Annotated in this window: 109 protein-coding genes, 2 tRNA genes, 2 pseudogenes and 1 riboswitch; of the genes and pseudogenes, 54 read left to right on the top strand and 59 right to left on the bottom strand. The window is 50.8% G+C overall.

The genetic code is table 11. The annotated features are described in order from the left end of the window. Nucleotides 1-328: integrase core domain-containing protein (locus AACZ19_RS17530; protein ID WP_339635809.1), on the top strand; the 328-nt coding region annotated here is incomplete at its 5' end. Nucleotides 329-426: 98 nt separating this feature from the next. Here AACZ19_RS17530 and AACZ19_RS17525 read toward each other — a convergent pair. Then, nucleotides 427-558 (bottom strand): hypothetical protein, encoded by a 132-nt coding sequence (locus AACZ19_RS17525; RefSeq protein ID WP_339635808.1) that lies wholly within the window; start codon nt 556-558, stop codon nt 427-429. Between the two features lie 100 nt (nt 559-658). After that, nucleotides 659-2,329 (bottom strand): NAD(P)/FAD-dependent oxidoreductase, encoded by a 1,671-nt coding sequence (locus tag AACZ19_RS17520; RefSeq protein ID WP_339635807.1) that lies wholly within the window; start codon nt 2,327-2,329, stop codon nt 659-661. A gap of 612 nt (nt 2,330-2,941) precedes the next feature. On the opposite strand from AACZ19_RS17520, the gene AACZ19_RS17515 reads away from it, so the two are divergent. From AACZ19_RS17515 to AACZ19_RS17505, 3 genes are all read left to right on the top strand, one after another. Then, a complete protein-coding gene (locus AACZ19_RS17515; protein WP_339635806.1) occupies nt 2,942-3,397 on the top strand; it encodes a MaoC/PaaZ C-terminal domain-containing protein in 456 nt (151 codons plus the stop codon). A gap of 138 nt (nt 3,398-3,535) precedes the next feature. Continuing rightward, nucleotides 3,536-4,678 carry a CoA transferase gene (locus AACZ19_RS17510; RefSeq protein ID WP_339635805.1) on the top strand — a complete coding sequence of 381 codons (1,143 nt, stop codon included), beginning with the start codon at nt 3,536-3,538 and terminating at the stop codon, nt 4,676-4,678. Between the two features lie 109 nt (nt 4,679-4,787). Next, the gene (locus AACZ19_RS17505; protein ID WP_339635804.1) at nt 4,788-5,831 is read left to right on the top strand and encodes an IS5 family transposase; all 1,044 of its coding nucleotides are present in this window, start codon (nt 4,788-4,790) and stop codon (nt 5,829-5,831) included. 344 nt (nt 5,832-6,175) lie between these two features. Here the strand turns inward: AACZ19_RS17505 and AACZ19_RS17500 are convergent, their stop codons facing one another. The 5 genes from AACZ19_RS17500 to AACZ19_RS17480 form a co-directional block, all read right to left on the bottom strand. Then, entirely contained in the window at nt 6,176-6,991 is an 816-nt protein-coding gene (locus AACZ19_RS17500; RefSeq protein WP_339635803.1) for a class III extradiol ring-cleavage dioxygenase, read from the bottom strand. Between the two features lie 104 nt (nt 6,992-7,095). Next, nucleotides 7,096-7,953, bottom strand: a complete 858-nt coding sequence (locus AACZ19_RS17495; RefSeq protein WP_339635802.1) for an SDR family oxidoreductase — start codon at nt 7,951-7,953, stop codon at nt 7,096-7,098. Between the two features lie 569 nt (nt 7,954-8,522). Beyond that, nucleotides 8,523-8,924 carry a PaaI family thioesterase gene (locus AACZ19_RS17490; protein WP_339635801.1) on the bottom strand — a complete coding sequence of 134 codons (402 nt, stop codon included), beginning with the start codon at nt 8,922-8,924 and terminating at the stop codon, nt 8,523-8,525. After that, a complete protein-coding gene (locus AACZ19_RS17485; RefSeq protein WP_339635800.1) occupies nt 8,924-9,409 on the bottom strand; it encodes a PaaI family thioesterase in 486 nt (161 codons plus the stop codon). The genes AACZ19_RS17490 and AACZ19_RS17485 overlap by 1 nt, the downstream gene beginning before the upstream one ends. 188 nt (nt 9,410-9,597) lie before the next feature. Next, the gene (locus AACZ19_RS17480; RefSeq protein WP_339635799.1) at nt 9,598-10,227 is read right to left on the bottom strand and encodes an SDR family oxidoreductase; all 630 of its coding nucleotides are present in this window, start codon (nt 10,225-10,227) and stop codon (nt 9,598-9,600) included. Nucleotides 10,228-10,304: 77 nt separating this feature from the next. Between AACZ19_RS17480 and AACZ19_RS17475 the strand changes: the two are divergent. Next, nucleotides 10,305-11,422 (top strand): annotated as a pseudogene (locus AACZ19_RS17475) (IS3 family transposase). A gap of 312 nt (nt 11,423-11,734) precedes the next feature. Here the strand turns inward: AACZ19_RS17475 and AACZ19_RS17470 are convergent. After that, nucleotides 11,735-12,178: a recombinase family protein gene (locus AACZ19_RS17470; RefSeq protein WP_339635798.1), complete on the bottom strand. Its 444-nt coding sequence runs from the start codon at nt 12,176-12,178 to the stop codon at nt 11,735-11,737. A gap of 311 nt (nt 12,179-12,489) precedes the next feature. Here AACZ19_RS17470 and AACZ19_RS17465 point away from each other — a divergent pair, with 311 nt between their 5' ends. Continuing rightward, a complete protein-coding gene (locus tag AACZ19_RS17465) occupies nt 12,490-12,996 on the top strand; it encodes a hypothetical protein (protein ID WP_339635797.1) in 507 nt (168 codons plus the stop codon). Nucleotides 12,997-13,000: 4 nt separating this feature from the next. Here AACZ19_RS17465 and AACZ19_RS17460 read toward each other — a convergent pair whose 3' ends face one another. The 6 genes from AACZ19_RS17460 to AACZ19_RS17435 form a co-directional block, all read right to left on the bottom strand. Next, nucleotides 13,001-13,690: a hypothetical protein gene (locus tag AACZ19_RS17460; protein ID WP_339635796.1), complete on the bottom strand. Its 690-nt coding sequence runs from the start codon at nt 13,688-13,690 to the stop codon at nt 13,001-13,003. A 204-nt stretch (nt 13,691-13,894) separates the two neighbouring features. After that, nucleotides 13,895-14,722, bottom strand: a complete 828-nt coding sequence (locus AACZ19_RS17455; RefSeq protein WP_339635795.1) for a hypothetical protein — start codon at nt 14,720-14,722, stop codon at nt 13,895-13,897. Nucleotides 14,723-15,008: 286 nt separating this feature from the next. After that, on the bottom strand, nt 15,009-15,584 hold the full coding sequence (locus AACZ19_RS17450) for a hypothetical protein (protein ID WP_339635794.1): 576 nt from the start codon (nt 15,582-15,584) through the stop codon (nt 15,009-15,011). Nucleotides 15,585-15,784: 200 nt separating this feature from the next. After that, nucleotides 15,785-18,943 carry a calcium-binding protein gene (locus AACZ19_RS17445; protein WP_339635793.1) on the bottom strand — a complete coding sequence of 1,053 codons (3,159 nt, stop codon included), beginning with the start codon at nt 18,941-18,943 and terminating at the stop codon, nt 15,785-15,787. Next, on the bottom strand, nt 18,940-19,677 hold the full coding sequence (locus AACZ19_RS17440) for a hypothetical protein (RefSeq protein ID WP_339635792.1): 738 nt from the start codon (nt 19,675-19,677) through the stop codon (nt 18,940-18,942). The genes AACZ19_RS17445 and AACZ19_RS17440 overlap by 4 nt, the downstream gene beginning before the upstream one ends. A gap of 203 nt (nt 19,678-19,880) precedes the next feature. Then, nucleotides 19,881-20,216 carry a hypothetical protein gene (locus AACZ19_RS17435; RefSeq protein WP_339635791.1) on the bottom strand — a complete coding sequence of 112 codons (336 nt, stop codon included), beginning with the start codon at nt 20,214-20,216 and terminating at the stop codon, nt 19,881-19,883. 326 nt (nt 20,217-20,542) lie between these two features. Between AACZ19_RS17435 and AACZ19_RS17430 the strand changes: the two genes are divergently transcribed. The 3 genes from AACZ19_RS17430 to AACZ19_RS17420 all read left to right on the top strand — a co-directional run bounded on the left by AACZ19_RS17430 (nt 20,543) and on the right by AACZ19_RS17420 (nt 26,132). Further along, nucleotides 20,543-22,579: an ATP-dependent endonuclease gene (locus tag AACZ19_RS17430; RefSeq protein WP_339635790.1), complete on the top strand. Its 2,037-nt coding sequence runs from the start codon at nt 20,543-20,545 to the stop codon at nt 22,577-22,579. Beyond that, nucleotides 22,561-24,630 carry an ATP-dependent helicase gene (locus tag AACZ19_RS17425; protein WP_339635789.1) on the top strand — a complete coding sequence of 690 codons (2,070 nt, stop codon included), beginning with the start codon at nt 22,561-22,563 and terminating at the stop codon, nt 24,628-24,630. The genes AACZ19_RS17430 and AACZ19_RS17425 overlap by 19 nt, the downstream gene beginning before the upstream one ends. 347 nt (nt 24,631-24,977) lie before the next feature. After that, entirely contained in the window at nt 24,978-26,132 is a 1,155-nt protein-coding gene (locus AACZ19_RS17420; RefSeq protein ID WP_339635788.1) for a hypothetical protein, read from the top strand. Here AACZ19_RS17420 and AACZ19_RS17415 read toward each other — a convergent pair. Together AACZ19_RS17415 and AACZ19_RS17410 are read right to left on the bottom strand one after the other, a co-directional pair. Further along, nucleotides 26,108-26,752 carry a hypothetical protein gene (locus AACZ19_RS17415; RefSeq protein WP_339635787.1) on the bottom strand — a complete coding sequence of 215 codons (645 nt, stop codon included), beginning with the start codon at nt 26,750-26,752 and terminating at the stop codon, nt 26,108-26,110. The genes AACZ19_RS17420 and AACZ19_RS17415 overlap by 25 nt on opposite strands. A 67-nt stretch (nt 26,753-26,819) precedes the next feature. Continuing rightward, nucleotides 26,820-27,014 carry a hypothetical protein gene (locus AACZ19_RS17410; protein ID WP_339635786.1) on the bottom strand — a complete coding sequence of 65 codons (195 nt, stop codon included), beginning with the start codon at nt 27,012-27,014 and terminating at the stop codon, nt 26,820-26,822. 116 nt (nt 27,015-27,130) lie between these two features. On the opposite strand from AACZ19_RS17410, the gene AACZ19_RS17405 reads away from it, so the two are divergent. From AACZ19_RS17405 to AACZ19_RS17395, 3 genes are read left to right on the top strand one after another with little or no spacing between them, the layout of a single operon-like run. Continuing rightward, nucleotides 27,131-28,843 carry an Eco57I restriction-modification methylase domain-containing protein gene (locus AACZ19_RS17405; protein ID WP_339635785.1) on the top strand — a complete coding sequence of 571 codons (1,713 nt, stop codon included), beginning with the start codon at nt 27,131-27,133 and terminating at the stop codon, nt 28,841-28,843. Then, nucleotides 28,840-29,577 (top strand): PaeR7I family type II restriction endonuclease, encoded by a 738-nt coding sequence (locus tag AACZ19_RS17400; protein ID WP_339635784.1) that lies wholly within the window; start codon nt 28,840-28,842, stop codon nt 29,575-29,577. Before AACZ19_RS17405 ends, AACZ19_RS17400 begins: the two co-directional genes overlap by 4 nt. Next, a complete protein-coding gene (locus tag AACZ19_RS17395) occupies nt 29,574-32,552 on the top strand; it encodes a TrlF family AAA-like ATPase (RefSeq protein WP_339635783.1) in 2,979 nt (992 codons plus the stop codon). The genes AACZ19_RS17400 and AACZ19_RS17395 overlap by 4 nt, the downstream gene beginning before the upstream one ends. 87 nt (nt 32,553-32,639) lie before the next feature. Here the strand turns inward: AACZ19_RS17395 and AACZ19_RS17390 are convergent, their stop codons facing one another. Both AACZ19_RS17390 and AACZ19_RS17385 read right to left on the bottom strand, forming a co-directional pair. Next, nucleotides 32,640-33,491: a hypothetical protein gene (locus AACZ19_RS17390; RefSeq protein WP_339635782.1), complete on the bottom strand. Its 852-nt coding sequence runs from the start codon at nt 33,489-33,491 to the stop codon at nt 32,640-32,642. 3 nt (nt 33,492-33,494) lie between these two features. After that, a complete protein-coding gene (locus AACZ19_RS17385) occupies nt 33,495-35,072 on the bottom strand; it encodes an AAA family ATPase (RefSeq protein WP_339635781.1) in 1,578 nt (525 codons plus the stop codon). Between the two features lie 300 nt (nt 35,073-35,372). Between AACZ19_RS17385 and AACZ19_RS17380 the strand changes: the two genes are divergently transcribed. Then, a complete protein-coding gene (locus AACZ19_RS17380) occupies nt 35,373-35,894 on the top strand; it encodes an antirestriction protein ArdA (RefSeq protein WP_339635780.1) in 522 nt (173 codons plus the stop codon). Nucleotides 35,895-35,945: 51 nt separating this feature from the next. On the opposite strand, the gene AACZ19_RS17375 is transcribed toward AACZ19_RS17380, so the two are convergent. The 6 genes from AACZ19_RS17375 to AACZ19_RS17350 form a co-directional block, all read right to left on the bottom strand. Continuing rightward, nucleotides 35,946-36,125: a hypothetical protein gene (locus AACZ19_RS17375; protein WP_339635779.1), complete on the bottom strand. Its 180-nt coding sequence runs from the start codon at nt 36,123-36,125 to the stop codon at nt 35,946-35,948. Nucleotides 36,126-36,505: 380 nt separating this feature from the next. Further along, on the bottom strand, nt 36,506-37,786 hold the full coding sequence (locus AACZ19_RS17370) for a relaxase/mobilization nuclease domain-containing protein (RefSeq protein ID WP_339635778.1): 1,281 nt from the start codon (nt 37,784-37,786) through the stop codon (nt 36,506-36,508). Further along, complete coding sequence (locus tag AACZ19_RS17365; RefSeq protein WP_339635777.1) at nt 37,783-38,166, bottom strand: hypothetical protein; 384 nt, start codon at nt 38,164-38,166, stop codon at nt 37,783-37,785. The genes AACZ19_RS17370 and AACZ19_RS17365 overlap by 4 nt, the downstream gene beginning before the upstream one ends. 161 nt (nt 38,167-38,327) lie before the next feature. Further along, nucleotides 38,328-39,491 (bottom strand): IS481 family transposase, encoded by a 1,164-nt coding sequence (locus AACZ19_RS17360; protein WP_339635776.1) that lies wholly within the window; start codon nt 39,489-39,491, stop codon nt 38,328-38,330. A gap of 294 nt (nt 39,492-39,785) precedes the next feature. Next, complete coding sequence (locus AACZ19_RS17355) at nt 39,786-41,240, bottom strand: nucleotidyl transferase AbiEii/AbiGii toxin family protein (protein WP_339635775.1); 1,455 nt, start codon at nt 41,238-41,240, stop codon at nt 39,786-39,788. Between the two features lie 7 nt (nt 41,241-41,247). Next, nucleotides 41,248-42,033 carry a type IV toxin-antitoxin system AbiEi family antitoxin gene (locus tag AACZ19_RS17350; protein WP_339635774.1) on the bottom strand — a complete coding sequence of 262 codons (786 nt, stop codon included), beginning with the start codon at nt 42,031-42,033 and terminating at the stop codon, nt 41,248-41,250. 457 nt (nt 42,034-42,490) lie between these two features. Between AACZ19_RS17350 and AACZ19_RS17345 the strand changes: the two genes are divergently transcribed. Both AACZ19_RS17345 and AACZ19_RS17340 read left to right on the top strand, forming a co-directional pair. Then, nucleotides 42,491-42,997 (top strand): antirestriction protein ArdA, encoded by a 507-nt coding sequence (locus AACZ19_RS17345; protein WP_339635773.1) that lies wholly within the window; start codon nt 42,491-42,493, stop codon nt 42,995-42,997. 9 nt (nt 42,998-43,006) lie between these two features. After that, nucleotides 43,007-43,420: a hypothetical protein gene (locus AACZ19_RS17340; protein WP_339635772.1), complete on the top strand. Its 414-nt coding sequence runs from the start codon at nt 43,007-43,009 to the stop codon at nt 43,418-43,420. A 63-nt stretch (nt 43,421-43,483) separates the two neighbouring features. Here AACZ19_RS17340 and AACZ19_RS17335 read toward each other — a convergent pair whose 3' ends face one another. From AACZ19_RS17335 to AACZ19_RS17325, 3 genes are read right to left on the bottom strand one after another with little or no spacing between them, the layout of a single operon-like run. Then, nucleotides 43,484-44,098 (bottom strand): hypothetical protein, encoded by a 615-nt coding sequence (locus AACZ19_RS17335; RefSeq protein ID WP_339635771.1) that lies wholly within the window; start codon nt 44,096-44,098, stop codon nt 43,484-43,486. Then, nucleotides 44,095-44,892 (bottom strand): J domain-containing protein, encoded by a 798-nt coding sequence (locus AACZ19_RS17330; RefSeq protein ID WP_339635770.1) that lies wholly within the window; start codon nt 44,890-44,892, stop codon nt 44,095-44,097. The genes AACZ19_RS17335 and AACZ19_RS17330 overlap by 4 nt, the downstream gene beginning before the upstream one ends. A 23-nt stretch (nt 44,893-44,915) precedes the next feature. Further along, nucleotides 44,916-45,230 carry a hypothetical protein gene (locus AACZ19_RS17325; protein ID WP_339635769.1) on the bottom strand — a complete coding sequence of 105 codons (315 nt, stop codon included), beginning with the start codon at nt 45,228-45,230 and terminating at the stop codon, nt 44,916-44,918. A 91-nt stretch (nt 45,231-45,321) separates the two neighbouring features. Between AACZ19_RS17325 and istA the strand changes: the two are divergent. After that, a pseudogene (gene istA, locus AACZ19_RS17320) lies at nt 45,322-46,859 on the top strand (IS21 family transposase). Beyond that, a complete protein-coding gene (istB, locus tag AACZ19_RS17315; protein ID WP_339635768.1) occupies nt 46,856-47,623 on the top strand; it encodes an IS21-like element helper ATPase IstB in 768 nt (255 codons plus the stop codon). The pseudogene istA and the gene istB overlap by 4 nt, the downstream one beginning before the upstream one ends. Before the next feature lie 207 nt (nt 47,624-47,830). Here the strand turns inward: istB and AACZ19_RS17310 are convergent, their stop codons facing one another. The 9 genes from AACZ19_RS17310 to AACZ19_RS17270 all read right to left on the bottom strand — a co-directional run bounded on the left by AACZ19_RS17310 (nt 47,831) and on the right by AACZ19_RS17270 (nt 55,202). Further along, on the bottom strand, nt 47,831-48,280 hold the full coding sequence (locus AACZ19_RS17310; RefSeq protein ID WP_339635767.1) for a type IV secretory system conjugative DNA transfer family protein: 450 nt from the start codon (nt 48,278-48,280) through the stop codon (nt 47,831-47,833). Nucleotides 48,281-48,501: 221 nt separating this feature from the next. Then, entirely contained in the window at nt 48,502-48,765 is a 264-nt protein-coding gene (locus tag AACZ19_RS17305; RefSeq protein WP_339635766.1) for a DUF4365 domain-containing protein, read from the bottom strand. Continuing rightward, nucleotides 48,737-49,960, bottom strand: coding sequence for a type II toxin-antitoxin system HipA family toxin (locus tag AACZ19_RS17300; protein ID WP_339635765.1), 1,224 nt, complete (start codon nt 49,958-49,960; stop codon nt 48,737-48,739). The genes AACZ19_RS17305 and AACZ19_RS17300 overlap by 29 nt, the downstream gene beginning before the upstream one ends. Next, nucleotides 49,957-50,292 carry a helix-turn-helix transcriptional regulator gene (locus AACZ19_RS17295; protein WP_339635764.1) on the bottom strand — a complete coding sequence of 112 codons (336 nt, stop codon included), beginning with the start codon at nt 50,290-50,292 and terminating at the stop codon, nt 49,957-49,959. The genes AACZ19_RS17300 and AACZ19_RS17295 overlap by 4 nt, the downstream gene beginning before the upstream one ends. Before the next feature lie 197 nt (nt 50,293-50,489). After that, entirely contained in the window at nt 50,490-51,899 is a 1,410-nt protein-coding gene (locus tag AACZ19_RS17290) for a DUF3363 domain-containing protein (protein WP_339635763.1), read from the bottom strand. Nucleotides 51,900-52,453: 554 nt separating this feature from the next. Further along, nucleotides 52,454-52,981, bottom strand: a complete 528-nt coding sequence (locus tag AACZ19_RS17285; RefSeq protein ID WP_339635762.1) for a S26 family signal peptidase — start codon at nt 52,979-52,981, stop codon at nt 52,454-52,456. Beyond that, nucleotides 52,974-53,198 (bottom strand): helix-turn-helix domain-containing protein, encoded by a 225-nt coding sequence (locus tag AACZ19_RS17280; RefSeq protein WP_339635761.1) that lies wholly within the window; start codon nt 53,196-53,198, stop codon nt 52,974-52,976. Before AACZ19_RS17280 ends, AACZ19_RS17285 begins: the two co-directional genes overlap by 8 nt. Before the next feature lie 113 nt (nt 53,199-53,311). Next, nucleotides 53,312-54,133, bottom strand: coding sequence for a DUF2285 domain-containing protein (locus AACZ19_RS17275; RefSeq protein ID WP_339635760.1), 822 nt, complete (start codon nt 54,131-54,133; stop codon nt 53,312-53,314). Between the two features lie 463 nt (nt 54,134-54,596). Continuing rightward, a complete protein-coding gene (locus tag AACZ19_RS17270) occupies nt 54,597-55,202 on the bottom strand; it encodes an isochorismatase family protein (protein ID WP_339635759.1) in 606 nt (201 codons plus the stop codon). Between the two features lie 587 nt (nt 55,203-55,789). On the opposite strand from AACZ19_RS17270, the gene AACZ19_RS17265 reads away from it, so the two are divergent. The 13 genes from AACZ19_RS17265 to AACZ19_RS17205 all read left to right on the top strand — a co-directional run bounded on the left by AACZ19_RS17265 (nt 55,790) and on the right by AACZ19_RS17205 (nt 69,515). Further along, the gene (locus AACZ19_RS17265) at nt 55,790-57,847 is read left to right on the top strand and encodes a conjugal transfer protein TraG (protein ID WP_339635758.1); all 2,058 of its coding nucleotides are present in this window, start codon (nt 55,790-55,792) and stop codon (nt 57,845-57,847) included. A 3-nt stretch (nt 57,848-57,850) separates the two neighbouring features. Further along, complete coding sequence (locus AACZ19_RS17260) at nt 57,851-58,549, top strand: hypothetical protein (protein WP_339635757.1); 699 nt, start codon at nt 57,851-57,853, stop codon at nt 58,547-58,549. 70 nt (nt 58,550-58,619) lie between these two features. Continuing rightward, the gene (gene trbB / locus AACZ19_RS17255) at nt 58,620-59,552 is read left to right on the top strand and encodes a P-type conjugative transfer ATPase TrbB (RefSeq protein WP_339635810.1); all 933 of its coding nucleotides are present in this window, start codon (nt 58,620-58,622) and stop codon (nt 59,550-59,552) included. A 24-nt stretch (nt 59,553-59,576) separates the two neighbouring features. After that, nucleotides 59,577-59,930, top strand: coding sequence for a TrbC/VirB2 family protein (locus AACZ19_RS17250; protein ID WP_339635756.1), 354 nt, complete (start codon nt 59,577-59,579; stop codon nt 59,928-59,930). A gap of 21 nt (nt 59,931-59,951) precedes the next feature. After that, nucleotides 59,952-60,227 (top strand): VirB3 family type IV secretion system protein, encoded by a 276-nt coding sequence (locus AACZ19_RS17245; RefSeq protein WP_339635755.1) that lies wholly within the window; start codon nt 59,952-59,954, stop codon nt 60,225-60,227. A gap of 10 nt (nt 60,228-60,237) precedes the next feature. Beyond that, complete coding sequence (gene trbE, locus AACZ19_RS17240; RefSeq protein ID WP_339635754.1) at nt 60,238-62,736, top strand: conjugal transfer protein TrbE; 2,499 nt, start codon at nt 60,238-60,240, stop codon at nt 62,734-62,736. Further along, on the top strand, nt 62,726-63,466 hold the full coding sequence (gene trbJ, locus AACZ19_RS17235) for a P-type conjugative transfer protein TrbJ (protein ID WP_339635753.1): 741 nt from the start codon (nt 62,726-62,728) through the stop codon (nt 63,464-63,466). The genes trbE and trbJ overlap by 11 nt, the downstream gene beginning before the upstream one ends. A 178-nt stretch (nt 63,467-63,644) precedes the next feature. Beyond that, a complete protein-coding gene (trbL, locus tag AACZ19_RS17230; protein ID WP_339635752.1) occupies nt 63,645-64,946 on the top strand; it encodes a P-type conjugative transfer protein TrbL in 1,302 nt (433 codons plus the stop codon). 42 nt (nt 64,947-64,988) lie between these two features. Then, nucleotides 64,989-65,744, top strand: coding sequence for a conjugal transfer protein TrbF (trbF, locus tag AACZ19_RS17225; protein ID WP_339635751.1), 756 nt, complete (start codon nt 64,989-64,991; stop codon nt 65,742-65,744). Next, nucleotides 65,741-66,784: a P-type conjugative transfer protein TrbG gene (gene trbG / locus AACZ19_RS17220; protein ID WP_339635750.1), complete on the top strand. Its 1,044-nt coding sequence runs from the start codon at nt 65,741-65,743 to the stop codon at nt 66,782-66,784. The genes trbF and trbG overlap by 4 nt, the downstream gene beginning before the upstream one ends. After that, nucleotides 66,774-68,030 (top strand): TrbI/VirB10 family protein, encoded by a 1,257-nt coding sequence (locus tag AACZ19_RS17215; protein WP_339635749.1) that lies wholly within the window; start codon nt 66,774-66,776, stop codon nt 68,028-68,030. Before trbG ends, AACZ19_RS17215 begins: the two co-directional genes overlap by 11 nt. Nucleotides 68,031-68,032: 2 nt before the next feature. Continuing rightward, complete coding sequence (locus AACZ19_RS17210) at nt 68,033-68,302, top strand: DUF2274 domain-containing protein (protein WP_339635748.1); 270 nt, start codon at nt 68,033-68,035, stop codon at nt 68,300-68,302. Nucleotides 68,303-68,375: 73 nt separating this feature from the next. Continuing rightward, a complete protein-coding gene (locus tag AACZ19_RS17205; RefSeq protein ID WP_339635747.1) occupies nt 68,376-69,515 on the top strand; it encodes an IS30 family transposase in 1,140 nt (379 codons plus the stop codon). A gap of 130 nt (nt 69,516-69,645) precedes the next feature. Here the strand turns inward: AACZ19_RS17205 and AACZ19_RS17200 are convergent, their stop codons facing one another. Beyond that, nucleotides 69,646-69,891: a DUF2285 domain-containing protein gene (locus AACZ19_RS17200; RefSeq protein WP_339635746.1), complete on the bottom strand. Its 246-nt coding sequence runs from the start codon at nt 69,889-69,891 to the stop codon at nt 69,646-69,648. Between the two features lie 95 nt (nt 69,892-69,986). On the opposite strand from AACZ19_RS17200, the gene AACZ19_RS17195 reads away from it, so the two are divergent. Beyond that, nucleotides 69,987-70,202 carry a helix-turn-helix transcriptional regulator gene (locus AACZ19_RS17195; protein ID WP_339635745.1) on the top strand — a complete coding sequence of 72 codons (216 nt, stop codon included), beginning with the start codon at nt 69,987-69,989 and terminating at the stop codon, nt 70,200-70,202. Between the two features lie 77 nt (nt 70,203-70,279). Here the strand turns inward: AACZ19_RS17195 and AACZ19_RS17190 are convergent, their stop codons facing one another. Continuing rightward, complete coding sequence (locus tag AACZ19_RS17190) at nt 70,280-70,783, bottom strand: antirestriction protein ArdA (protein WP_339635744.1); 504 nt, start codon at nt 70,781-70,783, stop codon at nt 70,280-70,282. Between the two features lie 793 nt (nt 70,784-71,576). Continuing rightward, a tRNA-Gly gene (locus AACZ19_RS17185) sits at nt 71,577-71,650 on the bottom strand. Between the two features lie 74 nt (nt 71,651-71,724). After that, nucleotides 71,725-71,803: riboswitch (SAM riboswitch) on the top strand. A gap of 42 nt (nt 71,804-71,845) precedes the next feature. Between AACZ19_RS17185 and metZ the strand changes: the two genes are divergently transcribed. The 4 genes from metZ (at nt 71,846) to AACZ19_RS17165 (ending at nt 75,705) form a co-directional block, all read left to right on the top strand. Beyond that, nucleotides 71,846-73,063 carry an O-succinylhomoserine sulfhydrylase gene (gene metZ, locus AACZ19_RS17180; protein ID WP_339635743.1) on the top strand — a complete coding sequence of 406 codons (1,218 nt, stop codon included), beginning with the start codon at nt 71,846-71,848 and terminating at the stop codon, nt 73,061-73,063. A gap of 129 nt (nt 73,064-73,192) precedes the next feature. Beyond that, entirely contained in the window at nt 73,193-73,600 is a 408-nt protein-coding gene (gene apaG / locus AACZ19_RS17175) for a Co2+/Mg2+ efflux protein ApaG (protein ID WP_339635742.1), read from the top strand. Nucleotides 73,601-73,664: 64 nt separating this feature from the next. Beyond that, nucleotides 73,665-74,240 carry a GTP cyclohydrolase I FolE gene (folE, locus tag AACZ19_RS17170; RefSeq protein ID WP_339635741.1) on the top strand — a complete coding sequence of 192 codons (576 nt, stop codon included), beginning with the start codon at nt 73,665-73,667 and terminating at the stop codon, nt 74,238-74,240. Nucleotides 74,241-74,253: 13 nt separating this feature from the next. Next, nucleotides 74,254-75,705: a TrkH family potassium uptake protein gene (locus tag AACZ19_RS17165; protein WP_339635740.1), complete on the top strand. Its 1,452-nt coding sequence runs from the start codon at nt 74,254-74,256 to the stop codon at nt 75,703-75,705. Nucleotides 75,706-75,722: 17 nt separating this feature from the next. Here AACZ19_RS17165 and AACZ19_RS17160 read toward each other — a convergent pair whose 3' ends face one another. The 6 genes from AACZ19_RS17160 to AACZ19_RS17135 form a co-directional block, all read right to left on the bottom strand. Next, on the bottom strand, nt 75,723-76,394 hold the full coding sequence (locus tag AACZ19_RS17160) for a CerR family C-terminal domain-containing protein (protein ID WP_339635739.1): 672 nt from the start codon (nt 76,392-76,394) through the stop codon (nt 75,723-75,725). A 95-nt stretch (nt 76,395-76,489) separates the two neighbouring features. Next, nucleotides 76,490-77,083 carry a hypothetical protein gene (locus AACZ19_RS17155; protein ID WP_339635738.1) on the bottom strand — a complete coding sequence of 198 codons (594 nt, stop codon included), beginning with the start codon at nt 77,081-77,083 and terminating at the stop codon, nt 76,490-76,492. A 97-nt stretch (nt 77,084-77,180) separates the two neighbouring features. Then, a complete protein-coding gene (locus tag AACZ19_RS17150; protein ID WP_339635737.1) occupies nt 77,181-78,086 on the bottom strand; it encodes an Hsp33 family molecular chaperone HslO in 906 nt (301 codons plus the stop codon). 28 nt (nt 78,087-78,114) lie between these two features. Next, a complete protein-coding gene (gene argF / locus AACZ19_RS17145) occupies nt 78,115-79,044 on the bottom strand; it encodes an ornithine carbamoyltransferase (protein WP_339635736.1) in 930 nt (309 codons plus the stop codon). After that, nucleotides 79,037-80,212 carry an aspartate aminotransferase family protein gene (locus AACZ19_RS17140; protein ID WP_339635735.1) on the bottom strand — a complete coding sequence of 392 codons (1,176 nt, stop codon included), beginning with the start codon at nt 80,210-80,212 and terminating at the stop codon, nt 79,037-79,039. Before AACZ19_RS17140 ends, argF begins: the two co-directional genes overlap by 8 nt. 116 nt (nt 80,213-80,328) lie before the next feature. Beyond that, nucleotides 80,329-81,168: an ABC transporter permease gene (locus AACZ19_RS17135; protein ID WP_339635734.1), complete on the bottom strand. Its 840-nt coding sequence runs from the start codon at nt 81,166-81,168 to the stop codon at nt 80,329-80,331. Between the two features lie 156 nt (nt 81,169-81,324). Here AACZ19_RS17135 and arsC point away from each other — a divergent pair, with 156 nt between their 5' ends. Then, complete coding sequence (gene arsC, locus AACZ19_RS17130) at nt 81,325-81,672, top strand: arsenate reductase (glutaredoxin) (RefSeq protein WP_339635733.1); 348 nt, start codon at nt 81,325-81,327, stop codon at nt 81,670-81,672. A 163-nt stretch (nt 81,673-81,835) separates the two neighbouring features. After that, nucleotides 81,836-83,020, top strand: a complete 1,185-nt coding sequence (locus tag AACZ19_RS17125; RefSeq protein ID WP_339635732.1) for an acetyl-CoA C-acyltransferase — start codon at nt 81,836-81,838, stop codon at nt 83,018-83,020. Nucleotides 83,021-83,094: 74 nt separating this feature from the next. Here the strand turns inward: AACZ19_RS17125 and AACZ19_RS17120 are convergent, their stop codons facing one another. The 5 genes from AACZ19_RS17120 to AACZ19_RS17100 form a co-directional block, all read right to left on the bottom strand. Beyond that, nucleotides 83,095-83,967: a 3-hydroxybutyryl-CoA dehydrogenase gene (locus AACZ19_RS17120; RefSeq protein ID WP_339635731.1), complete on the bottom strand. Its 873-nt coding sequence runs from the start codon at nt 83,965-83,967 to the stop codon at nt 83,095-83,097. Nucleotides 83,968-84,031: 64 nt separating this feature from the next. Then, entirely contained in the window at nt 84,032-84,961 is a 930-nt protein-coding gene (locus tag AACZ19_RS17115; protein WP_339635730.1) for an FAD-binding protein, read from the bottom strand. Beyond that, a complete protein-coding gene (locus tag AACZ19_RS17110; protein WP_339635729.1) occupies nt 84,961-85,710 on the bottom strand; it encodes an electron transfer flavoprotein subunit beta/FixA family protein in 750 nt (249 codons plus the stop codon). Before AACZ19_RS17110 ends, AACZ19_RS17115 begins: the two co-directional genes overlap by 1 nt. A 202-nt stretch (nt 85,711-85,912) precedes the next feature. Beyond that, nucleotides 85,913-86,485 (bottom strand): cob(I)yrinic acid a,c-diamide adenosyltransferase, encoded by a 573-nt coding sequence (locus AACZ19_RS17105; RefSeq protein WP_339635728.1) that lies wholly within the window; start codon nt 86,483-86,485, stop codon nt 85,913-85,915. 43 nt (nt 86,486-86,528) lie between these two features. Further along, on the bottom strand, nt 86,529-86,723 hold the full coding sequence (locus AACZ19_RS17100) for a twin transmembrane helix small protein (protein WP_339635727.1): 195 nt from the start codon (nt 86,721-86,723) through the stop codon (nt 86,529-86,531). Between the two features lie 78 nt (nt 86,724-86,801). On the opposite strand from AACZ19_RS17100, the gene AACZ19_RS17095 reads away from it, so the two are divergent. From AACZ19_RS17095 to AACZ19_RS17085, 3 genes are read left to right on the top strand one after another with little or no spacing between them, the layout of a single operon-like run. Next, complete coding sequence (locus AACZ19_RS17095; RefSeq protein ID WP_339635725.1) at nt 86,802-87,980, top strand: FAD-binding oxidoreductase; 1,179 nt, start codon at nt 86,802-86,804, stop codon at nt 87,978-87,980. 25 nt (nt 87,981-88,005) lie between these two features. Next, nucleotides 88,006-88,203, top strand: coding sequence for a 2-hydroxymuconate tautomerase (locus AACZ19_RS17090; protein WP_339635724.1), 198 nt, complete (start codon nt 88,006-88,008; stop codon nt 88,201-88,203). A gap of 17 nt (nt 88,204-88,220) precedes the next feature. Further along, nucleotides 88,221-89,048, top strand: a complete 828-nt coding sequence (locus tag AACZ19_RS17085) for a YihY family inner membrane protein (RefSeq protein ID WP_339635723.1) — start codon at nt 88,221-88,223, stop codon at nt 89,046-89,048. Between the two features lie 12 nt (nt 89,049-89,060). Here the strand turns inward: AACZ19_RS17085 and AACZ19_RS17080 are convergent, their stop codons facing one another. Genes AACZ19_RS17080 through ccrA form a run of 3 tightly spaced genes read right to left on the bottom strand, consistent with a single transcriptional unit; the run spans nt 89,061 to nt 92,531 of the window. Next, nucleotides 89,061-89,486, bottom strand: a complete 426-nt coding sequence (locus tag AACZ19_RS17080) for a VOC family protein (RefSeq protein WP_339635722.1) — start codon at nt 89,484-89,486, stop codon at nt 89,061-89,063. A gap of 12 nt (nt 89,487-89,498) precedes the next feature. After that, complete coding sequence (locus tag AACZ19_RS17075) at nt 89,499-91,193, bottom strand: acyl-CoA dehydrogenase family protein (RefSeq protein WP_339635721.1); 1,695 nt, start codon at nt 91,191-91,193, stop codon at nt 89,499-89,501. 33 nt (nt 91,194-91,226) lie between these two features. Continuing rightward, on the bottom strand, nt 91,227-92,531 hold the full coding sequence (ccrA, locus tag AACZ19_RS17070) for a crotonyl-CoA carboxylase/reductase (protein WP_339635720.1): 1,305 nt from the start codon (nt 92,529-92,531) through the stop codon (nt 91,227-91,229). Nucleotides 92,532-92,801: 270 nt separating this feature from the next. Between ccrA and AACZ19_RS17065 the strand changes: the two genes are divergently transcribed. Beyond that, nucleotides 92,802-94,814 (top strand): protein meaA, encoded by a 2,013-nt coding sequence (locus tag AACZ19_RS17065; protein ID WP_339635719.1) that lies wholly within the window; start codon nt 92,802-92,804, stop codon nt 94,812-94,814. Between the two features lie 39 nt (nt 94,815-94,853). On the opposite strand, the gene gluQRS is transcribed toward AACZ19_RS17065, so the two are convergent. Further along, the gene (gene gluQRS / locus AACZ19_RS17060) at nt 94,854-95,699 is read right to left on the bottom strand and encodes a tRNA glutamyl-Q(34) synthetase GluQRS (protein ID WP_339635718.1); all 846 of its coding nucleotides are present in this window, start codon (nt 95,697-95,699) and stop codon (nt 94,854-94,856) included. 139 nt (nt 95,700-95,838) lie between these two features. On the opposite strand from gluQRS, the gene AACZ19_RS17055 reads away from it, so the two are divergent. From AACZ19_RS17055 to AACZ19_RS17040, 4 genes are all read left to right on the top strand, one after another. Continuing rightward, complete coding sequence (locus AACZ19_RS17055; RefSeq protein ID WP_339635717.1) at nt 95,839-97,125, top strand: S41 family peptidase; 1,287 nt, start codon at nt 95,839-95,841, stop codon at nt 97,123-97,125. Continuing rightward, nucleotides 97,122-97,763 (top strand): hypothetical protein, encoded by a 642-nt coding sequence (locus tag AACZ19_RS17050; protein ID WP_339635716.1) that lies wholly within the window; start codon nt 97,122-97,124, stop codon nt 97,761-97,763. Before AACZ19_RS17055 ends, AACZ19_RS17050 begins: the two co-directional genes overlap by 4 nt. Before the next feature lie 198 nt (nt 97,764-97,961). Then, complete coding sequence (locus AACZ19_RS17045; RefSeq protein WP_339635715.1) at nt 97,962-98,513, top strand: HNH endonuclease; 552 nt, start codon at nt 97,962-97,964, stop codon at nt 98,511-98,513. 109 nt (nt 98,514-98,622) lie between these two features. Next, entirely contained in the window at nt 98,623-99,351 is a 729-nt protein-coding gene (locus AACZ19_RS17040; protein ID WP_339635714.1) for a hypothetical protein, read from the top strand. 15 nt (nt 99,352-99,366) lie between these two features. Here AACZ19_RS17040 and AACZ19_RS17035 read toward each other — a convergent pair whose 3' ends face one another. From AACZ19_RS17035 to AACZ19_RS17025, 3 genes are read right to left on the bottom strand one after another with little or no spacing between them, the layout of a single operon-like run. Continuing rightward, entirely contained in the window at nt 99,367-99,939 is a 573-nt protein-coding gene (locus tag AACZ19_RS17035; RefSeq protein WP_339635713.1) for a demethoxyubiquinone hydroxylase family protein, read from the bottom strand. A 9-nt stretch (nt 99,940-99,948) separates the two neighbouring features. Further along, nucleotides 99,949-100,437, bottom strand: a complete 489-nt coding sequence (locus AACZ19_RS17030) for a disulfide bond formation protein B (protein WP_339635712.1) — start codon at nt 100,435-100,437, stop codon at nt 99,949-99,951. Between the two features lie 30 nt (nt 100,438-100,467). Next, nucleotides 100,468-101,049 carry a YqaA family protein gene (locus AACZ19_RS17025; protein ID WP_339635711.1) on the bottom strand — a complete coding sequence of 194 codons (582 nt, stop codon included), beginning with the start codon at nt 101,047-101,049 and terminating at the stop codon, nt 100,468-100,470. Nucleotides 101,050-101,215: 166 nt separating this feature from the next. On the opposite strand from AACZ19_RS17025, the gene AACZ19_RS17020 reads away from it, so the two are divergent. The 9 genes from AACZ19_RS17020 to AACZ19_RS16980 all read left to right on the top strand — a co-directional run bounded on the left by AACZ19_RS17020 (nt 101,216) and on the right by AACZ19_RS16980 (nt 106,844). Next, nucleotides 101,216-101,301: transfer RNA gene (locus AACZ19_RS17020), tRNA-Leu, on the top strand. A 194-nt stretch (nt 101,302-101,495) separates the two neighbouring features. Next, nucleotides 101,496-101,864: a hypothetical protein gene (locus AACZ19_RS17015; protein ID WP_339635710.1), complete on the top strand. Its 369-nt coding sequence runs from the start codon at nt 101,496-101,498 to the stop codon at nt 101,862-101,864. Between the two features lie 143 nt (nt 101,865-102,007). After that, nucleotides 102,008-103,459 carry a multicopper oxidase family protein gene (locus AACZ19_RS17010; RefSeq protein ID WP_339635709.1) on the top strand — a complete coding sequence of 484 codons (1,452 nt, stop codon included), beginning with the start codon at nt 102,008-102,010 and terminating at the stop codon, nt 103,457-103,459. Nucleotides 103,460-103,490: 31 nt separating this feature from the next. Then, nucleotides 103,491-103,937, top strand: a complete 447-nt coding sequence (locus tag AACZ19_RS17005; protein WP_339635708.1) for a DUF411 domain-containing protein — start codon at nt 103,491-103,493, stop codon at nt 103,935-103,937. Nucleotides 103,938-103,948: 11 nt separating this feature from the next. Further along, nucleotides 103,949-104,086, top strand: a complete 138-nt coding sequence (locus AACZ19_RS17000) for a hypothetical protein (RefSeq protein ID WP_339635707.1) — start codon at nt 103,949-103,951, stop codon at nt 104,084-104,086. Beyond that, nucleotides 104,083-104,688, top strand: coding sequence for a TlpA disulfide reductase family protein (locus AACZ19_RS16995; protein WP_339635706.1), 606 nt, complete (start codon nt 104,083-104,085; stop codon nt 104,686-104,688). Before AACZ19_RS17000 ends, AACZ19_RS16995 begins: the two co-directional genes overlap by 4 nt. Before the next feature lie 335 nt (nt 104,689-105,023). Beyond that, complete coding sequence (locus AACZ19_RS16990; RefSeq protein WP_339635705.1) at nt 105,024-105,290, top strand: hypothetical protein; 267 nt, start codon at nt 105,024-105,026, stop codon at nt 105,288-105,290. A gap of 82 nt (nt 105,291-105,372) precedes the next feature. Then, nucleotides 105,373-106,071, top strand: coding sequence for an SCO family protein (locus AACZ19_RS16985; protein ID WP_339635704.1), 699 nt, complete (start codon nt 105,373-105,375; stop codon nt 106,069-106,071). A gap of 32 nt (nt 106,072-106,103) precedes the next feature. Next, nucleotides 106,104-106,844: a cytochrome c biogenesis protein CcdA gene (locus AACZ19_RS16980; protein WP_339635703.1), complete on the top strand. Its 741-nt coding sequence runs from the start codon at nt 106,104-106,106 to the stop codon at nt 106,842-106,844. Between the two features lie 79 nt (nt 106,845-106,923). On the opposite strand, the gene AACZ19_RS16975 is transcribed toward AACZ19_RS16980, so the two are convergent. Continuing rightward, nucleotides 106,924-108,246, bottom strand: coding sequence for an APC family permease (locus tag AACZ19_RS16975; protein WP_339635702.1), 1,323 nt, complete (start codon nt 108,244-108,246; stop codon nt 106,924-106,926). A gap of 55 nt (nt 108,247-108,301) precedes the next feature. Next, the gene (locus AACZ19_RS16970) at nt 108,302-108,736 is read right to left on the bottom strand and encodes a hypothetical protein (RefSeq protein WP_339635700.1); all 435 of its coding nucleotides are present in this window, start codon (nt 108,734-108,736) and stop codon (nt 108,302-108,304) included. Nucleotides 108,737-108,874 lie beyond the last annotated feature (138 nt).

The following is a 108,874-nucleotide window of genomic DNA, read 5'->3' as shown; positions in this document are numbered from 1 at the left end:
CGCCCGCTTTTGCGTCGAGGCATTGCAAGAGGCTATTGCCCGATATGGCCCGCCAGAGATTATGAACACCGACCAAGGCAGCCAGTTCACCGGGTCGGCGTGGATAACAACGCTGACGGAAGCCGAGGTAAACATATCAATGGACGGACGCGGGCGGTATCTCGATAACATCTTCATCGAACGCCTCTGGCGATCCTTAAAACAGGAAGCTGTTTACTTACACGAACTGACCGACAGATTTATGGCTGAACAGGTTATTCGGCAGTGGATTAAATTCTACAACACTGACCGCCCTCACACGGCTCTTGATAAACGAACGCCGGACTAGGCATACTTTGACGGCGATGAAATGATAAAAGCGGCATGATAACCAAACCCGATACACCTTAACTTAGCCGACAACCTGTTCGGAAAAGCAGGACCACTTCAGAGCGCCATCCAGACATGACAGCACCATTCATCAAGATAGTCAGTTACCAAAGGTTCCTGCCAATATCCCTTTTTTGTCATCTCCATGAGGCGTTCTGCCGGTAGGATTTTCTGCAATTCAATTGGCATTTATTTCTCTTACATATCTCATTCGAACATCGTCAAAACCTCATTGTCGACATGCGTATAAAAATAGGCGGCAATAAATTGACTAGCTTTCTTTTTACATTTACGAGATTTCAAATCCGGCATAATCGTCTGCAGCAATCTCATCACATCTCTCCCGGTATGATGGTGCTCCGCCAGCATAAATCAAAAAAGTGCGTTTTTGCTTACCAGGAACATTTTGGTTCACGCCCATAAACCAGGAATCAACTTTAGTGAAAAGCATCCGTTGGCCAGACTCGTAGACATGCTCTGTCCAGGCATTTTCCGCCGCCGTCGTTGGCACAATACGTTCATGGTTTCCGTCCCGCATATACTTCATCAAATCGGCCACCCACTCGACATTCTGTTCAATACATCTTGGAATATTGCAAAATGTTGCTGCATTATGCGGTCCGACCAACGTCAAAAGGTTAGGGAAACCTTCGATTTGAAGACCCAAATAGGTTTTGGGACCATCTACCCATTTGTCTTTCAGGGTTTGCCCACCTGTACCCCGAATATCTATCCGGTCAAACGCACCGGTGACAGCGTCAAATCCGGTGGCATAAATGATCATGTCGAATTCAAAATTATTGTCACAGGTCTCAATCCCGCTAGCCGTTATCCTTTCAATCGGCGTTTCTCGGATGTCAACAAGCTCCACGTTTTTCTGATTATAGACTTCATAATAATTAGTTTCCATTGGCACCCGTCGGGTACCGAAGCCATGGTTGGTTGGAATTAATTTTTCCGCAATTTCGGGGGCTTTGACTCTTTCGCGAATTTTCTTTGCCACAAATTCACTGATCGTATCGTTAGCGTCCTGGTCAACCAGGACATCGCGAAAATTCCCAACCCATATGCCAAAGCCGGGCCCGGCGTAGAGCTCTTCGTAAAAAGCTTCACGTTCTTCCAGGGAAACTTCAAGTGCGTGACGGCGGTCCGAATCATGTAGAAAACCTGTGTAGGTATCCTTACATCGAGCGAATATTTCCGGATAACTGGCCTTGATTTTCGTCTGCGTCTGATCATCGATCGGGCTATTATTCAAAGGCGCGCACCAATTGGGTGTGCGTTGAAAAACTGTCAGATGTCCGGCCTTTTTGGCAACTTCCTGTATGGTTTGCACGCCGGTCGCACCGGTCCCAATAACAGCTACACGCTTATCCTCGAAGCTCACCGGTACATGAGGCCACAACCCTGTATGATATGCTTCCCCTTGATAATCATCGACACCGTCAATAGCTGGCATCGTTGGCGCTGAAAGAGGACCAATAGCCGTGATCAGATAACGCCCGCGCGCTCGACCGCCATTTTCAAATTCAACTTCCCAAAAGTTCCCGTCCTCAACATAATGTGCTCCCTGGACGCGATTGTTAAACTGAATATCCTTACGCCAGCCGAACTTATCGGCGACGTAGTTGAGGTAAGTCAATGTTTCAGGCTGGGCGGAAAAATGTTCACTCCAATCCCACTCCTGCAAAAGTTCTTCGGAAAAAGAATAGCCATAGCTGTAGCTCTCGGAATCAAAACGAGCTCCGGGATAACGATTCCAATACCAGGTACCGCCGACGTCACCACCAGCTTCAAAGACACGTACAGAAAGTCCTAGCTTTCTAAGCAGATGGAGTTGATACATGCCCGCCATGCCTGCGCCTATTATGATAGCGTCGTATTGATCCGCTGATGGTGATCGCGTTGTTTGCGTTCTCTGCGAAAGCTTCGACATATCGTTATCTTTCTTGATAGACATAAATCAGGACCACCCTCCGCAATGCTAGTTCAAGCCCGCTGCCAGCACTTTGATAGTAAATTAGCAATCCGAGCTTTTGGCAGGTCGTTATCGTGCAGCTCATCGAATTTAGCGCCGGCTGCTCGTAAGGCCTTCGAATCCCGACTGGCAGCGAAGAGACGCCCATTGGAATAAGCGGGTCCGATCCTTCGACTACAAAGATCTCGTCATGTTTTTCGCGGCGTGTAACATGAGGCTCGATCTCATAAAAATGCAGACACTCTTTGGTCAAAATAGCGGTTGCGCAGCACACAGCATAACGATATGAAAATCTGCGAAGATTTTCCGCTTCGTCATTATTCACCCCTACAGGTTAGAATCAACCAAATATGAGATTTTTCAGAGAAAAATTAGCTTCATGAGAGGAATTTGTCAAACTATCGTTTGTTAAAAAATAGATCTGGACAACAGAGAATAATTTCTTAAGACTGTGTTTTAAGCCTCGTTATAAAGACAATGGGATAGCAAATAAAATAGCGGGAAATTTGCAGAAATTAAGTATCTTGTGTCGGCAGCGTAAGCTTGGTAACCCTCATATGATTTTGGATGCCATTTTTTGAAAGAGTCAGTTTCATGGAATTTGTTGGCTTAGGCCTATACTGGAATAACTTAGAAATCGGGCAAGAATTTCGCACAATTGGACGCACTATCACGGAAGCGGATTTGGTGAATTTCATATCCTGCACCGGTATGCTCGAAGTGATCTTTACGGACGTTGAATATCTTGCAAGTCATGGTGGCATTTCAGGTCGTGTGGTGCCGGGCGCGTTAGCCTATACTTACGCCGAAGGCTTGCTTGTTCAGTCAACCATGCAACATACTGGGCTTGCCTTCCTGAATATGGAGCTGGATATCAAAGGCCCAACGTTCGTCGGAGATACTATCCATGTGGAATGTGAGGTAATTGAGTTGAGTGCAACTTCCAAGGGCCGAGGTAAAGTCCGAACATTCAACAAAATTGTCAATCAGAAAAATGAAACGGTGCTTACCTATAACCCATTACGGATCATGGCTGGACGCCCCGAATAGCAACCGAGAATATTTTCGCTTCGGCAGTTTTTCAGCGGAAACAACGAAAAACACACCCATGGGGAAAACGCCCTCGTCGAAGTTGAGGCCGCGCTAGCAGAGGTAATTTTCAACATCAGGCGGAAAATTTATCAGGACATGTTACCATTAGAGAATATTGTGGTCATCGAGCTTGGGTCGAGCATAGCCGGACCATACGCTTCGAAAATCCTAGCGGATCTCGGCGCCGAAGTCATCAAGGTTGAAAACCCAGATGGTGGAGACGCAACGCGAAGCTGGGGCCCTCTGCTGAAAGATGGTGGCTCGGCTTCGTATTATGCAGCGAATATCGGCAAGCAATCGATAACCATCGACATGATGAACCCCGAAGATATTTCTCGATTAAAATGTCTCATCTTCGATCGCGCGGATATCGTTATTCAAAATCTTAGACCAGCACTCGCCGATAGATTCTCTCTTGGTGCGGAAGAATTGACGCGTGAAAAGCCTGAATTGATTTACTGTAATATCTGGGCCTATGGGAATAAAGGTCCCTTTAAGGATCTTCCGGGTTATGACCCGCTCATGCAGGCGTTTTCTGGCATCACCAATTTGACTGGCGAGCCGGATCGTCGACCTTCTCGCGTTGGGGTGTCATTACTCGATCTTGGTACTGGGATGTGGACAGCAATTGGTGCTCTCGCTGCCTTGCAGCAGCGCACTATAACCGGTCGCGGTGCGATAATTGATACCTCATTGTTGGAAACTGGTATTGGACTTATGACCTTGCCAATTGCACAATACTTGGCGTCAGGCAAGGCACCTGCACGGAGCGGACTCCGCGGGCCATTCATCGTACCTAATGATGGTTTTCAAACATCAGACGGAATACTCGTCATAGCCGTCGGCACCGACCTGCAATTTAGGCGGTTTTGTGTGGCCCTCGGGCGCGAAGAGTTGAGCCAAGATGAACGTTTCAAAACAAACGCAAAGCGCTATGAAAATGAGCGGGAACTGCGCCAGTTTATTGCTGACGCCATGAGCACCAATACACGGAACGTTTGGTCCGCGAAATTGACCGAAGCCGGCATTCCCAATGCCCCGGTCCAAACGATTGAAGAACTGCTGACGCATCCGCAAGTGGTGGCCTGCGGCATTCTTCAGGCATATGAAGCCGTGGATGCGCGCTTCGTCGGTTTGCCATTAAGCATCGACGGCGTGAGGCCGGAATCGACACCCCATGCACCGGCCTTGGGCGAAGACGATCAAGCGGTATTCAAATTCATGAAAGATCAAGGATGAGAACCCTAGATTTTCATTTCTAACCTCGGGGCACCTCTAAAAATACCCACCCTGACCTTTGATCTGATAGAATCCCGTTAGCACGGCGTTGTGATCAAAGGGATAGAATATGAGCCCGCTTGGATTTTTTGATGTTTCTAATCGCTATGCTGGCTTGGATGCCAAAAATGATCCGCTGCTGAAAATAGACGGCATCGTCCCGTGGGAAGAGTTTCGTTCTCATCTTGAGGCGGTCTGGCGCAAGCCGGCCAATCAACGCAAATCATCGGCGGGTCGCAAGCCATGGGATGCGGTGGTGATGTTCAAGGCAATCGTGCTCTGTGCGCTTTATAATTTGTCAGACGATCAGGTGGAATACCAAATTCGCGACCGGCTTTCCTTCGTTCGGTTTTTAGGATTAGGCCTTGAGGACAAAGTCCCCGATGCCAAGACGGTGTGGTTGTATCGAGAGCAGTTGGCGCAAGCTGGCATGATCGCGACGGTGTTCGAGAACTTCGACAGCTATTTGAAAGACCGGGGTTATCTGGCGATGGGTGGGCAGATCGTCGATGCCTCCATCGTCTCCGTCCCCACCCAGCATAACAAGCGTGATGAGAATGCAAAGATCAAAGCCGGAGAGACACCGAAGGACTGGGTGGATAAACCGGCCAAATTCCGCCAGAAAGATACGGATGCCCGGTGGACCAAGAAGCATGGCAAGAGTCACTACGGTTATAAGAACCATATCCATGTGGACCGTCGGCATAAGCTGGTGCGTTGTTATCATGTGACGAAGGCTTCGGTGCATGACAGCCAAGCCCTTGAGGCGGTCCTTGACGCAGACAACACAGCATCCGATGTGTGGGCCGACAGCGCCTACCGGTCTGCGGGCATTGAAAAGATACTGAAAGAAAAAGGCCTGTCGAGCCGCATCCCCTACAAGGGCCACCGGAACAAACCTCTGAGCAAACGACAGGAGCAAGGTAACAAAACCCGCTCAAAGGTCCGCGTTCGTGTGGAGCATATCTTCGGAGCTCAAAGCAACGACATGGGTGGCGCACAGGTACGCAGCATCGGGATCATCCGCGCCAAGGCGCGTATCGGGCTCAAGAACCTGGCTTACAATATGCGCCGCCTGGTTCAGTTGGAACACTTAGCCACAGCACCACCATGACCACACCCAGGGGCGGACTCTGCCTGAAACAGCGGTTCAGATGGCAATGCCCCGCTGGGACGCTGAAAAAGCCGATGAATCTTGGCAAAAACGCTTCGTATCGGGCCTGATTCAATCTACCATCGCCGAAATGAGGTATTATTCGAGGTGCCCCTCGGTCAATGTGACGAAACCGCGAGACATTGTCCTCAACTATATCGATGTCGATCCGCAGATCGTTAGTGACAGCACGTATCATAGCTCATGGAGAAAAATTTTCATGAATCAGCTTCAGATATTCTCCTAACCTCGCCAACATGATTGGAATCTGAATGTAAGGGGTCCGAGATTTTTTCGGATAGCGGCTAGCCAAATTGATAGGCCGATTGGACAGCTCCCAATACCGTATCCTTCAACATTCTTTGTCCCGTGTCTATCCCTGCCGCACCAACAACGACAAACAAAGGCATCAAATGTTCTTCTGTTGGATGGGCATCACGGGCGAATGGAGCCTTCTCCCAGTCAGCCAGCATTTCTTTCCGCTCCAGATAGTTTGGGTTTTTGATAGTCTCTGTCAGCCATTGATCGAACGACTCAGCTTCGACCTCGTCACCACTAGCAACCGACCGCAAATTTCGCATCAACTTCTGCATGTTGTGATAGCTCATCCCACTACCTATAATGAGTACGCCCTCATCGCGTAGCGGCTGTAATGCTTCGCCAACTGCTATATGGCCCGCTGGGTCAAGATCGCTCCGCAAGGACAACTGAACGATCGGTATATCTGCATCGGGAAAGGCGAGCTTCAACGGAATGAAAACGCCATGATCGAAACCACGTCGGGAATCGGTTTTGACTTGGATGTTTTTTGCCAGCAAGAGATTTTTAATGCGCGAAGCTAACTCCGGCGATCCCGGCGCTGCATATTCAAGCTTATATGTATGCTCAGGAAAGCCGTAGTAGTCGAACAGCAGCGGCGGTGTCGGGTTACTTTGAACCGTAATCACGGGTTCTTCCCAATGGCCAGAAACAACGACTATAGCCTTTGGCCGTTGGCCGATATCAACGTGGACCCGGTGCAGATACGCCGCCATTTTATCCCATGCATCTGCTGGGTCCCAATCCATAAAAAAGCAAGGGCCGCCACCATGTGGAACGAATACTGTGGGCATTTTACTCATTTCGTGGTCCTGGGTTATCGGCATAAACGATTTTTGTCCGGATTGAAGAACAATTTGGGAAACTTTCTACCTTGCATTCAACCCGGATCAATTTTGAAGGTACTTTATGATTGGAAGGCACCGGCATAGTCCTGCGCGAATTGTTGGAATGTGCGCGGTGGTTGACCGGTACATTTTTCCACTGTGTCTGCAACATAAGATAAATGTCCTGCTGGTCCGAGCGCATAGAGCTCATTCATAAGATCGGCAAGCTTTTCAGGCATGCCGGCGGCGACCATACCTTCTTTTGCAGCATCAAGCGGGACATCAATATAATTGATTTTCTTACCAATAACATCGGAGAGAACTTCCGCAAGCTCATACATGCTTAAGGCTTCTCCACCTGTAACCGGATATTCCTGATTTTCATGTCCTGCTTCTGTGAGGGCGGCAACAGCGACGGCGGCAATATCACGTGCGTCGATGAAACTCACTTTACTATCGCCCAGCGGCAAGTAGAACTGGCCATTCCCACGAATTGAATCGGCAAACATTAAGATATTCTGCATGAAGAAACCTGGTTGCAGGAAAGTAAATGCGATGCCGGTTTCCTTTACTTCCTCTTGACTGGCGCCGTGCCAACGCCCTACTTCCACGCCAGCATCAGGGCTTGCGCCAATGCCTGTGGACATTACAATATGCTTTACGCCCGCTTGCTTTGCCGCTTGAATAGCTGTTGACTTCATCGAAATTTGATCAAGATGAAGCGGCGTGACAAGAAACAGTTTTTCCACACCTTCCATGGCCGCAGAAACGGTTTCCGGCTGGCTGAGGTCCCCGCGGACAATTTCGACATTTACGCCCAGTAAAGCGCTGGCCTTAGACTTGTCGCGGGCAAGAACTTTAAAAGCGACACCTTTCTCCCCGAGTATTCGGGCAACTTCACCACCAATATTTCCAGTTCCGCCAATTAGCAAAATCATAGTGCAATCCTTTTCGTGAAACGTTCCAAGCAATTATCAGAACCGTTTGTTGGTAAAATTGAATAGTTGCCGATCCGGCGACATCGCTATATACGATCTAAAGCACCTGGACGCACAATGAAAGTAGATACCTTTAAGTAACCACCAATTAGGTAATCATCAATGATAAAATTTCCCCATAAACCAGTTTGCCCTGTCGAAGAGATTTTCCGCGTTTTAATGGGTCCTTGGACCATGTTCATATTGTGGAATTTACGGCAGGACGGCCCCACCCGTTACGGTGCCCTACGTCGGCAACTGGGTGGTATTTCTTCCAAAGTTCTAACCCAACGATTACGAATGCTTGAACATGAGGGTTTAATTTACCGCGTTCAAAAGCCAACAATTCCACCTGAAGTCACTTATGGGCTAACTGATCATGGTAGGGAGCTAGGTAACGCGCTTGGCTCACTAGAAGTATTCGCCAGAAAATGGCAAGCTCATTCGAAGCTCGACGCCTGATATTACGATAAATGGATTGTTTCCCGTCAGATCAAATAGGCATAATAGCCTCGTATCGCATTCGAACCTCAAACCACGAGGAAGTGAAAAAGGCCCTTGGCTACTAATTTCTGCTCGTCATCTTGCCAGGCAACTGCCTCAACGCTCGCCATCCTGCGTCCTTTTCGTAAAATCACCGCACGCGCATTTAGCTGCTCGGATTTGGATGGCCGCAAGTAATCAACAGTTAGGTTAATGGGCTTTGGTGGATTACCCTCCCAGTTTTCCATTACGCTGAGCATCGCAGTTGCTTCCAAGAAACTGGCCACAATGCCGCCGTGAACGTAATTGAGCACGGGATTACCAATGTGACTTTCGGAAAAAGGCATTATGGTTTCTATGCCTTCATCAATCAGGTTGGATACAATAAAATCGAGAAAGCGAAAAAAGGGAACGCGGTCACATCGCATCTGAATGTCTTCCCTGTTCATTATTGAGCTCCCATTTTTTCCATCATCTCAAGCAAGCCGCTTTTACCACGCGTTAACGCAAAGGTGGCCGAGCCCCGAGCGATCTCGTCAGCCGCAGCACCATCATGCCAGACCTTACCGCTACAGAAGGCAATATGCCGGGTTTGTCTGTAACATTCGGCACTGACCAGAACGTCGGCACGAGTTTGGGCAGGGCGAAGGTATTCCACCCGAAGGTCTAATGTAGCCATAGTCTGAACATCACCAATCGCCATCAAATTGGCCAAACCGAATGCACTGTCCAGCAACGCTGTCAAGGCGCCGCCATGCAACAATGTTTCTTCCTCATCTACGCAGAAATTCGGATTAAAGGTCATTCGGATCGTGACTCCGCTGTAGGTTGCTTCTTCGATCTGAAGATTCATTTCAGCGATCAGGCCCTTTGCGCGACTACTCCATAGTTGGGCAAGCCGATCCATACTCACGGAGTCTTCTTTCTTATTCATCTTTTCTTGGTCCTTACTTGCTCAAATTGGCGAGCGGTTATTCTTCAAAAAAATGCTGCATGTGCCTCAAGGTGGTTGCCAGTTTGACGCCACAGGCGGCTGATCGAACTTGTACAACGCCCACACAATACGCCGAACGATATTGAGATAATGTGTTGCTACTTTGGTTGGCGGTAAGATGGACGCGGCTATTCGTCCCCGTCCCCACGTTTTCGATTGGCGAACATCTCCGGGTTAATCATGTCGCGCATGTCGTGTGCCAAATGCAGCGTTTCACCGCCATCGACGTAAAGTTCTTCTCCTGTTATGAAACCGCCAATTTTTGACGCCAAGAAGATTATCGCACCGGCAATATCATCTGTTGCGCCCATGCGGTTCATCACTGAACGGTTCAATTTCGTCCACATGTCTTGGGGGATTGGATAATGGCCAAGCGCCTCGGTCTTGATAGTACCTGGCCCGACACAATTCAACCGGATGCCGTATTCAGCCCACTCCGCGGCAAGTGTCTTCATCATCCCGGTCACCCCTGCCCGTGCCGCAGCTGTGTGGACAAAACCGGTAAGAGCAGTGCGCGTAACGGCCGTCACGAAAACAACAGACCCACCATTGTCGAACATGAAATGGTTAGCCGCTGCGCGTGTCATTTGCCAAGAGCCAATGAGATTGTTGCGTATCACCGCCTCGAAGCCTTTGTTAGTAATATCGCGAGCCGCAGCCACAAATTGTCCGCCAGCATTGTTGACGAGAACATCGAGACGGCCATAGCGGTTGGCGATTGCGCGCATTGCGGCTTCGATACTCTCTTCGTCGCGCATATCGCCAGGTGTCCTTCCCCCTTATAACTGAGCCACGGATTTTGTAATATTCTACGAAACTGCTGGGGGTTATTTGGATGGCGAGGAAACGGTATACGGATGAGGATATATTAAATTTGTTGCGTCAGATTGAGCTGAGTTTGTCATCAGGAAGTGATGTCCAGACAGCCTGTCGGTCAGCTGGTGTGAGTGATGCAACCTATTATAATTGGCGCAAGCGTTATGGCGGGATGGGGCGATCTCAGCTCTCTGAGCTCAAGGGACTGGAGAAGGAGAATGCCCGGTTGAAACGGATTGTCGCAGAACTTGAGTTAGACAAACTCATTCTCAAAGAGAGTCTTGATTATTTAAAACCCAAGGCCTGACGGCTGCTGATCTGCGTCAGGCTGTGATCCATGTGCGCCAGAAACTCAGGTCTTCTGAGCGGCGCAGCTGCAGAACGATTGGCATAGCACGCTCCACCCACCGGTTCAAAGCAACTCCCAAAGAAGATGAGTGCCTTCGACTGGCTTTAATTAGATTGGCCAAGGCCTATGGCCGTTATGGATATCGGAAGATTGCCGAGTTGCTGCGTATGGAAGGGTGGAGGGTCAATCACAAGAAGGTTGAGCGTCTGTGGAGAGAAGAAGGCCTGCAACTCCCACAGCGCCACAAGAAGCGCAAACGCCTGTATCATAAAGACAGTTCCATTATCCGGTTACGCCCCAGATACCCCAACCATATCTGGAGTATTGACTTCGTCCATGACAAGCTTAGCAATGGTCGGCCTTACAAGATGCTGACGGTGCTGGATGAATATACTCGGGAGGCTCTTTGTGTTGCCGTGAAGCCCCGAATGGGGAACCAGGATGTACTCGATGCCCTGTACCCGATTTTTCTCACTCATGGAAAGCCGGAGTTCCTCCGCTCCGACAATGGCCCGGAGTTCGTTGCAAAGACATTTCAGACATGGCTCACCAAAGTAGGGATTAAACCAATCCGTATCACTCCAGGCAGTCCCTGGGAGAATGGCTACAACGAACGCTTCAATGGAACGCTCCGCAGAGAAGTGCTCAATGCCGAGTGGTTCTTAACCATTGATCAGGCCAAAACTGTCATCAACAAATGGCGCAGGCAGTATAATCACATCAGACCTCATCAGGCCCTCAATATGAGACCACCCGTTCCCGAAACTCTAGCAAATAATGGTACATAACAAGGGGGCTTTACAGCAAGGCTTCAGTTAATTTGCGGAGAGACATACCTTGATCACGTACAAACCAAGCTACTCTTTCCCTCAATAGCTCAATTTGTCGTGGGGAAAATTCGGCGTTCTTACGGGATTGTTTCATAAAAATTAGACGCAAATATAATGGTGGTGCATTTGACTACAGAGATAACTAGCAAGGGTTGTCAGTTTGATCAGTCGTAGAAATAATTGCAACTCTGTTTCGTCAAAAATGCGGGTGATACGTAATTTATCCGGTGCTGTTTGATAAGTTTCTATTCTAAGAAACGCTTGTTCCACTCATCCACACTTCCTCGGTCTGCCCGGATAGCGGCCATGTTGGGCGGCGATAGCAAGGCCCGCAAGGGTGCGCTCGCGAATGATTTCCCGTTCTAACTGCGCGACTGCCCCGAGGATATGGAACACAAACTCTCCCATGGGGCTGGATGTATCAATCTTCTCGGTCAGGGATTCAAAATACGCTCCGCGCTGGGTCAGTGTTTCATTAATCTCTATCAGATGCCGTAGCGAACGGCTCATCCTATCAAGCCGCCACACCACCAACGTATCACCGCACTTCATCTCATTGAGAGCCTGCGTAAATTCCGGTCGGTTTTCTTGACACCCCGATACGCCCTGATCACGATAAATCCGGTTGCACCCGGCTTTCTCTAAAGCAGCAATTTGAAGATCCAAATTTTGATCAGCGGTACTGACGCGGGCATAGCCAATTTTGCGGGGCATATTAATGGGCCTTTTACTTAGGTGCATAACAAAGCGCTCACGCTGACCACCCGGTTACAGCGCCGCAGATACACCCTAAAAGACCGCCTTGGAAAAGGACCGTTTTTTGAAATTCTTTTAATTTCGCTTCAAAACGTATCCGTCACTTTTTCAAGTCAATATAAAACAAAGACTTAACAAGTGATACGCAACGTACCACAAAAGACAAGCAATCGTCAATAAAAACGGTCCTTTTTATATATTTGACATAAGTATAAGTAAAGTAAAAACAGTACTTTATCGCAGAAATATACTTGGAAAGGTGGAGCGCGATGTCTCTTCCAGAGCTTAGAAAAGGATTTACAAACACTGCCGCTGCCATGGGCATGACGGCCATAGCCGCCATGGCGCCCCTCTCATACAGCTTTGCAGATGAAACCAGGTCCGTTCAGGTTGTCCCTGCTGTTGCTACATCTGTAGTTCATGAAAATGCGCTTGAGGCACAAAGAGCCGCTTTAAAATATGTTGAAGAAACAGGTGGATTAGGTATCGTTATCGGCTATGGAACCTATGAAGGTGCCGCCGACCCAGAGCAGTTAGGTCAACTCTTTCAGCAAAAAATAGCGGAACGCGGTGCAGAATCTCAGTATTTCATCGGCACAATTAGTAAGCCAGGTTTTTCATTGGCGTTTTACAATGGCCATACTGTTGAAGGCCCTATGCCACCGCAGGAAGCGGCAAGCTCTTTGACCGATCTTGTGGGGCAGCACCTATTTTACAAACGGCAGTTTAGTTCTCTAAATACTGATGTCAGCCCAAATACTGCTGCACTTGATTAACTTGCTAAAATTTCAAGGTATTTGGGTTCCCTAATTCCCCAACCTCAGTTGTATGGTTTTGGTCTACGGCTTGCGTAGCAATCTTATAAGATGTTTCACCATTCGTTTGCTCGTCAAAACTAACTATTGAAGCTAAGCCACTTTGTTCAAGTTCTGATCGCACTTCTGAAACAATCTGCTCAGGAATATCTTCACCATATTCCGCATGAGCTTTCGTGAGTTTTTGTTGCAGTTCGTGGCCTTTGTTGATTTGCAGTCGGGCATCATACAGTTGCTTGATCCATTGGGCGTCAGCACTATTTTCAAACCCTTCCTTGATTTCCCCATTTTCCAAATATTTTTCGTAGAGTAGCTGTTCACGCTCAGCCGCCGTTTCTACAGAACTGTACTCTTCTTCACTCAAGAAGCGCTGCGCCATCGTATCAATATAGTTCTCACCAAACTCTTCCTTAAACGGCTGCTCCAGAGCATCAATTCCTGCCTGAATTTCATTCAGAAGAGTGAGCCAGTCTATTGTCGATTTACGGGTTTTCTCTTTGGTGGCATCCCGTGCCTGTGCGAAACTTTGCGCTAGCGAGAAGCCAGATTTTAGGTAGCCATCATGAGCATCCCCAATCGATGCCAACATGCGGGCATTCCCGGCCTCACCGCCGGTGATATCGAACATGTTTTCTTTAAATTCTCCCAGAGCCATCTCGCTCTCCCCATTTCACACGCAATTCTTGTTTTTCAGCCCTAAATTGTCTTTTTATTCATTGTGGCTGTATTTTATTTAACTCTTTAAGATCATTGAGGTAATCAATGTCTTTAAGTGTTTTTCGTCTTGCATGCTTATTATGGTGGAAAACTTTTAATATTATGGAAAGTTTTGATACAATTTATCTAAAATTTTAGATACTTAGCTCTCTGGAGTTGGTGCATCGGGGAGATCGGCATAACACTTCAGAATGTATTCAAGATAATGCTTTTCTGCGGAGAGTATTTTGCCACTGAACCAGTTCGAAACAGTGTGTATCTGCAACCCGCGCGGGGCATCATCGCCGTGTTTCAGAAGCGTATTGGGAGTAACGCGCGTTCTACGGAGTTCAGCGTGCAGCGTCTCATAGATCGCATCGGTAATCTCAACATATTCAGTGCCGGGAACGTGGCGGAGTTTATAATTCCGTTTTGACCGCAGAGACGGTGTGAGGGGAAAATCCTCTTTTGTTTGGTAGATGGCGCTTTGCCCCAATGTCTCAGGACCGCAACGATTAGGCGCGCTCACAGCGTTTGCTTTGATCTCCTGCAGAAAATCCCATATGGCAACGGGAATGGTTTTGTTTCTACCATTAATGAGATGGCACATCTGAACAGGTGTGAATTTTTCGGGGGCAGAATTTAGATAATTTGCGGGCATGGAGTTATGAATTTGCGCCACCTGCTGTCGCATTTCATCGGTAACTTTAATGCGTCCGACTGTTCCTTTTATTGGGCGGCGCGTGTTTTGGCAGTTGTCGGATAGAGATTGATAAGCATTAATCACAAAATCATAGTGGTGTTTCAGCGCTGTTTTCGTTCCGCCGCTAAGCCATCTTTCGATCATATGGGGGCTTAGGCCTCTGGGAATATCGGAAGCTGCTTTTAACAGTGCAATCGAGCCGACCTGCGTCCGCTGCTTTTCCTGCAGGATTCTATCTAATCGCTCAGGGGTGAGCGCTATCCGTTTGCCTTTTGCTCGTTTGGCCATCGGTATCTATGATAGCATCAAGAGCAAAGCATGAGCCGGGCAGGGCTTATCTGATTAAGGTTCATCCACAGATTTGGTGTTGGTTTATCAGAGGGAGGTCAGGATGAGGAAGTTAGGCGCATTTACATTGACTGTTGTTCTGGCCAGCTTTCTAGCGGCAAATCACCACTCACTCATCTTTTCAACAGAAGTCGAAGTGCAGCAGGCGATTAAAGACCTTCGCGAAGCTGGGTTAATGTCTCCCTCGCCATGGAGAGTTTCGTCAGGCTCACATGCCGATTGAGTGCTAGCCTTCTTCTGCTTCTGGGGCTTCGGTCTGAATGGATACATTTTGCACCCACCGGCTGCGCCCCTCTTTGCGTTCATGGACTGAGAGGTAAAGCTGTTTATCCAGTGCAAGCAGTCTGAGCGCATCAGATACAAAGCCCGGCTTGACAAATATCCACGATGTCCAAGCGTCTTTTCCGCGAACCTTGTCAATCAGACCAACACCGTTTGGTGGATCATAAACAGGTATCTGTTTCCCGCGATAGGGCCTGTATTCCGGAGCTTCATATTCATTGCGCTTATGAATATCTTTGAGCATTAAGTCCAAGTTGCTGGAAGGTCGTGCCTCACTTAGAATCTGAAGTTCGAATGCGTTTCCTTCGCGGGACTTTGGTGCGGTCGTAATACCCTTGATCATCACGTGCGTAGAGAATTGGTAAACCGGGTCGCATTCATCGAGAAGCAAAGCATGATGTGGATCATAGGCATCGTAGTTCACGCCTGCACTTACATCCGCTTCATAGCTTACAACCTCTACCGTCAGGTGGTTGTGCTCGACAGAGGGTTTTCTCTGCCTGGGTTTCTTTCGCGGCATTTTTGAATTCACGTATTAGAAATTCTTATCAGTTTTCCTTGTGTGACTTATGCCAAAGGAAAAATACACATACTTAGGATTGCCGGAACTATTACATTTGTGCAAAAGCAAATTTCATCCGAGATTAATTTTTGATGTATGTTAAACAAGCGAACATATGTGATGCACAAGCCTATTTTACGCTTTGAGCGCTGTTTAAGTTATGCGGTAATCAAATTCCCACTCGTTTCTAATGCTTCTTCGTCGCTTAAACCCGTCACGTTACTGAGTTGAGCAATTTGGATAAAATTGTTAGCGCCGCCATCCGCATCTACTCTGAGGAACGAATTCGTACCGTTCGATGTAATGTGCACAAAGTCAGTAATAGCATCTGTCAAAGGATCATACTCTATCAGCAAATCTGATATATCGAGAGCGTCGCCGTCACCAGCATTAAAGTCTTGAATAATATCGCTGTTATTGAATGCTGATGCACTTTCAAAAACGAAATTATCCGCTCCACCTTCTCCATAGAGGTAATCGCCGCCGTCTCCTCCATAAAGCGTATCATCACCAAAACCACCGTATAAATAGTCATTTCCGGCATCGCCATAGAGGGTATCACCGTCACCATAACCATATAGTCGGTCATTCCCAGCCAATCCGTTGAGCGTATCAGCATTCCCGGTACCATAGACGTATTCGTTATATGATGTTCCGGTAAAAGTCAGATTGTTAACAAGATCAAGCGTTGTGCTATCGGCAAACAGAGCCGTTTCTATTTCTTCACCTGTCCCATCAAAATGGTCATTCACCTTGATGTAATTGGACCCAAGATACAGATACAAATCACCGTTGTTTGCGTTCCACAGTCGCACGTCACCTACATCAATACCTGCACCAAATTCAATGACATCAACCATCCCGGCATCGTCATAAATTTTATCATTGCCATCTCCGATATTGTAGAGATATGTATCGCTCCCCGCACCGCCATAAAGTGTATCGTTTCCAGTAAGGCCGATGAGCGTATTGTCGTCCCCCAAACCATAAACATATTCACTGTTTGAAGAGCCGGTAATTGTCAAGTTGTTAACAAGATCAATCTCAGAGCCATCAAGGAACAGAGCGGTTTCTATTTCTTCACCGGTTCCGTCAAAATGATCATTCACACGAACATAATTCACTCCGTGATAAATATACAAATCGCCATTATTCGCGTTCCACAGTCGAATATCGTCCGTATCAATGCCGTCTCCAAATACGAGCGTGTCATCCCCATCAGCGTCATAAATTGTGTCATTTGCATTACCGGAATTATAAAAATAATAATCGCCTTCATCCGTGCCAGTAACGTTTGCGTTATAATCTCTCAGAAAGTAAACAATTCCCTGAATATCTACGCCCTCAACCGCACCTGCAAGGCTGTTGTATGATGCTTCGGCGGGCAACAATGATTTGCCATCACTCTGCAAGAAAAATGCAACGGTAGTGTGATTAAGAACTGTGGCAAAAGCAGATTCCAAAAGCTGAGACTGCCCAGAACCAGGATCAGCGATATCTTCAAGTCCGATAAAATCCTCGACAAGCAGTTCTTCAAGGAATTCAAGTTTCCGTGCGTCACTAATGCTATTGCCGCGGCTATTGGGCGCGATACCATCAACTCCAGCCCAGCGAAAAAGAATATTTTCTATATTGCCTTGCAAATCAAATGTTGTGTTTAGAAGTGTTTCTTTATCTGCGACTGCAACTTCCTGCACCATATCCAGCAAAGTTTCATCTAAACTCATCGCGATATGAAGGTCAGGGAGATTGCCGAAGCCGCGTAAATTTGGCAAAAACAAAGTACGGATATCAAGCGTATAATCCTCAGCATATTCCGTATTCACATTATCATAAGCAAACCACGCATCGACAATATCTCGCGTTTGGCCGTTGATGGTGAAGGTGCTTTCCTGTAAAATCTCGTTACCGCTGATCGTGTAATTAACATTACTATAGTCCAGATCAATTGAGGTAATGCTCAAATCATCAAGTGTGTGGAGTTCATCGGCTTGGCTATGCCCATCCGCGTTTGCATCCACCCACACCAGCAGGTCATCAAACTGCGTATCTGCGCTGGTAATCGCATCATCACTGTTCGTATCGTAAGCAGCAAGAGCTACAAATCCGTTCGCGCTTCCGGTTTTGTTGCCAAACAGCTCAGCGTGATCATTGATAACCCCATCCGCATCCAGGTCAATCGCCAGCAACCCATCGCCACCCGTGATCCAGCCCGATGCTTCAGCCATGCCGTCTACATCGATATCCCAGTAAATTGAACCAGTACCATTTAATGCCGCAAGCTCTATACCATCACCATCGAGATCGAGAACAAGTGGACTAGAAGTATTTGTCGCGTCATCAAACCCACCAATCACATCCTGCATCCAAGGAGGGAGCTCAATAGATGTTGAGCTTTGAGGGTCAATTAACCCGTCAGCCCACGGGCTTACGGGTTCTCCCGGCAACAATTGGCCGGGGTTGTCGATCGCCCATTGAATGTCGTCGGATAGTTGATCGAGGGCATCTATGAAGTCTGCAAGATTGTCGAACACTGTTTGAGGACCATCGAAGAACTTGCTCTTAAAGTCGTTAAACATGCTCTCCGCTTCTTGGTATTCATCTTCCAGGCCCGGCGGCGCGACGTAGTTCGTAGAATCCAGGAAGTTCTTGATGGCTTGCAGCGTGTCGCCCATCCATTTGAACTGATCGGCATTGTCGCGCAGAACTTCAGTTGTCGAGCGCTCGGAATCGAGGTTGAAAATATCAGCGCCGAAACCCAGTTCCGCACCTGTACCCAAGACGCTCAGAATGCCGCCGCTTGGATCATAATAAGAATCAAAAAGCTCCTGCGCATGTGCTGGGTCACCTTGTAAGGCATTTGCAATTGGGATCAATGCAGGATCGATCTTAGGATCGAGAAGATTGTCTTCATATACAGTCCTTACAACATCAACGGTTTGTTGAACCGTTATAAGCCCATCTCCGCTGTCAACTAAATCCAAGTCTCGCGCTGAAAAATCGCTAATCATGCGGTCGTACATAACTTGCTCCCACGTCTGGCTACCAACCTCCAGGCTGGATGGTTGTCCCGTTCCGTGAAGCTTCAGGAATTCGTTGTTGATGCGCCCCTTCACCCCGGCGTTGGCGGCCATGTTCGCCATTGTGGTGGCGTAATTTTTAGTGCTCGTATCGTTGATGGCGTTGGCCTCTTGTGCGAGCTCCTGCCAATAGGCCACGACGGGATCGGTCACGCTCGGAGCGCTCCGTGCGTTCTGATAATCCGTAAAGGATGCGCTGGCGATTGTACTCATTGTAGATATATCAAGTGTGGTCATGGCTTCTCCCCCATTTGCTCAAAGTAGGTTTCGTAAAATTTTTCGCGCACAAACTCTTCCGCTGCCTCTGCCGAGCGGAAGCTGTGCATCAACTCAATCACGTTGTCTCGAATGGTCGCCCAGTTTTTGAGCTGGCGCTTGTCGTATGTGACGCTATAAAGAAATTTATCGTCGTAAAACTTGTGTTTGCATTGCGGAGCAGGAGCGCGAGCCTCCTTGCTGCATGAGATATAAACTATTTCAGTGCTGGGCTCAGAAGCGATCCAGAGCTCGTCCTTGTAGTCAGGGTTGGGAACGCCTTTTGCTTGTGTGAGTTTGGTTAGGCCGAACTCCTGACCGGCCAACTCGGTAGCCGCGAAATGGTCGACCGCGCCCTGAAGAGATTTTTTAGGGTCAAATCCTTGATACCTCTTCAAATCAGTAAAAAGTATGTGGACTCTATTAACGTATTTCCCGCTTTCACGTAGATTCTCCGTACCTTGAATAACGGGAGAACTACCGGGGTAATAAGCCTGTATCAAGCCACTTTCGCCGCCAACAGATGTCAGATGGAACCGCGTATAGGCATATGGAATGTGCAGAACGTGCTCCCCGATCTCGTATCGGTTCACGACAAACTCATATTTGCCCTTCGTCTCGTCATCACCGGATGGAATACACGCAGCAAGTATCGCCAACCCAAAGAATAAAAATATAATACTTTTTCTTTTTTCAAAAGATTTCGAAACTAGCACAACCTAAAAACTCTCTATATCGTTAAGGTTGTATAAAGGTAAAATCATACTTTCGCTATGAACAGGGTTGGTTTTGAATTCTCCCTTTTTATCCGCAGAAAATTATATGACCGAATTGATAGGCAGAAAAGAAAGGGCTTTTTGCACATGCGAAATGTGTTGGAGCACAGCTCTACTAAATTGGAAAACTGCTAAAAGCAGGTTTATGTGGTCCGCAAGATGTGCGGTGTACTACACCGCATCTTGGCAAGGGAGCCCGCTGCGCGCTCCCGTTGCATCCCTCCGGCCATGGCTCTTACAGGGTGTTGAACCCGTTTCAGAGCCAGCAGACCGTATCGCCGGTCAAACACTCGCATGGCTTGGAGACGTCCCTCTCCACCTGCACCGAACCATGGATCAATGGGGCTATCGCGCGCCCTTGAAACCCACTCGCGGGAGACTTCGCTCTCCCTGCCCCCATCGGCTTGGCGGGCGTTCCTGCCCCCAAGACCCCAGACCACTTCATGGAGACCAACCCTGCGCGGCTTGGATGCCGCCATCTTGCCGAAGATGGATCACTCCAAGGGGCCTATCGCCGCCCCTGAACCTAGCGCGTCAGACTTGGAGAAGTGACCTCTCCACCGACACTGAACCATGCACAATCGACCGCTCGATTGCCCTCCGATCAGGGGAGCGTTCCTGCTTCCCCCGACACCCCCTTGACCCCCGACCAGCCCTCCGCTGATTGGGCGCCGCGAGCACCCCACAATGCGCGTACCAACTATTTTTTGCTTGCTGGCATACGGCATGATAGTTTGACGAAAAAAGGAAGGCTGTTCCAGAATGGGGCCGCACATGAGACCGCAAAATCGGGCGTATTCTTGAAATGCATATTGAACAAATTAAAATTCAGAACTTCCGGCTTCTGCAAAACTGCTGCCTCGACATGCGGGAAAAAACAACACTTCTTGTCGGCAAAAACAATACCGGAAAAACATCCTTTGCTGTATTGTTGGAGAGGTTTCTGGAGAGACCCGACAATTTTACCTACACTGACTTTCCGATCTCGATAAGGCAGAGAATACTCAGTATTGACGATGAGACGAATGTCGATGAACTTGCGATCAGGCTGGTGCTGCGCATAGCTTACGACGAGACTGATAACCTTGCGATACTCTCCGAGTTCATGCTGGACCTCGATCCGACGCGCCGGCATACCAACATCCTTTTCGAATGTTGCATTGACAAAAGTAAGCTGCTTCGCGCGCTACCGGACGATCCGAAAGAGCGAAAGAAATTCATTGAAAACAACCTCAGTGGAAAGTTTCTGAATATTAAAGTTTATGCGTTTGATGATTTTGGTCACACCGAGGAAACGCCGTACTACATGGCACATCGCGATCAACTGGAAGAGAAAGAGCGATCCGAAGTGCGGGCGCTTTTGAATTTTCAGGTTATTCATGCCCGCAGAAATGTTGCGAGCTCGGAAGATGCCGGACGGGGTGCAAAACCTCTGTCGGCAATATCTACCAAGTTTTTTCGAAAGCGCGACATCGAGGTTGACGTTGATGACGATGACGAGACGGCGGGGTCAGATGGTGAAAGCCTTGAAAAGCTCAGGTCGATGCTTGCTGGCATTGATGACCAGCTCGGAGAGCAATATGCGCAGGTTTTCGGGGACTTTTTAAAGAGCTCCCACGACTTTCTGGAACTGGGTGACTTGAAGGTCGTCTCCAACATTCAATCGCAGTCACTCATCGAAACCTCGTCGCAAGTCATATACGGCGAAACCGACAACTTTCTTCCTGAGCACTACAGTGGTCTCGGATATCTGAACATCCTTTATCTACTGCTGCAGATTGAGTTGTGCCGAGACGACTTTGCCAGACGAAACGCCCCGCTGAACCTCCTGCTTATCGAAGAGCCCGAAGCACACACTCATCCGCAGATGCAGTACGTTTTCGCTGATAAAATCCATGGATTAATCTCGAAAATTCCAAATTTGCAGGCTTTGTTGACGACCCATTCCTCCCACATCGTTTCGAAATCGAACTTTGAGGACATCAGGTATCTTTCCCGGCTGTCCCCGGCGGAACCTGTCACGATCAAGAATTTTCACACTGATCTGAGCGCCAAGTACGAAGAGCTTGGGGCGGACGGAGTAGCGCTCTTTCAGTTTCTCAAGCAATACCTCACAATAAACTCTGCGGAACTGTTCTTCGCAAGCAAAGCGATTTTCATCGAGGGAACCACGGAACGCATCCTGCTTCCTTTATTCATCGAGATGCATGACAGGGAGAACGTCGATGAGACGGCGGCGGGCGGGCTGTCTTCGCAAAACATATCCGTTCTTGAAGTCGGAGCTAATGCGCGTGCGTTTGCTCCGTTCCTTGAGTTCATTGGCGTTCGCACATTGGTCATCACCGATATCGACACAACCAAAGCTGTTGTCAGTGAGGGGACAGGAAAAACCAGCTATCCTGCCTGTCCTGTTGCAGAGTCGAGCAACACCTCAAATGAAACCCTGAAGTACTTTCTTTTAGCCCCTGACCCAAAGGAAGTGAGCGAGTTCTCGAACTGGTATAAGCGCCTGATAGATGGAACTGCTTCTTCGGACGAAGGGCAGATTAAGATTGCCTACCAGCTTGCGGAGGATGGTTACCATGCAAGAAGTTTTGAAGACGCCTTCGTTTCGATCAACCTAGAAAAAGTCAAGGCCCGCAAGGATATGTTGACGGGTTTAAAAAACAAGGGCACGTTGGATGAATTTAGTGGCAATGACTTTTATTCTCTCACAAGTCAGATACTCGGAAAGAAATCCGATTTTGCTGGGTCGGTTTTGTATCTGGCGCTTGTGGAGCGCGAAAGCTGGCGTGCGCCCAAATATATCATGGATGGTCTGAAATGGATTCACAAAAATTGAATCCGGTAGATCGGATCGCAGAGCTTGTTTCCGGCGGCGAGAATTTCGTACTTCAAGGCGGTGCGGGAAGCGGAAAGACCGAGAGCCTGAAGAGGGTCGTGCAAAAGGTTCTGAAGGCCAATCCGAGCCTTCGTATTGCGTGCATCACTCATACGAACAAAGCGGCAGACGAAATTTCTGACCGTGTATCCGGCGACATCAAGGTTTCAACGATTCACTCGTTCCTGGGAGAGATCATTTCACCGTTCAAAAAGAACATCCAACAGGTTTTCCCGAAGCTCTTCGAGCTACCTGACTTTGTTGCCCTTGGAGATGAGCACTACGACGGCGACGAAAAGGTGAGGAAAAAGGGTGAGCATGACCGGTTCAAGAAGGCGCATGGCCAGCTCGAAAACCGCCGCAGGACGGTATTAAGTGAAGAGACGCCGAAAGTCACCGGAAAACGGGATTACGACAAAGAACCTGACACATACAATGTTCAGCTCAATGAGTTGATAGGCGAGGTCAACAAGGTGATCCGCGAAAAGCTGAAGGCGAGACAGCCGAACGAGTTCTTTTATAATGATACAGCCTTTGACAATTTCAATGATCCTTCATATGGCCATGATGGTCTGATCGCGTTGGCTTGCCATATTTTCGAAGGCTTCCCGTTGCTAGGCAGGATCGTATCAGATCAGTATGACTGCATCCTTATTGATGAGTATCAGGATACAAGTGCAGTTGTCGTTCGCGTCCTTCTGCGCTGTTTGCCCGAAGAATCGAAAACCATCATTGGATTGTTCGGCGACTCCGAACAGGCCATCTATTCAGATGGCATTGGAAGCGCTCAGTCACATATCGGTGCTAAAGAACTCATTCTTGTCGAGAAGGAGGACAATTATCGGTGCTCCCCCCAAGTAATTGATTTTTCCAATCAGTTTCGGACAGACGGTCTAAAGCAGGATGTAGCACTGAAGTCGCTTGATGACGGAACTCTTGAAACCCTTGAAAGTCGCCAGGGCAGCGTGAAGTTACTGTACGGTTTGGCTCCTGTGGAGGTCGATACGGGAGATAAAGCGGAAGATCGGAAGGCAAATGCAGCATTGTTCAGAAGCGCACTTAACGAACTGGTTGAAAAAGCCGCCTCTGAATATCCGGGCTACGTTCAATTGAAACTTACGAATAAGTCTATTGCGAACGATGTCGGTTTCGGAAGCCTATATCAGATCTTCGATGATCGGTATTCCGAGCCACGGGACCGCATACGTAAGACGCTTGACAGGTTGCAGTTTGGCGAACTGATTGAACTGGTTGATCTGCACAGGAGTTTGCCAGGTGATAGACGTTCGTATAACCGATTGATCGCGAAATTGCGGAAGCGCGGGTTCTCTATTTCATCAGTGGCAGATAAGGCAAAGCTGGATGAGATGCTGCGCTCGTTCGGGTCGAAGGATCGCGCCGCCTATGAGGCCATAGAGTATGCCGCCGAATGTGGCTTGATGAAAGTTTCGGACAGCCACAAGGCATTTGTTGATCGGCGCAAAGAGCTTTTGGCGAAGCTTGCAGATGATCCTGCCTTTGCCGAGTTTGAAGGACTATACCGGAACAGCCACCGTACCAAACTCCAAATGTTAAAAGAGGTGGCTGCCACGAGTATGAAGCACATCAGCGCTGAAATGCTTGAGCAGGAGTACGATGACAGATTAAAAGACCTGAAGCAGAAGAGTTTCCTTGAATCTTTGTTTTCGCCGGATTTGGCCCTTAGCGAGATATTGGCGTTTTATGAGTATGAGGACAGCGAAGGCGAGTATTCCACAATGCACAAAACGAAAGGAACGGGTATTGAGAATGTGCTTCTCGTTATCGACGAGTATGGCTGGACGACTGAGTATGATTTTATGAGTTGCTTTGCGAAAGACGTCCCAGAGTCAAAACGAGAAATTTCGTCACGAAAGCTTCTTTATGTTGCAAGTTCGCGTACGAAGAGAAATCTCGTGTGTGTTCGCCTCATGAAAAGTCAGGAAGAGGCGGATCAAGTCGCGTCGTTCTTTCCTGAAGCCATAAAGCTCTAGTGGTCGTTCGGCGCGCTCCCCTTTGAACCGGGCTGTCGTGAACCGGGGCGTGCCATCGCCTTTGGCTACAGGGGGCTTTGACCACTGGGGCCCCGTTCGTTCCGATGATCTGATGCCCCACTAGGCAGTTACCTTCGCTTCAAAGAGGGACATCTCACTAAGCAAGTGTCAGCTATATCTTGACGATGCACACAGAATTCGTCATCATCTATATGGCCTTTAGTGCATGCCGGTGTGTCCGCCACGCAAAGCTACGCAGCACTCGATATCATCATGAAAATTCCAGTCCAGTTGCGGGATCTGGTTAGTAGCGGACACCTAGTCGGATCCCATTCTAGGAATGGATCATGACAACTAAGAATGAAATCTACACACTTAAAACACTCGCAAAACGATATGCACGCGCGAACCGATTGCCGTTGCACCAGGCGCTCGATCAGCTCGCAGCTCACTTCGAGTTCCCACATTGGGCGGCACTGGCGAGCAAAGCGAAACAGGGCTGGCTTCCCAGTGTCGAACGACTAGCAAGCGCCGAAGGTTTGGTACAGCAATCTCAACCGAACGTCGTCGGGCAAGAGATGTTCATCGAACCCAGGATGTCCCGACCCGTCCATGAACCACTTCGGCAAGGCAAGATCGGAGATCACGAATTTTCCGTCTTTGAGTCATTTGGTGACATACACATGGAAGGGGACGGCTGGCGTATCCTCATCGGCGAAGCGCAGTTTGCACAGCCCGTTGTCGAGATCGAGAAGACGCAGGGCAGTTCTTGCCCGGCGAATGATCGGGAGTTCTTGGATGCGGCGTTGAGGATTGCCGACGAAGCGGCGGCCAATGTTCGCGCTGGCATCTCTACGGACTGGCCCAGGCGATCCACCAAGCCAGATGCCGAAGGCACTGTGGTTCATCCACTTCACGGAGATCGATCAGCAGAGTGGTTTTGTCTTCACTGCGATGGCAAAATCACCGGCGCGCAGCTTGCTGAAAATCTCTGGCATTGCCCGGCTTGCGGTGCCTCCCCAATCGATATTTTCGCTGTACCGTTTTGGTTGGAAGGAAGCGATGTCAAACCCGAACCGGTCCAAGTCTTCACAGACAGGCAACGGCCTGATCCCAGGATAGAAGTGGTGGATTCCAGACCAACGCTCAAGCTTGACGGAGACAGCATTTCATTGCTCCTTCGTACTGCGTTGCTGGAAGGTGCGACCACGCCTGGAGAGCGGCTTGGGGCATTGCTGGCGGAGATTTCTGTCGATGATGACAACGACGCCTGGATTACCCTCGATGAAGACCTTTGGCCGGAACTCAAAGAACCAGAGGAGGCGATGGCGGTGGCAGAATTGCTCGGGGTGGAACTAGAACTGGCCGTAACGTGCATGACTTTTCCGTTCGCTTGGCCTGGTTTGGGGCATGTGACCACCAGCACGCGAGAGTATGTTCAAATGTTGTTCGATGCTTACGGTGAGCACGGTGTCGTTCATCGCGGGGGTGAAGGCGGCTGACTTTCAAGCTTGGCTAGTGCATTTTCTAACGTCTCGCATCCAGTCTTGCGCAGGATTTCCGCTTCATAAGATGGCGAGAGAGCGGTCATAATGCCGCTCTCTTTTGCGGATATCAGGTAGCTGATACCATCGCGTCCTGGGTCCGCTTTTGGAACGCTGGCTACCGCCAGATCGGCAAGATGTTCAGCAGTGAGGGGGTCGATTGTGGCCGCAATTTGCGTGTAAAGAACTACGTCAAGCCCACCGAAATTAGTTAACCGCTCAACGAGCACGTTCTTTGGCGTCACCCGCTCTGGACGTTTGTAAGTCCGCTCCATTTCGCCAACCTTGCCGATTTCCCGGCGGTACAGGACGTTGGTTGCTTCGGCTTCGGACAAGTCCATCACGAATACCTGGCCTTTGACGTGTGCGCCGCCGTTTGCAACCGGCACGAGGGTCGGTGCTCCGCCGCGCCCGCCACCCTTTCCGGTGCTGCTTCGGGCGAACTCGATGTGGAATGGCGTCACAATATCCTTGATGATGCCGGTGCATGCTTTTTCGATTTCTTTCCTCGGGTCGGAAATCAATGAGCCGTAGGCCAGTATTCCAACTGTTCGGTTTTCTTGGGTTTCTTCCGACATGTTTAGCTCCGTGTTCGTTGTACTATTCGAAGCTTATTAAATCAGGATTCTGCCTTAACTCACAGCTTTATGGTGCATCCTTTCGGGCCGAGCTGTCGTGAACCGAGCCCGCCGTTGGCGGTCTTGGCCATGCGGCTTCCATCCCTTGCGCAGCTATCACCAGCCGTGAACGGATGACACTTTTTCCTTTGGGCGGGGCCTTGCAGGCCCGTCCTCCGTCAAAACCAAGCCCTTCGCTACACGAGGACGTGTCATCAAACATTTCGCAAGATTCAGTGGGGATAGTGAATTGTCATATCTAGCGAGCCCTAGCAGGGCTTGCACTATCTATGCTATCAAAGGCAATATGTTCTCTGAATGTTAGATAAGGAATCGCCCGTGACCGCACCGCTCGCCCTTCAGCCCGCTTTCCCTGGCTTCTGTCCCGTGACCGAAGCGGTAGAAAGACTCGCAACCGAAGGCGGGATCGAAGAGCGCGGCGCGATCTACACCAAGCGCGAAGTCGTCGATTTTATCCTCGATCTAACGGGCTATACCGCCGCTGCGCCGCTTGCGAGCTATCGCCTTCTTGAGCCGTCTTTTGGTGACGGTGACTTCCTGCTTCCCGCTATAGACCGCCTCCTAGAATCCGCCAAGCGTGAGGGCGCGTTGTTCTATGGCAGGCTTGCCAACGCCATTCGTGCCATTGAGCTGCACCGTTCGACTTTTGAAGGAACGCGGATGCTTGTTGCCGAGCGGCTTCGAAAGGGCGGATTATCCCACGAAGACGCGGCGCGGCTTTGCAGTGCATGGCTCTATCAGGGTGATTTTCTGTTAGCGGAGTTTGAGCCCGCCTTTACTCATGTCGTCGGCAATCCGCCTTACGTGCGGCAGGAAGCTATTCCCGACATTCTAATGGCCGAGTACCGCATGCGGTACCAAACTATCTATGACCGTGCCGATATCTATGTGCCATTTATTGAGCGCTCGCTTGCGCTTTTGGGTCAAGGCGGCAAGCTCGGCTTTATCTGCGCCGACCGCTGGATGAAGAACAAATACGGGAAGAAGCTCCGCGAACTTGTCAGTAGGAGTTACGCGCTCACGACATACGTGGATATGTACGGTGTTGATGCCTTCCACGCCGAAGTGAGCGCTTATCCCGCAATTACCGTCATTGAAAAAGCCAAAGGATATAAGACTCGAGTCTTTGCCCGCCCAACCGTTGATGCCAGCTTCCTCAAGTCTCTGGCCGCCGAGCTTACGGCTTCTATACTGCCGATGAAAAGCAAGGCGTCCGAAATCGAGAATGTCACCGCAGGCGGTGAGCCGTGGGTCCTCGATTCCTTCGATGAACTGGCCTTGGTGCGGCGTCTGGAAGCACAGTTTCCCGCCGTTGAAGACGCTGGCTGTAAAGTCGGGATCGGCGTTGCAACCGGTGCGGACAAGGCTTTCATTGGTGATTTTGAAAGCCTCGATGTCGAGCCCTCGCGCAAGCTACCGCTTGTCATGACCCGCGATATTCTCGAAGGCCATGTCGCTTGGCGCGGTAAGGGCATCGTCAATCCGTTCGGTGATGATGGGAGGCTCGTGAATCTCAAGGACTTCCCGAGACTCCGTACCTATCTCGAAGGGCACAAGGAACAGATCGCAGGCCGCCACGTCGCCGCGAAGAACCCGCGAGGCTGGTATCGCACCATCGACCGCATCTATCCTGAACTGACTTACCGCGAGAAGCTGCTCATCCCCGATATCAAGGGGGATGCCTCCATCGTTTACGAAGAAGGCAAGCTGTATCCGCACCACAATCTCTACTTTATCACTTCTGACGAATGGGACGTGCATGCGCTTCAAGCAGTTATGCGCTCGGGCATCGCGCGCCTGTTTGTCTCACTCTACTGCACCCGCATGCGGGGCGGGTACTTGCGCTTCCAGGCGCAATATCTTCGCAAGATAAGGATTCCGAAGTGGAAGGACGTGAGCGCCGATTTGCGGCAGCGGCTCGCAATTTATGCCGAGACCAACGACCGCCACGCTCTTAACGAAATTGTATCCGAGCTCTATGGGCTGACGCCTGCCGAGCTGAAATTGATTGAAGGAAAGATCAAAGAATGAGTCTCGACCTTGCCAACTACGAAGCGCAAGCGCGTGAAGCCGTCAAACTGTTCTGGGGCAACCGAGACGCCGCGCTCGCCAAACAGGTCGAATCGGGCAATCAGGACGCAGGCTCGCGCGGCGCTGTCACGGCTGGCAAGAACATGGACGGATTTCTCGCTATCGCCCAGACTTTGATTGAAGCTAACGGGCTCGCTCTTGCCGATATCTGCGTCAAGCAGCGGGTTCTGACCCTGCCAGGTTTCTTTCGCCCAACGAAGCTATGGGACATGCTAGTCATGCATCGCGGTGAACTGGTCGCGGCGCTCGAATTCAAGTCGCAGGTCGGCCCGTCCTTCGGCAATAATTTCAACAATCGCTCCGAAGAGGCTATTGGCACGGCCCACGATCTTTGGACGGCCTACAGGGAGGGCGCGTTCGGTGAAGACGCGCCGCGTCCATTCGTTGGTTGGGTAATGCTCTTGGAAGACTGCGACAAGTCGAATTCGCCCGTCACAGACAAAGAACCCCACTTCCCCGTCGATCCCGCCTTCAAACGCTCAACCTACGCCCAGCGTTATGATGTCCTGTGCAAGCGGCTTGTTCAGGAAGGGCTCTACTCCAGCGCGACCTTCCTCGCATCACCGCGCGATGCATCGAACGATGGACGGTATCGCCACTTGAGTGAGCTTACGTCGCTCAAGACCTTTGTAACGGAATTTGCGGGCCATATAGCGGCAGTTGCGGCACGATGAGTGCGCGTCACAACAAAATCGGATCAATCTGGACGCGTTGGGACCTTCATCTACATGCGCCTGGCACCAAGCTTGCTGATGGTTTCGGTGGAGCGTCGGTGAAGATCCTGAAACGATACGTTGATGAGTTGGAAGAGGCTGATGTCCAGGTTTTTGGCATCACCGACTATTTTTCGTTTGATGGGTATCTGGCCACCATAGAGGCCTACACCAAGCACCATCCGAATGGTAATAAGGTCTTCATTCCGAATATCGAATTCCGGCTAACCGAAACGGTCAGTTCCGATGGCCGGAACGTCAACGCTCATGTGCTCATTGATCCGGCGATAGCGACGCCAACGAAGCTCAATACGTTGCTGAGCGACCTAGTTACACACAAAACAATACACGGCGCGCGCCTGAGGTGTAATGAACTAACTTCGCAGCACGACTTCGAGCAAGCAACCGTCAGCATTGCTGAACTCAAAATAGCTCTGGCCAAAGTGTTTCCTGACGAAACGGTCTATATGATTGTCACAGCGGCCAACAATGACGGCTTGCGCGGTGTAGATAGTAAATCGCCTCGCAGCAAATCGATTTCTGATGAACTGGACAAGGCTAGCGATGCGTTCTTCGGCTCGTCGAAGAATACCGACTATTTTCAGCAAGAAGATCGCTACGAGGGCGATGCAAAAAGCAATAAGAAGCCAGTATTTACGGGGTCTGATGCCCATTCATTTGACGATCTCAACCGCTTGTCCGGCGACGAAGCAGGATATGAGCCGACCTGGATCAAAGCTGATTTGACGTTTCGGGGGCTCCGGCAAACCCTATTCGAACCAAAAGGACGTGTACATATCGGGGAGCGTCCAACGGTTCTGGAGCGGCTCGATCAGGACGCAACCCGCTTTATCTCAGGTCTGTGTATCGATCAGGCTGCAAACTATACAGGAACCAAAGGTTCGTGGTTCAAGAATGTGGATATCTCATTCAATCCTGAACTTACTGCGATCATCGGCAACAAAGGGAGCGGCAAAAGTGCTATTGCAGATATCATCGGATTGCTTGGTGAATCCCGACAATCCGATCACTTCTCTTTCCTGACCAATGATGTCCGAAATCGTAAATTCCGGCAGAAGGGGTATGCCGAGAATTTCGTTGGCGAGCTTGCTTGGGCTAGCGGTACAAAGCGCTCAAAACAACTCGACGAAGATGTCGACACTCTGAAACCGGAAGCGGTCAAGTATCTGCCGCAAAACTACTTCGAAAGCCTTACCAACGAAATCGAAGTCAAAGCGTTTCGTCGAAAAATTGAAGAGGTCGTATTTTCACATGTCGATGAATCAGACCGTATGGGTAAATCGACATTTTCTGAGTTAGAAGAGCTTAAGACGGCACAAAGTAAAGGTGATATCAGCGCTCTGAAGACCCGCCTACGCGAGCTCAATATCGAGATTGTCGATTTGGTAAATCAGGCCGATCCTGCCACCAAGGCACGACTTGAAGAAGAGCTTCGCCAGAAGAGGGAAGAGTACCGCGTACTCGAAGAATCCAAACCTAAAGAAGTTACCAAACCCGAAGGAGAAACGCCCAGGCAGCAGGCGGTCACTAAGCAGATTGAAGAAACACGGCGGGTTCAAGCAGAAGTCGAGACGCACGGTAAAGCCGCTGTCGATAGGCTCTCTGCGCTGAAAACCGACCGTTTGGCCCTTAGTTCGCTCAAAGAGTCCGTGACCGCCATCGATGTGCAGGTGAAGGAAGAAAAGGAAGAGCTGCGGACAGAATGTCAGCGCTTTGACCTCGATATTGATACCATCATAAGCCAGCAGATCAACACCAAGACTATTGATGACAAGATCGCCGCGCTCAAGTCCCAGATTAAATTTCTGGAAACCGCGAACGAAGTTCCGACCTCGGAAGACGCTGACTATTCGAAACTCGCGAGCGTGCCTGACCTTCGTGCAGCACACCAAATATTGTCGGACAGATTGAAGATCCTGCAAGAAACCCTTTCCGCTCCGCAACGCCGATATCAACGCTATGTGCAGGCACTATCTGATGTGTTGTCGAAAATGTCTGCCGTCATGGGTGAGGACGACAACCCGAAACATGGGACGATCAAAGACCTTGAAAGCCGTATCAGTTACATCGAGAACAATCTCCGCACCAAACTGGACGAGAAATGCCAGGATCGGGAAAAATTGACGCGGGCGATATTCGAAGCTAAGAAAAAGGTGCGGTCCTTTTACGAAAGCCTCAAGTCAAGCGTTGAAGAGCGCCTTGAGACCGTGAGTGCGGACGAATTTATCGTCACAATTGATGCGTCTTTCGTTCCGTCTCACGAGTTTCCTGCCGCGTTCCTTGATCAAGTCAACCAGAATGCCCTTGGACCTTTTCGCGGAACAGCTCAAGGGCGTGAAGCGCTTGATACCCGTATGGCTGATGTCGATTGGAACAATGTTGAGAGCATCCTTGAATTCACCAACGGGATCATCACCGCCATTCGTGCAGACGATGTTGACAAACAGGTTAAGGACATCAAGCGCCTCTATGACCTGTTGTTTTCGTTTGAATATTTTGATGCACGTTACGAATTGCGTTTAGGTGGAAAAAACCTCAACCAGCTTTCCCCTGGTGAAAAAGGGCTTCTCTTGCTTGTTTTCTACCTTCACCTTGATAAAGAAAAGACGCCGCTGATCATCGATCAGCCTGAGGATAACCTCGACAACGATAGTATATTCACCGTCTTGGCACAGTGTATTCGGCAAGCCAAGAAATCCCGTCAGGTCATTCTTGTAACTCACAATCCAAATCTTGCGGTGGGTGCGGACGCTGAGCAGGTCCTCTATGTAACGTTGGATAAAGCGGCGGAGTACAAATTCTCCTATGAGTCTGGCTCCATTGAGAATCCACGCATCAATGATGCCATTGTGAAGATTCTGGAAGGCTCAAAACCTGCCTTTGTGCAGCGCCGTCTTAAGTATCAAATTAGATAGAGATGATTATTCGGGGCCTGGACAACTGCGAGCTGCGTTTACCCCAATCATTTCAGCAACTAAAAAGCACCAATCGCCAGCTGACACCTAAGCCGCAAAACCTCTATTGCAGTACCAGTTACTTTGAGATGCCGCCTCATAGAGTGCGCCCTCCCAAGAGTTGACGCTTACCGCAGCGCAACTCTGACTTCGTTGGACTAAATCATCACTCACGGCCACCGCTCCAGCCGCATCAAAAATGTTCGTTAGCGCGTTTCTAATATTCTGTAATTGTCTACCGGCTTGTGATGCATAAAGACTTCCGAGCTTTAATTGTTGGAAATGCCATTGAACTCTAGATGAAGTCTGATCATCCCATTGAATTGGAGGCACGACAGAGAATACTGCGCCTGGAGGTGAACCTTCGATAATCTCTGCAGAAAGCCAGCGGTCTACTGTAAGATCATCATAATATGCATGTAAAAATTGCCTGTCAGCTTCGTCAGGACCTAGTGTTCCTTTGTTATGGTTGCAGTCTTTACAGCACGGTATCAGGTTAAACGGGGTAACCGCTAAGGTGGGGTGACGGGCTTTAGGTAAGGAGTGGTCAAGCGTCGAAACTGGCAAGTGGCCGCAGAATGGACATTGTCCGTGCACCGCAGCTAACATGAGCTTGTCATATATGGCGCGGCCTCGACCCTTCTGTCGGGCCATGTGTCTATCGTAGAGTTGCTCCATCTCTTTCGCTGTGACATTTCCGCCTATTCCAGCGATTTCATTAACTTCTGGGATTATGTGGAGTTCAGTTGCAGCCGCTCGCTCATCGAAGGCAGATTCCGCATCTTCGATTTGTACTCGGATACCTTCGAGTCGCGCTTTTTTGCCAGCATCCTGTATCCCTTCGATACAGATTTCAAAGGTTCCGCGCGCGTCAAATACTGGTTTGGGTACAGTCCACATGGCTCAGTTTTCCTGCTCTCGGGCGGCAATAAGTGATCGAACGATACCTCTAGCTTCATCACCAAGTTGGCCATTAAAACGAGCAAGAACGTCTACGTAACTAAGATCTGCGAGAACCGCATCATTCAGCATCTTGTGAAAGCCCGAATTTGTAACCTCAAGGCCAAAAATTGCTTGTGTGAGCGTACCAACATTCTCGCCGAACGTCTCTGACATTGGTCGCTCGATCCGCTTCTCTCTACCACTTCGCCATATTCTCCAAACGCATGTTTTTGGGACTTCCTGCAAAATGACAGGCGAATGTGTTGCGATGATTGCTACGCCATTCCGATTTATGAGAAGATCGGAAAGCGAGCGAATAAAAGCTGAAAGCAGCGGTGGGTGTAGATGCGCCTCAGGTTCATCTACCAGAACGAGCGAACGTTCCTCAAGCGTCTCTACAAGCCGTGTTATCGTTAACACCACAATCTTGTGACCGGAGCTGAGTTTTGAGTATAGCTGTCGTGCATTTTTACGCAGTTGGTTGAAAGCTTCACGTCTTTCAAACTCAATCTCGAATTCCTCGAATTTTTCAATTAGCTGTGAAATTTCAGCTTGTTTAAAGATTGGATCGGATTCCAAAAGGGATAGAGCCTGTTGCCATCTTTCTCTCTTCGCTGTCTGGGTTAGAATAAGCTGCACCGACTTACCGAAATCGGCTGCAAGATCATCGGTCGACTTTGGAGGTTTGGCTTTTCCGTCCTCGTTCTTTCCAACGTGTTTAAGACCAATGTATTGATAGCGAACACTGGAAAGCTTGTTTTCGCGATTGGGAAGAGGTTCGAATGGATCAAATGCGCTGAATGTGACCGCGATAATGTTGGTGAAATTCTCTGATTTTTTGAAGCTGAAGTCATCTATACCATTCCAGCGAAAATCTCCGAATGCGCCCTCATCAGGTCGCACTAGGGCATTCGTCATCTGCTCTACAGTGTAAGTTTTTCCGACATTATTGCGGCCAATGAGAATATGGACGTTAGTTGGAGGATATGATTCGGGATGAACCTCAAATTCAAATGTAGGCGGCGTGTTGTCGCGACCCCAAGGGGGCGGGGTATAGGAAAATGCAAATTCCGTCAGTCGCGCACCGCCTTGCGCCATTCTCCGGTATTGACTTCTTACAGATTGATCAGATACAGACCGTAGTAGTGAAACGCCGGTTACGTCTTCTTTCGACGCACGCTCAAACAGATCTACATCTCTGGCGACATCCCGCATCGCTTCGAGGTAGGTATCTCGAAATGTGTCTCCTAAATCGTTGAGTATCTGATAATAGCTGTCATCCTGCCCGAGCGAGAAAAATCTCTCGTCCAGTGCGATGAACTTGTCGGGTATGTTGGGGCGTCGCTGATCAGTTACCATTCCAAACTCCCCTATCTTAACTTCACCGATCCGATGCTCTTTTCCGACGTCATCGAAGTACAATACCACATACATGGTGTTGTACTTGAACCAATCGTCCCATCCGTCAGTAAGTAGGAACACCTTATTGTGTTCTCCATTTGGTTGTTGACCACGAAGAGGAATGACTTGAAAATCCATGATTATAAAAGCCTAACAGTAAGCACGCTGACGGCCAAGTTTTAAGTTGTCTCGTCGCTCTTGCGGGGCAGGGCACTCGTAAATCGAGCGACCTTTCTTCCGTCTCGGCCATCCGGCTTTTATCCCTCGCGCGACTTAGGGACCAGCCCCTCAGCGCACTTCATAAAAAATAGAACGGTCTCCCGAGGCTCAGGGCAAAGCCTTGCGCCCGCCGTCGATTTTTCCTTCCGTTTGCACACCCCGTTTTCGCCAAAGGGCAACGGTTGCATGTGCAACCCAAACCCTACGGAGGAATTAACAATGACCACGGAACAAGGAGAAATCAGAATTTATGTCGCCTGCCTGGCGTCATACAATAATGGAATACTTCATGGATGTTGGATTGATGCAGAGCAGGATGCTGATGCAATCTATACAGAAATCCGCAAGATGCTGAAAGCCGCACCAATCCCCGGGGCAGAAGAATATGCTATTCATGACTATGAAGGATTTGAAGGTGTCTCAATCTCTGAATATCAGGGCATTGAGAGCATTGTGGAAGTTGCTGAGTTTATTGCTGATCATGGTGAACTTGGAGGTAAGCTCCTCGAATATCTTGGCGGTGATATTGATGAAGCCCGGTCAATGATGGAGGAGCGCTATTATGGCTGTTATTCATCTGTTGCCCACTATGCGGAAGAGCTGACAGAAGAGACAACGACCATTCCAGAGCATCTGCATTACTACATTGACTATGAAAAGATGGCCCGCGATATGGAGATCAATGACATTCTGGCTATCGAAACAGGCCTAGAAGAAGTTCATGTCTTTTGGCAGCATTGAGATTAAAAAAAATCCGAGGCGGTTACTATTACCGCCTCGGGTGGAAACTGCCTAAAGGGTAAAATCCCGGACAGTAAGTTCAAGCTTTATAGCGTCTATAAGAGCCTGAGCTTCGTGTTGTGCTTTTGAACCGGGATCAGCTTGGACGGCTGCATTAAAAGCAGTACGCAGCAAACCACGCAGTTCATAAGAACTCTTTGAAGCAAGCTTAAATTGTGAAGTGAGGTTCATAATATCCTCCTGTTTTTCAAGGAGGCCCCGAACCGTTCAGGGCCTTTCGGCCCGTCCCGTCATTGCCCAGTGAAGGCCATGAACGGTGTGGTCGGTCTGCTTCGGAGGGGTATGAAGCTTGGAAACATATTTAATGTGTTTGGTATTTGAACGCAGAGAGTAACAACGCGTGGGTTCGCAGGAGTTTGAATTCTGGCTTATTGGCTCAATGTCATTGAGTTAATGTTTGAATATATAAACTAGCGATCCAGCTCCGGGCCGTGACCGGATTTACCTTTTCGCATCTCCCGTAATTTGCGCAACCGATCTTCAGTTGAATTCCGCTGAGGATTAGCTTTTGGTTTCTTCTCTTTAAGCCTGTCAAACCGTTGGCGGGTGAGTTAACTGTGTGATTTATCTCGCATCGCTTCCAACCGATCAAAAGCGGACTTTGGTTTAGGTACCTCACCGCGCTTCATCAGGCGGTAATTTGCTGTATCAAAATGCAGTTCACGAAGAGCTCTGGCGTGTTTGGAGCGAACAGCTTTGATGTCCGTTTGTAGTCTTTGCCGGTCTTTCAATTGGGCGGCTACAAGAGCATGTCGCTGCTCCCGATCCCGTTGCAAAGCCCATAGCACTTCCAATTGATTCTGTTTCTCTAGTTGCGCACGCTTTCCTGTGAGCCGGTCCCATATTCCGCGCATGCCTTTGCGAAACCGTTCTGCCCGGTTGCGCGCTTCCTGTTCGATACGCGATTTTTGTCCGGCATCAAGTTTTGCGCGTTCGTTAGCATGAGCCTTCGCCATTGCTTGACGGCGAGCGTTAAGGGCGCTGAGTTCGGCTTTTGCTTTTGAGCGTGCTTCCTTCAGATGATCTCTCATCCTGGGTAGAATGTCTTTGGCAATGCGCCGCCGCGCTTCTTCGATGCTTCTGAGGTCTTTCGGTTCCCCCAAGCGCGCTTTTATCTCTCTGGCTTTGCGCCCTGTTGCACGGGGAATGGAAATCGCTTCTCCTTCAAAGGTTACGGCCACATGGCCGCGCCGATCTCCACGGGCAAGATACAGGCCGCGTTCTTCAAGCGCGTGGGAGAATGTTGCTTTTGAATCGGATATGGCCCAGGCTTCCTGGATTGACTCTTTAAGTTCCCCGGCATGTTGACCAATGCGTTTCGCTTGCTGCCAATCGGCTAGCGAGAAGTTCCGGGGATCACGCTCTTTGGAATCCACAAGGCCGCGCGGCATCTTCCAGCCATTCTCCAGATAAAGCTGGCGGGAGACTTCCTGCAGTTTGTTTTTATAGAAAGACATGGGCTTTGCCGTCATGGTTTCCGCATCAATGCGGCTCCAGACTGCATGCGCATGACGGCGTCCTTCCTTCTCATGGAAGATAATGACGCGGGGTTGATCGGTAAGGCCGTTCCGCTCTTCTATTGAGCGAATGGCTTGCTCAAATGTCTCAATACGGACATTTTCTGTTTGCGGCGGGTTCAGGGAAACAGAAAACAGATATTGCCTGCATTTGGTCCCTTTGGCGATGGCTTCAGCCTCTCGCAATGCGCCTATCACGTCATCCGAGACAAACCCGCGAATTTCGTGCAATTCAACATGCTCATTCTCATCCGTCTTCAATAAGTGCAGACCAAGTTGTTTTGCGCCGCTTCTCTGAGAGCCTTTTAAGATCATGACGGCTCTGTATCTGTTCGGTGGCCCAAAGCGCGTAAAAGCTCACGCCGCATCAAGGCGACATCGGCGCAGGCGCGGCGAATATCCCTTTCGGTTTCGGGTAGTACCGGCAAAGTTCCGATATGAGCCGCTTTGGCGAGTTGATTGAGGTTATTGGCAAGGCGTGATTGACCAAGAATAGCCAACACATGAGCCAGTTTTTGCTCATCCTTAATCGGCCTGCGTTGCCGGGAGCGGGCACGGCGGCCTTTGAGCCCTTTGCCATCAAATACTTTCTTCTTGATATAGGAGCCCAGCGGCATATCCCCGGCAAGCTGTTCTAACCGCGCGCGTTCTTCAAAAGTCAGTCTGAGAGAAAAAGGAGGGGCTTTCTTTGTCATGTAGCCACCCCGCAAATGCCCATATTGGGATCATTTGCAGGGTTGAAGAGGGCTGTAAGCACCTGATTCCATTGCGAAAGAGTTTCGAACAAAGCGTTCGAACTTTCTTCGCTTAGGTGCGCCACAGTTAAATGGTTCATACCGGACACACAGGTTACATATTATACTGGAGACATGGGTAACAGTTTTGCAGCGAAAGGGTTTGCTGCGGGTTCCAATCTGCATGTCTCTTCATCATAGTACCCCAGATCATATTTCATAAAGCTGACCATAAAGATACCGTTGCTAACCTCTTTGATGCCGACTTTCTGTCCGGCAAAGACGACACTGAGGTTTACCTTCTTCTTTCTATAACATATTCGGCCGCATGTTGTGACCATCTTGGACTTGTCGTGGAACGGGTACTCCAGGTCAGATAAGCCGCAATATGTCCGTTTTGAGGGTTCATAGACTTCTCCTGGATACCGCATATTCAGTGCCTGATGTGGCCTGTCGTTGTTGTAGCAATCAATGAAGTCATCAAACTTCGCCTGTTGCTGCAGGAAGTTTGCGCCTGCTGGTTTGCAGGTTTCTTTCTTGAGGGTCAGATGCATCCGTTCATGTCTGCCATTCTGTTCCGGGTGGCCGGGCTTGATCCGCTCGATCTCAATGCCGAGCCGTAGCCACCAGACGCTGAGTTTCGACAGCCCGAACAGGGCATTCGGACTTGCAAAGGGGACGCCGTTATCGGTACGGATTGCCTTTGGTAGGCCGAACTCCTTGAAAATACGCTCAAAAACAGAGAAGGCGTAGAACTCTTTTGTTGTCTCCAGCGCTTCTACGGCTAACAGGTAACGGCTCTTATAGTCAGCAATGGTGAGCGGATAGCAGTATCGCCTGTCCGAAAGCATGAACTCGCCTTTATAGTCTGCGCACCACAGTTCATTGGGGCTGGAGGCATATCTGAGTTCTGTTCCCTCTGCCCTGTATCTACGCTTCTTGCGGCGGTTGACCAGGCCGTTACGATCCAGCACAGCATGAACGGTACTGGTTGCAGGAAGCGGGATGTCCGGATATAACCGACGGACCTTCTCACGGATCTTCAGAGCTCCCCAGGTCGGGTACTCCTTCTTCAACTCAATAATCATGGCCTCCACCTGAAATGGCAGCTGATTGGCGTAACGGTAAGGCCGTCGGCTGCGATCATTCAGGCCAATCAGGCCACATTCCTTGTATCGACCAAATATCTTGTAGCCAGTCTTGCGCGATATGCCGAACTCTCGACACAGAGGCGCCATCTTCTCACCCTCCAGCAGCCGGGCAACGAATTTAAGACGTTCATCCATCTTGATACACTCCTTCCACGGCATCCTGCTTCTCCTGCAAAATGCCAAAAGTGTAACCTATGTGTCCCGTAAGACCTGTTACCTTTGTCTCAGGCAACACAAATCAATGACTTAGCCCTTGTTTACGGAAAGAAACTGACCCTTTTGGGGTGTTTTTGCCACAAATCAGGTGTCCGCTGTAACCCGCATGAAACTGCCATTGTCTTTCACAAGCTTTTCCGGCTTGTGGCAAATCTGTGGCAAAAACTTTCTTATCTCCGTGTGAAGGCAAAGTCGAGTTGTCAGGCACTGACATTAGTATTTTGTGTCTTCATATATGCCTATTCGCCCGGGACACGGATAGCCGTCTTTTGATTTGTGAGGATTTAGTTGCGGCTTCATTGCATTTCTTTTGAATGTCTTGTCACAAACCGGGCAACGGTAAATGTAAGTTGGACCCATCGTAGCAGGTGATCGCCGCGTAGCTGTCATACGAGTAGAAGACCTGCGAGGCCTTGATCTTGTTTTGGGAATTCCCAATGCCGAACGCCCTGTATTTTGCTGGATAGCTTCAGCGGGTCCTGTCGGGCCTAATTCAACCTCATAGCGCGGAACAAAAACCCTGCTGGTTAGGGAGACATTATTGATCTGATTAATCTTGTAGGCCCTGATTTGGCCGTCATCCGCCCTTACGGCGAAGAGAAGTACATTGCCATTCTGGGCTCGCCTTAGTGAGTAAGGCTCAATAGCACGGGTGCGTCGATTTCCTTCATTGTCGGTGTAGTCAAGATCAACACATAATCTGTTTCCGGCAGCAAAGCGGATAATTTCAAGAGAGCCGCCCTGATTTGTCCGCAGCCCGAGACGGCCATATTCGGGCCGGTAAAGATCACCGCTGTTGCTAACAGATCCTAGTGCCTGCCTTGCAGGAATATGGCTACTTTCTAGCCATTCGAAAAATTCCGGTAATGTGTTCCAATAGCTTTCAAGATCGGGAAGGCCTGGAAGTTGATGACCCAACATTGGTTCCCAGTTTTGCTCCATGGCTGGCCGGTAGGCTTCTACCGAATTCATTGTTGGCCGGTCTATCCCCTTGTATGCACATTTTTGATCCAGAACATCCCGCACGACTGACGCAGCAGGAAGATGATCATTGCGATACAAGTTAATGACATCGTAAAGATCGCGCGGCCTGCCTCTTTCTCCCAAGGCCCGGACCTTTTCCCCAAACACCTCCGGATAGTCGTAGCAATCAACTTGAAATCCATCTTCCGGCAAATCACTATAGGTATGAAAGACCCGTTGCCTTGAGGGTGGCAACACCAGAACTTCATCTGCTGTCAGATCGCACTTAATCTTGGGAATATGTTTTTTGCCCGGAACGAAATAACTTTCGTAATAAACCTTGCCCTCACATGACCGCCCGCCTCTGGGGTTGTCATAGATATCGAATATTTGTCTGTCTGCTGGAATGATGATACCGGATTGCTCATAAATCCATTCCGAAATTTGTTCAAACTGCCCTAGCAAAAACTCTTCGTCTAAATGGGAATCATCGGTAAGTGTGAAATCAAGATCTTCGGAAAACCGATAGGTTTCAAAATAGCATTTTTTCAGGCAAGTGCCGCCTTTAAAGACCCAAACGGGTGCCAGTGTTTTATTGGCGTTTATGGCAGCCAGGAGCCAGCCGAGCACATAGTCCTTTTCTACTACGTTCGGGCTTAAGCCCGTTTCGTCCGCCACAGATTTAAATTCTTCTTTTGAAATCATCGGCCAGTTATCCTTTCGGGACCCATAAATGCCATTTTGTTACAAGTTTGTTTTCCGCAGCCTGATCACCAAAATATGCGTAACCTTTAGTCAGGCGCGTATGGCATTCATCGAGAAACCATGGTTCCCATCCGGTTTTTTCTGCGGCGTATCCTAGTTTCTTGAAAAGCGCTCCATTTCCAATACGATCCGCGTAATCCAGCAACTGCTCCAGATTATTCTTTGTCCCGTATTCCTTGGCATATGCTGCCATAACATCTAACACGTGCTGGAGTCCCGCCCCGATTTTCGGATCATTTAATATATCCAGTATTGTTTTATGAGGGTCGGAGACCTGGACTTTAACCCGGTCGCGCCAGACAGACTTGGTGCCAAGAATTTGCGTTTCAGAGATGTGTTTAATGTAAAAGGTCACCCCTTGATGGACAATGTCGCCATAGGTGGCTCTTTTGGCTGTTAGCACGCAAACGGAGCGGAAGAGCTGTTCTGTAAGCTCCCAGTATTCAAGCGCTGTCCATCCGCCTATGTAGCCGGGGCTGTAGAGCTCGGGAACAAGTACCCATGGGTCATCCAGGACCTGCTGGCGTCCCAGCGCCGACGGATTGACCGGAACGTATAATCCGCGCGCTATCCTGCGCAAATTACCCTGATTATGCCATCCCGCAAGTAACTTTGCTGCCTTTTGGCGATCTACGCCGAAGACCTTAACCGCATCATCAATACGAATGGAGTCGCCAGCTTCCTTGATTAAAGCTGCCAAACGCTGTTGTTTCTTTGAGGCCTTTACAAGCATAAACTATATCCAGTTGCGTGAAATTCCCATTAATAGAGAATATCATGTATTTTCGTATAGTACTATAGTATTTTACAGTTTATGCCCCTTTTTAGAGAAATATAGGTATTTTTATACAGTTAAATAGCGATGGATAGGGCTGATCCCGGGCAAGACAAAAAAGTATTGTTCTTGATTTTAAGGGGTTTTAGCCGTTGCCTTCGGCCCGTGCGCTGCGCGCGCCGAGCCTGTAATCTCGGCCTTTTACGGGTGACGATCACTAACGGGGTTTTCTACTAAGGGTTTCACCCTCGCGCACTTCAACAAAAATAAGAGGGACCGTGGCTCGGCAAGGGCCTGCGCCCGCACCATCCCGTCTGATTTTTAATTGAAGTTTTCTACCCCCTTCTCGGCGAAGCACCAGGGTTGCATGTGCAACCCACTCCCATTGAGGAGTGAAAGAGAAGGAAGTAAGAAGATGACGACATTATTTGCAAATCCATATGATTTATCAGCAACCGGATTTTATTTTGACAGTACCCAAGACTACCACGAAAAGGCAGGCAAGAAGCGCAATGCTTACGGCGATCCCGTTGAAGAATTTGAAATCGAATTTATCGACGGTGATATGATCGATGCCCAGCTTGGAAAAGCGTGGGGACTATATCAGAATAATATCGGTGCTTTTCTTGATGCGTGCGACGAATGGGACGAACACAAAAAGCGCTGTTTCATAATAGCCGTCGGCGAATGCGGTTACAGCTTTGATCCTGAAAAGGACGATTCCGACCAATTTGACGTTGATATTTACGAATGCGACACGATGCGCGATCTCGCACAAGAGTTTGTCGATGAAGGTCATTATGGAGAAATTCCCGCTCACCTGCAATTCTATATCGATTATGACGCCATAGCCCGCGATCTTTCTGTAGATTTCTCGAAAATCGAGATCGACAGCTGCCACCTAATCTATGCGTGCAGATAGGGGGCGATCATGGCAGTTACATATCACGACTACAATTGCGGCCATCCTTGGTATTATCTACTTGGCGGTGCCGTCCAGAGTCCGAAGGCGATACTTGCAGAAGCAGAGCGCCGTGATTTTAAAGGATATCGTGAAGAAGAAATCAGAGCGGCAGACCGGAAATCCGAACCACAACGCTCCGAAGCCTTGCGGGAGCTTAAAGAGCAAGCCCTGCATGATATCCGCTCGGATCTGGTCAGTTACAGAAAAGCAGCGCGGCAATTATCGGTTTTGCGCCGCGAAGTAGAAGAAAACGACAATCCATCTAAATGCCTGTCTGTTCACACGTCGCTCAGTTTAAAATATTGCCATCTTTTGCATCACCTTTCCCATCGGGTCTGGATTGATGAACTGCTTGCTTATCAAAATGATCTCTTTGCCTGATAACGGGGCACAGGAAAATTTGGCGGGATCATTGCGATCTGCAATACTCCCGCCCATAGTGGTCTATTTTTTGGGAAGCCCTAATCTATCCATCTGGCCAGATAAGGCAGGCCTGTAAGTCGAAGGCAGCATTTTTTGCTTTACGCCGCCTTTCATTGCTTTTCCCTTATTGCCATGCAACTTGCTGTAATCCTTGAGCATGCCGCTGCTTCCGCATCGGGGCACACACTTGTATAAAGCCGAACCATCGCCAAGGCGCTTTGTGGTGCCACTGCAATAAGTTTCTTTACAGTCAGCACAATGCACAACATCTCCGTTGTCCTGGCACCACGGACAATAACGTCCGGCGCTATCGAATTCCGCAATGTCATAGCTTCTGGCAGCTTGCGACTTGCCCTCTAAATGCTTTGCAATCAATCCTTTCCCTTGTGATTTTATATCGCTAGCTTCGTTCACGATCTTTGTAATCTTAAACTTCATTGACGGATCAACGCGGGAATAGATAATCACATAAGGCCGGTCATGAACCGCGCAGCACATTGGAATAAGAACATATTCCGGTTTGCCACTGGCCTTGCGCAATGCGGCCATCGTCGATTGAAAGTCCTTTTTATTTGCCACGCCGGATTGTCCGGTTTTTGTGGTCAGGGCTTTGGTACTATCTGATAGTTTTTTCATGACCATCCCTTTCTCTTCTTAATCAATTCTATTGCGGCATTGAGACGCGTCGCAGCTCCGTTGCTGCCGGTAATGTCCGGATGAACTTCCTTCATACGCCTCCGGTAACGCGCCTTAAACGCGGCTTTGGTAAAAGGCTCTGAAAGCCCCAGTTCCTTTAGCGCCAGGCTGTAAAGATCGGCTTTTGGCTTAGGTTTAGGCTCTGCTTTCGCTTTTTCCTCTTTGCCTGGATAAGGAGGTTCCTCCCCACGCTGTAGCGCCGACCAATAACGTTTGAAGGCTCGAAAGCTCGAAAAGTCATCACTATATTCATCGCGATAAAGGGCTCGCAGGGCTTGCTGCTCGGCCTTCCACTGCCCGATGCTCGTTCTCGCGGCAATAAACTTGTCCGCGACAAACTCGCCGATCAGACGGAAAGGTTGGAGTAAGAACCAGATCAATCCTTTTAAGATTGAACTGATAAGTTCCAGCATTGCTTCAACTGTTCTCAGCGTTGCCGCAATTACCCATTCGGTGAAGGCCAATAAGGCAAAGAGGAGTCGTTTTCCGGCCTGATAAATTATAATGCAGACAATGAGAAGGATAAAAAAGCCGACGAGACCGACACCGGCAAGGCAGAGAATACGGAGCCAGGTATCAAGGGCAAGAATCCAGTGCTTGACCAGTTCGGCCTCATATTCAAGACCCAGCAAATAGCCAAGCGCATAAGGCGTTGCGATGCAAAAAGGCATTCCGATGACCAGCAAAACAAGAAGTCCCATTAGTTCTGCAATTCCAGATTCAGAATACTGCATGATTTTTTCCTTTCATTGCGCGATCAGTTTTCGGGAATGTCGCCAGGCTGGTCGGCCCATTGATCTTCAGGCCGCGTCGCAAAACCGTCGCCTACGCTTGCCTGGTTATTGAGGACTTGATCGCAGGCTCTAAGCCTTGCGAGAACCGCGAGAGCAACTTTCTGGCCATAGATCGTCATCACATCATTGCGCTGTCCCATGTACTCAAAAGACAGGTGAAAGGACTCGCCGTAGATGGGCAGTTTTGAAACCACTTTGCCTTTCTGAGCGGCCCTTCTAACTTCAAAGTCATGCAGGCGGTTTTCTTCCGGCGCATAGTCATGAGACCGCCGGAGCAATAATCCACCACTGAAGCGGCCGGATAGTCTGGTTGTTGGCCGGAGTAAAAACCCGCCAGTGGTAAGCTTTCTGCTTTTGCAGAGGGCGGGGATGAAGCAAGTGGAACTCTATGGACGCGTACGGTATGCGGTAATTATTCAAGGTATGAGCCGCCGCAAAGCAGCACGGAACTTCGGGATTGATCGGCGGACGGTCGATAAGATGTTGGCATTTTCAGTGCCCCCGGTTATCGCCGCAAGAAGACACCGACCCGTCCCAAGCTTGATCCCTTTGTTGGTCTTATCGACCAGATCCTTGAGGACGATACCAAACGCCTGAAGAAGCAGCGGCATACCTCGAAGCGGATTTTTGAGCGCCTTCGCGATGAGTACGGTTTTACTGGCGGCATCACGATCGTGAAGGATTATGTTTTTGCGGCACGCCAGCGCCAGCGCGAGATGTTCGTACCGCTGACCCATCCTGCGGGTCACGCCCAAGCTGATTTTGGCGAGGCGGATGCGGTCATCGCCGGTATTGAGTATCGGGCTCATTACTTTGTCATGACCCTTCCTCACAGCGATGCCTGCTTCGTTTCCGCCTACCCAGCGGCGACGACGGAGGCGTGGCTGGACGGGCACAACAAGGCCTTTGCCTTCTTTGGCGGCGTCCCGCAATCAATCCTGTACGACAACGACAAGTGCCTTGTTGCTCGCATTCTGAGAGATGGGTCGCGGCAACGAACGCGGGCGTTCAGTGGGCTTCAGTCCCATTACCTTTTTGAGGATCGTTATGGCCGTCCCGGCAAAGGCAATGACAAGGGCAATGTGGAGGGTGTCGTTGGTTACGCTCGGCGGAACTTTATGACGCCTCGCCCTCGTTTTGCCAGTTGGGATGCCTTCAACAGGCACTTGGAAGAGCAATGTCGCAAGCGACAACGTGATGTTTTGCGCGGCCACCGCGAGAGTATCGGCGAGCGGTTTGTCCGTGATCAGGCATTGCTGACGGCATTGCCCGCAACTCCGTTTGATGCCTGTGACAAGCAGGCGACGCGGGTCAGTTCCCTGTCCCTGGTGCGGTATAGAACCAATGATTACTCGGTGCCCGTCGCCTTCGGTCATCAGGAAGTCTGGATCCGTGGCTATGTCCACGAGGTCATCATTGGCTGTGGAAGTGAGGAGGTCGCTCGGCACACCCGTTCCTATGATCGCGAAGATCTGATCTTTAATCCAATCCACTATCTGCCTTTACTGGAACAGAAGGTTGGCGCTCTGGATCAGGCTGCACCGTTGGTCGGCTGGGACCTACCAGAGGTGTTCGTAACCTTGCGCCGCCTTCTTGAGTCCCGCATGGGCAAGTCCGGCAAGCGGGAGTACGTGCAGGTCTTGAGGCTCCTGGAAACCTTTAAACTCGATGACCTTCATGGCGCGGTGAAGGATGCCTTGCGCATGAGCGCAATTAGCTATGACGCCATCAAACATCTGGTGCTGTGCCGTATAGAGCGGCGTCCACCAAAGCTCAATCTGGACATTTACCCTTATCTGCCACGGGCGCGGGTGACGACGACCTCGGCGGCCAATTACATGAACCTGTTGCAAGAGACGGGGAAGGCCGACAGGTCTGACTTGGATGTAATGGTAGTAGCATCATGACCGATACACCGCAGCTTTTGCTGGCTCATCACCTGAAAGCCCTCAGGCTGCCCACCTTCCGCAGGGAATACGACAAATTGGCCCGTCAATGCGCCGCCGAGGATGTTGACCATGTACGCTATCTTGTTCGTCTGACCGAGCTGGAGTTGATTGACCGAGAACGCCGTATGGTCGAACGGCGGATCAGGCTGGCCAGGTTCCCTGCCGTCAAAAGCTTAGATGCCTTCGACTTCAAGGCCATACCATCACTCAACAAGATGATGGTCCTGGAACTGGCGCGATGTGAATATATCGAGCGGCGCGAGAACGTCATCGCGCTCGGCAACTCAGGCACTGGCAAAACGCATATAGCCCTCGGTCTCGGCCTTGCCGCCTGTCAGAAAGGCCTCAGCGTTGGCTTTATCACGGCGGCGGCGCTGGTTCACGAGTTGATGGAGGCCAGGGACGAGAAGCGCCTGCTTCGCTTCCAGAAGCAGCTGGCAAAATACCAATTGCTGATCATCGACGAACTCGGCTTCGTGCCGCTCAGCAAAACCGGCGCTGAACTTCTGTTTGAGGTGTTCAGTCAGCGTTATGAGCGTGGCTCCACACTGCTGACTAGCAATCTTCCCTTCGACGAGTGGACCGAAGTGTTCGGCTCCGAACGCCTGACGGGGGCATTGCTCGACCGCCTCACCCACCACGTTCATATCCTGGAGATGAACGGCGATAGTTACCGTCTCAATCAAAGTCAAAAACGGCGAAAACCCCCAAAAAGTGACTAACGATCGAGACCATGGTTGACCCGGTGGGCCCACAGGCACCTCCCGCGCTCCTTCGCTCCGCGTAACGCTAAAGCGCTACACGAAGCAGCGCGGGTCCCTCCTATGGACTACCGGGACAACCCGCAACACCGAGTTCTGCGTCACATCAAGGGGACTGTTTCCACGCCGCCACAGTGGTGTACTTTTGCTCCGGCCACTGGTGTATTTTTACTCCGGCGTTGACACACCGTCTCTGGTCGCGCCAATGAGAGTTTTTCCGAGGCGCTTCGAGATGTATTCGGTCGTCTCCAGATCATTATTTCCGAAGAATTGCAGGATGCCTGCATTGGCAACAAAAGACTCCCAGCGCTCCTTATAGAGCGCCTTTCCCTGTCCCCAATCCTGGATAATTATCCAAAGCTTTACATCAAAGGAGGCTATCTGCCCCGCAGCATTTTCAAGCTGGCTCATATATCCGAGAACCGGAAACTCATCGAGACAAAGTAAAACAGGTGCTTTAGGCTTTGTTTTTTCCCGCTCCATGGCATCAAGCAATTGATTGATGAATATGCGGAGCCAGCGGCTACAAAGTCCTATTCGGCTTGCAGGAAGACACAGATAGACGGTTGAGACCGGCGGAGCAACGGTTCCAGGCCTGATGCTTTGTGCAACAGCCATGAGTTGAGGACCTGATTCCTTAGTAAGTAGATCCTCAGATTTATCGAATACGATCTTGTTTGACGCTAGTACTGCATCGTTTGAAAAATAGTCTCTGATCGATTTCCATTAAACTAGATTGTCGCTTAGGCTGATAACGATCAAAAGCACTGGTGCCGTCCCGTCCCGCCACGCCACGCCACGCCACGCCAATAGGCGATATCCTTTTCACGGCAAGGCCATTAAAATTCTGTATCCGAATCTGCGGGCAGCTTCCGTTCTGTCGCCTTGCATTGCACTTGCAAGATCAGATTAGAAACTTCACCTGATTCCTTGTCTCTGATTTCAATGAAACCATCAATGCCCGCTTCTACCCCACCCGTTTCGTATAATACAAACCCCATTTCCAAAACTAGCGACCGGACGGCCGTTACGCCCCGTTCACCTATGATGTCGTTATTGCCGATCTTTTTCGTATTATGAGCCATACTCAAAAGCTGATGCATAGACCGCCGTATCAGCCGCGCTCATACCGATTTGTTTTGCTGTATTCCGCCAAGCAGCTACTGCTGTGTTCACGTCGTCAATGATTTCAGCAGCCTGTTTCTTATTGAGCGCAAAGAAAGGTGCAGCATTCATAGCCAAGCCAAGATCAGCGTCCGGGCCTTCTTCCGATATCCATGTGCTGAGTTCTCGTGCTTTTTCTTCTAACGGAACCGGATTCAAATCATAAGCAGGTGAAAGGCGCCACTTGCCTTCACAATCATAGAGGAACCCGTGATTACGGAGATGGTCGTCCAGATTGCTGACAAGAACATTGAACACTACCCGGCGCCATAGTTCATGCAGATCTTCCGTTGGTGCGCTTGAGTGCATCCGGATCACTTCAGCAATGTCGGTGTAGGTTGCTTCATCCCCGTCGTTGAGTCCCAACAAACTCATAGCCGAGAGGAAAGGGATGCGGCGTTCGCCATCCCGATCAAACCGTTTGATCAACGCCACAGATCTCCCAGCCACATCTACTAAACGTGCATCAGCAACGTTGATCCCAGCATTGCGTGCCAAAATCATAGCTAACACCTCACCATGTGAGATGCTTCGGTCATCGTCTTGCTTTGGAAATTTCGCAATTGCCAAAGTGCCATCGCTGTCTTCAACAGCCGATTTCGGGCGGGCACCGCCGAGTGGAGATCCTTCATTGAGTAATAGTTTTAGGTCTTCGGCAGTTTCAGAATTCGTTTGGACTGCATCTGCCGCATTGACCAATGCCGGCAGGTTGATGAGAGGCGGCACACGATACTGTCCAATATCATGATCGAACGTGTCTTCCTCTGGCCTTTTATACCGCAATGCTCCTATTCGAGTCCGGTCTGTAATCGCCAACAGGAAGTCAATTTCTGAAAGCGTTCGCTCTTCGCCAGCCTTGCGGAAGGCCCGCCTCACTAATTGTTGGCCCCATCTATCCGGAGCTGTATCTCGAAGCGCTCCAGGTAATGCAGACTTTTTGGAGTTGGTATAGACAGGTCGATCTTGCAATGGCAGGTTTTGTGGATCGAGGGCGAATGCTTTTTCAGTTGTCAGCCACTCAGGCGAATAGGAAAATACCGAACTCTGGCTTCTTCGCTTCGCTACATAACGACAGTGACCCACCAAACGAGTCTCGCCTTCATGGTCGAGATAAATTTCGAGTGTATCTGTCATAGCCGCCCCGCTTTTGATCGAGACGTCACGATTTTCTTCGGCAGCCGATCTTCTTCGATATCAAGTCCAAGCGTATCTTCGCGACGGTCGGCCGCTTGTCCTAGTCCCTCAATCAGACCCAATATGCTAAGAACCGTCGCGTAAATACCCATTGATACAGTTGGATCACCTCTTTCCACTTTATAGAGCGTGCCGCGGCTGATGAACGCTCGTTCCGCCATCGATACCGTAGAAATCCGTCTTTTTTTGCGCGCAACAACAATATCCTCGCCAAGCTTGACAAGGGCTGAACGAGCTGCTCGCGGCAGAGTATTGGGTGCATTCGACTTCATATCTGTCTCATATAATGAACGTATAAGCGCTACCAGTTCATTACATAAGACATTTCTATACTTTTTTCCACCTCTAATTTTCTCGCGGTTACAGCTGATCCAGTTCGCTGGAAAGCAGCGCTGTCAGATCAAATCGCGCCTTTTATACTTATATGGTATTCACCTCGCGCCAGAACGGAAATTTCACCCAATGCAGGCTACCTTGACATACCACTGCGAGCCTCGATGCCAAAGCCCTTGGCTTTGTACCTTTGCATTGCCTGCCTCCAAGGAACGAGCGCAAACTCTTTGCCATTTTGCATTAACGCAAACCTGCCAGATGCCAGCCGAACTGAGCGAATGATTTTTGCAGTGGCTGCACCTAGCTCCGAAGAACTTACTTGGCTCATATCTAACTTCGCAGCCAATTCACTTCCCATCTTCGACACCTCGCGCCTCATGAGTTCGCTAAGCATTCGCCGCTGAACAATCATACGCCCATCTTGCTCGATCATTAGGCCCTCTTGAACTAACCATCTTTGCCGCAGTTTCAGGGCCTGATTGGCTTCAGCGCCAAAGCCCTTTTCCCGAAATGTTTCCGGTTGTTTGGAAAGCAGTTCTCGATCCAACCAAGTTGCTCCTTCAGCATTCACCAACTCACGAAACGGCACATGGGATTCGATGAAAATGCGGGCTGGTAGTTTCATCGATTGAGCCAGTCGATTCTCGCCATCGCTTCCCCGCAAAGTCACCACCATATCCTTGCTAGGCGGATCATATTTGCTGAGCCGTCCTATCTCAGCGTAGTGCAGTGTTCCGTCAGTGCCATCGACTACGATATAGTGTTGATCTTGCAATTCATTTGAGAGGCCGATCGCAACGATCTTGCCCGTGATTTTTTGAGCGGCTTTTGTGGCATCGAAAACCAAATAATTTGAAGCACCACGATCAATGCTTGCCTCTTTCAAAACACGCTGCATGGTCTTCATGATGTCGCCGCGCTCACCCAATTGCCGAAGAGTATTCTCGGTTCGCTCTGCGATCTTCCAAACACCTGGTTTCAGCTCTTCAGCCAAGCCCATGTTTTCCAGTTTTCGCAGACGCCCCATGCGGTGCGTCAGGTATTGCTGATCTTGTTTAGGAGAAGAAGAAATCGTCAAGATACCCCGATCTGTATCCCGCAGTATCGAACGATCAGTCCGTGTAAATCGCTCCGACTGAACTTCCCGGGCTATCTTCTGATCAACTTCATATTGGGTCTCTGGCCCTAGTTCAAAAGTGACGAGATCGCGTGCCCGTTCCCTTAACCCATGCGAAAGATATTCCCGCGCAATCACCAAATCATTGCCCAGATCGTCTTTACCTCGAACAATGATATGGGTGTGCGGATGGCCAGTATTGAAATGATCTACTGCCACCCAGTCGAGTTTCGTGCCCAAATCCTTTTCAGCCTGACTCATCAGGTCACGGACGAAGGGCTTGAGATCCTCCATCTGGGCGCTGTCTTCCGGCGCTACGATAAAACGGAACTGATGCCGGTCCCCTTCTGCTTCTGACAGAAAGGCTTTGCCATCGGCGTGGTCTGTTTCTGGCCCATAGAGCTCGCCCGGTTCTCCTTCCCGCGTCACTCCGTCTCGTTGGATATATCGAAGATGCGCGCGAGCGGAGCCAATATCACCATTCCTGAACCGAGTGAACCGTGCCTTGATGATGACACGCCGGCGACCAGGCTGCAACGACTGAGCATATTGAGCAGCCGCTGCAGAATATCCTCGGCCAGATCGGCTCCCAGAGAAAGAAGAACGACTCCTGCCAGATCTGGAATGGCCCGCCCGCTTCATACTCCGGACCACACGAATGAGGTACCGCTGGCTTTTAGCTCCAGACGAAGATCGAACACGCCCGAGTATCGGTTGGAAGTCGTCTGCGGCCATCTTGCATCTCCTGATCAGTGTCACATAAACTGAACATTGGGAAGGTACTCACTATTTCCAAGATAGTGCTAAAACCCCTAAACGACATCAAAGACTTGGATGAAGAGTAGTGCTGCTAATCCGCATGTGGCACCAAATGAAGCAAACGAAATCAGGCATTTACGCCTCCCCCAGCACCTGTCCTTTTATCTTGCCCTCCCGTATTTCTGACCTCCCCCATCCTCATCCATCTTAATTCTACCATTATCTCAATTCAGGCTGATCCAGATCGGCTTCGCGACGCCCAGAATATCAGCCACCTCAGTCACACCGAAATACCGACCATCAAACGAACTCGGATGATCAGCAAGCAGAAAAACCTGACCTTCACCGAGTAACTTGCATCCACTCCAAACAGGCATATTGCGAGCAAGATCATCTAGTGATCTAGCCTTGGCTTTTACACTTCCATTGACAAAGATCGTGCCGCCAAACCGACAAACCGTGTCGCCCGAGAGTGCCGAAACACGCTTCAGGGCCGGCACATTGGATGGCAAATAGCCCCTTTGATCGGCCATTATTCGCACCCATTTTGGGAGATTTACAAGCACAATATCACCCCGAACCGGCATCCGTTTCTCAACAATATACAATCCGATTGGAATACTAGAAGAGGCGTTCCAGATTAGTTTTTTTGGTAGGACTTCTGGACCTGAAACAATAATCAGAAAGATGCCCAGCACCATCAAACAGAGCAAAATATATGGTTTTGGGCGGGCAGATAGATAGTCATTCATCCGGTATTTCTGACGTCGATGAACGGCTTGACGCCTCTGACCACGCATTCAGTTCGTCGAGAGAATAGAGAACACGAAAGCCGTGTTTTCGATACTTCGGACCATTGCCATAGACCCGCATCTTGGCTAGCGTGTTGGGCTTTAATCCAAGAAAGTCGGCGGCCTGTTTGGTATTCAGAAATTGAGGATTTGATAGCGCTTTATCTTCGAATTGCATGTCCGTTTCCTTATCCGAGTATTCATGGTTTCGAGTTGCGGAAAGAAGATTGACGATGATTTTCGTGTTTGAGGAGTGACGAAGATTGAATCTTAAAATGCGTCCTGGATTATTCAGAGAAACTTTTTGTATCCACCCTGCATAAGTTTCAGGCCCATGTTGCGGCACCGCCAGACTTGTTTTTTAAGGGCTTCATCACCGCTTGATGACCAGGATAGCCGGGTCAACCCGTAGGCGCGAAAGACATTGCCAATGTCTCGAAGCGACGCGCCTTTCAAGTAACATTTCAGCGCGATAAGGCATTTCTTGCGATGCATTTTCGCTGTTCTGGTCAACGCCTTTTTATCACCAGTAAGTTGCGATTTCAGAGCATTTCGGGTCCAGATTAGGGCCTTGGTCCCGCTACTAATTTTGGCAAAGCCATCCAGGTGGAATTGCAATATGACCGGCGAGAACAATACATTTGCGCCCACAAGTTTCATATCAAGGGCCGCATTACGCGATCTTAAAATGATCTTTTGGTAGTGGTCGTCGCAGAGGATTGCACAACAGTTCTTATCTTGGAATAAATCAAAATCAGATTCTTTTCGTGGTGCTGGCACGCGTGACGACGCGGCTAAAACGGAATAGCTTAGGGTGTCCTGCGACCAAAAAACATGTGTCTCTTGCGCATTGAGACCTGGTTCCGTGAAGGCAGAAAGTCCCCATCTTCTCGCCTTATCGTGACGCCCCCGAGCTCGGTAAATCTTGATGCCAGATGGATGGATAATTCCTCTCGTAAGCTTTGCGTAGCTTTCGATATAGTCATTCCTATAAGCCGGACTAAGCCGCAGAAACTCCCAAGCCCAGTCAGTATCCGTTAGGCAGTCGGTATACGCATAATCGCTTGCCGTTTTACCAAAGGCAGCGACAAAATCCGCTCCTTTTTCCCCCATCACTGCTGTCCAAGAAGAAGTTTATTCTTATCAGTACTCAAGAAATTGGTGAGCTATAAAATGTAGTATATTAGGTATTTATATTCAACAAATAATAGAATTTCGATTGAATTAACCCTCATATCAATCGATGCACGGGTTTGCTGTTCAGCACTTTTTGCAGGTAATCACATGGGTTCCAGATGACGGTAAAAATGTTCTCGCCATACTGTCTAGGCATTTCCGTGATTTGCGTAGATTTTTAGGGATCAAATTCCGTTGCTGCAATAGCAAGAGAAACATAGTTATTGCCCGAGGTTTCGGGGTTTTTAACCCAAACAGCGCCCCACTTCTGTATCAGCTGAATTTGAGACCTACTTCTATCTCAGTATAGAGTTCTTGAGAAAATTTTCTATTTATAGAAAGCTGTCTGTAAAACTGCTTTAAAGGCGAGGTATATGCTCATGACTGTCCCCAATACTATCTAATCAGATCCGTTCAGTCGGTCACAAATGGGTGTTCTGTCAAGGCGCTTTTGTTCCTTCCAGAATGTTTCCAAGTCTTTCCGGCAACCGTCATCTTCCGTTTTGACCATCCACTCATAGAGAAGGTTCTGCAACGCAATTGGAACAATGCCGAACTGGCTGAAGCGATCAAAGGACGTCTGACGTGTCTGAGGATTAAACGACAAACTCAAATCGACGATCACATGTGTATTGAAACCGAGGGACTGCGCTTCCAGTGCCGCAGCAGCGACGACATCATCCAACCAAAAACCACAGATGAAGAGCTGCTCACGATCTTCCTGTAGCATCGCCCGTATCAAATCAGCATTCGACCAGACAGGCCTGTCATGGCCAAAATGAAACACCCGTGGTTTATTCTTTTCGCAGGGTATCGACAACCAAGCTTCTCGTTTATCAATATCCTGTGAAACGGCAAAATATCTTGGCACACGTGCCTGATCCGCAGCAGATGAAAGTCGTAGAAATTGTTCCAACATCTGCCCGGCGAGCTCGTCATCAAGCTGATTTAGATAACTCGGCACCGGATTTACCAGCAGCAATTGTGAGTTTTCAGGAATAGCCAATACGGACATTATTTCCTCAATCATTGCTGCCATGGAAAGATAAACAGTCGGCGCAAAATCTTGTAAAACCTTTAATAATTGTACAGTGTTACTCTTAAAGGTTGTTTTGTCAAGCTGCGATATTATGCGACTAGCAATCGATTTTTTCTATTTTATATAGGGGATAAGACGTCATCCTTCGGATGTATAGTGGCGTCTATCCCTATTTTTTCATCACCGGCTTGATATGATTCATACGGTTCCGATGCACAGAAAAAAATTTGCATTTCTTTCCGCCAATATATTGAGCCGAACTCTTTCCAAGTCGAATCTTGGTTCTCAACGGGAACTCCAAACCGAGTAAAATCAGAAGCAGAATACAATTAGTTTTTTTGTCTGGTCTCGCCAATCCATACTCACCCACCCTCTCAACAAAACGTGATCAAATGGCCCGGAGTAGCGGCGCTTTTCGGGCGATTGATATATACTTCAACACATTGATACCATTTATCTAACACCGTTTTATGTTCATAAAAATTCCTTGCGTACTGACCGAGCTAAAGGCTTCATCGAGCTGTCTTTCACCATGATCAAACGGCTCGCATCCTATGAATCCAACCACCCTTCTCGTCGGCCAGGCCACCATCGTCATCAGTACGATAGTTGGTACCTTATGGGCCTCAACCCAATGGGTGGCCTACAAGCTCGGCTATCAACCTGGCTTGGGCGAGCCCTGGTTCGTCATCGCAGACACATCCATCTACTACCCCTGGCGCCTGTTCGAATGGTGGTACGCCTATGAAGCTTATGCGCCAGACGTATTCCGCCGCGCCGGCACCCTGGCAGCTGGCGGCGGACTGCTTGGAACAGCAACCGCTATCGCCGGATCCCTCTGGCGCGCCCGCCAAGCCAAACATGTAACGACCTATGGCTCGGCCGAATGGGCGACCAACAAAGATATTAGAGCCTCCGGATTGTTGGGAGATACCGGCGTCTTCCTTGGTAAATCCAACAATTCCTATCTCCGCCATGACGGCTCCGAACATGTCCTGGCCTTTGCCCCGACCCGATCCGGCAAAGGCGTTGGTCTTGTAATACCGACCTTACTGACCTGGACCGGGTCGGCCGTGATCCATGATATCAAGGGCGAGAACTGGCAAATTACCGCTGGCTGGCGATCGCAATTCTCTCATTGCCTGTTGTTCAATCCAACAGATCCGCGCTCGGCTAATTACAATCCTCTGCTGGAGGTGCGCAAAGGCCCGCATGAAGTACGTGATGTCCAGAATATTGCCGATATTCTCGTCGATCCCGAGGGCTCCATCGAGAAGCGCAATCACTGGGAGAAGACCGGCCATTCACTGCTGACTGGCGCCATCCTGCATGTCCTCTATGCGGAACCCGTCAAGACATTGGCCCATGTCGCAACGGTCCTCGCCAATCCCAAGCGCACCCTTGGCGCAACCCTTCGCATCATGATGACCACCAATCATCTCGGTACCAAACAGGCCCCCAAGGTGCATCCCGAGGTCGCATCGATCGCTCGTGAGATGTTGAATAAATCAGAGAACGAGCTCTCCGGTGTTGTCTCCACGGCCATGTCGTTTCTCGAGATTTACCGCGATCCAATCATCGCCAAAACGACCTCACGCTGTGACTGGCGGATAGAGGATCTCAAATCCGCTACCCGCCCTGTCTCGCTGTATCTGGTCATCCCGCCCTCCGACATCTCCAGAACCAAGCCGCTGATCCGGCTTATTCTCAATCAGATCGGTCGGCGTCTGACAGAGAAACTTCCTAACACGGATCAAACTACAGGTAACGATAACGTGCCCAATCATCCCCTCCTGATGATGCTCGATGAGTTTCCGGCGCTGGGACGGCTGGACTTCTTCGAGACCGCCATGGCCTTTATGGCGGGTTACGGCATTCGCGCCTATCTGATCGCGCAGTCGTTAAATCAGATCGAGAAGGCCTATGGCCCGAACAATTCGATTTTGGACAACGCCCATGTCCGCGTTGCCTTCGCCACCAACGATGACCGCACGGCAAAACGCCTCTCCGACAGCCTTGGCACGGCTACTGAACTCCGCGCACAGAAGAACTATGCCGGCCATCGACTCGCGCCCTGGCTCGCTCATGTCATGGTTTCCCGCCAGGAAACGGCCCGGCCCTTGCTGACCCCCGGCGAGGTAATGCAATTGCCAGCTGATGAGGCGCTCGTGTTTCTCTCTGGTACGCCGCCAATCCGGGCCCGCAAACTCCGTTATTTTGAAGACGAGAATTTTACGGCGCGATGCCTGCCGGCGCCTGAGCTCATCGAAGCGGGCCCTTATGCAGATGCGCCCGACCCTCACCCCGATGATTGGATTGGTGAGAGACACCATGTAAGCCGCAAGCTCCACCGGCAGATCTTCTCCTCACAGGCCACAAGCGCCAGCGATGACGAAGGCGGCTTAAAGCAGCAGTCAACCCTCTTTGATGAGGTCGGGGCAATGCCGGACACAATACCCGCCACAGATCTCGCCCTGCTGGACGATGATTTTGATACATCGTCGGTGCAAGCAGATGCCAGCAATCAATCTCAATCCCGCTCCCAAACCATACAGCGCGCCCATGCCCTCAATAATGGCGAGAAGCAACTCGACCTGCTGCAGGAGTTTTAAGCCATGAAGCCTCGTCTTAACATTTATCTCGACGATCACATCGCGGCGCAATTGACCTTAATCTCGAAGCGGCCCGGGACCAACAAATCCCGCATTGTCAATGATGCGCTCGACAAGTTTTTCAATCCCGAACGAGATCAGGAGATGAGCACCGCCTTTATTCGGCGCCTGGATCATATGTCAAAGGCCCTCGACCGGCTGGATCGTAATCAATCCATCGATCTTGAGAGCCTCGCGCTCTTCATCCGCTATTTCCTGACCATCACCCCACCCTTGCCCGCAAGCGATCAAGCCTCGGCCCATGCCATTGGCCGGGAACGCTTTGAGGTCTTTATTGCGCAAGTCGGCAGAAGACTGACCGGCGACAAATCCCTCGCGAAAGACGTGGCCGAGGCGCTTGGCGCAGATGAGCCAGATCTCTTTGCTACTCATCCAGACGTTAAGAAACACCCGACGCCAACAGCGGGTGCAGATGACAGTGTTGCTAAGCTTGCAGACGACACGCTTCCGCCCCTGCGCCCTGTTGTCTTTGCGGACGACGAGGACCCAACCGACGACATCGCCGATTTTGACCTTGAAGATCTCGACCTCGCGGATCTCGAGCTGGAAGAGCTTGAGCCGGAAGGCTTCGATCGGGAGGAGCTTGGCTCCGATGACTTGATATTTGACGAGGACTTATTTGAAGAAGATGTCGATGGATAAGTCTGAACCTCATTTCGATCTCGATACCCAGGACAAGCTGGCTTTGGAAGCAACCGGGCGTCGCCAGCAAATGCTGCTCACCGCCTTCGGCCCGCAAATCACAGCCGCCCTGAAGGACGACGCTGTCATCGAAGTCATGGTCAATCCGGACGGTCGGCTCTGGACCGATCGCGTCGGCGCGGGGCGTATTGATATGGAGTCGGTGATCAAGCCCGCGGAGACCGAACGCATCATCCGTCTGGTCGCCGCGCATATGCGGGGAGAGGTCCATGATACGGCTCCGATTATTTCAGCGGAGCTCCCTCATACCGGCGAACGGTTTGAAGGGATCCTGCCACCAGTATCGGCCGCACCCTGCTTTGCCATTCGCAAGCCAGCCAAAAAGATCTTTGAGCTCATAGATTATGTCGATGCCGGCATCATGACGCCAGTGCAGGCAAAGGCCTTGTCGGACGCTGTTACGGAACGGCAAAATATCATCATCGTCGGCGGCACCTCGTCCGGTAAAACAACACTCGTCAATGCATTGCTGTCCGAAGTCGCTCATACGGGTGATCGGATAGTCATCCTGGAAGATACACGCGAGTTGCAATGTGCTGCAGAAGATCTGGTGGCGCTTCGCACCAAACCCAATATTGCCAGTCTCAAAGACCTGGTGCGCTCGACCCTTCGCCTCCGTCCCGACAGGATTATTGTCGGTGAAGTACGAGGGGCGGAAGCCTTAGAGATGCTGAAAGCCTGGAATACGGGTCATCCCGGCGGCATTACCACCCTTCATGCCAACTCCGATCGGGCCGGGCTCTATCGGCTTGAGCAGCTTATCCAGGAAGCGGTCGTCACCGTCCCGCGGCATTTTATCGCCGATGCTATCGATGTGATCGTCTTTATCGAGGGGCGCGGGGCGGCCCGTAAAGTCCGAACCCTTTCCAAACTCATCGGGATCACCAAGGAGGGTGAGTATCAACTCACACCTCTCGCATCCACCCTACTCACCGTCGTTTAACCCCACAAACCAAAAGGAAAGCCTATGCGACCCTCAATCCATCCATCCCTCAAAACCTTTCACCAAAAAGCGACTGGTACAATTACAACAATTGCCCTGTCGGCATTCTACGCCCTTCCTGCCCAAGCGGCGGGGTCCGGTATGCCCTGGGAGGCACCGCTTGAGCAGATCCTGCAATCAATCGAAGGGCCGGTCGCCAAGATCATTGCCGTCATTGTCATCATCATCACTGGCCTCAGTCTGGCCTTTGGCGACACCTCGGGCGGGTTTCGGCGGCTGATCCAGATCGTCTTCGGGCTCTCTATTGCCTTTGCCGCCACAAGCTTTTTTCTTTCCTTCTTCTCTTTTGGCGGCGGCGCTCTGATGGCGGCCGCGTAAGATACTCAAGGAACAACTATAATGCTCCCCCAATCCTCGTCAAAAACACCTGGCTTTGAAGTCCCGCTGCACCGGTCGCTCACAGAACCTATTCTGCTGGCGGGCGCGCCACGCGCTCTCACCATTCTCAACGGGACCCTGGCCGCTGCGGTGGGATTGGGTCTGCGGCTGTGGCTGGTCGGGATATTGCTCTGGTTCATCGCCCATATGGTGGCTGTCTGGGCGACCCGTAAAGACCCGGCGTTCGCCCAGGTCCTCGCCCGTCATATCCGCCATAAAACCGATTTATCTGTGTGAGGGGAATGCCGTGCTGAACCTCACCGAATATCGCAAAAAACCGGATCGGCTTGCCGACTATCTACCCTGGGCCGCGTTGGTGGCGCCGGGTGTTGTTCTCAATAAGGATGGCTCCTTCCAGCGGAGTGTCCGCTATCGCGGCCCGGACCTGGAAAGCGCCACCGAAGCCGAGCTTGTCGCCGTCTCCGCCCGGATAAACAATATCCTCCGCCGTTTCGGTTCCGGCTGGTCGTTGTTCTTTGACGCGACCCGTGTCTCTTCTGAGCCTTACCCTGCCCGCAATTTTGCGGATGCGGCGTCCTGGCTGGTCGATCAGGAACGTGAATTTGATCTCAATCAGGACGATACCCATTATGAGAGCCGCTACCATCTGACCTTGCTGTTCCTGCCCCCTGAAGACCGGGTTAATCGCAGCGAAAGCCTGCTTTTTGAGGCGAGCGACAAATCCAAAAAACGCATCGATTACCGTGATCATCTGGCAAGCTTTATCAGCGAGACGAACCGCGCCATTGATCTTCTGGCCCAGATCCTACCCGACGTACAAATCCTGGACGATGCCGAGACGTTGAGCTTCTTGCATCAATGCATTTCAACCAAATCTCATCCCGTCGCCGTTCCGGAATGCCCCGTCTATCTCGATGCCATCCTGCCCGATACGCCGTTCCAGGGCGGTCTGGAACCGATGCTCGGCGATACCCATCTTCGTACTCTGGCGGTGCTCGGGTTTCCCAATGTGACGACGCCGGGTATTCTTGATGAGCTCAATGATCTCGGCTTCGCCTATCGCTGGAGCACCCGCTGGATCAGTCTCGATAAGCCGCTCGCGGCCAAGCAACTCACAACCCTGCGGCGGCAATGGTTTTCAAAACGCAAGTCGATTACGGCGATCCTGCGCGAGGTGATGTTCAATCAGGAGGCGGCACTTGTCGATTCCGATGCCGACAACAAGGCGAATGATGCGGACATGGCTTTGCAAGAGCTCGGCGCCGACGATGTTGCCTTCGGCTATGTCACCACGACTTTAGTCGTTTCACATAAAGTCGCGCATACGGCTGAAGCGCATCTTCGTAGCATTGAGCGTGTGATCAACGGTCGCGGCTTTGTCACCATCCGAGAAACCATCAATGCCGTCGAAGCGTGGCTTGGCACTTTGCCCGGTAATGTCTATGCCAATGTCCGTCAGCCGATCATTCATACTCTCAATCTTATCCATATGATGCCGGTCTCCGCTGTCTGGGCAGGACCGGAGAAGAACGCGCATTTAGACGGTGCCGCCCTGATCACCGCCAAGACGCGCGGCGCCACGCCGTTCCGCCTCGATCTGCATGTCGGCGATGTCGGCCATACATTGATTGTCGGCCCCACAGGCTCCGGCAAATCTGTCCTGCTCTCCTTGATGGCCTTGCAGTTTCGCCGCTACGCAGGATCGCAAGTCTTTGTCTTCGATAAGGGCAATTCGGCCCGGGCTGCCGTGCTGGCCATGGGCGGCAGTTCTTTTAATCTGGCCCTGGACGGCGCCCTCGCCTTTCAACCCCTTGCCACTATCGAAAGAGGCGCCGAGCAGGCTTTCGCGCTTGACTGGCTCTGCGGCCTGCTGGTCAATGAGGGTATCACCCTCAATCCTTCTATCAAGGATGCGCTCTGGACGGCAATCCAAAGCCTGGCGTCTGCGCCGAAGCGGGAACGGACTCTCACCGGCCTGTCAATGCTGCTGCAATCCACTCAATTGCGGCAGGCACTGCAGCCCTATACCTTACAGGGCGCCTTCGGTCGCATGTTAGATGCCACCGAGGACGATCTCGGCGGGGCCGATGTGCAGCATTTCGAGATGGAAGAACTGATGCAGCACAAGCGGCTGATGCTGCCGGTCCTCACCTATTTGTTTCACAAGCTTGAAGCGCGTTTTAAAGGCCGGCCAACCCTGCTTATCATCGATGAGGCATGGGTCTTTCTGGATGATCCACTTTTTGCCGACCGCATCCGTGACTGGCTCAAGACTTTGCGCAAGAAAAACGTTTCCGTCGTCTTCGCAACTCAGTCTCTTGCAGATATCGAGCAATCTTCCATCGCGCCCGCCCTGATCGAAAGCTGTCCCAGCCGCCTCTTCCTGCCCAATGACCGCGCCATTGAGCCACAATCGCGGGCGATCTATGAACGCTTCGGCCTGAATGACCGGCAAATTCCGTTAATCGCCCAATCAGTCCCGAAGCGCGATTATTATTACCAATCAAGTCGCGGCAACCGGCTGTTCGAGCTGGGCCTCGGTCCTGTCGCCCTGGCGCTCTGCGCCGCCGGATCACCCGAGGATCAAAAACTGATTGACCGGATACTTTCGGCACAGACTTCTGATCCCAACGAGCAGACGAGTTTTGCGGCCCAGTGGCTGCACGCCAAAGGCCACCCATGGGCTGCCAATCTCTTGCCAAGCTTCGAGCCTAACGAGCCGACTGAATCCTCACCTACCTCCAATTCTACCCTCAACAGTGAAGGAGACATCCATGAGACATAATTTATCAGCGTTAAAACGGACAAGCTGCATCGCCGCCATCAGCCTCAGCCTGTTTGTGACGACGCCACTTCCCAGCCAAGCTGGCGGCTGGCCGGTGTTCGATGCTCTGAACTATGTACAGAACATTCTCACCGCCTCACAAACCCTGATCGAGATCAACCAGCAGGTTGACCAACTCAGGAACGAAGCTGAGATGCTGGTCAATATGGATCTCAATCTGAGACAATTAACAGATACCCTATCCCCGGAACTTGCAACAGCGCTCAACGAGATCAATGCGCTGCTGGATCAGGCTGACGCGATCCGGCTGGAAGTCCAGGAGACGGATCAGGCGATGCGAGAGCTATTCCCCGAAGAGTTCGCGGCGACACTCTCGGGCGATGAGGCCCTGCAAAACGCACAAGTTCGCTGGAGCGAAGCACTCAACGCCTATAAACGCTCAGCGTCCCTGCAGGCACAAGTCTCTGAGTCTGCGGTGACCGATAGCGACCATCTGGCAACCTTACTATCCCGATCTCGGACTGCTGTCGGCAATCTTCAAGCTAGTCAAGCCGGCAATGAGCTCTCCGGACTCGCCATCAAACAATCCCTGCAAGTGCAACAGCTGATGGCCGCACAATATCGCGCCGAGACAATGGACCGTGCCCGGCGGCTGGCGAGCGAAGAGGAAGCGCGAGTGCGCTTTAAGAGCTTCGTTGGCAATGCTTCTGCCTATTCGCCAGACGGCTAACCCATTTGTCGCCAGTGATGTGCCCCGCCCACGCAGATTGGTGGTAGATGACCGGGCCGGAGTTGCCCTCCCCGGCTTCGGCCCGGTTTTTCAAATGAGTCAATAAACAGAGTGGTAGCAAAACATTTCGCGACCCTACAGTCCTTCTCACTAAAGCCCGCAGCAGAAAAACATTGCCATGAATAATCTCAATATCATTGACCGTTTTACCCAGACCTTCGTCCTGTATATTGAAAGCGGCTTTGGCCTGCTCTCGGGCGACGTGGCGTTTCTGGTCTCGATCCTAGTCGCCATCGATATTGTTCTGGCCGGTCTCTTCTGGGCTTTGCTGGGCGAAGATAATTTGGCGGCACAGCTGATCAAGAAAATCCTTTATGTGGGCTTCTTTGCGCTCATCCTTAATAATTTCCAATGGCTGACCGACCTCGTGTTCGCAAGCTTTGCCGATCTCGGCCTTAAAGCCAGTGACGCCCCCTTCGGCCCAGATCAGTTGATGCGGCCGGGCTTTGTCGCCGCGACCGGCTTCACTGCCGCCTGGCCTCTGTTGGAAGCCGCTGGCGAGTTGATCGGCTTTACGACTTTTTTCAATAACGTCACCACCATCCTTGTCCTGCTCCTCGCCTGGGCCATTGTTCTGCTCGCGTTCTTCGTCCTGGCAGTACAGCTCTTTATCACCATCATCGAGTTCAAGCTGACAACCCTGGCCGGCTTTGTGTTGGTGCCATTTGCCCTGTTTGGCAAGACCGCCTTCCTTGCCGAAAGGGTGCTCGGCAATGTCATCACTGCTGGTATCAAACTGATGGTGCTCGCCATCGTTGTCGGCATTGGTTCCTCGATTTTTGCCGAGATCATCACGCCGCCCACAGGCGATATCACCTTGCAATATGCCGCCTCGCTTATTCTAGCCGCCATCGCCGTCTTTGGCCTCGCTATCTTTGCTCCGAGCATTGCCGCCGGGCTGGTTTCTGGGGCACCGCAACTGGGCGCGGGAGCCGCTGCTGGCACCGCCGCTGGTCTTGCCGGTGCCGGTGTCGCGGCTGGCGCCATGGCGCTTGGGGCCATGCGAGGCGGATCGAACCTTGCCAAAGGCAGTGTTTCAGCGGCGGCTTCCGTCGCGGGCCGTACCAGTGCGGGGTTTCAGAGCGGCGGCGTCTCTGGAGCAGCGAAAGCGACCGTCGGTGGACCCATAAAGAATGCTGCGTCACGTATGACGGCTCCCGTGAGTGATGCGTTTAAATCCGGGCAGGCAGAAGGTTTCCGGGCGGCGGGATCTTCGACCTCGGCAAAGGCAACCAGCCAGACATCAGGTCGCGGCGCGGGCGTTGTGGCGTCTGCCAGTGGTTCGGGGCAACCAGCCTGGGCAAAGCAGATGCACCGCCGCCAACGCCTGCGTGAGGCCGGCATGGTCGCGGCCCAGACATTGCGCGAGGGCGATCAAGGCGGCTCAAGCGAAGGCCCCAAACTCGACCCCGACAACTGAGAAGAGCAGACCAATGAATGACCAATTTACGAGGACAGCAGCATGATCTTCAAACGACCCGGAAACCGATATGGGCGAACACCAGAACCCATCACATCCTATCAAAAAGCTGGTCAGGTTTGGGATGCCCGTATGGGATCTGCCCTGGTACAAGCCAGAAACTGGCGATGGATGGCCTTCGGAACCCTGGGCCTCTCGCTTATTTTGTCTGGCGGCGTCATCTGGCAGGCCGGTCGCTCGCATATCGTCCCCTATGTGGTCGAACTGGAAGCACGCGGGGCCGCGCGCGCCGTCCGCTCGGCCGTTGAGACGTATCAGCCAACGGATGCGCAGATCGCTTTTCATCTCGCAAGCTTTATTGAGAAAGTACGGTCCCTGCCCATCGATCCGATCATTGTCCGGCAAAACTGGCTGCAGGCCTATGACTATGTCACCAAGCACGCCGCCAATAGCCTCAATGAATATGCGCAAAAAGCGGATCCCTTCTCGTTAGTCGGTGAGCAGACTGTGGCCATTGATGTCACCAGCATCGTCCGGGCGTCAGATACAAGCTTTCAGATACGCTGGGTAGAGCGGCGCTATATCAATGGCTCTCTCGCCACCACGGAGCGCTGGACGGCGCTCGCAACCGTCCAGATCAATCCACCGCGCGACGCCAACACCCTCCGCAAGAACCCGCTCGGAATCTATGTGACCAGTCTTAACTGGTCCCGCGAACTCGAGGTGGTGCGACCGCAACAAACGCCACGGCGCCAAATACCGTCTCCGTCCAAATCCATCACGGGAGATCCAAAATGACCTACAAGCCAACTTTTCAATCTGCCGGCGTCAGCATTGCCGTTCTCGCTTTTTCTCTATCTGCCTGCACAGCCCCGAGCGTCCCGAAGATAAAATATGATAATCTCGACTTTGAAGCGGCTCACTATAGAACGGAGCCGGAACCTCCGGTAAAAGTCGTGACTTTATCGAAGCCTCTGCCGCTACCCGGTCAGTTAAAGAAGATGCCGACGGCAGCTAGCAAGCCTCACATCGCTGAGCAATGGCCAGAAACGACGGTCTTCGAGGCAAATGAGGCGGCCAAGATCGAACCTTCCCTGGAAGGCTATATCAACGCCATGCAAACCTATCCCTTTACCAAGGGCGCATTGTATCAGCTCTACGCCGCCGTCAATCAAGTCTCCGATATCGCGTTGGAGCCCGGAGAGACATTGGTCTCTGTCTCCGCCGGCGATACCGTGCGTTGGGTTGTTGGTGATACCCAAAGCGGTTCCGGCGATACCGCTCAGGTTCATATTCTGGTAAAGCCTATCGCCACCGATCTTCAAACCAATCTGGTGATCGCCACCGATCGGAGGACCTATCATCTGGAACTGCAGTCAATTGAAGAGACTTATATGGCTTCTGTCTCCTGGAGCTATCCGCAATCCGATCTTATGGCGATCAATAAAAGGAATGCGGCTCTACAAAAGCAAGCGAACCTGATCATCGACAATGGTCTGAATCTCGAGCAACTAAAGTTTCGCTACCAAATAGAGGGAGATGCGCCCTGGGCGCCGCTGCGAGCCTTCGATGATGGCAAGAAGGTGTATCTGCAGTTCCCATCGGGTTTAAGCCAGGGCGACGCACCACCACTGTTTATTGCCGGTCCGGACGGCAAGCCGGCTTTGGTTAATTATCGCATTCGCGGCAGCTACTATATTGTCGATCGATTGTTTGCAGCGGCAGAACTCAGATTGGGCACAGAGCCACAGCAAATTGTTCGCATTACCCGGACAGACGCAATCGAACCGGTGGGCCCAAAGGCCGCCACCGATTGGGAGCGGAATTATGACAGATAATCCGCACAGTAAAATCGACCCTGAGACCTTGGAACTGCACGCCAGGCCACGACCGATCACCCGGATCAGCCGCAAAGTCTTGTTTATAGGAGCCGCTCTTATCCTTGCGCTGCTCTTCGGGGCCGTATTGTTCGCCCTTGATCCGCCCAACTGGAGTAACGGCAACCGCACCGAGTTAATCGATATCCATCGTAATCAGGGTCCGGCGGGTATTGAGACCCTTCCCTCAACCTATGACGGCATCCGCAAACTGGGACCACCCAATCCCGGTGATCTCGGCGCGTCAATTACGCAAATGGAACGGGATCTCAAGATCGTCCCCGTGGAGCGGCGCCCACTTCCCTCTTATAAACCCGATCCCGAAGAAGATTTTAGGCGGGCTGAGCGCATTCGTCTGGCCCGGCTCGCCGCCAAGGCAAAAGAAGCTGGCGTCTTCTTCGTTCTTCAGAATAAGCAAGTATTGCTTGGCAATACGAGGGGTGATGGCGGCGACAAACCAACTTCAGCACGCGCCGGAACTCCGTTTGATCCTTTTGCCGCGTTGGCGGCGTTTCAAGGAGGATCGGCACAGCCGGCTGGATCCGGTTCCACTGATCCAAACAGTAAAACCGCGTTTCTGGAGAACCTGCCCGACGGCAGCATATACAATCAGCATGCCATGAAGACGCCTGCCTCGCCTTATCAGTTGATGGCAGGGACTGTTATTGCGGCGAGCCTTATCACTGGGCTTAATTCCGATTTACCGGGTACTATCATTGCCCAGGTCACAGAGCAGGTTTTTGACACTGTCACCGGCCAGCATCTTCTTATTCCGCAAGGTACGCGGCTGATCGGCAGGTATGACAGCAGTATCGCTTTTGGACAGAATCGGGCCCTCATTGTCTGGCAGCGGATTATCCGGCCCGATGGTAGCTCCATCGTGATTGATAATCTGCCAGGCACGGATATGGCCGGTTATGCAGGCGTTGCCGATGAGGTCGACTTTCATACCTGGGAACTCCTCCAGGGTATCGGACTTTCCACCTTGCTGGGTGTCGGCACGGAATTGAGTTTTGGAACAAGTGAGTCAGATCTCGTTAGAGCCATTCGGGAAAGCACTCAACAAAATACCCATAATGCCGGTCAGAATATTGTCGAACGCATGCTCGATATTGAGCCAACCATCACTGTCCGACCCGGCTGGCCGATCAGAATAATTGTCCATAAGGATATAATCCTGGCACCGATGGAAAAGGAGGGGCAGTGACCATGGCACCGCTTAAACTTGGCAAATTGCCGGATCGGGAAACAACGAAGATCACTTTCAATGCCAGCGCTGAGTTGAGGGCGCTGCTGGCTGACTATGCTGCCGCATATGAGAAAGAATATGGGCGACGAGAAGCTCTCACCGATCTCATCCCGCATATACTGACGGCCTTTATTAAGGGAGATCGGGGGTTCAAGAAGGGCCGCGGCGGCGGTGAAAATTTGAGGTCTGGTTTAGGGTCGGAAGCAGACGGTTTTCCAGAAGCCAAATAGAGGCCGCTTATGACGGTGATCTCAACAGGTCGACGCAACACTTTAATCTTTAATGAAAAGATGGAGTGTTGTTATGAGTTACAGACGTCGGATCTATTTTACGAATGAACAAAGGTCGGAGATATGGGATCGCTGGCAGCGCGGTGAATCAATGAGTTCTATCGGTCGTGGGTTTGACCGGGATTCATCTTCGATTTATCCTTTGCTTTCTCGCACGGGTGGCATTCGCCCACCAGAGCGAAAGCGGTCACGGTTGGCGCTGACACTTGGTGAACGCGAATTGATCTCGCGAGGCATTGCAGCCTTGCATTCTATACGCTCAATTGCACAAGAGCTTTGTCGATCAGCCTCGACCGTCAGTCGTGAGATCAGTCGGAATGGCGGTTATGATAACTATCGTACTGTTGATGCTGAGAACCAGGCTTGGGTTCGGGCACTGAGACCAAAGCGTTGTAAGCTGTCGACGAACAAACTGTTGCAACGTGTTATATCAAACAAGCTTACAATCCATTGGTCACCGGAGCAGATTGCCGGTTGGTTGAAACGAAGGTATCCAAACGAAGAGCACAATCAGGTGTCACATGAGACAATCTATCGAAGCCTGTTTGTTCAGGCACGCGGCGTGCTGAAGAAGGAACTGATGCAGTATCTTCGCTCGAAACGCACGATACGCCGTTCCAAGCATGCCAGCCTGAAGCGTGACGGTCTTGGCCGGATCAAAGATGCTGTATCGATCAGGGAAAGACCGGCCAGCGTGGAAGATCGGGCTGTTCCCGGCCATTGGGAAGGGGATCTTATTGGCGGATCAAGAAACAGTTATATAGCTACTCTTGTTGAACGTCATTCCCGCTATGTCATGCTGGTCAAGGTAGCAAACAAGGACACACAAAGCGTCGTGTCGGCCTTGATAAAACAATCCCATAAACTGCCGCGTGAACTCTACAAGTCCCTGACCTGGGATCGAGGCAAGGAATTGGCTGACCACAAGCGGCTTACAATGGCGACTGATATTGATGTGTACTTTTGCGATCCGCAAAGTCCGTGGCAGCGCGGTTCTAACGAAAACACCAACCGGTTGCTCAGGCAATATCTTCCAAAAGGAACTGATTTATCAGTGCACTCACAGACCCATCTCAACAGCATTGCTCGCCAGCTAAATGAACGCCCAAGAAAGACATTGCAATTTGAAACACCAGCTGACAAATTTAACTAATGTGTTGCAATGATCGGTTGAGATCACAGCACAAAGCGGACACAACGTTGCGTGACATTTCTATCGAATAGCCTTTGCCAAGAAGCAAGCTTCGCCGATACTAAATGTAGCTCCGCAATATTCTTTTGTTTCAGAGCAACTGTCGATATCCATGTTCCGTCATCCACTTTGCGCGTTGTAAGTGCGCAAAATACTGGCAGCGAGCGGTTTCTGGAATTTTTCCTATGTCTCGGCCAAAAGCCCACTCGTATGCCTCATCCCACACCGCTCCAAAGGCATCCGCTTCCAGCAACATGATATAAAGCTTGAAACATTGCCTGTCGTAGGGCGTCACAGTTTCAGAGTCTGGTGGGTATTCCCTGAATTCTTGCATCATCGCCTCTTTGAAAGTTGCTCAATAATTTCAGTCTTTTCCAATATGTAGAGAATACTCCGTGGTCGAATACTCCGCAAATGCGTTTTCTGTCCTCTATGCAGATACGGGAAACTTTTGCGGCCAATCTAAAGAAATATCGGAAGGCCAAGGGCCTTTCGCAGGAAGAGCTTGCGCATCAGGCTGACTTGGATCGAACCTACATCAGTTCGCTTGAACGATGCGTCTATGCGGCAAGCATCGATGTCGTAGGACGGATCGCAGACGTGTTGGAAATTAAGCCATCCGATCTGCTGAGAGAACGTAAAGAATGACGTGCCGTTTTGTAGGGAATTTTGTTTAATTACTGCGGAAAATTCGACTTGGAATTAGGTGGCCGTATGTTCAGGCCTTAGTAGGCCTGAACAGTATATGTCCTGCCATTAATCTCAAGCTCGGTAATATCCCCGCCCAGAACCAGATCTCGGGCAAAGGCTTTAATATCGAAATAATATCGGAGATTTTCCGGGATTTGATCGAGTAAGCCTGTATCCTCCAGGTAGGCTTCGGCATATTCTTCTGCAGTGCCGTCGAACAGGATAACATCCTCCAGCCTGTCCAGAATATCGTCCATATAACAGCTCAAATCTTCGGCGAGGTAAATCGCTTTGATCTGATCATCGTTTTGAAGGTGTTCAAAATCATCAAACCATTGTTTCAAGTTTGCCTGATGAACGCTCAGGGCTTCGAAGAGCTTGTAATTATCACCCTCGATAAACTGGATTTCATATTCCTCAACGGGATCACCATAGCTATTGCGGTGCAAAGCTGCTCTTCTTGCGTATTCCTCATAGGTTTCGAAATAAAACCCGGTGGCGGAAATATCGTAGGGGGTTGCATGATATGTATTCGTCATTTTCTGTCTCCTTGTTTTGATGCAAGGAGAGGCTTGGCTGACAGCACGCCGGAGCAATTGCCTTCACGGATATGGAGCGGAAGGTCGGTTGTGACGGCGGGTGCAGCCGATAAAACGGCGCGCCTTCAAAACTAGGGGGCAGGAAAATTATACGAACTTGTTGCTAACCAAGATATTTTCACCGATGGCCAAAGGAGCATAGAAGCCAACGAAATGGCACGATCACCTAGACTCAACAGTAAAGACATCACTTGAGAAATACGTAGCAAAGGGACAAAAATGAAGGATTGAGCGGAAGCTTCGGTGAGTATCTGCAGACAATGCCAATTTTGCCATCACAGTTCACTATTTCGCTCATCACGGTAGAAATACCTCCGTCACCAACTGATTCGATGCCTTCAATACCGATCGCAGTTGATCTTTGTTGATTTCTGAAGCTACCCATACGCTACCCATATTATCGACTGTGCAACTGGGTAGCACAATAAACACCTTAACGTCAGAGTAATCATCTGTATTTATTGCGAAAATTGGAGCGGGCGATGAGATTCGAACTCACGACCCTAACCTTGGCAAGACTGGTCTAGTGAAAAGCTGTCAGTGGTCCTTCTACATATGTTACGTACCTTGATATCGACTACTAAGGCAAGAAAGTATCCCACTTCATATGGCTAACCTCTCCGCTTGATACCCTCAGTTTCTTTATTTTTGCTAGCCATTTGCTATACGGAATCTAAATTGAAATAACCGATAATTTTGTACAAGTATAATATATTGAAATTGTTACGTTATCTGGAGCGGGCGAAGGGAATCGAACCCTCGTCGTAAGCTTGGGAAGCTTCTGCTCTGCCATTGAGCTACGCCCGCGCAACTTCAGTAACTACAGAAAGAACCAGAGGTCCGCAACAGAAATTCTTGACAGCCTCAGCCCATGGCGATAATGATTTTCCCGTGGTGATTTGTGCCGACCGGCTTGCGGCCACGTTAATAGAAACGCTAAAAGGTCGGGGCTCGTATGAACCCTGATCGATGGTCGGGGTTTTTTTATGCCTCGAGGATAAGATGACAGAGAAAAAAGAGACAGCACCGATCCGCACATCGGAATACCGGACCGCGACAAAGCTGGTGCGCGGCGGCACCAAGCGCTCCCAGTTTAATGAAACATCCGAAGCCATCTTCATGAATTCCGGCTTTGTCTATGACAGCGCAGAACAGGCCGCCGGGCGTTTCAAAGGAGAAAATGACGGCTATATCTACTCCCGCTACGCCAATCCCACCCTCTCCATGTTTGAAGAACGCATGATCATGCTGGAAGAAGGCGCTGTGGCTGCCCGCGCAACAGCAAGCGGCATGGCCGCGGTTAATGGCGCCTTGATGTCACAACTGAAAGCCGGAGATCATGTGGTGGCACCGAAGGCTCTGTTCGGGTCCTGTCTGTATATTATCGAGACAATTCTTCCGAGATTCGGGGTTGAGGTTACCCTGATTGACGGAACCGACATTGATCAATGGAAGAACGCCGTCACTGAGAAGACGGCCTGCGTATTCTTCGAGACCCCGTCCAACCCGGCGCTGGAAATCATGGACATCGCGGCAATTTCGGATCTGGCCCATAAAGTCGACGCAAAAGTCGTTGTGGATAATGTCTTCGCAACCCCCATTTTACAGCATCCGATCACATTGGGAGCGGATATCGTTGTATATTCCGCGACGAAGCATATTGATGGTCAGGGCCGCTGCCTTGGCGGTATCGTTCTCGGGTCAGAGGAATTTGTCGAAGACACCCTTGCCCCCTATCTCAAGCACACCGGTCCCGCCCTCAGTCCGTTCAACGCCTGGAACCTGTTGAAAGGGCTGGAGACGCTTGAACTGCGCGTCGAGAAGCAATGTGATAACGCGGAGAAAGTGGCTGCCTTCCTAAGCTATCATCCGGCGATTACACGCGTTTTGTATCCGGGTAGCGAAACTCACCCCCATCATGCCCTGGCGAAGCGGCAGATGGCGCGCGGCGGAACCCTTGTTGCATTTGAAGTGGCCGGTAGTCAGGAGGACGCCTTTACCGTTCTCAACCGCCTGTCCCTGATCGACATAAGCAATAACCTTGGGGACGCAAAATCACTGATTACCCATCCGACAACAACGACCCATTCCAGCGTTGACGAAGCGACTAAGCAGGAACTGGGCATAACGGAAAACCTTTTAAGGTTATCCGTTGGTCTGGAAGATGTGGACGATCTGATCGATGATCTCGGTTATGCGCTTAGTCATCAGAACGGCTAGTTAAAGGGGGATCGAGAGAGTTTTCCTCCGCTTCTTCCATCCCCCCAAACCGATTTACTGGACAAATTGTTCCTGGAACGCAATATTCAGATTAAGTATGTAACCGGAAACACAACGTAGGGGGATATCATGATGGGCGGGGCGGCCTATAGCAAAATTACCGAGAACATCATGGTTTCGGTGACGCCCGTCTATTTGACCGAGCGATCGCGCCCTGCTGACGGATTGTATGTCTGGGCCTATCAGGTCAGAATTGAAAATCAGGGAAGCAGATCCGTAACCCTTAGAAATCGCCATTGGCGCATTACCAATGCGGACGGCCATACGGAGACGGTCGACGGAGAGGGAGTTATAGGCGAACAGCCTGTTCTTGCGCCCGGTGATGTTTACGAATATACCAGCGGAACGCCCCTTTCCACCTCATCGGGCATAATGGTCGGTTCCTATGATATGGAATCAGAAGAAGGCAAGATATTCGCGGTCGATATTCCGGCCTTCTCACTTGACAGTCCAGATTCAATGTCGTCCGTACATTAACAAAAGCAGACGGCGCCTTGCGAAAAGTCCAGAAATGAACAAACAATCTCATCCGGAGAAGCCGGTGCAAAAAAAACCTACAAAACAGGAAGCGGAAGAAGCTGTCCGCACGTTAATCCGTTGGGCTGGAGATGATCCGGCCCGCGAAGGATTGAAAGGCACCCCTGATCGTGTGACACGGTCCTACCTTGAGTTTTTTGCCGGATATAATGAAGATCCAGACACCTATCTGTCCCGCACCTTCGAGGAAGTGAACGGTTATGATGAGATGGTTGTTCTGAAAGACATTCGCGTTGAAAGCTACTGTGAGCATCACATGGTCCCCATCATTGGTGTTGCCCATGTTGCCTATATGCCAAGTAATCGGGTCGTCGGCATATCAAAGCTGGCGCGTGTCGTGGACGCCTATTCCAAACGCTTGCAGATACAGGAAAAACTGACCCGGCAAATTGCGGAAACCATCGAACGAACGCTCCAGCCAAAGGGAGTTGCCGTTGTTATCGAAAGTGCCCACCAATGTATGACAACACGCGGCGTTCACAAGGATGGCGTCACCATGATCACCAGCACCATGCTTGGTATCTTCCGCCGATCCGACATAACGCGGCGCGAACTGCTCGCGTTTCTCGACAAAGGCTGAGTGCGGCCGCGCCGTGAGTAATTATCGCCTGATTCTCGCCATTCTCGGTATCCTGCTTGTGATTGTCGGGCTCGCCATGATTATTCCGGCGATGGTGGATCTGTTCGTCGGACATAATGACTGGCAGGTCTTTCTTGTCGCCGCCGCTGTTTCCGTATTTGCAGGCGGCGGTCTATTCCTCTCCAACCGAGGCGGCAGCCTTGAGCTCGGGCGTCAGCAGGCCTTTATTCTGACAACCGCCGTCTGGATCGTAATGCCGGCAGCTGCAGCTCTCCCATTTGCTTTCGGCGAAATGAACGTTTCCTACACGGATGCTTTTTTTGAAGCTATGTCGGGCCTGACAACTACCGGATCAACCGTATTAACGGGCCTTGATACGGCACCGCCCGGCATTCTCATGTGGCGGGCGCTGCTACAATGGTTTGGCGGCATCGGCATTATTGTTATGGCGATTGCCATTATGCCATTGCTCCGGATCGGCGGGATGCAGCTTTTCCGCATGGAAACATCGGAGGTGACATCTGAGAAAGCCTTGCCACGGGTTGCCGATATCGTCAAGGCCATCAGCTATATCTACCTGATACTCAGTCTGATCTGTACAATGTCGCTATGGATGACGGGCATGAGCCTGTTTGATGCAGCAACCCATGCCATGACAACCATATCCACAGGAGGTTTTTCGACATCGGATCAGTCCGCCGGAAATTTCGAAAGCCCCCTTGTTGAAAGCATCATGGTCGTTTTTATGATTATGGGAGCGTTGCCCTTCCTCATGTATCTCCACGTCGTCAAGGGCAAACCAGGAAGCTTTCTGATGGACAGTCAGATCAGATGGTTTCTCACCATCATCCTTTTCGGCATTATCATTATGATAATATGGCAAATACTGAACGAAAGTATTCCTTTCTGGATTGCCTTGCGACATGCCACCTTTAACGTGACATCCATTATCACCGGCACAGGATATGCGACCGTCGACTATAGCAGTTGGGGTGGATTCGGGACTGCCGCTTTTTTCTTCTTCATGTTTATCGGAGGCTGTGCGGGCTCTACAACCTGCAGCATCAAGGTGTTCCGTATCCAGATCCTCGTCGAAACCGTTCGTTGCCAGTTCATGCAGCTGATCCGGCCCAGCGGGATTTTCAAGCCTCACTATAATGGCCAGATTCTGCCTGAAGAGACAATTATATCGGTGACCAGCTTTGTCTTTTTGTTTCTTGCTATATTTGCGCTTCTCACAATCGCACTCGGCCTGACGGGCCTTGATTTTCTGACGGCAATTTCAAGTGCGGGAACTGCCATCACCAATGTCGGGCCAGGCCTCGGTGAAACGGTCGGCCCGTCCGGGACCTTTAAATCCCTGTCAGATCCGGCAAAATGGCTAATGTCGCTCGGTATGCTCTTGGGACGGCTCGAACTATTTACCGTACTGGTCCTGTTCTCACGGCGGTTCTGGCAGCGCTAAGCGGTCAAATCAAGCGATTACTCTATCCTGACGCGATCGATATAATCCCCGAGATTAAGAGACCGCAGAACCATCTCCGCCATGGAGGTTTTTATCCTTTCAATTTCACGGGGGCCAATGTCCGTCCATCCCATTCGCGCCTTAACCATCTCTTCATTCAGCGCGTATTGCAGGCAGATCGCGAGAATGGACATGGCTTCAAGTCTGACATTCTCACTCGTCGGCGATTCTCCGGATATTTTAGAGACCAGGATACCCAGCAAGTCGTGAATAACATTGATATGCCCTTCCATGATGATCTGGAAGCAGTCTGTTGGCATCTCAATTTCCCGCTTGATCAGGCGCATGCGCCAGCGCGTAACGGGTGAAATAGCGCTGTCGACAAGACGGGAGACGAATAGCGTAACAGTCTCGGCATAGGCTTTGCGGTCCTCACTGGCCGCTGCGAGCTGGTTTTCAAGCACAAGCGCCAGGCTCACCCGGACCGGCTTCAGATCGCGGACGATCTTCTCGAATACCGCCCGATAGAGGCCTTCCTTATTATGAAAATGATAGGAAATGGCGGACAAGTTTACGCTGGCCGCAGCAGCAATCTCGCGGGTTGAAACGGAGTCAAATGCTCTGTCGGCAAACAATCGCCCCGCTGTTTCCAACATCCGTTCCGAGGTTGATGAACCTGACTCTTTCATTTTACTAGATCAATCGTTTGAACTTTGTTTTTTCCATAGTGCACTGTCTTGGAATGGTGTGAGCTCAGCTTAAGGTTTTATCGCGTCGCTTTCTGTTATCTCAGATACGCGCCCATAAAGGTTCGGATATTCTTTTCCATTTCCGGGTCAAACGCTCTCATCAGGGCTTCCACCTGGTTAAAGTAAGTTTTTTCACGCTGGTTCAGCGTAATCCCTTCGGCAACGGATTTTGTACGTGTTGCCTCGGCTGTTACAAATGCAGAGGAACCAGATATTTCCGTAATCTTGAGCTCCACTAATACATGAAATTCATAAAGTTCGGACTGGTCCTTCGTTATAAGCCCCTTAAGCCCGGTTTCCTTATCCAGTCCCTTTTCAACAGCACTCGCGTCCTTGATGGTCACAGTCGCCACCGCACCGCTATTGCCGGTAGTCCGCAAACGATCCCGCACCCAGTTCCGTACGGTCTGATCAATGGAAACGGGAAGCTCATGTTCAACATGCGGTGGCTTGAGAGGCGGCGTAAACTCATCCACAATCTTTATTTCACCCACATTAAGATAAAGCGGATTGAGATGCTGAAAAGTAATCTCCGGATAGACAGGGTTCGGAGGTGGGGCGGCACAACCGAAAAGAAGGGTTGGCAGCAGGAGGGTAACGATTGTCAGAAGACGGCGAAGGCCAGCCATTTTACTCTCACCTTGAAAGGAATTAAACCGAATACACTCTATTACGGTCTGTAGAAGAAGTTCAACCCTGTGTTTAAGGGCTGCCTCCTAGCGTACGTCAGATAATATCATCAACCCGTATCTCATATTTGCTGGAACAGAACTGGCAATCAACCGTGATTACACCATCCACTGCCATATCTTCCATGTCCGACCCCCCGAAAGTTTTCAACGTATTCATTACTCGCTCGGCGCTACAGCTGCACTGATCCTGAAGTTCCTGTGGTTCATAAAGCCAGACCCCATCCTCATGAAAAAGCTTATACAGCAACTCGGCGGACTTGAGGATCGGACTGGTCAGCTCCTGCGCCGTAATTGTACCGGCAAGGGCCTGTGCATTTCGCCAGTTCTCTTCCTCCCGATCCTGATTGAATTCAGTTGCATTCTCATCCGGCAACCGCTGGATCATTAAGCCGCCTGCGCGCCACTTTCCATCGCTTTTCTCGATGGCAACTCGCAGTAATGTATCGATCTGTTCCGACTTATCGAAATAATTCTCCATGCAGGCGGCAAGACTGTCCCCTTCAAGATCAACGATCCCCTGATATCTTTTGTGCTCTTCACCGGCGTCGATGGTAAAGGCGGCATAGCCGTTACCAAGGTATTCCTTGACGTTCAGCGAACTGCCTTCAGCCGCCTTCTCGTCCAGTTTTTCGGGGTCGAATGACGCGTAGCCTCGCATATCGCCCGGTGTTGTCATATCCGCGGCAATCATGCTAATCGCACCGTCCCCTTTGGTCTGCACCGTAAAGATACCATCAAACTTGAGAGCGCCGCCGAGCATGGCGGCCAGCACCAGTCCTTCCCCCAGAAACCGGCCAACAGCCTCCGGATATCCATGCCGGTTAAGAATGGAGTCAACGACACTTCCCATCCGGACAACTCGCCCCCTCACCCCGGCTTTCGCCATCTGGAACGGCTGGATAACGTTATCAGTGATTATTCTCTGACCCGCGTCGGTCATAAGGTCTCTTTCTCGTTCAAGTGAAATATCAATTCGCGCCAAGACACCAGCGAAGCACGGCTTTTTGCGCGTGAAGGCGATTTTCCGCCTCATCAAAGATAACCGATTGCGGGCCGTCCATGACGGCCGCCGTCGCTTCTTCACCACGATGCGCCGGCAGGCAGTGCATGAAAATGGCATCATTCGCCGCGCGGGCCATCAGGGCTTCGTCCACCTGATAAGGCGCCAGCAGATTATGGCGATTGGAAACATCATCTCCCATCGAAACCCAAGTATCCGCAACGATGCAATTCGCACCTGATGCCGCCTCAGCCGCGTCCCGGGTGACATGTACTGTTGCCCCCGCCTCCTTCGCCCAGTCAAGCGCCCTTTGATCCGGCAACAGCTCTTCCGGGCAAGCAATCCGGAATTCAAAATCAAACAGTCCCGCCGCGTGGATCCAGGAGGTCACCATGTTATTTCCATCGCCGCACCAAGTGACAATCTTGTCCTTGATCGGCCCGCGATGCTCTTCAAACGTCATGACGTCGGCCATCAGCTGACAAGGATGACTGTCATTCGTCAGGCCATTGATAACCGGCACGCTCGCATATTCAGCAAGCTCAAGCAATTTCGCATGCTCGTCTGTCCGGATCATGATCGCGTCCACATAACGCGAGAGAACCCGAGCCGTATCTGCAATCGTTTCTCCGCGCCCCAGCTGCATATCATTGCTGTTCAGGACAATTGTATGCCCCCCCAGTTGACGCATCGCCATATCAAAGGAAACACGGGTTCGGGTTGACGGAAACTCGAAAATCGTGGCGAGGGTGAGGCCTTTGAGCGGTGCCTCCTTATCCATTGTGCCCTTCGGTAAATCCGCACGCGCACGTTTTAACGCGATGCCGTCATCGATAATTCCGCGCACGTCCGCTTTCGAAAGCGCGTTCAGATCAAGAAAATGAAGTGGGTTAGCCATTCTCAAGCTCCGTGCAGGCCTCATCCAGCAAATTAATAAACTCTGACACCTCGGCATCCTCAATAATCAGCGGCGGCAGGAGACGAACAACATTATCCCCGCCTTTGGCCGTCAAGACGCCAAGTTCCAGCAATTTGTTACTCACCAGCGTGTTCTCCACCTTGCATTTCAGGCCGAGATGCAATCCAATTCCACGAATTTCCTCAAGGATGTCCGGGTGACGATCGATAACACCGACTATTCCCTGCTTAAGATGATTCCCCATCTCCACAACATGATCCATGAAGCCTTTTTCGGACATAACATCGACGACGGTACCGGCGACGGCCATGGCAAGTGGGTTGCCGCCATAGGTGGAGCCATGGCTCCCGACAGTCATGGCCTTTGCTACTTTCTCCACGGCGAGGCAGGCGCCAACAGGGAACCCGCCGCCCAGCGCCTTTGCTGAGGTCAGAATATCAGGTTTAATGCCAGCGTGTTCATAGGCGAAGAGCTTGCCTGTCCTTCCCATGCCAGTCTGGATCTCATCCAGCATCAGGAGAAGGTCCCGCTCATCGCACAATGTTCGAAGCGCGCGCATAAATTCGGGCTCAACGACTTGTATGCCGCCCTCGCCCAGTACCGGCTCAATCAGGATTGCGGCTGTTTCATCTGTAATCGCCGCTTTCACCGCCTCAATATCACCGACGGGGACATGGTCGAACCCATCCACTACTGGTCCGAATCCAGCCAGAAGCTTCTCTTGCCCGGCGGCGGCAATCGTCGCCAGGGTCCGGCCATGAAAGGAATTTTCAAATGCGATAATCCGGTATTTTTCAGGCTGGCCATTTGTGCTGAAATACTTCCGCACCATCTTAATTCCGCATTCATTGGCCTCAGCGCCGGAATTGCAGAAATAAACAGCGTCCGCAAAGGTCGCATCAACCAGCTTGCGCGCAAGTTCTTCCTGCCCTGGAATCCGAAAAAGATTAGACACATGCCAGAGCTTCTGCGCCTGCTCTGTCAATGCCGCAACAAGCCTCGGGTGCGCGTGTCCAAGTCCGCTGACTGCAATGCCCGCTGCAAAATCGAGATATCGTCGGCCATCGTTCCCATAGAGATACGGACCTTTCCCTTTCTCAAAGGAAAGATCGGCAGGAGCATAGTTTGACAATAATGCGGGAATCATATGCTTTCTCCACGAAACTAAAGGGTAACCGGCTAATATTCGCTGCCAGAAAGCGCGGAAGTATTGACAGGAGACCGCGCCCTGTCAATCAAACTCTTGCGTTGAAAACGATATTTTCAGGCTTTCAGGCGATATCCGCTTCTTATCAATGCCCAGACGGCGATATATAGCAATATGTCGATACTTGCGATTAGCAACGCCCCAACCCAGATGGAACTGTCGGAGGTTCCGATAAAGCCATACCGAAAACCGTCAATCATGTAGAAAAAGGGATTAAGATGGCTGATCTGATACCAAATTCCTGTCAAACGGTCGATTGAATAAAATGTCCCTGAAAGGAAGGAAAGCGGCATGATGACAAAATTTGTCATGGCCGCCATATGGTCGAACTTTTCCGAGACAATCCCGGCAATCATCCCGAGCAACGACAACATCAACCCGGCACCGATAGTATAGTAGATCACCGCCACCCAGGAATATACGGAAATATCGATCAGAACCCACATGGCCGCTCCGACAGCGAGCGCAACGGCCACCCCGCGGGCGAGCCCGGAAAGCACATAGGCGAGTGTCAGTTCCGCAGGGGAAAGCGGCGGCATCAGGATATCGACGATATTGCCCTGAATTTTCGAAATCAGGATCGACGACGACGTGTTGGCAAAGGAGTTCTGGATAATGGCCATCATGATCAGGCCCGGCGCCAAAAAGTTAGCATAGGAGACATCGCCGACATACCGCTCGCTCCCGCCAAATGCCAGTGTGAATATTGCCAGGAAAAGAATTGTCGTCATCATCGGCGCAAGCACGGTTTGCAGTGGTACCTTCAGGAACCGACGCACTTCCTTGGAAAGCAGCGTGGTCATTCCGCGCCAATTTGCAAGCCCGATTTTGGAGCCAAAATGCAGCATTACGCCGGATTTCTGTGTATTATTCTGAGTTGTTGTGTGAACTGTCATGCGGCTTAGATATGCAATCACGCCCCAACAGGCAAGCAATCAATTCGAACGCCACAACAAGACCGCCAATCAGAAGCTGGTATAAACGCCGTCACTGCGTTAAATATTGAATCATCTTCCAGAACAATCACAACACCTTCCGGAGTAGAATATAGAATGGCCGTTGAAATTTTTCATAATCCCCGCTGCAGCAAATCCCGTCAGACGCTCGCCCTGTTACAGGGAAAGGGCATCGATCCGGACGTAACGGAATATCTGACATCTCCCCCCACCAAAGAACGGCTGACGGAGATACTGGAAATGCTGCATATGCAGCCCAGGGAACTGATGCGAAAAGGCGAGTCGGAATACAAGGACAACAACCTTGGCGACCCGGCGCTAAGCGACGACGCCCTCATCAAGGCCATGATTGATCACCCTAAACTGATTGAACGGCCGATCGTGATTACCAATGGCAAGGCCCGCATTGGCCGACCCCCGGAGTCAGTTCTTGAAATCCTGTGAATAAGAGCAAGGCCCAACAAATTCGTGAAGTTGTTGCGGTCATCACAGCAAGACAGCAATTCACCCTTTCCATTAGCCGTCAGTCTATATAGAATTGCGGGTAATTCCCGTCTGTGGTTACAGGGCATGGGCGCATAAATAATAACAAATGAGGAGAATTCTTATGGCAGACGCCGTTATCGTATCCACCGCCAGAACCCCTATCGGCAAGGCATATCGCGGTGCTTTCAACAATACGCACGGGGCGGACATGGGCGGACATGTTATCAAGCATGCCGTCGAACGCGCCGGCGTTGATCCGGCAGAGGTTGAAGATGTCATCTTCGGCGTCGCCAATCCGGAAGGTGCGACGGGTGGAAACATTGCGCGTCAAGCCCTGCTGCGGGCGGGACTACCAGTTACATCGTCCGGAACCACCGTCAATCGGTTCTGCTCCTCTGGGCTGCAAACCATTTCGATGGCGGCGCAACGTATCATCGTTGATAAAGTCCCGGTTATGGCCGCCGGTGGCATGGACAGCATCAGCCTTGTTGTGAATGAACATATGAACCGCTACCACGCGCAAAATGAATGGCTATTGGAAAACAAACCCTCCATCTATGATCCTATGCTGAAGACGGCGGAAACTGTGGCAACACGCTATGGTATCACGCGCGAAGCCATGGACGAGTACAGCTACCAAAGTCAGATGCGGACGGCGGCCGCACAGGAAGCGGGCCGGTTCGATCAGGAAATCGTTCCCATGACGACGGTAAAGGTAATGGAGAATAAGGAAACCGGCGAGACCCTTCATGAAGAAGTCACCCTGACCCAGGACGAAGGTAATCGTGCCAGCACGACCTTGGAAGGGCTGGCCAGCCTTAAACCTGTGCTGGGTGAGGATTGCTTTATTACGGCAGGGAATGCGAGTCAGCTTTCCGACGGAGCATCCGCCTGTGTTGTTATGGACAGCAAACTCGCCGAGCAACGCAATATCGAACCGCTTGGAATCTACCGCGGTTTGGTTGTTGCGGGTTGCGAGCCGGATGAGATGGGTATCGGTCCGGTTTTTGCGGTTCCAAAACTGCTGAAACGTCATGGCCTCAAGATGGACGACATTGGCCTTTGGGAGTTGAATGAAGCGTTCGCTGTGCAGGTGCTCTACTGCCGTGACAAGCTTGGTATCCCGAACGACCTCCTCAATGTTGACGGCGGTGCGATTTCCATTGGACATCCATTTGGCATGTCAGGTGCGCGTCTGACAGGCCATGCACTAATCGAAGGCAAACGCCGGGGCGCGAAATATGTTGTTGTTACTATGTGTATCGGTGGCGGCATGGGTGCGGCAGGGCTTTTCGAAGTCAACTAAACCCGAAACAATCCAAAGAAAAACCCCGGAGGTCCGATCAGGCTTCCGGGGTTTTTTGATTCCGAAGGTGGAGCCTAACGCGTCGGGATCGGTTCATCCCCGGTATAGTCATAAAAACCACGGCCGGATTTCCGTCCAAGCCAGCCCGCCTCGACATATTTAACCAGAAGCGGACAAGGGCGGTACTTGGTGTCCGCAAGCCCTTCGTACAGGACTTGCATGATTGCCAGGCAAACATCCAGTCCGATAAAATCCGCCAGTTGAAGCGGACCCATCGGATGGTTGGCACCAAGGCGCATGGCCGTATCGATCGCCCGAACCGAGCCCACACCTTCATACAGCGTATAGACCGCTTCGTTGATCATCGGAAGCAGGATACGGTTGACGATAAAGGCCGGAAAATCCTCTGCCGGCGTTGGCGTCTTATCGAGACGGATCGCAAGATCCTTGATCGTCTCAAACGTTTCCTCATTCGTCGCAATGCCCCGGATCAGTTCGACCAATTGCATGACCGGCACCGGGTTCATAAAATGCATGCCGATGAATTTTTCCGGTCGGTCCGTAATCGCCGCAAGGCGGGTGACAGAAATGGATGATGTGTTCGTGGCGATGATGGCTTCCGGCTTTAACTGCGGCCCCAGAGCGGAGAGAATCTGCTTCTTGATCTCCTCGTTCTCGGTGGCCGCCTCAATCACCAGATCCACATCGGAAAGATGCCCATCGTCCGTGACCGGATTGATGTGAGAGAGTGCCTTGGTAATATCCGCCTCGGAAAGAGCGCCACGCCCCACTTGTCGTCGCAGGTTATGCTCGATTGTACCCAAGGCCTTGTCCAGCTGTTCCCGGGAAATGTCCTTGAGAAACACATCCACCCCTGCAACAGCCAGGACATGGGCAATACCATTGCCCATCTGGCCCGCGCCAATCACACTTACTTTGTTAATCATTGCCTAATTCCAAGCATAAAGGTGAGCGCGACCATAACGCCAATAATTCGACTTCTGCACGCCATCACAGAGCGGCATCCAGCTCCGGCAATGCCTTGAACAGGTCCGCAACAAGTCCGTAGTCCGCCACCTGGAAAATCGGGGCTTCCTCATCCTTGTTGATGGCCACAATCACCTTGCTGTCTTTCATACCTGCAAGATGCTGAATGGCGCCGGAAATACCAACAGCAATATATAGCTGCGGCGCAACGACCTTACCGGTCTGACCTACCTGGAATTCATTCGGCACAAAACCCGCGTCAACCGCTGCACGGCTGGCGCCAACTGCGGCGCCGAGCTTATCGGCAATTGCTTCGAGCAGATGAAAGTTATCGCCGGACTGCATACCACGGCCGCCCGAAATAACGATTTTTGCTGATGTAAGTTCAGGGCGTTCGGATTCAGAAAGCTCTGCGCCGACGAAAGTGGAAAGCCCCGCGTCAGCGGTGGCGCTCACGGCTTCAACCGAGGCGGAACCCCCGGTTGCGTCTGCGGCTGCAAAGTTCGTTGCACGCACCGTGATCACCTTCTTCGCGTCACTGGACTGCACAGTCGCCATGGCGTTACCGGCATAGATCGGACGAACGAAGGTATCCGGCGAGACCACCTCAACAATCTCAGAAATCTGGCCAACATCCAGAAGAGCGGCAACCCGAGGCAGGATATTCTTCCCGGCGGAGGTCGCTGCGGCGACAATGCCATCATACCCATCGGCAAGAGAAACAATAAGGGCCGCAACATTTTCCGCCAGCATATCGCCATAAAGAGCGTCTTCTACCAACAGAACTTTTGCAACACCGGAAACTTTCGCAGCTTCATCGGCGACCGCCGAGCAGCCATTTCCCGCAACCAGGACATGGACGTCACCACCCAGTTCAGTCGCAGCAGTCACTGCATTCAGCGTCGCCGTGCCCAGCGCTTCGTTATCATGATCAGCAAGTACAAGAACAGTCATCAGATAACCCCCGCTTCGTTTTTCAGTTTGTCGACCAGTTCAGCGACAGATTCTACCATTACACCAGCTTCACGTTTTGCCGGTTCTTCCACTTTCAGTGTCGTCAGACGCGGCGCAATATCAACACCGAGATCTTCTGGCGATTTTTCATCAATCGGCTTTTTCTTCGCCTTCATGATATTTGGCAGGGAAGCGTAGCGGGGTTCATTCAAGCGGAGGTCAGTCGTAACAACCGCAGGCATTTTCAGCTCGATTGTTTGCAGGCCGCCATCAACCTCGCGCGTGACTTTCGCCGTTCCGTCAGCAAGATTTACCTTGGAAGCAAATGTACCCTGAGACCATCCCAACAACGCGGCCAGCATCTGACCTGTCTGATTGGAATCATCATCAATGGCCTGCTTGCCAACAATGATCAAATCCGGCTTTTCCTCATCCGCAACGGCCTTCAACAATTTGGCTACAGCGAGGGGTTCTACTGCCTCATCCGTTTTGACCAGAATGCCCCGGTCCGCCCCCATGGCAAGGGCCGTACGCAAGGTTTCCTGCGCGGCTTGCGGTCCGACAGACATGGCAACGACTTCCGTTGCCACACCGGCTTCGCGAAGGCGAAGACCTTCCTCAACGGCAATTTCATCAAAGGGGTTCATGGACATCTTGACGTTTGCGAGGTCTACACCAGTCTTGTCCGCTTTAACACGGATCTTAACGTTGTAGTCCACGACACGTTTAACAGCGACGAGAACTTTCATGGATCGGTCTACTCCCGGGTCATAGTTTCTTCACTCTCCACCGGAAACCCGTTTCCCGGTGACGTGAATTTGTGATTAATATATACGCAAATTCTACTCTTATTCGGCAGTGCACAATAAATAGCTAATGACTATCTGTCAATTCACCGTAGTCGGACATTTTTATAAGGCTTAACTAACTGTTTTAATTATATAATTAAACTTAATCTGTTGCCCTGTTGGCGCCAGGGACCCAGAGAACGTCTTCCGCCCCCTTATCATTTAGGAACCGGCCGAGCACAAACAGGAAATCAGACAGACGGTTGGCATAGGCGATGGCATGAGGATTGACGATTTCCGAATCACTTAAGCTGATCATTCGCCGCTCTGCCCGCCGACAGACAGTTCTGGCCAGATGCAGATAGGAGGACGCCACAGAGCCCCCCGGAAGGATAAAGGAATTAAGCGGCGCCAATTCCGAATTCATCTCGTCAATCTCTTCTTCAAGACGGTCGACCTGCGCTTTTACAATCCGGAGCGGTGGATATTTCGGCTGCTCCTGTTCGGGCGTACAGAGATCCGCCCCGAGATCGAAAAGATCATTCTGGATACGCGCCAGCATTTCATCAGTCTGGCCGGTCACATGCAATCGGACTAAGCCAATCACCGCATTCGTTTCGTCCACATCGCCGTAGGCCTCGACACGTGAGCTTGTCTTGCTGACCCGGGTGCCATCCCCGAGTGATGTTTTCCCCTTGTCGCCGCCGCGGGTATAAATTTTTGTGAGTTTTACCATTTTTCACACATCATCAATATATCTGTCTCCCGGAGATCGCGGATCAACTTGAAGTCCCGGCGAGCCATATCCCGAACATAATCAGAACAACCGCGACAGCCTGCACAAAAATACGCAACTGCATCAGCTTGTTTCCGTAGCGACGGTTAAACTCGCCCCCGCGTGCCATTGTCAGAACTCCGAAGAACAGGACAAGCGCCGTTGCAATCACAGCAGCAACAATGAGATAATTAATCATAATGATCGGTCCGGCTTCATCATATAAAGAAATTAACCTAACGCTACACGTTCACGCCCTATATGGACAGGAAAAGTCATGGAAGCAACCCAGGATATCGTAATTATCGGCGGCGGCGTTATCGGATCGTCCATTGCCTATTTCCTGAAAAGCATGGCTGGGTTTGACGGCATCATTACTGTTCTCGAGAAAGACCCGAGTTACGAGTTCGGCTCCACTGCGCGGTCATGGGGCGGTGTCCGGCAACAATTCTCGACACCCGAAAATATCCTCATGTCGCAATTCATGCAGGAGTTCCTGGGACAGATTACACATCATCTTGCCATTGATGACACGCCGGTTGATGTGGGCTATCGCGAGTACGGATATCTCTTCCTGGCAGAGGACCGCCACATTCCGCTGCTCTATACGAACAATGCTATCCAACGGAAACTGGGCGTGAATGTCGGTCTTCTCGATTCCGACGATCTTGCGCGCGGTTACCCCTGGATGAATGTTTCCGATCTCGCGGGCGGATCGCTCGGTTTAAGCGGGGAGGGCCGCCTCGATGCCTACAGCCTTAATCAGGCCTTTCGCAAGAAATCAATTTCTCTCGGTGTGCGATTCCTGAAGGCGGAAGCTATCGGTCTTGAGGTGGAGGCGAAGCAGGTGAGTGCCGTTCTTCTCAAGGATGGTTCACGGCTGCGTTCGGGATATGTCGTAAATGCAGCCGGGCCAACAGCCTCCGAAGTTGCCGGTTGGGCCGGCATCGATCTTCCCGTTCGTTCGCGAAAGCGCTTCGCCTTCAGTTTCAGCTGCCGAACAGAAGTTTCCGGCTGCCCACTGGTGATTGACCCGAGCGGCGTTCATTTTTCGCCGGAAGGGCGCCAGTTCATTGCAGGCTGCTCCCCGGACCCTGAGAATGATCCGGACTGTTCAGACTTCGAAATCGACTATGGCTGGTTTGAAGAGCATATATGGCCTATCCTGGCCCATCGCGTGCCCGCGTTTGAATCCATCAAGCTTGAGAATGCCTGGGCGGGCCATTATGCCTATAATATACTGGATCAGAATGCCATTCTTGGATCGCACCCCGAGATCACGAATTTCTTTTTTGCAAACGGGTTTTCGGGACACGGGTTACAGCAATCACCGGCTGTTGGTCACGCTATAGCCGAACTCATTACCCATGGCGAATATAGAACCCTCGACCTCTCTCGCCTCTCATTTTCGCGGGTGACGGCGGGGGATGCTATACTGGAACGTAATATTGTGTAGATAATCTGGAAAAAGGATACCGTAAATGCCTGTTGTCAGGATAGATATGTTTGAAGGACGGAACCGCGAAACCAAACAGGAGCTGGTTAAATCGATAACAGCGGAAATGGTTCGCATTACCGGTTGCGGCGCAGCCAGCGTCAATGTGATCATTAATAACGTCGCCAAGGATGACTGGGGGTTGGGTGGGGAGCTTGCGAGCACCAAGTTTCCCGATAGCTGATTTTACAAGAGGGCGACGTGCATAATCCTGTTATCTCATTACTGATCCGAATCTGGCAGCACTTTACCGGGCAGAACTGTCTGCGGATGGCCACCGCATTGAGCTATCAGACGTTGCTCGCGATCGTCCCGCTGGCGGCCGTCGCATTCGCCCTCTTCACAGCCATCCCGGCTTTCGGCCATCTGCAGGAACAAATCACGGATTTCCTCTTTGACAGCTTGCTCCCGTCAAAAATTTCAACGGTGGATGCGGCGCTTCGTAGCTTCACGGTCAACGCGAGCCAACTCACACTTTTTGGACTTGGGGGTATTGCCATAACGGCATTGTTGCTCATGTCCAGTATCGAGGAAATTTTCAGCCAAATCTGGAAAGTTGCGGCGACACGCAATCCTCTCAAGCGATTTATCACTTATATCATTATCACCCTCATCGGCCCCGTCGCCATTGGGACCAGCCTGACCCTGATTGACTGGATCATCAAGGTAAGCGAGGAAGCAACCGGTATCCAGATTGCCGAAACGGTTGATCTTGTCCGCTCAACTCTCCCGGTTCTATTGCCGTTAATGGTCTTATTCATTCTTTATCGAATTGTCCCGGCCTGCGATGTGAAATGGCGCCATGCCTTCATTGGCGCGACGGTCGCAACGGCTCTATTCATGCTCGGAAAATATTTCTTCAAGCTGTATCTTCAATATTTTCCGTCTTACGAGGTGGTTTATGGCGCCATGGCGGCCATCCCGCTCTTCCTGATCTGGCTCTATGTAAGCTGGGCTGTTGTCCTGTTCGGAGCTACGATTGCTGCCGTTCTCGGCTTCGAATTCACCGGTGAGATGGAAGAGAAATAAAAGCGGGTTTTGTCAATCCGGCAGCTTCACGGCCCCATCTGCATCGATTTCAAAGCCGGGGTTCCATGCCACTTCCCAAAGGTGACCGTCAAGATCGCGGAAATATCCGGAATATCCGCCCCAGAAAACGTCTTCCGCCTGTTTGACTACCTCTGCCCCCAATGACTGGACTTCAGCCAGCACCTCATCGACCTCAGCCTTACTGCGGGCGTTATAGGCAATTGAGAACCCTTCAAAACCGGATCCTTTTACAGAAACCCCGGCGTCTTTCGCCAACTCATCCAGCGGAAACAGGCCGAAAGCAATCGAACCGCATTGAAAGAAGGAAACGCCGGGGGCGTCCTTTACGGAACGCCTCCAGCCAAGGGATTCGAAAAAGACTGTGCTTCGTGCCAGGTCCCTGACACCAAGCGTTATCAACGACAGCCTTTGTTCCATAGCGGAACTCCGTCAGTTTGCCCCTTCCAGCAGGCGACGGGCAATCACCTGAGCCTGGATTTCACCGGCACCCTCAAAAATATTGAGGATACGCGCGTCGCAAAGCACGCGGCTGATCGGATATTCCAGCGCGAAACCATTGCCACCGTGAATTTGCAGGGCATTATCTGCCGTGCTCCAGGCGACGCGCGCACCAAGAAGCTTGGCCATGCCTGCTTCAAGGTCACAGCGGCGGCCTTCATCCTTCGCCCGGGCGGAAGCATATGTAAGCTGCCGAGCCATCATGATTTCAACGGCCATCCAGGAGAGCTTTCCAGCAACACGCGGAAACTTGATGATCGGCCGGGCGAACTGAACACGGTCCAGCGCGTAACGAAGGCCGAGTTCCATCGCGTTCTGCGCAACGCCGAGCGCACGGGCCGCCGTCTGGATGCGAGCGCTTTCAAAGGTCTGCATCAACTGCTTGAAGCCGTTTCCTTCTTCTTCGCCCAAAAGATTTTCTGCCTTGATTTCGAAGTTATCAAAGCCGAGTTCATATTCCTTCATCCCACGGTAGCCAAGCACTTCGATCTCACCGCCAGTCATGCCCTCAGCCGGGAAATCCTCCTTCTCGGTCATATGCGGCTTTTCGGCGAGGAACATGGAAAGCCCTTTGTAGCCGGGCTCATTTGGGTTCGTCCGCACCAGCATGGTCATCACATCAGCACGTGCCGCATGAGTGATCCATGTCTTGTTGCCGGTCACCTTATAAACATCCCCATCCTTCACGGCGCGGGTTTTCAAAGACGCCAAGTCTGAACCGGTGTTCGGTTCCGTAAACACGGCTGTCGGCAATATTGCGCCGGTTGCAATCGAGGAAAGCCATTTATCCTTCTGTGCTTCCGTGCCGCCGGTCAGTATAAGTTCCGCCGCAATTTCCGATCGCGTTCCGAGCGACCCAACGCCGATATAGCCACGAGAGAGTTCTTCGGAGACAACGCACATGGACATCTTGCCAAGGCCGAGACCGTCATACTCTTCCGGCACCGTCAAGCCAAACACGCCGAGCTCCGACATTTTCTGGACCACCGGCATGGGGATCAACTCGTCCTTGAGATGCCAGTCATGGGCATAGGGCATAACCTCTTCGTTCGCAAACCGCCGGAACTGGTCCCGGATCATGGCGAAAGTCTCGTCGAGGCCCAGGTCGCCAAAATCCCCCGTATCCATACCTTCCGCAATCAATTCGGCGATGCGTTCCTTAACGCTGGCGCTATGGCCCGCCTCAATCAGTGTTGCAACTTCCGCAGTCTTGTACTTGGCAATGGCTGCATCATCCAAACCGAGGTCGAGTGGCCGGATAATCTCCCCGAGGGTCATGGGAATACCGCCCGCAATCTGACTCAGGTACTCGCTGAAACCGGCCTGAAGAATAAGCTGCTCCAATTCTCCGAATTTTCCCTCGGATGAAAGTGCACGCGACCAGTTCAACGTTTCCCGCAACGCCTCGACATAGGTCGCCAGCCACGCAAGGCCATGAGTCGCATATTGGTTAGCTTCAACCAGTTCTGCGCTGATCCGGCCATTACTGCCGCGTGTCAATTCGGCAACAGAGATTATTGCCTGCTGCTTGAAAGATTCGGCGGAGTCCAGTGCCTTTTCACAAAGGCCGTCCAGCCCGCTTAGCAAAAGAGTGCGGGGTGATTCAGTCATTTCTGACAGTGTCATTATTGTTCTTCCTTGTTTATTTTTGGCAGCAGTTTAGCCGTTGCCGGCTTCAATTGCATCCTCAATAGTCCGAAGGCCCGGATATTTAGACGATACCAGAACGGCCATATTGCCGGGCTTGTGCTGGTTATTCATCATTTTCGTATGCGCCCGCGGGATATCATCCCATGAGAACACCTCGGACATACATGGATCTATCCGCCGCTCAACAACCAGGTTATTCGCCTGTGATGCCTGTTTGAGGTTTGCAAAATGGCTCCCCTGAATACGCTTCTGGCGCATCCAGACAAACCGGGCGTCCATGGTGAGGTTAAATCCGGTCGTGCCGGCGCAGAATACCACCATGCCGCCGCGCTTCACTATATTACAGGAAACAGGGAAGGTCTGCTCTCCCGGATGCTCGAAGACAAAATCGACATCGTTGCCTTTGCCGGTGATGTCCCAGATTGCCTTGCCGAATTCGCGGGTTTTCTTCATATACTCGCCGAAGCCTTCGCCGTTCACCTTGGGAAGCTGGCCCCAGCAATCAAAGTCCTTCCTGTTCAACACGCCCTTCGCCCCAAGGGACATCACGAAATCGCGTTTGTTCTCATCCGAAATTACACCGATGGCGTTCGCACCGGCGGCGGCGCAGATCTGGATTGCCATTGACCCCAAGCCGCCGGAAGCGCCCCAGATAAGAACATTATGGCCAGGGCGCAGGATATGTGGTCGATGACCGAACAGCATGCGATACGCCGTTGCCAACGTCAGAACGTAACAGGCGCTTTCTTCCCATGTCAGATGTTTTGGCCGTGGCATTAGCTGGCGGTCCTGAACTCGCGCAAACTGGGCGAAGGATCCATCCGGTGTTTCATAGCCCCAGATCCGCTGGCTCGTCGAGAACATCGGGTCGCCACCATTGCACTCTTCATCGTCGCCATCGTCCTGGTTACAATGAACCACAACCTCATCGCCAACCTTGAAACGCTTGACCTTGTTGCCAACGGCGTAAACGACGCCGGACGCATCGGACCCTGCGATATGATAGGGTTGCTTATGGACATCAAAGGGGGAAATAGGCTCGCCCAGCGCCGCCCAGACACCATTGTAATTGACACCGGCTGCCATTACGAGAACGAGGACGTCATGGCTGTCCAGTTCCGGCGTATCGACAACTTCAACCTGCATGGCGGATTCCGGTTCGCCGTGACGCTCACGCCGGATCGCCCAAGCATACATTTTGGAAGGCACGTGGCCGAGCGGTGGAATTTCTCCGACCTCATACAAATCCTTGATTTCACCTGCCGGTGTTTCATTATTAGTGTCGGACAGCGCGGAAGCTTGCGTATTTGACATCAAAAATATCCCTCGTATTTATTATCGTGTCTTCTTTATAGGGCATCAGGTCTTTAGAATTTACAAATCCCGATTTCTCGCCTTCGTATATCGCATTGCATCAAAAAACGAAACAGAGACCTTTACTTTAGCCCGGTTTATGAGAAGATTACTGACCTTTGACCAGATAACAAGTTTTTTTTGCGCTGCAACACAAAGTTATGTTATTACGCGTGATGATAAACACACGTAATAACCAGTCTTAATAAGGCTTAAAAACGAAAGAAAATTATGGCAAACGACAAGCAGGAAGCCGCGAACTCCGGCGCCCCCCAAAAAGATCGTCCGTGGCTTTTCCGCACATATTCGGGTCATTCTTCTGCACAGGCTTCAAATGAACTCTATAAGACCAACCTTGCGCGGGGTCAGACCGGCCTTTCTGTTGCCTTCGATTTACCTACCCAAACAGGTTATGATTCGGACCATATCCTGGCCCGCGGCGAGGTTGGCAAGGTAGGCGTTCCGATCTGTCATCTTGGCGATATGCGCACCTTGTTCGATGAAATTCCGCTTGAGAAAATGAATACCTCAATGACCATCAATGCAACCTCCGCCTGGTTGCTGGCATTGTATGTTGCGGTCGCAGAGGAACAAGGCGCAGACGTAGCCGCCCTTCAGGGGACCGTACAGAACGACATCATCAAGGAGTATCTTTCGCGCGGGACCTATATTTTTCCGCCCGCGCCGAGCATGCGACTGATAACCGACGTCGTCAGCTACACTTATCAACATATGCCGAAGTGGAATCCGACCAACGTCTGTTCCTACCATCTGCAAGAAGCTGGCGCGACACCGGTTCAGGAACTCTCCTTCGCGCTCGCCACGGCAATCGCCGTCCTCGATGCCGTCAAGGAAGGCGGGCAGATCAGTGCCGAGGATTTCCCTGCCGCAACGGGCCGGATCAGTTTCTTCGTGAATGCTGGCATCCGCTTTATCACCGAAATGTGCAAGATGCGCGCGTTCGTCGATCTGTGGGATGAAATCCTGCGGGATCGATATGGGGTTGAGGATGAAAAATTCAGGCGGTTCCGATACGGCGTGCAGGTAAATTCCCTCGGCCTCACGGAGCAGCAACCGGAGAACAATGTTTATCGCATTCTGTTGGAAATGCTGGCTGTTGTCCTCTCCAAAAACGCCCGCGCCCGGGCGGTGCAGCTTCCGGCCTGGAACGAAGCGCTCGGCCTCCCGCGGCCATGGGATCAGCAATGGTCCCTCCGTCTTCAGCAGATCGTTGCTTATGAGACCGACCTGCTTGAGTTTGGTGATATCTTCGAAGGGTCAGTGGAAATCGACCGCAAGGTCGAGGAATTGAAAAACGCCGCACGGGAAGAGCTACGTCTGATAGATGAAATGGGCGGCGCAGTCGCCGCAGTGGATACGGGCTATCTGAAGGAAAGCCTGGTCAATGCGAACACCATCCGGGTTCAGTCGGTCATTGCCGGTGATCTGCCCGTCATTGGCGTGAATAAATTCACCGAATCCGCCCCCTCGCCCCTTACTCAGGAAGCAGATGGCGGCATCATGACGGTCGATGTCAAAGCGGAAGCCGAGCAGATTGAACGGCTGGAAGCCTGGCGGGCGGACCGGAATGACGCCGAGGTGCAAAAGGCACTCGACGCGCTTTCGAAAGCCGCCAGAGAGGGGCAGAATATCATGCCGCCCTCCATTGCCGCCGCAAAAGCGGGCGTTACGACGGGCGAATGGTCGGAAGCCCTGCGTCAGGTCTATGGCGAGTATCGCGCCCCCACCGGTGTGGGGACCGCTATCTCCAATGCAGAAAACGATATTCTGGAGCCGGCCCGGGAAAAAGTTGCCGCAGCAGCAGGAATTCTCGGTCGGCCTTTGAAGGTTTTGGTTGGCAAGCCAGGTCTGGATGGACATTCAAACGGTGCAGAACAGATTGCCGTTGCGGCGCGCGATAGCGGTATGCAGGTCGTGTATGAGGGCATTCGCCTCACGCCGGAGCAGATCGTAAACGCCGCCCGTGCGGGAACTGTGGATCTGGTCGGCCTCTCCATCCTCTCCGGCTCTCATGTGTCTCTCGCAACGGAAGTTTGCAAGCAGCTGCGCGAAGCCGGAATTGGCGATGTCCCGGTTGTTGTCGGTGGCATCATACCCCCTGAAGATGCGGAAAAGCTGACCAAGGCAGGAGTGAGCGCAATCTATACGCCGAAGGATTTCGATATGGCGGGCATCATTATCGACATGGTTGATATGATCATGAAATATGAAGATGTCGCATAATTAGGCAGGTTAAAAAAGATTCGAGGATTTGGCGGAAAATTAACCATAATCGACCATTTTCCGCACTTCTTCGGGCTGGTAACCATATTCGCGTAAAGATTTGATTGTTGCATCCTTGTCACGCTTTGACAGTCGGCGGCCTTTTCCGTCAGAGATCAAACCATGATGAAAATAGGTCGGTGTGGGCAGCTCCAACAACCCCTGCAACAATCGGTGAATATGGGTTGACGGGAACAGGTCCTGACCCCGAATAATATGGTTAGCACCCTGAATTGCATCATCAAATGTGACCGCAAGATGATAGCTTGTCGGCGTTTCCTTGCGCGCCAGAATGACATCACCAAAAGGTTCCGGATTGCATTGGATGTGACCCTTTCCGATTTCATGAAAGCGCATCGCTTCCAGATCTACAGATGCAATAGCATTAACCATATTCAGCCGAAGCGCGTATGGCTCATCTCGCGCAAATCGCTTCTGCCGCTCCGGCTCCGGCATATCCCGGCAAATCCCCGGATATACAGGACCTTCCGGGCCGTGCGGCGCCGAATTACTGCGGGCAATTTCCGCCGCTATTTCTTTTCGGGTGCAAAAACAGGGATAGATCAAATCGCGATCGTTAAGCTTCTCCAGCAGGGCCGAATAATCCTCCAGATGCTCGCTTTGACGGCGTACAGGCGGGTCCCAGTTCAGGCCCAGCCAGGTCAGATCTTCATAGATAGCTGCCTCAAATTCCGGGTGGCATCTGGTGAGGTCTATGTCTTCCATCCGGAGAAGAAAACGACCGCCGCTTTCACGCGCCGAGCGCCAGGCGAGTGACGCCGAATAAACATGCCCCAGATGAAGAAAACCGGTTGGGCTTGGCGCGAAACGCGTTATAGTTACCATATCGTTAACAAAAGGGTGGTCCGGAAAAAAATATTCAATACGCCTAAAATTTTATCTGTTTTTCTTGTCAGTGACCTGACCCGGCGCTAGCCTTTGTTAAGAATTTATTAATTATAAAAAATTTCAACGGGCGAGACAAATGTTTAAAAGAATTTTGATCGCACTCAATCTTTTAATGCTGGTAACGGCATGTGCGATTCCGATCACGAGAAACCATGATGTCAGCGTGGCTATAGACCGCTACGAAGTTGCCTATCGCGAAATTGTCAGGGACGACCCGTTGATGGCGCAAAATATCAATGTTATGGCAGATGTCTTGCAAACGGTGGATCGGCGGTATGTTGACGATGTGGATCCGGAAGACCTGATCGACAAGGCCATTGAGGGACTGAAAGCCGTTCCGGCAGGGGAAAACTGGGAAAGCGACCCGACAACCCGGGCCTTGAACGCCATGCTCGCTTCAATGGATCGTTACACCGGCTATATGGAGCCGCAGAATTATTCTTCATATCGCGAAGGTCTGGAAGGGCATTTCGTCGGCCTCGGCATCCATATCCGGATGATTGAGGATAACCTGACAGTTATGAACCTTCTGCGCGGATCAGGCGCCGAAGAAGCCGATGTGCGGGAAAAAGACATTATCACCCACGTTAATGGAGAGCCCATTCAAGGCCTGACGATGGCACAGGCACGGGCAAAACTACGCGGGCCGGAGAATACCATTGCCGCGCTCACCATACAGCGCGAGAACAGTCCTTCCCCGATTCAGATTGACGTCACCCGACGTGAGGTGGATGTTGCGGCAGTCGCTCATCGTATCGATGGCAATGTCGGATATATCCGTATTTTTTCCTTCACAAAGAAGACAGGCCCCGGCGTCGTCGCGGCGCTTGAAGAGTTTGAGGATACCCTGGGTTCCGGGCTCTGCGGGATTGTACTGGATATGCGCAACAATCCTGGCGGACTGGTGTCCGAGGCGGAAGTTGTTGCCAGCGCATTTCTTGATGGCGGGAATATCTACACAGTCAGAAATCGCGGGCGGGAACTGGTTGCGCGTGAAGCAGATCGAGGCGATCAGACAAAAGGCGCCCCGATCGTCGTTATGCTCAACAGCAGATCAGCGTCTTCATCTGAAATTGTTGCGGGCGCGCTTAAATATCAGGCCCGGGCCAAACTCTTTGGCGAGAAAAGCTTTGGCAAAGGGCTGATGCAATCCTTGATGCCGCTTCGGAATGGTGGCGGCCTGCGTCTGACGACGGGCCGCTTTACGACAGGCGGCGGTCCTACTTTCCATGATGTAGGCCTTGCTCCGGATATCCCCCATGTCATGGCGGAAGGGGAAAGTGACGACGCACAGATTGCTCTTGCTGCGAAAAGCCTGAACTGTTCTTCCGGCCTAACAACGGCCTATGCAACGACACAATGACGGAGGAGGCGGAACTCTCGGTCGCATTTGAGTTTTTAGGCGATCGGGACCCGGACTTCCGACATGCCCTCTCCCTGATCCAGCCGTTGCCATCCCGAACGCGCCCGGCCGGATTTGAACCTCTTGCAAAAATCATTGTTGAACAACAGGTTTCCCTGGCAAGCGCCGAGGCGATCTGGCGGCGGCTTACCGATGCGGTCACCCCCTTTACGCCATCGCAAATGATCGAGTTTAGCGAGGAAGAACTCCGCAGTTTTGGCCTGAGCCGGCAAAAGGCCCGCTACTGTCGCGCGCTCGCAGAAGATATTTTGGACGGTCGATTGACCCTCAATGGACTGCACAATCTTGACGACGATGACGTACTCAATCAATTAACACAGGTTAAGGGGATCGGGCGCTGGACAGCGGAAATCTATATGATGGCCTGCCTTGGCCGGACGGATATATGGCCCGCCGGGGACGTAGCCCTGCAAACGGCCTTCGGTCACCTCAAGAAGTTGCCGGCACGACCGGACATCGCCCAGATGGATGTCTTGGCCGAACCCCTCCGGCCATATCGCACCATCGCCGCCCGCATCTTGTGGCGCTACTATGCTGATGTGGTCCAGGCACCGACACGCAAAAACATTTCTGGTTAGCCCGACTGGCGCAAACCAGACCGTGAACGGACGCCGAGTCGCATCTTTTCCTTGATCAACTGGATTTGGCACCATGACGCCTTCAATATGAGGTGGCTTCATATTTATTTCACACAAAATGCTGTATTAGCGTTTGCATTTTTCAAAGGGACGCGCCAAACTTTCATGATAGCATCCTGTTTGGAGACCGGTAGAGCCTTGCAAACATCCGTGGAGAAATATCCGGCGCTGGTTTTAAACGCCGATTACAGGCCCCTCAGCTATTTTCCGCTGTCGCTGTGGTCCTGGCAAGATACGCTCAAATCGGTCTTTCTTGAGCGGGTGGATATTGTTTCGGAATATGACCGCGTTGTTCGGTCTCCCAGCTTCGAGATGCGCCTCCCCAGCGTTATCAGCCTCAAACGCTACATCAAGCAGAACAAACAACCGGCCTTTACCCGGTTTAATCTCTTCCTGCGGGACGGGTTCAGCTGTCAGTATTGCGGCTCGACAGAAGAACTGACGTTCGATCATGTGCTTCCGCGCCGTCTTGGTGGTCAGACAAGCTGGAAGAATATCACAACAGCCTGCGCCCCTTGCAATATGAAAAAAGGGGGACGGCTTCCGCACGATGTGAATATGTTCCCGGCGATCCGGCCCTATGTGCCGACCCCGCAGATGCTTAATAGACAAGGCCGCGCCTTCCCGCCCAACTATCTTCATGAGAGCTGGCGCGATTATCTTTACTGGGATACGGAACTCGAAGAATAAGCGAAATTTCCGACCCCCGACTTCTCCCGACTTGCGTTCCCCTCGCTTCGGCGGCTATATAGAAATCTGTTTGTAATCAATCCTCTTATCGCTGAAGAAGTGACGCACAATGAGTTATGGTCTTGGTCTTTCGGAAAAAAAACAGGCGCGGCAACGGCGCAACCGGTTTTTCAAATTTATCCTGTTTATAGCGCTGCTCGCCGGTGTTGGCGTTTATGGATATTATGAAGGACAGGCCAATGCCGATCGGCGCGTCGCCGATATTGAAGGGCAGGTCATTGTCCTGACCAGTGAAAACGACCGGCTGAACGATCAGGCCCGCGCGGCACTGGACAAGCAGAGCGCCGCATTGGCCGAAGCCCGGCAATGGCGTGACAAGTTCGAAAATGAAATACCGAGCGGTCCCACCCGCGAAATTCTTGATCTGGTTCAGGAACGTCTTGCAGAAGGGTTAGAGCCGGATCGCCTGTTATCATTGATTTCCCTGGCGCAGAACAGCCAGAATTGCGATGCCGCCCCGGAAACCAAGCGATTTATTGTCAACACACCGATTTTTTCAAGTCCCGGTAATTCCGTCAGTCTGGGAGATGGCACTATCACCGTCACCGGTAACGGGCAATCCGTCATCAATGCGGAAAACAAGGTAGAGGCATGGTACGATCCGGAGCAGCCGGTCGAGATTACCTTCACACAGCTTGGGGGCCAGACGGAAAAACTGAGCGGGGTCCTGCCGCTTCACAAAAGTGTCGTCTTCGGTTCAAACGAGTATCGTTTCAGTATCCTTTCAGGCAAGCAAAGCTTCGCGACCATTTCCGCCACACGCTGCGATTTTCCTTAAAAACAGGTCTTTACGTCAGATGCGGGACGACAGCCAGATTGCCATCCTCGATCCGGCTTTCACGGCCGAGGTGAGCAGCTCATAACCGGGAGCTTCATCCGCCCCTTCCTTCCGGGCGATATCACGATGCTCAATCTCTTCGTCCCGGAATCTGGAGATGGTTTCCTTTAACGCCGCCTCGTCATCTCCCAACGCGTCCAGCTGCTCTTGATAGTGGGCATCGATGACCTCTTCCACGGCTTCGGTGCAGGCCATGGCCGCCTCTTTCCCCAGCATCGCCGTACCCGCACCCAGCGCATATCCGGCAACATGCCAGAGCGGCCCGAGAAGCGTCGGCCGGACCCGCCTGACGGAAAGAAGCTCCTCAAATTTCTCCCGGTGAGCCTCTTCTTGCTCTTTCATATGCTTTAAGGTATCTGCCGCTTCGGTTTCTTTCAGAACCGCATACTGTCCTTCATAGATCCGGACCGCCCCAAATTCGCCAGCATGATCTACACGAATAGTCCGTTCAAGCTGTTCACGCGGGCTGAGGTCACCAGGCTGACGACCGAATGCAGGCTTGATAGTTTTGGAGCGCTTCTCTGTCATGACAGATCCTTACTTGTTCTTGTAAGAACTTAGCGCAGCCATGAGTGAAAAAACAGCCAGAATTGCAGCCGCGATAAAGTTGTACCCCGCCATCGAGATTCCGAAAAGCGACCAGGCGACATCATCACACCGAACGATCGGGGTCGACATGATCTTGGCTTTCAGGTCTTGCAGGTTATCCGCTTTCGCTGTATCCCCCACGCATTCCTGGCTCCCTTCCCACCAGCCCTGCTCAACTCCCACATGAAAGCCGCCGATCGCCGCCGTCACAGCAAAAGCCAAAGCACAGAGTATCAGAAAGAGCCCACCTTCCATCCGCTTTCGCAACGCAATCCCGACAAGCGATACAACGATAACAACGGCGTAGGGCCAGCGCTGATAAAGGCACAGAACGCACGGCCAGAGATCAAACACATATTGTGCCGTAAAGGCAGTGCCAAGTGCAGCAGCTGCCGATAACAGGGTAATCCACAACGCATTTTTGTACAGAAATGTCAAAACTTCCCGACCTCCGCAATAAACCGATGTCTAGATCACGTATTTAAGCAGGACAAAACCGCCAATCAGCAAGATGAAGAAGAGAATGGTCAGCAACCCGAGATATTTCTCGATAAAGACCTGTATCGGCGCGCCGAATTTCCAAAGAAGGCCCGCCACGATGAAAAACCGCAAGCTGCGCGACAGAACGGACGCAATAATAAACACCGCCAGATTGAGATGCGTCACACCGCTCGCAATTGTGATGACTTTGTAAGGAAAAGGCGTCAGCCCAAAAAAGGCGACAATCCACCCACCCCATTCATTATATGCTTCCGTGAAATTTGCGAATTTGTCGGTATAGCCATAGAAATCGATAATTGGCGCACCAATCCAGTCGAAAAAGAGAGCGCCGACCAGATAGCCGAAAAGTCCGCCCAGCACAGAGGTTATGCTGCAAAGGAAGGCAAGCCGCCACGCGTCCCGCCGATTGGCGAGAACCATGGGAATCAGGAGTATATCTGGCGGCAGCGGGAAAAAAGAACTTTCCGCAAAAGAAACGCCACCCAAGAACCACTTTGCCCGCGGTTTCGCCGCCAGCCCCATGGTGAAATCATATAAACGTCGCAGCATACAGCGGACCAGAACTTATTTAATCACAAAAAGAAGTGGACACTTTTTAGCTGCTTTTTCCTAACCCCACAATCTTTAATCGACAACTTACCGTGAAACATCCTCCCCGTCAGAAGTTCTATTGACCCGGTCAAATTCATCGCTATAGTGCGATTTTTCCACGCAGGCCCCTGTGGCGGAATTGGTAGACGCGACAGATTCAAAATCTGTTGTCCTTTGGGCGTGCCTGTTCGAGTCAGGCCAGGGGCACCAATATTTTATTTAATATATTGATTTTATTGTGATTTTTAAAATACAAAAAATACAGACCACCGTTTAGTCCCCCTTTTATCTGGATACACAAATTTACAACTAACGGCTTTATAATCTGAAGGTAGCAGGTTCAAAATCCTGCCTAGATTTGTAGACGTCCTTTGTATTGATATGCTTCACCAAACTGTGACATTTTGTCCGTTGACAAAAAAGCGGGAAAAAGTTCTGATAAATCTATGATATCTGCTTTCTCAAAAACAGGGGCTTTCCTGATCGTGCTCGTAATTGCCGGTCTCCTGGGAAACACTCCAGCCAGAGCAATGACTCTCGACAGCATGTCTGTAGAGGTAGTGGATTGTCAGGATTGTCGTGAGACTGGAAATATGCAAAACACAGGTGCTGTATGTTCCAGTGTTTGCGTTGTTTCAGTAGCGATTGATAAGGTGGCCATTGATACGGCTACTCTACATGATGCCAAAAATTCCCAATTTGAACGCCTGATTTCTCGTCTGCATGAACGCGACGAATATCCTGAGCCTCATCCACCCAAACTTACATCCTAGTTAGATGCCTACTTGGCGAACGTATCGCTGATGGTGGGCGCATGCTTGTCGTAGCAATATATCGCTAACCAAGCAGTTGCACTCCGCGAAAGACATTTGAGCTTCTTTTGTGGCTGGATCAACACCAGACGGATGTCTAATCTATGGATAATCAACGAGTCCCGATGTTTACGCGTCGACGCGTAATTGCATCGACCGCTGCCGTTGCATTTGGGGCAGCAATCCCGAGCTTGTGGGCGCCAAATGGCAATGCCGCATCGAACTCAGAAGAAGTAACTCTTCATGCGGCCGCTGGCCACAACAAGCTTGGTTCTGGCGTTACAGGACCTGCAACCTTATGGCGCTTTAATGAATCGATACCGGGACCGGAAATCCGGATCCGCCAGGGATCGCGTTTACGGGTCACCGTAGATAACGGATTGGCAGAAGATACAACAGTTCATTGGCATGGCGTTCGTACGCCTAACGCGATGGACGGGGTTCCCTATTTAACCCAGAAACCAATCTCACCGGGCAATCAATTTGTATATGACTTCAATGCGATTGACGCCGGAACCTACTGGTATCATCCGCATCAGCGCAGTTTCGAACAAGTTGGTCGTGGTTTATACGGTCCCTTGATTATCGAAGAAGCGAACCCAATACAGGTTGATCGCGATTTGACTTGGATGTTGGACGATTGGCGTCTGAACCCATCAGGAGAAATAGAAGACGATTTCGGAAACTCCCATGACATGAGCCACAGTGGTCGAATAGGTAATTTCGTTACCATCAACGGCACAAGATTGGATACTTTTATAGTTCGTACAGGAGAACGCATACGCCTCAGGCTGATAAATGCTGCAAATGCTCGCATCTTTGGACTCGACTTCCAGGGGCATGATCCATTGGTCATTGCATTGGACGGGCAACCAATAACCCCACATCGCCCGGAAAATGGCCTTGTCGTCTTGGGCCCAGCCATGCGGATTGATCTTATTTTGGATATGACCGGAAATTCCGGTGAAAGCAACGAAGTCATAGATCGTTTTTATGATGGCCTTACCTATCAACTGACACGCATCAGATATTCCAATGAAGTTATCCGGGACAGCCCACCCGACTGGCCAACCCAGTTACCGGCAAATCCTTTGAAAGACCCAGATCTGAAAACCGCGAAACGTCATGAAGTGACGTTCAGCGGTGGCATGATGGGCAATATGGTTGCGCGTGACATGGGGATAAACACGACCAGGTCGAATGCGATGATGGGGATGATGCATTCCGATAAAATTTGGTTCATTAACGGGATTGCTGCGGAAGGTCATATTATGGATCCAATGCTTACGCTGGAACTTGACCGCAGTCACGTAATTGCGATGACAAACGCCTCCGCCTGGTATCACCCAATTCATCTCCACGGTCACTCCTTCAGAGTGATTTCTCGAAATGGAGAAAAAACAAATTATCAGGAGTGGCAGGACACGGTCTTAATGGCGCCGCGCGAAACGGTTGAAATAGCGTTTGTTGCCGATAATCCGGGTGACTGGATGTTTCATTGTCACATTCTGGAGCATCAGGCGAGTGGCATGATGGGTGTCATTCGAGTCGCCTGAAAATTTGCAAATATGAAGAAGGATAATTTCAATGATCAAGAAAGTTATGGCTTTTATTACAATCGGCGCAATTATTGTCGCAGCCTCTGTTTTTTATGGGCAAGAGGCAGTGGCAAAGGAAGTTACGCTTTATAAAAATCCGCAATGCGGATGCTGTGAATCCTATGCGGATTATCTTCGGGAGAATGGGTTTTCCGTCACCGTTGAGCCGACACATGATCTGGTGCCAATGAGCAAGAAAGCAGGCATTTCAGAGGATTTTCAGGGGTGTCACCTCGCCTTTATAGATGATTACGTGGTGAGTGGGCATGTGCCGATTGATACTGTCAAAAAGCTCCTTTCAGAAAGGCCAAATATCAAGGGCGTCACGCTTCCGGGCATGCCGACAGGATCTCCTGGTATGGGAGGCCCCAAAACCGGACCGTTCACCATCTATCAGATCGGTGACGACCAACCAACAGTTTACACAACAGAGTGAAGGAGAAAAAAATGATGACCGATCCAAGCTGTATGTCGGGCGGAATGATGATGTGGGGAATGGGGATAGCAGGCCTTTTGGTCGCAATCCTATTGCTCTTGGCAATCGCGGCCCTTGGCAAATATCTCTTCAGCGGCAAGCATAAATGACAAGGAAATCCATTATCGTAAGTTTGCTGATAGCGGTACTGGTAGGTGTAGTTCTAGTAGGGTTTAGTCAGATATTTAACACTGAACAGGACAGTTTTTCGGCGCCGATATCAAATGGCGATAGCGCCAAACCGCCAAACATGATGTCGCTCAATGAAAAGCCGCTTTCGATCAAGCCTATTTCCTTTACGGATGCAGAAGGTTCCGATCTCGACCTGTCACATTGGCGCGGCAAGCTTGTTTTGCTTAATATCTGGGCAACGTGGTGTGCGCCTTGCCGGGAAGAAATGCCAACACTCGATAGCTTGCAGCAGCAGTTGGGCGGGCCAGGTTTTGAAGTTGTCGCTCTTTCAATTGATCGGGCAGGTATTGGTGTCATAGAGAAATTCTTTGAGGAAATTGGCATCAAGTATCTGGGCATCTATGTCGATCAAACCATGAAAGCATCAACAGATCTGGGCGCCTACGGCATCCCGACAACTCTGCTGATATCACCGGAAGGACTGGAACTTGGGCGTCTTGCCGGACCGGCTGTGTGGAACAGTCCGGAAATGATTTCATTTTTACGCGACCTTATTCCCCAGAAAGCAAAGGAGAACTAGACAATGAAGCCTGCTGTAGATCAAAGCTCAAATATATTGATCGACTATCTTGTCTATCAATATCGAACCCGTCGCCCGTTGGTCTTGCTAATCGGTGGGATTATTATTGCTACTCCGTTATTGGCATTCAATTGGAGTTGGCTAACGGCAATAGGAGTGTCGACGATATTAATCAGTGTTTTGCCTTGCGTTCTCATGTGCGCATTCGGGATGTGCATGAAAGGCGGCAAAGACTGCTCGAAGAACTCGGCTACAAGCAATTCCACTGATGAAGGTAGCGGTAGTCAGTAAAACCTGGTTTTTCCAGGAAAACTCGTAAAACAAAGGAATATAGCATGAAAAAAGCATCAATTATTATAGCGTTAGCTGTTGGATTTCTTGGATCGATATCACTCGCCCTGGCGGATAGCAATCAAACTGAAAGCCAGGATATGAAGTCACACTCGATGATGCAGGATAATCAATCCCAAGGAGATGAGGGAAAATCGAACAACATGATGGGTATGATGAATATGATGAGCAAAATGGAACCCATGATGAAGCAGTGTAGTGAAATGATGGAGACCATGAACGATCATATAAAGTCTGGAAAGGACGCATAAAAAAACTTTCGAACTGTAGTTAAAGCAATTGACCTCCGGCCGTTAAAATACTGGCCGGAGGTTTACCAAGTGTAGGAAAAAAATGAAATCGATATATTTTGTATCAGTTTTGATTAGCGGCCTGATAATCGCGATGACGGCAAGTGCCAATCACCCCGCCAACAACCTTGATGAGGTGATGAGTGAGAAGGAACCCTTTTTTCAAGCGATAGATGAACCAAATTCACCTCCATTTGAATTAGTCAACTCGAATGGTGAATTGATTAAGCTTTCAGACTATGACGAGAAAATTGTCGTTTTGAACTTCATATTTGCGAATTGTGCGGGTGTCTGCCCCTTGCACTCTGCTCGGATTGTAGAAATACAAGAGATGATTAATGCGACACCAATGAGGGATTTGGTCCAATTTGTCAGCATTTCGACGGATCCGATTAATGATACAGGTATTGCGCTCGATGAGTATGGAGATGCTTACGGATTTGATGCAATAAATTGGACGTTTCTAACAAAAAAGCCGAATGACGCAGAAAATTTCACTCGAATCCTAGCTGAGGAATATGGTGTTAAGTTCCAGCCAGAGGAAGCGGGCCAACAAATGCATAGCGTGGTGACGCATGTTATTGATAGGAAAGGTCGTTTCGCCGCAAAATTTCATGGACTTAAATTCAAATCCATCAACCTTGTGTCATATGTGAACGGTCTTTCTCATCAGAAAAATCAGCCAGGAAAAAATATTTTTATGCAATGGTGGGATAGGGCTCTACATTTTTTCAATCAATAGATTTGCGATGAACGCCTAGAAAGTTAAGATTGATGATTGAAATTTCGGGAATTGGTATAATTGCGACTTTTTTGGCGGGTATAATTTCGTTTTTGTCACCTTGTGTATTGCCACTCATTCCAGGATATATTTCCTACATTGCAGGCGGCCAGAGCATTGCCACCACTCCTGAATTCAAATCGCCGGAGAAATTCGCAGCGGCCGGATTGAGTGTGTGCTTTATACTGGGATTCTCTACGGTTTTTATAGCGTTGGGAGCAAGCGCCTCAACCATTGGCCGGGTGTTGATTGGGTACAGTTATGAACTCAATTTGATTGGCGGAGGCATTATCATACTATTTGGTCTGTTTATGATCGGGTTGGCGCGGCTAGATATTCTGCAGAGAGATTTTCGATTTCATCTTGCAATTCCAGGCGGACGTCCGATCTCAGCCTATGTACTCGGTCTCGCTTTTGGATTTGGCTGGACACCCTGTATAGGCCCCATACTAGGGGCGATTTTAACCGTTAGCGCCACAACGGCAACCCTACGGGAGGGAGTAGCACTGCTAACGATCTACGCGGCAGGTTTGGGCGTTCCATTTTTACTCGCGGCAATTTTTACAGACACTTTACGTCTGAAAATTCGTGTCCTAGGACGACTGGGTCGACGGCTCCATCAGGGGGCAGGGTTCTTGATGATTGTGATGGGCATAACGATGATGACCGGGCAACTTTCCAGATTTTCATATTGGCTTCTGGATGCATTTCCAGTTCTGGGGAAAATAGGCTAATAATTGTAATGCAATTCATTGAATAGCTTGGAGAAAAATGCCCTAGAAATCTTAACCGGAGATATAGCTCTTTTTTAGATTAAGGAATTTTCTGCCACTTGAGGAAAAATTTCTCACCAACAAAGATCACGGCAATCCCGATTAATGCGGCATAGATCACCAACATATCAGTTGACGCTTTCACAATCAAAAATGCGCCAAGCACGATCACATCAAAAGCAATCGCCGCCAAAACGACAAATCCGTTGGCGTTGACCTCATTCCGCAAATACCGATATACGCCCCAATGAATAAAAATATCCATGATGATATAGAAAATGGCGCCGAGTGACGCGATCCGGCTCAGGTCAAAAAATATCGTCAGGAAAATAGCAATCACGACCGTATAAACCAGCGTGTGTTTCTGGATATCTCCCGGCATCCCGAAATGGCTATGCGGCACCAGTTTCATGTCGGTAAGCATGGCCAGCATCCGCGAAACGGCAAAGACACTGGCAATCAGTCCCGAAACAGTAGCGACAATTGCCAATCCAACCGTAAACCACAGTCCGTAATTACCAAATGCAGGACGCGCGGCCTTCGCCAGAGCGAAATCCTTTGCCGCAATAATTTCGTCTAAAGTCAGGTTTGCAGCAACCGCGAGTGCGACAAGCACATAGATGACAAAACAGACTAAAATCGAAATGATGATCGCCCGACCAACATTCTTGTGAGGATCAACAATTTCCGACCCACTATTTGTAATGGTCGTAAATCCTTTAAACGCGAGAATGGCCAGCGCCATCGCAGCGAGAAACCCCGTAACCGGCATGTCCGATGACGATTGTGGTATGATACTTTCAAAAGAAATATCCGCGATCCATAAACCTCCGGCCGCAAATACAATAATTCCACCGATCTTGACAAACGCCATGAAGAGTGAAAATCCACCAATCAGGCGATTGCCGGATATATTCAACAAAAAGGCGAAAATCAGAACACAGACGCCCAACGCCGTTACGGCCCAGCCAACGGGTTCGGCATCGAACAATTGCATGGTGTAGGTGCCAAATGTCCGGGCGACCAGACTTTCGTTAATGACCATAGAAAAATACATAAGCAAGGCACCACCCGCCGTGACCGTTCCCCGGCCATAGGCTTTTTGTAGGAACATGCCTATCCCGCCAGCAGAGGGGTAAGTATTTGCCATCTTGACATAGGAATATGCGCTAAAAGCCGTTACGATGGCAGCGGCAAAAAAGGCGAGAGGGAACAATGCCCCGGCAAGTTCCGCAATCTGACCGGTAAGGGCAAGTATGCCCGCGCCGATCATCACACCGGTTCCCATGGATACGGCACCAATGAGTGTCAGGCTGTCTTTTTTATATTGTGTTGAGCGGTTGTCGTTATGTTGTGTTTCCATCGCTCTTCTCTCCGGTCTGATATTCAATACTGAAGCACGCTGCCCACGTCAGATATTAACGGTTTACATGGGCTGAAAACGGCAATTCTCCATTGGAGAGAACAAGCTTCAATTCAATAATTTCGCCGATCTCCAAAGGCTCTTTGAAATTGGAAAGGCGCACAAATATATGGGTGGTTGTCAGATCAAGATTTTCTTCCCGCAGCAATGTTATTGAACCAAGCTCTGTATGATTTTTCGCGTCTATCCTCCCCATAATCTTTGATTGCACGTTATCGGTGTTTGAAACACCGAGTATTGTCAATTTTCCGGGGCTACTGTTGACTATTCGAAAACGCAAGTCTCCCGACGTATCCTGATTGGATATCGTCACAACAGCATCGTGGATTTCAGCAGGTTGAAAATATGCATCTGTATTGTCGGCAAATGCTGGTGCCTGATGCACCAGGAATAACATTAACAGCAATAATATAATATGTATTCTAGGCATGATGTTTCCGTAGTTGAAGTATATCTCTGGAGAGAGCCTAATGCCCCCTCCAGAATCAGTATAAATCCGTTATCCAACGTGTCAGAACATCAGCTTGGCGCCAATAACGGCATACCAGATATCGGCACTTTCACCCTC

Origin of the sequence: uncultured Sneathiella sp., from assembly GCF_963973085.1 — a bacterium.
GTDB lineage: Bacteria > Pseudomonadota > Alphaproteobacteria > Sneathiellales > Sneathiellaceae > Sneathiella.
Note: the sequence above shows the minus strand (reverse complement) of the source record. Positions and strands in the feature narration are given on the sequence as shown.

What these genes read in the sequence shown, in the direction of transcription:
- AACZ19_RS17525 (WP_339635808.1), bottom strand. Translation starts at nt 558, where the DNA reads ATGCCAATTGAATTGCAGAAAATCCTACCGGCAGAACGCCTCATGGAG.
- AACZ19_RS17520 (WP_339635807.1), bottom strand. Translation starts at nt 2,329, where the DNA reads ATGTCTATCAAGAAAGATAACGATATGTCGAAGCTTTCGCAGAGAACG.
- AACZ19_RS17515 (WP_339635806.1), top strand. Translation starts at nt 2,942, where the DNA reads ATGGAATTTGTTGGCTTAGGCCTATACTGGAATAACTTAGAAATCGGG.
- AACZ19_RS17510 (WP_339635805.1), top strand. Translation starts at nt 3,536, where the DNA reads ATGTTACCATTAGAGAATATTGTGGTCATCGAGCTTGGGTCGAGCATA.
- AACZ19_RS17505 (WP_339635804.1), top strand. Translation starts at nt 4,788, where the DNA reads ATGAGCCCGCTTGGATTTTTTGATGTTTCTAATCGCTATGCTGGCTTG.
- AACZ19_RS17500 (WP_339635803.1), bottom strand. Translation starts at nt 6,991, where the DNA reads ATGAGTAAAATGCCCACAGTATTCGTTCCACATGGTGGCGGCCCTTGC.
- AACZ19_RS17495 (WP_339635802.1), bottom strand. Translation starts at nt 7,953, where the DNA reads ATGATTTTGCTAATTGGCGGAACTGGAAATATTGGTGGTGAAGTTGCC.
- AACZ19_RS17490 (WP_339635801.1), bottom strand. Translation starts at nt 8,924, where the DNA reads ATGAACAGGGAAGACATTCAGATGCGATGTGACCGCGTTCCCTTTTTT.
- AACZ19_RS17485 (WP_339635800.1), bottom strand. Translation starts at nt 9,409, where the DNA reads ATGAATAAGAAAGAAGACTCCGTGAGTATGGATCGGCTTGCCCAACTA.
- AACZ19_RS17480 (WP_339635799.1), bottom strand. Translation starts at nt 10,227, where the DNA reads ATGCGCGACGAAGAGAGTATCGAAGCCGCAATGCGCGCAATCGCCAAC.
- AACZ19_RS17470 (WP_339635798.1), bottom strand. Translation starts at nt 12,178, where the DNA reads ATGCCCCGCAAAATTGGCTATGCCCGCGTCAGTACCGCTGATCAAAAT.
- AACZ19_RS17465 (WP_339635797.1), top strand. Translation starts at nt 12,490, where the DNA reads ATGTCTCTTCCAGAGCTTAGAAAAGGATTTACAAACACTGCCGCTGCC.
- AACZ19_RS17460 (WP_339635796.1), bottom strand. Translation starts at nt 13,690, where the DNA reads ATGGCTCTGGGAGAATTTAAAGAAAACATGTTCGATATCACCGGCGGT.
- AACZ19_RS17455 (WP_339635795.1), bottom strand. Translation starts at nt 14,722, where the DNA reads ATGGCCAAACGAGCAAAAGGCAAACGGATAGCGCTCACCCCTGAGCGA.
- AACZ19_RS17450 (WP_339635794.1), bottom strand. Translation starts at nt 15,584, where the DNA reads ATGCCGCGAAAGAAACCCAGGCAGAGAAAACCCTCTGTCGAGCACAAC.
- AACZ19_RS17445 (WP_339635793.1), bottom strand. Translation starts at nt 18,943, where the DNA reads ATGACCACACTTGATATATCTACAATGAGTACAATCGCCAGCGCATCC.
- AACZ19_RS17435 (WP_339635791.1), bottom strand. Translation starts at nt 20,216, where the DNA reads ATGGCGGCATCCAAGCCGCGCAGGGTTGGTCTCCATGAAGTGGTCTGG.
- AACZ19_RS17430 (WP_339635790.1), top strand. Translation starts at nt 20,543, where the DNA reads ATGCATATTGAACAAATTAAAATTCAGAACTTCCGGCTTCTGCAAAAC.
- AACZ19_RS17425 (WP_339635789.1), top strand. Translation starts at nt 22,561, where the DNA reads ATGGATTCACAAAAATTGAATCCGGTAGATCGGATCGCAGAGCTTGTT.
- AACZ19_RS17420 (WP_339635788.1), top strand. Translation starts at nt 24,978, where the DNA reads ATGACAACTAAGAATGAAATCTACACACTTAAAACACTCGCAAAACGA.
- AACZ19_RS17415 (WP_339635787.1), bottom strand. Translation starts at nt 26,752, where the DNA reads ATGTCGGAAGAAACCCAAGAAAACCGAACAGTTGGAATACTGGCCTAC.
- AACZ19_RS17410 (WP_339635786.1), bottom strand. Translation starts at nt 27,014, where the DNA reads ATGTTTGATGACACGTCCTCGTGTAGCGAAGGGCTTGGTTTTGACGGA.
- AACZ19_RS17400 (WP_339635784.1), top strand. Translation starts at nt 28,840, where the DNA reads ATGAGTCTCGACCTTGCCAACTACGAAGCGCAAGCGCGTGAAGCCGTC.
- AACZ19_RS17395 (WP_339635783.1), top strand. Translation starts at nt 29,574, where the DNA reads ATGAGTGCGCGTCACAACAAAATCGGATCAATCTGGACGCGTTGGGAC.
- AACZ19_RS17390 (WP_339635782.1), bottom strand. Translation starts at nt 33,491, where the DNA reads ATGTGGACTGTACCCAAACCAGTATTTGACGCGCGCGGAACCTTTGAA.
- AACZ19_RS17385 (WP_339635781.1), bottom strand. Translation starts at nt 35,072, where the DNA reads ATGGATTTTCAAGTCATTCCTCTTCGTGGTCAACAACCAAATGGAGAA.
- AACZ19_RS17380 (WP_339635780.1), top strand. Translation starts at nt 35,373, where the DNA reads ATGACCACGGAACAAGGAGAAATCAGAATTTATGTCGCCTGCCTGGCG.
- AACZ19_RS17375 (WP_339635779.1), bottom strand. Translation starts at nt 36,125, where the DNA reads ATGAACCTCACTTCACAATTTAAGCTTGCTTCAAAGAGTTCTTATGAA.
- AACZ19_RS17370 (WP_339635778.1), bottom strand. Translation starts at nt 37,786, where the DNA reads ATGATCTTAAAAGGCTCTCAGAGAAGCGGCGCAAAACAACTTGGTCTG.
- AACZ19_RS17365 (WP_339635777.1), bottom strand. Translation starts at nt 38,166, where the DNA reads ATGACAAAGAAAGCCCCTCCTTTTTCTCTCAGACTGACTTTTGAAGAA.
- AACZ19_RS17360 (WP_339635776.1), bottom strand. Translation starts at nt 39,491, where the DNA reads ATGGATGAACGTCTTAAATTCGTTGCCCGGCTGCTGGAGGGTGAGAAG.
- AACZ19_RS17355 (WP_339635775.1), bottom strand. Translation starts at nt 41,240, where the DNA reads ATGATTTCAAAAGAAGAATTTAAATCTGTGGCGGACGAAACGGGCTTA.
- AACZ19_RS17350 (WP_339635774.1), bottom strand. Translation starts at nt 42,033, where the DNA reads ATGCTTGTAAAGGCCTCAAAGAAACAACAGCGTTTGGCAGCTTTAATC.
- AACZ19_RS17345 (WP_339635773.1), top strand. Translation starts at nt 42,491, where the DNA reads ATGACGACATTATTTGCAAATCCATATGATTTATCAGCAACCGGATTT.
- AACZ19_RS17340 (WP_339635772.1), top strand. Translation starts at nt 43,007, where the DNA reads ATGGCAGTTACATATCACGACTACAATTGCGGCCATCCTTGGTATTAT.
- AACZ19_RS17335 (WP_339635771.1), bottom strand. Translation starts at nt 44,098, where the DNA reads ATGAAAAAACTATCAGATAGTACCAAAGCCCTGACCACAAAAACCGGA.
- AACZ19_RS17330 (WP_339635770.1), bottom strand. Translation starts at nt 44,892, where the DNA reads ATGCAGTATTCTGAATCTGGAATTGCAGAACTAATGGGACTTCTTGTT.
- istB (WP_339635768.1), top strand. Translation starts at nt 46,856, where the DNA reads ATGACCGATACACCGCAGCTTTTGCTGGCTCATCACCTGAAAGCCCTC.
- AACZ19_RS17310 (WP_339635767.1), bottom strand. Translation starts at nt 48,280, where the DNA reads ATGGCTGTTGCACAAAGCATCAGGCCTGGAACCGTTGCTCCGCCGGTC.
- AACZ19_RS17305 (WP_339635766.1), bottom strand. Translation starts at nt 48,765, where the DNA reads ATGCATCAGCTTTTGAGTATGGCTCATAATACGAAAAAGATCGGCAAT.
- AACZ19_RS17300 (WP_339635765.1), bottom strand. Translation starts at nt 49,960, where the DNA reads ATGACAGATACACTCGAAATTTATCTCGACCATGAAGGCGAGACTCGT.
- AACZ19_RS17295 (WP_339635764.1), bottom strand. Translation starts at nt 50,292, where the DNA reads ATGAAGTCGAATGCACCCAATACTCTGCCGCGAGCAGCTCGTTCAGCC.
- AACZ19_RS17285 (WP_339635762.1), bottom strand. Translation starts at nt 52,981, where the DNA reads ATGAATGACTATCTATCTGCCCGCCCAAAACCATATATTTTGCTCTGT.
- AACZ19_RS17280 (WP_339635761.1), bottom strand. Translation starts at nt 53,198, where the DNA reads ATGCAATTCGAAGATAAAGCGCTATCAAATCCTCAATTTCTGAATACC.
- AACZ19_RS17275 (WP_339635760.1), bottom strand. Translation starts at nt 54,133, where the DNA reads ATGGGGGAAAAAGGAGCGGATTTTGTCGCTGCCTTTGGTAAAACGGCA.
- AACZ19_RS17265 (WP_339635758.1), top strand. Translation starts at nt 55,790, where the DNA reads ATGAATCCAACCACCCTTCTCGTCGGCCAGGCCACCATCGTCATCAGT.
- AACZ19_RS17260 (WP_339635757.1), top strand. Translation starts at nt 57,851, where the DNA reads ATGAAGCCTCGTCTTAACATTTATCTCGACGATCACATCGCGGCGCAA.
- trbB (WP_339635810.1), top strand. Translation starts at nt 58,620, where the DNA reads ATGCTGCTCACCGCCTTCGGCCCGCAAATCACAGCCGCCCTGAAGGAC.
- AACZ19_RS17250 (WP_339635756.1), top strand. Translation starts at nt 59,577, where the DNA reads ATGCGACCCTCAATCCATCCATCCCTCAAAACCTTTCACCAAAAAGCG.
- AACZ19_RS17245 (WP_339635755.1), top strand. Translation starts at nt 59,952, where the DNA reads ATGCTCCCCCAATCCTCGTCAAAAACACCTGGCTTTGAAGTCCCGCTG.
- trbJ (WP_339635753.1), top strand. Translation starts at nt 62,726, where the DNA reads ATGAGACATAATTTATCAGCGTTAAAACGGACAAGCTGCATCGCCGCC.
- trbL (WP_339635752.1), top strand. Translation starts at nt 63,645, where the DNA reads ATGAATAATCTCAATATCATTGACCGTTTTACCCAGACCTTCGTCCTG.
- trbF (WP_339635751.1), top strand. Translation starts at nt 64,989, where the DNA reads ATGATCTTCAAACGACCCGGAAACCGATATGGGCGAACACCAGAACCC.
- trbG (WP_339635750.1), top strand. Translation starts at nt 65,741, where the DNA reads ATGACCTACAAGCCAACTTTTCAATCTGCCGGCGTCAGCATTGCCGTT.
- AACZ19_RS17215 (WP_339635749.1), top strand. Translation starts at nt 66,774, where the DNA reads ATGACAGATAATCCGCACAGTAAAATCGACCCTGAGACCTTGGAACTG.
- AACZ19_RS17210 (WP_339635748.1), top strand. Translation starts at nt 68,033, where the DNA reads ATGGCACCGCTTAAACTTGGCAAATTGCCGGATCGGGAAACAACGAAG.
- AACZ19_RS17205 (WP_339635747.1), top strand. Translation starts at nt 68,376, where the DNA reads ATGAGTTACAGACGTCGGATCTATTTTACGAATGAACAAAGGTCGGAG.
- AACZ19_RS17200 (WP_339635746.1), bottom strand. Translation starts at nt 69,891, where the DNA reads ATGATGCAAGAATTCAGGGAATACCCACCAGACTCTGAAACTGTGACG.
- AACZ19_RS17195 (WP_339635745.1), top strand. Translation starts at nt 69,987, where the DNA reads ATGCAGATACGGGAAACTTTTGCGGCCAATCTAAAGAAATATCGGAAG.
- AACZ19_RS17190 (WP_339635744.1), bottom strand. Translation starts at nt 70,783, where the DNA reads ATGACGAATACATATCATGCAACCCCCTACGATATTTCCGCCACCGGG.
- metZ (WP_339635743.1), top strand. Translation starts at nt 71,846, where the DNA reads ATGACAGAGAAAAAAGAGACAGCACCGATCCGCACATCGGAATACCGG.
- apaG (WP_339635742.1), top strand. Translation starts at nt 73,193, where the DNA reads ATGATGGGCGGGGCGGCCTATAGCAAAATTACCGAGAACATCATGGTT.
- AACZ19_RS17160 (WP_339635739.1), bottom strand. Translation starts at nt 76,394, where the DNA reads ATGAAAGAGTCAGGTTCATCAACCTCGGAACGGATGTTGGAAACAGCG.
- AACZ19_RS17155 (WP_339635738.1), bottom strand. Translation starts at nt 77,083, where the DNA reads ATGGCTGGCCTTCGCCGTCTTCTGACAATCGTTACCCTCCTGCTGCCA.
- AACZ19_RS17150 (WP_339635737.1), bottom strand. Translation starts at nt 78,086, where the DNA reads ATGACCGACGCGGGTCAGAGAATAATCACTGATAACGTTATCCAGCCG.
- argF (WP_339635736.1), bottom strand. Translation starts at nt 79,044, where the DNA reads ATGGCTAACCCACTTCATTTTCTTGATCTGAACGCGCTTTCGAAAGCG.
- AACZ19_RS17140 (WP_339635735.1), bottom strand. Translation starts at nt 80,212, where the DNA reads ATGATTCCCGCATTATTGTCAAACTATGCTCCTGCCGATCTTTCCTTT.
- AACZ19_RS17135 (WP_339635734.1), bottom strand. Translation starts at nt 81,168, where the DNA reads ATGACAGTTCACACAACAACTCAGAATAATACACAGAAATCCGGCGTA.
- arsC (WP_339635733.1), top strand. Translation starts at nt 81,325, where the DNA reads ATGGCCGTTGAAATTTTTCATAATCCCCGCTGCAGCAAATCCCGTCAG.
- AACZ19_RS17125 (WP_339635732.1), top strand. Translation starts at nt 81,836, where the DNA reads ATGGCAGACGCCGTTATCGTATCCACCGCCAGAACCCCTATCGGCAAG.
- AACZ19_RS17120 (WP_339635731.1), bottom strand. Translation starts at nt 83,967, where the DNA reads ATGATTAACAAAGTAAGTGTGATTGGCGCGGGCCAGATGGGCAATGGT.
- AACZ19_RS17115 (WP_339635730.1), bottom strand. Translation starts at nt 84,961, where the DNA reads ATGACTGTTCTTGTACTTGCTGATCATGATAACGAAGCGCTGGGCACG.
- AACZ19_RS17110 (WP_339635729.1), bottom strand. Translation starts at nt 85,710, where the DNA reads ATGAAAGTTCTCGTCGCTGTTAAACGTGTCGTGGACTACAACGTTAAG.
- AACZ19_RS17105 (WP_339635728.1), bottom strand. Translation starts at nt 86,485, where the DNA reads ATGGTAAAACTCACAAAAATTTATACCCGCGGCGGCGACAAGGGGAAA.
- AACZ19_RS17100 (WP_339635727.1), bottom strand. Translation starts at nt 86,723, where the DNA reads ATGATTAATTATCTCATTGTTGCTGCTGTGATTGCAACGGCGCTTGTC.
- AACZ19_RS17095 (WP_339635725.1), top strand. Translation starts at nt 86,802, where the DNA reads ATGGAAGCAACCCAGGATATCGTAATTATCGGCGGCGGCGTTATCGGA.
- AACZ19_RS17090 (WP_339635724.1), top strand. Translation starts at nt 88,006, where the DNA reads ATGCCTGTTGTCAGGATAGATATGTTTGAAGGACGGAACCGCGAAACC.
- AACZ19_RS17080 (WP_339635722.1), bottom strand. Translation starts at nt 89,486, where the DNA reads ATGGAACAAAGGCTGTCGTTGATAACGCTTGGTGTCAGGGACCTGGCA.
- AACZ19_RS17075 (WP_339635721.1), bottom strand. Translation starts at nt 91,193, where the DNA reads ATGACACTGTCAGAAATGACTGAATCACCCCGCACTCTTTTGCTAAGC.
- ccrA (WP_339635720.1), bottom strand. Translation starts at nt 92,531, where the DNA reads ATGTCAAATACGCAAGCTTCCGCGCTGTCCGACACTAATAATGAAACA.
- AACZ19_RS17065 (WP_339635719.1), top strand. Translation starts at nt 92,802, where the DNA reads ATGGCAAACGACAAGCAGGAAGCCGCGAACTCCGGCGCCCCCCAAAAA.
- gluQRS (WP_339635718.1), bottom strand. Translation starts at nt 95,699, where the DNA reads ATGGTAACTATAACGCGTTTCGCGCCAAGCCCAACCGGTTTTCTTCAT.
- AACZ19_RS17055 (WP_339635717.1), top strand. Translation starts at nt 95,839, where the DNA reads ATGTTTAAAAGAATTTTGATCGCACTCAATCTTTTAATGCTGGTAACG.
- AACZ19_RS17050 (WP_339635716.1), top strand. Translation starts at nt 97,122, where the DNA reads ATGACGGAGGAGGCGGAACTCTCGGTCGCATTTGAGTTTTTAGGCGAT.
- AACZ19_RS17040 (WP_339635714.1), top strand. Translation starts at nt 98,623, where the DNA reads ATGAGTTATGGTCTTGGTCTTTCGGAAAAAAAACAGGCGCGGCAACGG.
- AACZ19_RS17035 (WP_339635713.1), bottom strand. Translation starts at nt 99,939, where the DNA reads ATGACAGAGAAGCGCTCCAAAACTATCAAGCCTGCATTCGGTCGTCAG.
- AACZ19_RS17025 (WP_339635711.1), bottom strand. Translation starts at nt 101,049, where the DNA reads ATGCTGCGACGTTTATATGATTTCACCATGGGGCTGGCGGCGAAACCG.
- AACZ19_RS17010 (WP_339635709.1), top strand. Translation starts at nt 102,008, where the DNA reads ATGGATAATCAACGAGTCCCGATGTTTACGCGTCGACGCGTAATTGCA.
- AACZ19_RS17005 (WP_339635708.1), top strand. Translation starts at nt 103,491, where the DNA reads ATGATCAAGAAAGTTATGGCTTTTATTACAATCGGCGCAATTATTGTC.
- AACZ19_RS17000 (WP_339635707.1), top strand. Translation starts at nt 103,949, where the DNA reads ATGATGACCGATCCAAGCTGTATGTCGGGCGGAATGATGATGTGGGGA.
- AACZ19_RS16995 (WP_339635706.1), top strand. Translation starts at nt 104,083, where the DNA reads ATGACAAGGAAATCCATTATCGTAAGTTTGCTGATAGCGGTACTGGTA.
- AACZ19_RS16990 (WP_339635705.1), top strand. Translation starts at nt 105,024, where the DNA reads ATGAAAAAAGCATCAATTATTATAGCGTTAGCTGTTGGATTTCTTGGA.
- AACZ19_RS16985 (WP_339635704.1), top strand. Translation starts at nt 105,373, where the DNA reads ATGAAATCGATATATTTTGTATCAGTTTTGATTAGCGGCCTGATAATC.
- AACZ19_RS16980 (WP_339635703.1), top strand. Translation starts at nt 106,104, where the DNA reads ATGATTGAAATTTCGGGAATTGGTATAATTGCGACTTTTTTGGCGGGT.
- AACZ19_RS16975 (WP_339635702.1), bottom strand. Translation starts at nt 108,246, where the DNA reads ATGGAAACACAACATAACGACAACCGCTCAACACAATATAAAAAAGAC.
- AACZ19_RS16970 (WP_339635700.1), bottom strand. Translation starts at nt 108,736, where the DNA reads ATGCCTAGAATACATATTATATTATTGCTGTTAATGTTATTCCTGGTG.